99 protein-coding genes, 3 pseudogenes and 1 riboswitch (2 of these 103 only partly in view) are annotated in these 115,343 nt (G+C 51.6%); of the genes and pseudogenes, 78 read left to right on the top strand and 24 right to left on the bottom strand.

Translation table 11 applies throughout. The features are described 5' to 3' along the window. A protein-coding gene (locus NSQ73_RS24370; protein WP_340988498.1) for a glycoside hydrolase family 43 protein crosses the window boundary here: on the bottom strand, nt 1–143 show its start. Its footprint begins 1,348 nt before the window's first position; only the first 143 of its 1,491 coding nucleotides appear in the window; its start codon is at nt 141–143; its stop codon lies beyond the left edge, outside the window. A gap of 166 nt (nt 144–309) precedes the next feature. On the opposite strand from NSQ73_RS24370, the gene NSQ73_RS24365 reads away from it, so the two are divergent. From NSQ73_RS24365 to NSQ73_RS24350, 4 genes are all read left to right on the top strand, one after another. Next, nucleotides 310–1,215: an ArsR/SmtB family transcription factor gene (locus tag NSQ73_RS24365; protein WP_340989390.1), complete on the top strand. Its 906-nt coding sequence runs from the start codon at nt 310–312 to the stop codon at nt 1,213–1,215. Between the two features lie 107 nt (nt 1,216–1,322). Then, nucleotides 1,323–2,030 (top strand): DNA alkylation repair protein, encoded by a 708-nt coding sequence (locus NSQ73_RS24360; RefSeq protein ID WP_340988497.1) that lies wholly within the window; start codon nt 1,323–1,325, stop codon nt 2,028–2,030. Between the two features lie 144 nt (nt 2,031–2,174). Continuing rightward, nucleotides 2,175–2,393: a hypothetical protein gene (locus tag NSQ73_RS24355; RefSeq protein WP_340988496.1), complete on the top strand. Its 219-nt coding sequence runs from the start codon at nt 2,175–2,177 to the stop codon at nt 2,391–2,393. A 53-nt stretch (nt 2,394–2,446) separates the two neighbouring features. Continuing rightward, a complete protein-coding gene (locus tag NSQ73_RS24350; RefSeq protein WP_340988495.1) occupies nt 2,447–2,713 on the top strand; it encodes a hypothetical protein in 267 nt (88 codons plus the stop codon). Between the two features lie 38 nt (nt 2,714–2,751). Here the strand turns inward: NSQ73_RS24350 and NSQ73_RS24345 are convergent, their stop codons facing one another. Both NSQ73_RS24345 and NSQ73_RS24340 read right to left on the bottom strand, forming a co-directional pair. Further along, nucleotides 2,752–3,063, bottom strand: a complete 312-nt coding sequence (locus NSQ73_RS24345; RefSeq protein WP_340988494.1) for a hypothetical protein — start codon at nt 3,061–3,063, stop codon at nt 2,752–2,754. A gap of 65 nt (nt 3,064–3,128) precedes the next feature. After that, a complete protein-coding gene (locus NSQ73_RS24340; RefSeq protein ID WP_340988493.1) occupies nt 3,129–3,959 on the bottom strand; it encodes a M12 family metallo-peptidase in 831 nt (276 codons plus the stop codon). A gap of 643 nt (nt 3,960–4,602) precedes the next feature. Between NSQ73_RS24340 and NSQ73_RS24335 the strand changes: the two genes are divergently transcribed. The 13 genes from NSQ73_RS24335 (at nt 4,603) to NSQ73_RS24275 (ending at nt 19,682) form a co-directional block, all read left to right on the top strand. Continuing rightward, nucleotides 4,603–5,160: an RNA polymerase sigma factor gene (locus NSQ73_RS24335; RefSeq protein ID WP_340988492.1), complete on the top strand. Its 558-nt coding sequence runs from the start codon at nt 4,603–4,605 to the stop codon at nt 5,158–5,160. Beyond that, nucleotides 5,142–6,275: a DUF4367 domain-containing protein gene (locus NSQ73_RS24330; RefSeq protein ID WP_340988491.1), complete on the top strand. Its 1,134-nt coding sequence runs from the start codon at nt 5,142–5,144 to the stop codon at nt 6,273–6,275. The genes NSQ73_RS24335 and NSQ73_RS24330 overlap by 19 nt, the downstream gene beginning before the upstream one ends. 31 nt (nt 6,276–6,306) lie before the next feature. Further along, a complete protein-coding gene (locus NSQ73_RS24325) occupies nt 6,307–7,182 on the top strand; it encodes a hypothetical protein (RefSeq protein ID WP_340988490.1) in 876 nt (291 codons plus the stop codon). A 245-nt stretch (nt 7,183–7,427) separates the two neighbouring features. After that, nucleotides 7,428–8,765 (top strand): ABC transporter substrate-binding protein, encoded by a 1,338-nt coding sequence (locus tag NSQ73_RS24320; protein WP_340988489.1) that lies wholly within the window; start codon nt 7,428–7,430, stop codon nt 8,763–8,765. 206 nt (nt 8,766–8,971) lie between these two features. Next, on the top strand, nt 8,972–9,934 hold the full coding sequence (locus tag NSQ73_RS24315) for a carbohydrate ABC transporter permease (protein WP_042134739.1): 963 nt from the start codon (nt 8,972–8,974) through the stop codon (nt 9,932–9,934). Next, a complete protein-coding gene (locus tag NSQ73_RS24310; RefSeq protein WP_340988488.1) occupies nt 9,931–10,776 on the top strand; it encodes a carbohydrate ABC transporter permease in 846 nt (281 codons plus the stop codon). Before NSQ73_RS24315 ends, NSQ73_RS24310 begins: the two co-directional genes overlap by 4 nt. A gap of 101 nt (nt 10,777–10,877) precedes the next feature. Continuing rightward, nucleotides 10,878–12,632 carry a sensor histidine kinase gene (locus tag NSQ73_RS24305; protein WP_340988487.1) on the top strand — a complete coding sequence of 585 codons (1,755 nt, stop codon included), beginning with the start codon at nt 10,878–10,880 and terminating at the stop codon, nt 12,630–12,632. 95 nt (nt 12,633–12,727) lie between these two features. Beyond that, nucleotides 12,728–14,332, top strand: coding sequence for a response regulator (locus tag NSQ73_RS24300; RefSeq protein WP_340988486.1), 1,605 nt, complete (start codon nt 12,728–12,730; stop codon nt 14,330–14,332). Nucleotides 14,333–14,378: 46 nt separating this feature from the next. Then, the gene (locus NSQ73_RS24295; RefSeq protein WP_340988485.1) at nt 14,379–15,482 is read left to right on the top strand and encodes a Gfo/Idh/MocA family protein; all 1,104 of its coding nucleotides are present in this window, start codon (nt 14,379–14,381) and stop codon (nt 15,480–15,482) included. Nucleotides 15,483–15,498: 16 nt separating this feature from the next. Continuing rightward, nucleotides 15,499–16,581 carry a Gfo/Idh/MocA family protein gene (locus tag NSQ73_RS24290; protein WP_340988484.1) on the top strand — a complete coding sequence of 361 codons (1,083 nt, stop codon included), beginning with the start codon at nt 15,499–15,501 and terminating at the stop codon, nt 16,579–16,581. Between the two features lie 302 nt (nt 16,582–16,883). Then, nucleotides 16,884–17,288: a DUF4073 domain-containing protein gene (locus NSQ73_RS24285; protein ID WP_340988483.1), complete on the top strand. Its 405-nt coding sequence runs from the start codon at nt 16,884–16,886 to the stop codon at nt 17,286–17,288. Between the two features lie 265 nt (nt 17,289–17,553). Next, a complete protein-coding gene (locus NSQ73_RS24280; protein ID WP_340988482.1) occupies nt 17,554–18,756 on the top strand; it encodes an S-layer homology domain-containing protein in 1,203 nt (400 codons plus the stop codon). Between the two features lie 245 nt (nt 18,757–19,001). Further along, a complete protein-coding gene (locus tag NSQ73_RS24275; protein ID WP_340988481.1) occupies nt 19,002–19,682 on the top strand; it encodes a hypothetical protein in 681 nt (226 codons plus the stop codon). 301 nt (nt 19,683–19,983) lie between these two features. On the opposite strand, the gene NSQ73_RS24270 is transcribed toward NSQ73_RS24275, so the two are convergent. From NSQ73_RS24270 to NSQ73_RS24255, 4 genes are all read right to left on the bottom strand, one after another. Continuing rightward, nucleotides 19,984–20,916, bottom strand: coding sequence for an IS3 family transposase (locus NSQ73_RS24270; protein ID WP_340985280.1), 933 nt, complete (start codon nt 20,914–20,916; stop codon nt 19,984–19,986). Nucleotides 20,917–20,921: 5 nt separating this feature from the next. Next, the gene (locus NSQ73_RS24265) at nt 20,922–21,236 is read right to left on the bottom strand and encodes a helix-turn-helix domain-containing protein (RefSeq protein WP_340985281.1); all 315 of its coding nucleotides are present in this window, start codon (nt 21,234–21,236) and stop codon (nt 20,922–20,924) included. 309 nt (nt 21,237–21,545) lie between these two features. After that, the gene (locus tag NSQ73_RS24260; RefSeq protein ID WP_042134756.1) at nt 21,546–22,589 is read right to left on the bottom strand and encodes a HAMP domain-containing sensor histidine kinase; all 1,044 of its coding nucleotides are present in this window, start codon (nt 22,587–22,589) and stop codon (nt 21,546–21,548) included. Beyond that, complete coding sequence (locus NSQ73_RS24255) at nt 22,586–23,260, bottom strand: response regulator transcription factor (protein WP_042134758.1); 675 nt, start codon at nt 23,258–23,260, stop codon at nt 22,586–22,588. Before NSQ73_RS24255 ends, NSQ73_RS24260 begins: the two co-directional genes overlap by 4 nt. 262 nt (nt 23,261–23,522) lie before the next feature. Between NSQ73_RS24255 and NSQ73_RS24250 the strand changes: the two genes are divergently transcribed. Both NSQ73_RS24250 and NSQ73_RS24245 read left to right on the top strand, forming a co-directional pair. Further along, nucleotides 23,523–25,901 (top strand): ABC transporter ATP-binding protein/permease, encoded by a 2,379-nt coding sequence (locus NSQ73_RS24250; protein ID WP_340988480.1) that lies wholly within the window; start codon nt 23,523–23,525, stop codon nt 25,899–25,901. Nucleotides 25,902–26,062: 161 nt separating this feature from the next. Further along, the gene (locus tag NSQ73_RS24245) at nt 26,063–26,404 is read left to right on the top strand and encodes a hypothetical protein (protein ID WP_340988479.1); all 342 of its coding nucleotides are present in this window, start codon (nt 26,063–26,065) and stop codon (nt 26,402–26,404) included. A 39-nt stretch (nt 26,405–26,443) separates the two neighbouring features. Here the strand turns inward: NSQ73_RS24245 and NSQ73_RS24240 are convergent, their stop codons facing one another. Together NSQ73_RS24240 and NSQ73_RS24235 are read right to left on the bottom strand one after the other, a co-directional pair. Next, entirely contained in the window at nt 26,444–26,734 is a 291-nt protein-coding gene (locus NSQ73_RS24240; protein ID WP_340988478.1) for a hypothetical protein, read from the bottom strand. Between the two features lie 167 nt (nt 26,735–26,901). Continuing rightward, on the bottom strand, nt 26,902–28,392 hold the full coding sequence (locus NSQ73_RS24235; protein WP_445669606.1) for a DHA2 family efflux MFS transporter permease subunit: 1,491 nt from the start codon (nt 28,390–28,392) through the stop codon (nt 26,902–26,904). 234 nt (nt 28,393–28,626) lie between these two features. Between NSQ73_RS24235 and NSQ73_RS24230 the strand changes: the two genes are divergently transcribed. From NSQ73_RS24230 to NSQ73_RS24210, 5 genes and pseudogenes are all read left to right on the top strand, one after another. Then, nucleotides 28,627–29,208 carry a TetR/AcrR family transcriptional regulator gene (locus tag NSQ73_RS24230; RefSeq protein WP_340988477.1) on the top strand — a complete coding sequence of 194 codons (582 nt, stop codon included), beginning with the start codon at nt 28,627–28,629 and terminating at the stop codon, nt 29,206–29,208. 96 nt (nt 29,209–29,304) lie between these two features. Further along, nucleotides 29,305–30,132: a metallophosphoesterase gene (locus NSQ73_RS24225; protein WP_340988476.1), complete on the top strand. Its 828-nt coding sequence runs from the start codon at nt 29,305–29,307 to the stop codon at nt 30,130–30,132. A gap of 27 nt (nt 30,133–30,159) precedes the next feature. After that, nucleotides 30,160–30,340 (top strand): annotated as a pseudogene (locus tag NSQ73_RS24220) (hypothetical protein); the annotation flags it as partial. A gap of 577 nt (nt 30,341–30,917) precedes the next feature. After that, entirely contained in the window at nt 30,918–31,373 is a 456-nt protein-coding gene (locus NSQ73_RS24215; RefSeq protein ID WP_042140871.1) for a VOC family protein, read from the top strand. Nucleotides 31,374–31,403: 30 nt separating this feature from the next. After that, nucleotides 31,404–32,102, top strand: a complete 699-nt coding sequence (locus tag NSQ73_RS24210; RefSeq protein ID WP_340988475.1) for an SDR family oxidoreductase — start codon at nt 31,404–31,406, stop codon at nt 32,100–32,102. 77 nt (nt 32,103–32,179) lie between these two features. Here the strand turns inward: NSQ73_RS24210 and NSQ73_RS24205 are convergent, their stop codons facing one another. Continuing rightward, nucleotides 32,180–32,599 (bottom strand): response regulator, encoded by a 420-nt coding sequence (locus tag NSQ73_RS24205; RefSeq protein ID WP_340988474.1) that lies wholly within the window; start codon nt 32,597–32,599, stop codon nt 32,180–32,182. A gap of 14 nt (nt 32,600–32,613) precedes the next feature. Then, nucleotides 32,614–33,831 carry a sugar efflux transporter gene (locus NSQ73_RS24200; RefSeq protein ID WP_042134776.1) on the bottom strand — a complete coding sequence of 406 codons (1,218 nt, stop codon included), beginning with the start codon at nt 33,829–33,831 and terminating at the stop codon, nt 32,614–32,616. 136 nt (nt 33,832–33,967) lie between these two features. On the opposite strand from NSQ73_RS24200, the gene NSQ73_RS24195 reads away from it, so the two are divergent. The 3 genes from NSQ73_RS24195 to NSQ73_RS24185 all read left to right on the top strand — a co-directional run bounded on the left by NSQ73_RS24195 (nt 33,968) and on the right by NSQ73_RS24185 (nt 38,839). Beyond that, on the top strand, nt 33,968–34,879 hold the full coding sequence (locus NSQ73_RS24195) for a helix-turn-helix domain-containing protein (protein WP_179093411.1): 912 nt from the start codon (nt 33,968–33,970) through the stop codon (nt 34,877–34,879). A 180-nt stretch (nt 34,880–35,059) separates the two neighbouring features. Next, entirely contained in the window at nt 35,060–37,882 is a 2,823-nt protein-coding gene (locus NSQ73_RS24190) for a glycoside hydrolase family 3 protein (RefSeq protein ID WP_340988473.1), read from the top strand. 516 nt (nt 37,883–38,398) lie between these two features. Beyond that, the gene (locus NSQ73_RS24185) at nt 38,399–38,839 is read left to right on the top strand and encodes a DUF5680 domain-containing protein (RefSeq protein WP_340988472.1); all 441 of its coding nucleotides are present in this window, start codon (nt 38,399–38,401) and stop codon (nt 38,837–38,839) included. Between the two features lie 104 nt (nt 38,840–38,943). Here the strand turns inward: NSQ73_RS24185 and NSQ73_RS24180 are convergent, their stop codons facing one another. Both NSQ73_RS24180 and NSQ73_RS24175 read right to left on the bottom strand, forming a co-directional pair. Continuing rightward, the gene (locus NSQ73_RS24180; RefSeq protein ID WP_340988471.1) at nt 38,944–39,306 is read right to left on the bottom strand and encodes a hypothetical protein; all 363 of its coding nucleotides are present in this window, start codon (nt 39,304–39,306) and stop codon (nt 38,944–38,946) included. A gap of 185 nt (nt 39,307–39,491) precedes the next feature. Next, nucleotides 39,492–40,793, bottom strand: a complete 1,302-nt coding sequence (locus NSQ73_RS24175) for a helix-turn-helix domain-containing protein (protein ID WP_340988470.1) — start codon at nt 40,791–40,793, stop codon at nt 39,492–39,494. 120 nt (nt 40,794–40,913) lie between these two features. On the opposite strand from NSQ73_RS24175, the gene NSQ73_RS24170 reads away from it, so the two are divergent. The 8 genes from NSQ73_RS24170 to NSQ73_RS24135 all read left to right on the top strand — a co-directional run bounded on the left by NSQ73_RS24170 (nt 40,914) and on the right by NSQ73_RS24135 (nt 51,052). Beyond that, nucleotides 40,914–43,196: a glycoside hydrolase family 3 C-terminal domain-containing protein gene (locus NSQ73_RS24170; protein WP_340988469.1), complete on the top strand. Its 2,283-nt coding sequence runs from the start codon at nt 40,914–40,916 to the stop codon at nt 43,194–43,196. 82 nt (nt 43,197–43,278) lie between these two features. Further along, a riboswitch (guanidine-I (ykkC/yxkD leader) is annotated at nt 43,279–43,391 on the top strand. A gap of 57 nt (nt 43,392–43,448) precedes the next feature. Further along, a complete protein-coding gene (locus tag NSQ73_RS24165) occupies nt 43,449–43,814 on the top strand; it encodes a DMT family transporter (protein WP_340988468.1) in 366 nt (121 codons plus the stop codon). 1 nt (nt 43,815) lies between these two features. Next, on the top strand, nt 43,816–44,130 hold the full coding sequence (locus NSQ73_RS24160; RefSeq protein WP_340988467.1) for a DMT family transporter: 315 nt from the start codon (nt 43,816–43,818) through the stop codon (nt 44,128–44,130). A gap of 123 nt (nt 44,131–44,253) precedes the next feature. Then, nucleotides 44,254–45,117 (top strand): aldo/keto reductase, encoded by an 864-nt coding sequence (locus tag NSQ73_RS24155; RefSeq protein WP_340988466.1) that lies wholly within the window; start codon nt 44,254–44,256, stop codon nt 45,115–45,117. A 623-nt stretch (nt 45,118–45,740) separates the two neighbouring features. Beyond that, nucleotides 45,741–47,183, top strand: a complete 1,443-nt coding sequence (locus NSQ73_RS24150; RefSeq protein ID WP_340988465.1) for a PTS mannitol transporter subunit IICB — start codon at nt 45,741–45,743, stop codon at nt 47,181–47,183. 201 nt (nt 47,184–47,384) lie between these two features. Beyond that, nucleotides 47,385–49,451 (top strand): BglG family transcription antiterminator, encoded by a 2,067-nt coding sequence (locus NSQ73_RS24145; protein WP_340988464.1) that lies wholly within the window; start codon nt 47,385–47,387, stop codon nt 49,449–49,451. Nucleotides 49,452–49,472: 21 nt separating this feature from the next. After that, nucleotides 49,473–49,907, top strand: a complete 435-nt coding sequence (locus NSQ73_RS24140) for a PTS sugar transporter subunit IIA (RefSeq protein WP_039308269.1) — start codon at nt 49,473–49,475, stop codon at nt 49,905–49,907. Continuing rightward, nucleotides 49,907–51,052, top strand: coding sequence for a mannitol-1-phosphate 5-dehydrogenase (locus NSQ73_RS24135; RefSeq protein ID WP_340988463.1), 1,146 nt, complete (start codon nt 49,907–49,909; stop codon nt 51,050–51,052). The genes NSQ73_RS24140 and NSQ73_RS24135 overlap by 1 nt, the downstream gene beginning before the upstream one ends. Before the next feature lie 152 nt (nt 51,053–51,204). Here NSQ73_RS24135 and NSQ73_RS24130 read toward each other — a convergent pair whose 3' ends face one another. Beyond that, nucleotides 51,205–52,278: a M42 family metallopeptidase gene (locus NSQ73_RS24130; RefSeq protein WP_340988462.1), complete on the bottom strand. Its 1,074-nt coding sequence runs from the start codon at nt 52,276–52,278 to the stop codon at nt 51,205–51,207. Nucleotides 52,279–52,612: 334 nt separating this feature from the next. Between NSQ73_RS24130 and NSQ73_RS24125 the strand changes: the two genes are divergently transcribed. The 16 genes from NSQ73_RS24125 to NSQ73_RS24050 all read left to right on the top strand — a co-directional run bounded on the left by NSQ73_RS24125 (nt 52,613) and on the right by NSQ73_RS24050 (nt 66,603). Next, the gene (locus tag NSQ73_RS24125) at nt 52,613–52,783 is read left to right on the top strand and encodes a hypothetical protein (protein WP_340988461.1); all 171 of its coding nucleotides are present in this window, start codon (nt 52,613–52,615) and stop codon (nt 52,781–52,783) included. 133 nt (nt 52,784–52,916) lie between these two features. Next, on the top strand, nt 52,917–53,414 hold the full coding sequence (gene spoVAC / locus NSQ73_RS24120; RefSeq protein ID WP_042134798.1) for a stage V sporulation protein AC: 498 nt from the start codon (nt 52,917–52,919) through the stop codon (nt 53,412–53,414). Between the two features lie 3 nt (nt 53,415–53,417). Further along, entirely contained in the window at nt 53,418–54,452 is a 1,035-nt protein-coding gene (gene spoVAD / locus NSQ73_RS24115; RefSeq protein ID WP_340947417.1) for a stage V sporulation protein AD, read from the top strand. Further along, nucleotides 54,449–54,799, top strand: a complete 351-nt coding sequence (gene spoVAE, locus NSQ73_RS24110; RefSeq protein ID WP_042134802.1) for a stage V sporulation protein AE — start codon at nt 54,449–54,451, stop codon at nt 54,797–54,799. The genes spoVAD and spoVAE overlap by 4 nt, the downstream gene beginning before the upstream one ends. A gap of 1,059 nt (nt 54,800–55,858) precedes the next feature. Further along, on the top strand, nt 55,859–56,815 hold the full coding sequence (locus NSQ73_RS24105; protein ID WP_042134806.1) for an AAA family ATPase: 957 nt from the start codon (nt 55,859–55,861) through the stop codon (nt 56,813–56,815). A 1-nt stretch (nt 56,816) separates the two neighbouring features. Then, nucleotides 56,817–58,067: a DUF58 domain-containing protein gene (locus NSQ73_RS24100; RefSeq protein ID WP_042134808.1), complete on the top strand. Its 1,251-nt coding sequence runs from the start codon at nt 56,817–56,819 to the stop codon at nt 58,065–58,067. Further along, nucleotides 58,064–60,301 (top strand): transglutaminase-like domain-containing protein, encoded by a 2,238-nt coding sequence (locus NSQ73_RS24095; RefSeq protein ID WP_042134810.1) that lies wholly within the window; start codon nt 58,064–58,066, stop codon nt 60,299–60,301. The genes NSQ73_RS24100 and NSQ73_RS24095 overlap by 4 nt, the downstream gene beginning before the upstream one ends. Nucleotides 60,302–60,396: 95 nt before the next feature. Continuing rightward, nucleotides 60,397–60,921, top strand: coding sequence for a YqeG family HAD IIIA-type phosphatase (locus NSQ73_RS24090; RefSeq protein WP_042140875.1), 525 nt, complete (start codon nt 60,397–60,399; stop codon nt 60,919–60,921). Then, nucleotides 60,921–62,051 (top strand): ribosome biogenesis GTPase YqeH, encoded by a 1,131-nt coding sequence (yqeH, locus tag NSQ73_RS24085; RefSeq protein WP_076242540.1) that lies wholly within the window; start codon nt 60,921–60,923, stop codon nt 62,049–62,051. Before NSQ73_RS24090 ends, yqeH begins: the two co-directional genes overlap by 1 nt. Nucleotides 62,052–62,091: 40 nt before the next feature. Continuing rightward, nucleotides 62,092–62,988, top strand: a complete 897-nt coding sequence (gene aroE / locus NSQ73_RS24080) for a shikimate dehydrogenase (protein ID WP_076242541.1) — start codon at nt 62,092–62,094, stop codon at nt 62,986–62,988. 37 nt (nt 62,989–63,025) lie between these two features. Then, on the top strand, nt 63,026–63,319 hold the full coding sequence (gene yhbY / locus NSQ73_RS24075; RefSeq protein ID WP_036697934.1) for a ribosome assembly RNA-binding protein YhbY: 294 nt from the start codon (nt 63,026–63,028) through the stop codon (nt 63,317–63,319). Nucleotides 63,320–63,399: 80 nt separating this feature from the next. Continuing rightward, nucleotides 63,400–64,002 (top strand): nicotinate-nucleotide adenylyltransferase, encoded by a 603-nt coding sequence (locus NSQ73_RS24070; RefSeq protein ID WP_042134817.1) that lies wholly within the window; start codon nt 63,400–63,402, stop codon nt 64,000–64,002. Further along, nucleotides 63,974–64,552 (top strand): bis(5'-nucleosyl)-tetraphosphatase (symmetrical) YqeK, encoded by a 579-nt coding sequence (yqeK, locus tag NSQ73_RS24065; protein WP_042134819.1) that lies wholly within the window; start codon nt 63,974–63,976, stop codon nt 64,550–64,552. The genes NSQ73_RS24070 and yqeK overlap by 29 nt, the downstream gene beginning before the upstream one ends. Next, on the top strand, nt 64,549–64,896 hold the full coding sequence (gene rsfS / locus NSQ73_RS24060; protein ID WP_039308297.1) for a ribosome silencing factor: 348 nt from the start codon (nt 64,549–64,551) through the stop codon (nt 64,894–64,896). Before yqeK ends, rsfS begins: the two co-directional genes overlap by 4 nt. Continuing rightward, nucleotides 64,893–65,810: a CvfB family protein gene (locus tag NSQ73_RS24055; RefSeq protein WP_039308300.1), complete on the top strand. Its 918-nt coding sequence runs from the start codon at nt 64,893–64,895 to the stop codon at nt 65,808–65,810. Before rsfS ends, NSQ73_RS24055 begins: the two co-directional genes overlap by 4 nt. 22 nt (nt 65,811–65,832) lie before the next feature. Further along, nucleotides 65,833–66,603, top strand: coding sequence for a class I SAM-dependent DNA methyltransferase (locus tag NSQ73_RS24050; protein ID WP_042134823.1), 771 nt, complete (start codon nt 65,833–65,835; stop codon nt 66,601–66,603). A gap of 119 nt (nt 66,604–66,722) precedes the next feature. Here the strand turns inward: NSQ73_RS24050 and NSQ73_RS24045 are convergent, their stop codons facing one another. Both NSQ73_RS24045 and NSQ73_RS24040 read right to left on the bottom strand, forming a co-directional pair. After that, nucleotides 66,723–66,881 (bottom strand): hypothetical protein, encoded by a 159-nt coding sequence (locus NSQ73_RS24045; RefSeq protein WP_019912516.1) that lies wholly within the window; start codon nt 66,879–66,881, stop codon nt 66,723–66,725. Between the two features lie 161 nt (nt 66,882–67,042). Beyond that, on the bottom strand, nt 67,043–68,002 hold the full coding sequence (locus NSQ73_RS24040) for an ArsR/SmtB family transcription factor (protein WP_042134824.1): 960 nt from the start codon (nt 68,000–68,002) through the stop codon (nt 67,043–67,045). A gap of 367 nt (nt 68,003–68,369) precedes the next feature. Between NSQ73_RS24040 and arfA (NSQ73_RS24035) the strand changes: the two genes are divergently transcribed. From arfA (NSQ73_RS24035) to NSQ73_RS23985, 11 genes and pseudogenes are all read left to right on the top strand, one after another. Beyond that, entirely contained in the window at nt 68,370–69,887 is a 1,518-nt protein-coding gene (arfA, locus tag NSQ73_RS24035) for an arabinosylfuranosidase ArfA (protein WP_340988460.1), read from the top strand. A gap of 95 nt (nt 69,888–69,982) precedes the next feature. After that, the gene (locus NSQ73_RS24030; RefSeq protein WP_340947409.1) at nt 69,983–71,230 is read left to right on the top strand and encodes an extracellular solute-binding protein; all 1,248 of its coding nucleotides are present in this window, start codon (nt 69,983–69,985) and stop codon (nt 71,228–71,230) included. Between the two features lie 77 nt (nt 71,231–71,307). Continuing rightward, nucleotides 71,308–72,186 carry a carbohydrate ABC transporter permease gene (locus NSQ73_RS24025; RefSeq protein ID WP_171718997.1) on the top strand — a complete coding sequence of 293 codons (879 nt, stop codon included), beginning with the start codon at nt 71,308–71,310 and terminating at the stop codon, nt 72,184–72,186. Between the two features lie 54 nt (nt 72,187–72,240). Next, nucleotides 72,241–73,155: a carbohydrate ABC transporter permease gene (locus tag NSQ73_RS24020; RefSeq protein WP_340947408.1), complete on the top strand. Its 915-nt coding sequence runs from the start codon at nt 72,241–72,243 to the stop codon at nt 73,153–73,155. 32 nt (nt 73,156–73,187) lie between these two features. Then, complete coding sequence (locus tag NSQ73_RS24015) at nt 73,188–74,666, top strand: alpha-N-arabinofuranosidase (RefSeq protein ID WP_340988459.1); 1,479 nt, start codon at nt 73,188–73,190, stop codon at nt 74,664–74,666. Nucleotides 74,667–74,978: 312 nt separating this feature from the next. Next, nucleotides 74,979–75,941 carry a glycoside hydrolase family 43 protein gene (locus NSQ73_RS24010; RefSeq protein WP_340989387.1) on the top strand — a complete coding sequence of 321 codons (963 nt, stop codon included), beginning with the start codon at nt 74,979–74,981 and terminating at the stop codon, nt 75,939–75,941. 652 nt (nt 75,942–76,593) lie between these two features. Then, nucleotides 76,594–78,115: pseudogene (arfA, locus tag NSQ73_RS24005) on the top strand (arabinosylfuranosidase ArfA). 63 nt (nt 78,116–78,178) lie between these two features. Next, nucleotides 78,179–79,510, top strand: coding sequence for an ABC transporter substrate-binding protein (locus NSQ73_RS24000; protein WP_340988458.1), 1,332 nt, complete (start codon nt 78,179–78,181; stop codon nt 79,508–79,510). A gap of 193 nt (nt 79,511–79,703) precedes the next feature. After that, nucleotides 79,704–80,597 (top strand): carbohydrate ABC transporter permease, encoded by an 894-nt coding sequence (locus NSQ73_RS23995; protein ID WP_039310521.1) that lies wholly within the window; start codon nt 79,704–79,706, stop codon nt 80,595–80,597. 1 nt (nt 80,598) lies between these two features. Further along, nucleotides 80,599–81,432, top strand: a complete 834-nt coding sequence (locus tag NSQ73_RS23990; protein ID WP_340988457.1) for a carbohydrate ABC transporter permease — start codon at nt 80,599–80,601, stop codon at nt 81,430–81,432. A 65-nt stretch (nt 81,433–81,497) separates the two neighbouring features. Continuing rightward, entirely contained in the window at nt 81,498–82,460 is a 963-nt protein-coding gene (locus tag NSQ73_RS23985) for a glycoside hydrolase family 43 protein (RefSeq protein WP_340989386.1), read from the top strand. A 705-nt stretch (nt 82,461–83,165) separates the two neighbouring features. Here the strand turns inward: NSQ73_RS23985 and NSQ73_RS23980 are convergent. The 3 genes from NSQ73_RS23980 to NSQ73_RS23970 all read right to left on the bottom strand — a co-directional run bounded on the left by NSQ73_RS23980 (nt 83,166) and on the right by NSQ73_RS23970 (nt 86,019). Next, nucleotides 83,166–84,488 (bottom strand): DUF4179 domain-containing protein, encoded by a 1,323-nt coding sequence (locus NSQ73_RS23980; RefSeq protein WP_340988456.1) that lies wholly within the window; start codon nt 84,486–84,488, stop codon nt 83,166–83,168. After that, nucleotides 84,427–85,023, bottom strand: coding sequence for an RNA polymerase sigma factor (locus NSQ73_RS23975; protein ID WP_340988455.1), 597 nt, complete (start codon nt 85,021–85,023; stop codon nt 84,427–84,429). Before NSQ73_RS23975 ends, NSQ73_RS23980 begins: the two co-directional genes overlap by 62 nt. A 141-nt stretch (nt 85,024–85,164) precedes the next feature. Next, entirely contained in the window at nt 85,165–86,019 is an 855-nt protein-coding gene (locus NSQ73_RS23970) for an AraC family transcriptional regulator (RefSeq protein WP_076242544.1), read from the bottom strand. A 454-nt stretch (nt 86,020–86,473) separates the two neighbouring features. Here NSQ73_RS23970 and NSQ73_RS23965 point away from each other — a divergent pair, with 454 nt between their 5' ends. From NSQ73_RS23965 to NSQ73_RS23950, 4 genes are all read left to right on the top strand, one after another. Next, nucleotides 86,474–88,102: an ABC transporter substrate-binding protein gene (locus NSQ73_RS23965; RefSeq protein ID WP_340988454.1), complete on the top strand. Its 1,629-nt coding sequence runs from the start codon at nt 86,474–86,476 to the stop codon at nt 88,100–88,102. A 111-nt stretch (nt 88,103–88,213) separates the two neighbouring features. Further along, nucleotides 88,214–89,170 (top strand): ABC transporter permease, encoded by a 957-nt coding sequence (locus NSQ73_RS23960; protein ID WP_042134843.1) that lies wholly within the window; start codon nt 88,214–88,216, stop codon nt 89,168–89,170. A gap of 27 nt (nt 89,171–89,197) precedes the next feature. After that, on the top strand, nt 89,198–90,103 hold the full coding sequence (locus tag NSQ73_RS23955; RefSeq protein WP_042134844.1) for a carbohydrate ABC transporter permease: 906 nt from the start codon (nt 89,198–89,200) through the stop codon (nt 90,101–90,103). Between the two features lie 15 nt (nt 90,104–90,118). Further along, complete coding sequence (locus NSQ73_RS23950) at nt 90,119–91,996, top strand: beta-L-arabinofuranosidase domain-containing protein (protein ID WP_340988453.1); 1,878 nt, start codon at nt 90,119–90,121, stop codon at nt 91,994–91,996. 351 nt (nt 91,997–92,347) lie between these two features. Here NSQ73_RS23950 and NSQ73_RS23945 read toward each other — a convergent pair whose 3' ends face one another. The 3 genes from NSQ73_RS23945 to NSQ73_RS23935 form a co-directional block, all read right to left on the bottom strand. After that, entirely contained in the window at nt 92,348–92,515 is a 168-nt protein-coding gene (locus tag NSQ73_RS23945; RefSeq protein WP_340988452.1) for a hypothetical protein, read from the bottom strand. Nucleotides 92,516–92,719: 204 nt separating this feature from the next. Further along, complete coding sequence (locus NSQ73_RS23940) at nt 92,720–95,323, bottom strand: beta-L-arabinofuranosidase domain-containing protein (RefSeq protein WP_340988451.1); 2,604 nt, start codon at nt 95,321–95,323, stop codon at nt 92,720–92,722. Between the two features lie 551 nt (nt 95,324–95,874). After that, nucleotides 95,875–96,402, bottom strand: a complete 528-nt coding sequence (locus tag NSQ73_RS23935; protein WP_042134849.1) for a hypothetical protein — start codon at nt 96,400–96,402, stop codon at nt 95,875–95,877. A 266-nt stretch (nt 96,403–96,668) separates the two neighbouring features. Between NSQ73_RS23935 and NSQ73_RS23930 the strand changes: the two genes are divergently transcribed. Both NSQ73_RS23930 and NSQ73_RS23925 read left to right on the top strand, forming a co-directional pair. Continuing rightward, nucleotides 96,669–99,455, top strand: coding sequence for a YhgE/Pip domain-containing protein (locus NSQ73_RS23930; RefSeq protein WP_340988450.1), 2,787 nt, complete (start codon nt 96,669–96,671; stop codon nt 99,453–99,455). A gap of 150 nt (nt 99,456–99,605) precedes the next feature. Then, nucleotides 99,606–101,000, top strand: a complete 1,395-nt coding sequence (locus NSQ73_RS23925) for a helix-turn-helix domain-containing protein (RefSeq protein WP_340988449.1) — start codon at nt 99,606–99,608, stop codon at nt 100,998–101,000. 154 nt (nt 101,001–101,154) lie between these two features. On the opposite strand, the pseudogene NSQ73_RS23920 reads toward NSQ73_RS23925, so the two are convergent. Further along, nucleotides 101,155–101,460 (bottom strand): annotated as a pseudogene (locus tag NSQ73_RS23920) (aldo/keto reductase); the annotation flags it as partial. Between the two features lie 299 nt (nt 101,461–101,759). On the opposite strand from NSQ73_RS23920, the gene NSQ73_RS23915 reads away from it, so the two are divergent. The 6 genes from NSQ73_RS23915 (at nt 101,760) to NSQ73_RS23890 (ending at nt 109,757) form a co-directional block, all read left to right on the top strand. Continuing rightward, on the top strand, nt 101,760–103,370 hold the full coding sequence (locus tag NSQ73_RS23915) for a GAF domain-containing hybrid sensor histidine kinase/response regulator (RefSeq protein ID WP_340988448.1): 1,611 nt from the start codon (nt 101,760–101,762) through the stop codon (nt 103,368–103,370). A 55-nt stretch (nt 103,371–103,425) separates the two neighbouring features. Further along, a complete protein-coding gene (locus NSQ73_RS23910; RefSeq protein WP_340988447.1) occupies nt 103,426–104,094 on the top strand; it encodes an SGNH/GDSL hydrolase family protein in 669 nt (222 codons plus the stop codon). A gap of 322 nt (nt 104,095–104,416) precedes the next feature. Further along, nucleotides 104,417–104,572, top strand: a complete 156-nt coding sequence (locus NSQ73_RS23905) for a hypothetical protein (protein ID WP_340988446.1) — start codon at nt 104,417–104,419, stop codon at nt 104,570–104,572. 964 nt (nt 104,573–105,536) lie between these two features. Further along, nucleotides 105,537–107,291, top strand: coding sequence for a cache domain-containing sensor histidine kinase (locus tag NSQ73_RS23900; protein ID WP_340988445.1), 1,755 nt, complete (start codon nt 105,537–105,539; stop codon nt 107,289–107,291). Further along, nucleotides 107,281–108,918: a response regulator gene (locus NSQ73_RS23895; protein ID WP_340988444.1), complete on the top strand. Its 1,638-nt coding sequence runs from the start codon at nt 107,281–107,283 to the stop codon at nt 108,916–108,918. The genes NSQ73_RS23900 and NSQ73_RS23895 overlap by 11 nt, the downstream gene beginning before the upstream one ends. Then, nucleotides 108,915–109,757, top strand: coding sequence for an AraC family transcriptional regulator (locus NSQ73_RS23890; RefSeq protein WP_340988443.1), 843 nt, complete (start codon nt 108,915–108,917; stop codon nt 109,755–109,757). The genes NSQ73_RS23895 and NSQ73_RS23890 overlap by 4 nt, the downstream gene beginning before the upstream one ends. Here NSQ73_RS23890 and NSQ73_RS23885 read toward each other — a convergent pair. Next, nucleotides 109,754–111,259, bottom strand: a complete 1,506-nt coding sequence (locus NSQ73_RS23885; RefSeq protein ID WP_340988442.1) for an FAD-dependent oxidoreductase — start codon at nt 111,257–111,259, stop codon at nt 109,754–109,756. The genes NSQ73_RS23890 and NSQ73_RS23885 overlap by 4 nt on opposite strands. A 231-nt stretch (nt 111,260–111,490) precedes the next feature. Between NSQ73_RS23885 and NSQ73_RS23880 the strand changes: the two genes are divergently transcribed. From NSQ73_RS23880 to NSQ73_RS23865, 4 genes are all read left to right on the top strand, one after another. Further along, nucleotides 111,491–112,726: a glycoside hydrolase family 130 protein gene (locus NSQ73_RS23880; RefSeq protein ID WP_340988441.1), complete on the top strand. Its 1,236-nt coding sequence runs from the start codon at nt 111,491–111,493 to the stop codon at nt 112,724–112,726. A gap of 132 nt (nt 112,727–112,858) precedes the next feature. Beyond that, on the top strand, nt 112,859–114,280 hold the full coding sequence (locus NSQ73_RS23875; protein WP_340988440.1) for an ABC transporter substrate-binding protein: 1,422 nt from the start codon (nt 112,859–112,861) through the stop codon (nt 114,278–114,280). Between the two features lie 69 nt (nt 114,281–114,349). Continuing rightward, the gene (locus tag NSQ73_RS23870) at nt 114,350–115,249 is read left to right on the top strand and encodes a carbohydrate ABC transporter permease (RefSeq protein WP_171718783.1); all 900 of its coding nucleotides are present in this window, start codon (nt 114,350–114,352) and stop codon (nt 115,247–115,249) included. A gap of 13 nt (nt 115,250–115,262) precedes the next feature. Next, nucleotides 115,263–115,343 carry the 5' portion of a carbohydrate ABC transporter permease gene (locus NSQ73_RS23865; RefSeq protein ID WP_042134873.1) on the top strand. Its footprint extends 822 nt past the window's final position, so the window shows 81 of its 903 coding nt (coding positions 1–81); the start codon lies at nt 115,263–115,265; its stop codon lies off the right edge, out of view.

Below are 115,343 nucleotides of genomic sequence, written 5' to 3'. Positions count from 1 at the left end.
CAGTTAAGCAGGTCTGTGCTCTCGAAGATAGGCACTCCAGGGAAATACTGAAAGGAGCTGCAGACCATATAATAGATGCCGTCCACTTTGCATACGCTGGGGTCAGGGTAGAAGCCTTTGATTACCGGATTATTGTATTTCATACATGCACCTCTTCTATGAATTCATATATATATAAATTTAATATGATCACTTCTAAGGAAATTAAACACCAACTTGAGATTCATGGCAATAGAATAAGCTTGTCTGCGGGATTTAAATCGGTTAAATTAATAGAAATATGAATTCAGTGATCAGGAGATAATCATGATGATAAAAGCGGACGGGAAACCGGAGTACATGCCTTTATACGAGGCGCTGGCCAGTGAAGTCAGGTGGAGAATTATGAGCCTCATTGCCGAGCGTGAAATGAATGTGAAGGATATCGCGGATAAGCTTGCGCTCAGCCCGTCCATCGTCACCCTGCACATCCGGAAGCTCGAAGCCGCCGGGCTGACGGGGAGCCGCAGGGTCCGGCTGAACGGGGGGACGCATAAGCTGTGCTTCCTCAAAGCAGCAAGCATTGATATCCAGCTGCCGTCTGCCCGCAAGGACGCGAAGATGCTCGAGCAGAGCATTTCTGTGGGTCATTATACAGCGTTTGAAGTTCATCCAACCTGCGGGCTGGGTACACATGAGATGGAGATCGGGGTGTGGGATGATCCGCGTTATTTTCTGGATCCCGAGCGGGTTAATGCTGCGATTCTATGGTTTGGCAGAGGATACGTGGAGTATAAAATGCCCAACTATCTGGCCGCCGGACAGACGGCGGACTTCCTTGAAATTTCCATGGAGCTGGCTTCGGAAGCGCCCGGCTTAAGAGACGAATGGCCGTCGGATATTGGCTTCACGTTTAATGGTGTGTTCCTTGGAGCCTGGACGAGTCCGGCGGATTTCGGCAGAGCGGCACGCGGCAGATACACGCCCGAATGGTGGCACCGGAATGTGAACCAGTACGGGCTGCTCAAGACGATCCGTATCGACGCTTCGGGTACTTTTATAGATGGAGTGCAGATGTCGGAGGTGACCATTCACGAGGTGAAGCTGAAGGAGCCGTTCTGGACGCTTCGGTTCACGGTGGACGAGCAGGCGGAACATGTAGGAGGATTGACGCTGTATGGGGCGGGCTTCGGCAATCACGACCAGGATATTGTGGTTCGGGTGTATCTCCGGTAGGTTGCGGCTGTGCGAACCGTACAGTACAATTTCAGTAACCGGTTATGCCGGTCAGGCTTAAGGGATCACTTTGAAGAGAATACTTCGGATAAAGGGAGTGTTATATAATGAATGCAGAAATGGTCATGCAGGAGCTGGAAGAGCTCGGCAAGGAACGAACCAAGAAAATATACAGCTCGAATGGCGCGCAGGAACCGCTGTTTGGTGTAGCTACCGGGGCGATGAAGCCGATCTTCAAGAAAACTAAAATTAATCAGCCGCTGGCTGAAAAGCTATATGCGACGGGGAATTATGACGCGATGTATTTTGCCGGAATCATTGCCGACCCTAACGGGATGACGGAAGCCGATTATGACCGGTGGATGGACGGGGCTTATTTCTACATGCTGTCTGATTTCGTGGTGGCCGTAACTCTGGCGGAGGCGGATATTGCCCAGCAGGTTGCCGATAAATGGATCGCGAGCGGCGAGGACCTGAGAATGTCGGCGGGCTGGAGCTGTTACTGCTGGCTGCTGGGAAGCCGCCCGGATAAGGAATTCTCTGAGAGCAAGCTGGCGGGTATGCTGGAGCTGGTGAGCAGGACGATTCATGACGCCCCGGAGCGTACCAAATATTCAATGAACAACTTCCTGTACACCGTAGCCGTATCCTATTCTCCGCTCCATGATCTGGCAACGGAGACGGCGAAAAGGATAGGCCCGGTAGAGGTGGGCAAGGACAAGCCTGCAGGCAAATCCATTAATGCCTACGACAATATTCAAAAGGCGGTCGAAAAAGGCCGCGTCGGATTTAAGCGCAAGCATGTGCGGTGCTAGGAAGGTATCCGCTGAATCTAGTACTTTAATTAACATCTGCCTCTTAACGTGGGCAGGTGTTTTTTTGTTGGCGCGAAGCTCACGATTGTATAGGTGCTTCAGAAAGAACAGGTTCTTAACCTTTTAATAAAGCTGAACGCATACGTGCTGTCTGCTAAAGATTTGGGAGTGTTGGATTCTTTCAGCGTCAGCGGGTATCACGTTCAGGATTGGATTACCGACTTGAAATCGAAATTTGAAATCATGAACAGAAAAGAAGAAGAACAGAAGCTAAAAACAATGGAGACAAAACTTTATAAGTTGCTTTCAGATGATAAAAAGGTAGAACTTGAACTTGATGAGATTGCAGAGTTGTTGAGGTAAGCTGATAAGTCCGTATTTCACGAAGAATCAATTAAAAAGCAGATTAGTTTCATATGGGAGTAGATACACACAATTATATTATTATCGGAGCGAACATTGGGGATTTAGTTGATTTGAATTTTAAAGATGACGAGGAATATGAAAAAACAGAAGAATATCAAGATAGATATAGTAAGCAGAAGAAGCCTGGAGACATGATTTATTTGGATGATTGTTATGGTGGAAAGTATTTTTATGTTGGAGAGGTGGTTCAGGCTGATTACGAAGGTTATAACGGATTTGCACCTATGGATATCGATACAGACGAAGATAAGTTCTAAAAACCACATGAAAGTCAAATTTCATAAAAGTTATATAATCATTTAATTCTATATTCAACCCATTCTTGATTAAACGGATCTTGAATAAATAAACTTATATCTTTATCATTCTCTATTTTGAATATTTCTAAGCCGAGTTCAGTTCCATCATTTGTATCTGTTTTCTCATTAGTTGAAACAATAGAATCGCCAATGGAAACATGAGTTTTATAAAATTCGTACTTCTTACCTTCAAAAGTAATCCAGGATATAGGATCAACTTCATTATTTGGTGGGTTTTGTGCAGAATGATTTGAACAACCAATCAAGAGAAGGAAAACAATAAATAAACACGACACTTTACTATTCATTGATATCACCTCTACCTATGGTATATTGTGCCACAGGATTATTATTCCCATGGCACAATATTTTTTTAATTCACAGTCGTTCCGTACCAAAGCCTACGAACGCCCAACTGATTGTGATGATCAGAGTGCCAAACTGTAGTGTAATACATAGTACCATAATTCATTATACAACTCGGTGTAGAGGCGGTCGCATCATGATCTAACCCATAATTATGAGAAACTTCATGTTGCAAGGCATGGATCTGACCAGTTGCTGATTGATTGGTGACAAAGCTATAGCCTGCATAGGGTGGTTTGCTGGCATATATATATCCTTGACCGCCTCCGTCAATATCCGTCTCGCCAGTAAAGCCAATCACCAAATCGTAAGTATCAGTTCCGGCTCCTTTTAAATTACTCAGTAATGCAGAAGCATTATTACCGTCAGAATACCATAATCTATATGCAGCAATATTTAAATCTATACTGAATTCTTGATTAAAAGGATCGTCGGCACTTTCAAGGTAACTAGACACTAAAGTTGTCCAATCGCTGTGAGCGCTTCGATATTCTTCGTCAACTGCAACTAGAACATTTACTAGTTTCCCAGTTTGCAGTGCCGAGGCTTTTGATTCAACGTCAATATTCTTATCGAGTTGAAACTCACTCACTAAGTTGCCACTTTCATCGTAAATAGGGATTGTAGTTGATCTTTCAATGTTGGGAGTTATCACTTCTTCTCTGAACTTATTTTGGCTTGGTTCAGCCGGAGTAACATCAGAAATTGTTGCGTATTTTTGATAGAAGAGATCAACATCAGTTTTATTGACATCTTCGGCCGATCCAAGCGAAACAAAAGATAGAGAACAAATAAGAATGAGTGAAGATACAACCGGGAATTTTGAAAGTTTAAACAATAGAAAACCTCTCCTTTAGTAGTAAAATATGGAACAAATACAGTTTATGTTCGAATTAGTGTGAATTCAATGAGACATAAGTATCGATTTATGAGAAAATATGTAACTAAAATTAATTGAAAATGTACCTTTATCAAGAAGCTTATCCATACTGCAATAATGATCAAGAGATGCAGAGAATCGATTACGAAACTTGTTGACAAAATATAATAAATAAATATACAAAAAAACACTCTATATTTCTGTTACTAATCTGAAGGTTACTGGTCAATTTCCGAAGTGCTATGACTTCCTCCAGGCGGTTTGTCAGGAAAATCCCTGTATTTCGTACAACAATCCGGCCGAAAACCCCGCTAGCCAGGAGCCCGAGTTGCAAAACGTACAACATTTCCGGGCTAAGCTTCGGCGGCCGCAGCCATTGTCCGAAAGAATGGACGGATAACCGGCCAATGGCCCCGGGAACCGGGGAGCCGCCCGTGTAGTGCTATGGCTGGACCGCTAGTTGTAACGCATGGTTTTTACATAACGAGATCAACAGAATCCTATCTGTTGGTCTCTTTTTTAATGCCTGAAACGGAAAAAAATGTCACGCAATCCCCTGCTCAAGTGTTATATCTATATTGATAGCAGAAAGGAGACAAACGTGGACTCTATAGAAGAGAAGATCAGGCGGATACAGGCTGGGGAGGCTTCCCTTTTTTCGGATATTATCAGGCTGTACCAGCAGCGCATTTACCTATACTGCTTCCGCTTGCTGAACAACAAGGAAGAGGCCGAGGATGCAGTGCAGGATGTTCTCATCAAGGCTTATCAGAACATCGGGCAGTTCAGGCCGCAGGCGGATTTCGTCTCATGGCTCTACAAGGTCGCTTATCATCATTGCTTAAACCAGCTGCGCCGGCAGAAATTTCAGCATCAGCTGCGGAAATTACTCAGGCAGGAGGTTACGGTGAAAAGCGCCGAACAAACGGTGGAGAACCGCCTGTTCAGTGAGCCGGTCTCAGCCGCTTTGGAGCAGCTTAATATGGAAGACCGGAATTTATTGATTCTGCGTATTTTTGAAGATAAATCCTTTGCGGAAATCGGAGAGATTCTGGGTGTCAGCACAGCTACGGTACGCAAAAGATATGAACGGACCAGAGGCAAGCTTAAAAAAGCTATCGAGCGGAGGGAGAAACAACTATGGGCAAGGGCGAATTGACCTCAGAAGAGCAATTTGTAAAAGATGGAGATCGTTCTGCTGAATTTCCGCCCGTTGATGTCCATGACCCTGTGATGGAAGCCATCGGGTTCGGTAAGGTACGCCTTACTGCTGATCTGCAGGCATCACTGCATGATGGGGACGCTCCTGCGATTATGCAGAGGATAGAGACGGTAACCGGGATAAAGCGCAGCCGTAAACGGATATTACGGATTCCGGTTAGAGGCTGGGCAGCAGCGCTAATCCTGATTGTCTTACTGGGAGGCGGCTATTCCCTGTATTCCTCCGTTCCCCGGCAGGCAGCCAAATTCCAATATGAAGTGCAGCCCTATGAGCCGCTTCAGGCGACGGAGGAAGGCGGAACGATAGAAATAATGAAAATGCCTTTAACCCCCGGGCCTGATCTTCCCCAGGCGGAGCCTAGTAAAGAAGATGAGCTGATGAGTGCCAAATATAAGGAAGGCTACGAGGCGATCGGGAAATTATTGCTTCCCGGAGAATACGCTACATTCGTATTAAGACATGAAGGCGGGGACGGACGTTCTCAGATTGGCATATTTAGCCCGCTGATGATATTTACTGACTATTCCAGCTATGTGACCAGTGCAGAGAAGCACACAGCTCCGATTTTGAAGCAGCCTGGATATATGGCGGACGGGTATACTTTTGACCAGGCATATGTTTCCCCCTCGTTCAAACAGATGAATGAGGAAGAACTGCTTGCCCTGTCCGGCGGAATTGAGCTTGAGGGCGGCTTCCGGGTGACCTGGAGACGGGAGCCTGCGGATAACATTACTTTTGATTCCGCTGCATTGGAGTATAAGAATGGTGAAAGTAAGGTAAGAATTAGCGCCAAACGTATAAAGCAGAATACCGGACCGGTAGAGACTCTAATGTGGACCCAAACTACAAATGTAGAGAATATTAGTATCAACGGAAAACAGCTGATTTATCTTGAACCCTCCAATAATGAAGATTTCAAAATAGGCTATAAGTACAGACTTATCTGGGCTGATCCGGAAACGCGGATGATCTATGATGTGACTGCCCCACCGGAGAATACTACATTAACCAAAGATGACATTATCCATATTGCTGCCGGTATGATGAATTAAGTATTTGCAAATAGAGAAAGGTGGAATCTTAATGAATTACAGAAAAACGATCATGGCTATGACGAGTGCAGCGCTGTTGCTGGGTATAGGATACGGGGCTTCAGGGGAGGCGTTTGCTGCCTCATCCGGGATACAATCCGCAGCAGCCTTGCCTGCCATCATGACGGACGTTAAATATATAGCGCAGGTCAGCGAGGCGGAGGCTAGAGCGAAAGCGGAGCAGGAGGTGAAGAAATTCAAGAGTCTTCTGGACCAGCAGAAGAAGGCGTTAAGCGGTACTTATCAGCCCGGGGAGATCAGGTATGTGTACATTAATGACAAGGAATACCAGGCCAGTCCCATCGGCTCGTCCTATGCGAGTAACTCGTATTCGCTTATGTTCAGAAATTATGATGAATACGTCAAGAAGTATGCAGCAGGGAAGCCCGCAATGCGTCTGGAGCTGAAACAGCCCCCGGAGGGCTACAACTTTACTCTGGCAAGAATTGCACCCTATCAAACATCTTCCGAACGGAAGCAGATATTCAATCAGGTGATTGCTGAGGGAAAGGCGTCCGGCAAAAAAATATATGTTAAGAAGCTGCAGGAGAAGCGTATTTCTATAGAGCTAATCTATACGATGACCGCTCCGGTCAATGGGATTACAGGAGTACTTTCCATCAATACCGAGCCCGCAGGGGCTGCAGGGAAGGCGGTTGAATCGGAGCCGGTACAGCCGCAGTCGGAGAAGCTGAAAGTCGATGGGCAAGAGGTAATATATACAGCTAACGATAAGCAGGAGCACAAGTCGGTGGTATGGATGAATGCAAAAACACATGTCAATTATATTCTCCGGGAAGACCGCGGGCATCTGAACAAGGAGGAACTGCTGGCTTTGGCGGGACAGGTTATGGAGGCATCGAAATAGCCGCAGGTTCTGCTTGCATGACAATCACCCGGTCCGCTACGTGAAGACCTGTCGGATAGCACCTTCAAAATTGCCCCCTATCTCTTGGATGGGGGACAGCCTTGGAGGTGTTTTTGTATGCACGCAGACTTCATTTCCGGGAGATTTTATAATAATTCGTGCATTGCTCTTATATGAACTTCAAATCCTAATTGTTACTATAACAATGTAGTAAGAGAATACAGATGTATACAGGAGGGTTAAAGATGTTTAAATGGAAGCGTTCTCTTTCGGTGTTGGCCATGACAGCTATATTGGGTACACTGGCTGCCTGCGGCGGCGGAGGGAATGGAGCAAACAATGCAGGAGCTGCTACTGCGGCACCTGCCAGTACTGATGCTGCGGCAACTACAGCTCCTAGCAGCGGTGAACCTGTCAAACTCCGGATTATGTGGTGGGGCTCCCAGCCGCGCCACGAGGCAACCTTGGCTGCGTTGGACTTGTACACGAAGAATAATCCGAATGTAACGTTTGAGCCGGAGTATTCCGGGATGGACGGATATCTGGACAAATTATCTACCCAGGCTGCGGCCAATAACGCTCCGGATATCGTGCAGCTCGATCCGGGCTGGATGCCGGACTGGATGGCCCGCAAGCAACTCACTGAATTGGCGCCAGAGGTGGATGTCAGCAAATTCGATGAGAAGCTGCTGGCCGGCGGACAGCTGGACGGCAAACAGTATGCCGTTCCGCTGGGCTCAGTAGCCTTCGGTATGGTTTATGATAAAGCCGCTATGGATAAGCTGGGGATTGCCAATCCGGCCAATGGCTGGACCTGGGATGATTTCTTTGCCTTAGCCAAGGAATCCCAAGCAAAGCTGCCGGACGGCCAGTATTTCACCCTGGACTATGCTGGGAACTACTTCATGTATTCGGCTTACCAATACGCCAGGGGGAAAGGGCAGGTTATCACGGATGATGGTCATTTCAATGTGGATGAAGCCACGTACCTGGAATGGACCCGGAAATTTGAGGAGCTGCGTAAAGAAGGCCTGGTTCCTCCGGCGGATGTGAATGCATCCGATAAGGAGAATGATCCGCAAATGGACCTGCTGGCAGCAGGGAAAGTCCTGTTCCGGTACAGCTTCTCCAACAACCTGGGAACCTGGGACAGTATTAAACCGGGGGCTTACGCCCTTGTAACGATGCCGCGTGCCGAAGAAGCCGGAGGCTGGCTGAAGCCGTCCATGTTCCTGGCCGTTTCCAAGAATTCCAAGCATGCCGAAGAAGCCAAGAAATTCATCAACTGGTTCGTGAATGATCCGGAGGCAGCCCAAGTCACCCAAACCTTCCGCGGCCTGCCGGCCAATAAGGACAATGCCGCCCTTCTGGAAGCGAACATGAGTGAACTGGATAAAGTAGGGTTAGGACTCCTTCGTGCTACCGAGCCGGATGGCCAGACCTGGTCGGCCGGAGCCGGAGGCTGGACCAACTTCGTGGATAAAGACTGGGTGCTTGTCCGTGACCAGCTCAGCTTCGGGAAATCCACGCCGGAGGAAGCTTATAAGCAGCTTAAGGAAGCAGCGCAATCCTACGAGAAATAGAAGGATTATTGATAGCATAAGGCATATAAATTCTATAGTTGAACGAAAAGCCCGGGACAGCCCTGTCCCGGGCTTTATTCCGGACTATTTGGTTCCCTGGAATTACCGTTATATTTTGAAAGAATTCGAGCATTCCCCTCATTTAGCCGGGTGTGGGCCAATTATATACTTGAGTTATCCAAATTGACCACAAGAGGTGACCACAGATGAACCGTTCCACAACGACTTTAGCCGAAGCGGCTCCATTGCCGAAAAAAAGCTCCTACTTTCGCAGCAGATGGAACGCTCCGCTTGCGGGCTATTTGTTTATTGCGCCCTGGCTGATCGGGTTTCTGGCGCTGACGGCGTATCCGTTATTCTTATCGCTGTACTATTCGTTTACCGACTACACTTTGATGCAGCCGATGCAATGGATCGGGTCCCGCAATTATGAGCGGATATTTACAGCGGACCCGAAATTTATACAATCTGCCAAAGTAACCGTCATGTATGTGCTTGCATCCGTGCCCCTGAAGCTGGCAGCCGCTCTATTCGTTGCCATGATTCTCAGCAAAGCAGTGAGAGGAATTAGTGCTTACCGTACGGCGATCTATTTCCCGTCGCTTATCGGCGGCAGCATCGGAGTTTCCCTGCTCTGGCGTAACATTTTCGGAGTAGAAGGGATTTTTAACAAGCTGATTGCTGTGTTTGGAATAGAGGGGAAAAGCTGGATTACCAATCCGGACACAGCTCTTGGCACATTGATTCTGCTGACCGTCTGGCAATTCGGCTCCACCATGGTAATCTTTCTGGCAGGACTGAAGCAGATCCCGAATGATCTCTATGAGGCTTCCTCGGTTGACGGGGCCAGCAAGAGAACGCAATTCTTCAGAATCACCCTGCCGATGCTGTCACCGATCCTCTACTTCAATCTTATCATGGCTGTCATTGGCGCCTTCCAGATGTTCACTTCCGCTTTTGTGATTACGAACGGAGGGCCGATGAACTCCACCTATGTCTATGCAATGTATCTGTATGAGAGGGCCTTCAGCCGTTACGAGCTGGGTTACGCTTCCGCACTGGCCTGGATCATGCTGGTCGCCATCGTTGCTGCAACCGTCCTGATCTCCTACACCTCGAAGTATTGGGTATTCTATGAAACAGACACTGGAGGGAAACAACGTAAATGACAACATTGAAATGGAAGCCGGCAATCCGTCATCTGTTCATGATTCTCTTCAGCTTCATCATGGTCTATCCGATTGTCTGGTGGATTGGAGCATCGCTGAAAGACAGCACCGAGCTTAGCTCACCGGGGATCTTCCCGGCGGTCCCGCATTGGGACAACTTCACCAAGGGCTGGAATTCGGTTCCCGGCCATACCTTTACGGACTTTTATCTCAACACCTTCGGGCTTGAAATTGCTGTGATTATCGCAACCCTGTTGTCCTGCACGCTGGTTGCCTTTGGTTTCGCGAGACTGGATTTTCCGCTGAAGAATTTCTGGTTCTCCATTCTGATGCTGACCCTGATGATGCCCGGACAGGTGCTGATCATCCCGCAATATGCCTTGTTTTATCAGCTGGGCTGGGTCAATACGTATTTACCGTTTATAATTCCCCATCTGCTGGCGGGCGGGGCGGGCGGGAGCTTCTTCGTCTTCCTGCTGATCCAGTTCATCCGCGGGGTTCCAAGAGAGCTTGATGAATCTGCCAAAATCGACGGATGCTCCTGGTTCGGCATCTTCTGGAGAGTCGTTATGCCGCTGGCTTTCCCGGCGATCGTTACGGTGACCATCTTCTGCTTCCTGTGGAACTGGGATGATTTCCTGGGCCATCTCCTCTACATCAACACGGTGGATAAGTATACTGTCGGCCTTGCGCTGCGCATGATCAACGATTCCCAATCGGCGGCAGAGTGGGGCCAGCTGCTTGCTATGTCGCTTGTATCCATTCTTCCGGCTACTATTGTCTTCATGTTCCTGCAGAAGTATTTCGTAGACGGGATTGCTACAACAGGGATAAAGGGATAAGATGTAAAAAAACATCCGTCACATAACGGTAAAGCGCCCGAGCCTCATTCGCAGCTTTACCGTTTCTTTCGTGTGAACCGGAAGTGAAGGAAGGTAAGGACTTGACCAATCCTTTTAAAAAATTCAGAATCGACCGCCTGTTTTTCCACAGCTTTGCTATTGTGCTCATTCTAGTAATCGCAGTTACAGCATGGACAAGCTACAGCAATTCATCCAAAGCCCTCGTGCAGACGACCTCCCATTACCAGCAGCGGCTGCTGGACGAACTTAATAATGAAATTACAACGCGGCTGGATATGATTGAGCAGATTTCATTGTCCAGCTCACGGGACAACGAACTGACCACTTTTCTCCGGAACAGGCAGGATGATTTCGAGCGGTACCGCAGGCGTGTAGGCGTAGAAAGTGCGCTCGCCAATCTGACCTATGCCATTCCTTTAATTCAGGGAATTGATCTGTATATGGATGAGCCTATGCCGAGTGAGAGCCAAAGCTACATCCAGTTCCGGAATATTATTGATCTGGATAAGCAGGAATGGTCCAAGCGTCTGGTGAAAAGCGATTTCGCCTGGTCCGGGGAATATACCATTCCCAGCTTTCAGGGGGATGTCCCGGTGCTTAGCTTCGCCCGGAAAATCATGTATGAGAATGACTATCTGGGCGTGCTGGTCGTCCATATTAAGGCCAAGGAAATCCGGCAGCTGCTGACCGGCAATTCCTCCGGGTCAAACCGCATCATGGCCGACAGCGAAGGGAAGCAGATTCTGAGGATCGGGGAGACGCTCGAACAGAACGAGTGGTCTAAGTGGATCGATCTCAAGAGTAAGAAGTCGGGCTATGTGCATATTCCGGGCAAAGCAGGTTCCGGCAATACCCTGCTGGTCTATTCCCGAATGGATAACTCCATCTGGACGCTGATCGAATTCACGTCATGGAAGCAGATTACGGCAAGCAGTCTGAAGCTGGCGGAGTGGATTGGCCTGATTGGTATCGCTGCGATCCTGCTGGTGCTGCTGCTGACGCACTATCTGAGCAAGCAGTTTACCAAGCCGATCAAGCAGCTTGTAAGCGCTATGAAGATGTACTCTGTTGGAGGGCATAAAGAGGAGCTGCCCACAGATTATGAGAATGAATTCGGTTATTTATTCTCCGGCTACCGCAAGCAGAATGAGCGGATTGAGGAGCTGTATCTCTCGCTGGAACGGCGTTATGAGCAGCAGCGGAAAGCCGAGATTGAGGCGCTGCAGGCCAATATCAATCCCCATTTCCTCTATAATATGCTGGATCAGCTGAACTGGATGGCAATCGATGCCGGGCAGGAGGAGCTCAGCCGGATTCTGGAGCTGATGGGACAGATGTTCCGGATCGGCTTATCCAACGGGGCGAGCTTCATTAAGATATCTGAAGAGCTGCTGCACATCCGGTGTTATCTCGAAATCCAGCAGCTCCGCTGGGGGGGAGGGCTGGAATACAAGATAGAGGCAGCCCCGGAGCTGCAGGATGTGTACATTCCGAAGCTTACCCTGCAGCCGTTCGTGGAGAATTCAATCGTACACGGCTTTAATAAGCAGAGCAGCGGTGTTGTATCTGTCTATATAGGCAGAGCAGAGGAGACGCTGCAGATTATTATTGATGATAACGGAGCAGGCTTGAAGCAGCCGGAGGAGCGGCCGCGTAACCGCCATACCGGCGGCTATGGCATTCGCAATGTGCGGGAGAGAATTGCCGGATATTTCGGCAATGACTATGGGGTTACATTGAAGGAACGTGAAGAAGGCGGAACCAGAGTAGAGGTGAGTCTGCCTCTGCTTACAGAGGCCCCGGGGCAGCGGCTAAGCGAGCATAGAAAGAGCTAAGTGGAAGGCAGAAGTGGCAGCGCTTCCCTCGCTGTGCAGGGCAGATAACGTTGCAGCGGATAGTGATAGCAAGGAAGCTTAAGGAGGCAGAGACGATGTGGAAAATCGCCATTATTGATGATGAGCGCCAGGTCCTCCAGGGGATGAAGCGGGCGATCCCATGGGATGAGCTGGATGCAGAATGGGCCGGGGAAGCACTTAACGGGGAGGATGGCCTGGAGATGATCCGCGCAGCCTGTCCGGATATTGTGATCACCGATATCTATATGCCTGTGATGAGCGGCCTTACGATGATGGAGCATCTGAGGAAGGAAGGCTTCAAGGGCAAGATCATTATTTTGAGCGGATATTCAGACTTTGAGCATGCCAGGCAAGCACTCAGGCTTCAAGTAAGTGACTATGTCTCCAAGCCGATCAGTCTGCCGACGCTTAAGTCGATACTGGGCAAGATCATTGAGGAGCTGATCAAGGAGGAGGAGGAGCGGATCAGACAGGGGGAGCTTGAGCTGAAGATGCTGCTGTATGAGCCCTTTGTCGAGAAAGAATGGGTTCGTTCCGCAGCAGTCGGCACCTTGGACCCCTCTTACCGGAACAATACCCACCTGCCGCCTTCTTATCAGTATTGGCTGGAACGCAAGCATGCCACCATCGGTATTGAGCTGATCCGCGATGAGCGGGCCAGTTCCTTCTCTGTCTCCGACTGGAATCTGTTTCGCTTTGCCGTCAGCAATATTGCCTGTGAGGTTGCGCGCAGGTTTTTCACGGACATGGAATATACAGAGCTGAACAGCTATAGGGCATTATTAATTATTCATCCCGGGGAAGAATGTGCGGAGCAGCTGGAAGAGCTTGGAACCCGGCTGATCGATAGCATCAGCTCATACCTGAGGCTGGTAATACGTATCGGAATCGGGAGCCTGAAGGATACGTGGATGAAGATCCCCGAATCGACGGAAGAGGCCTTCCGTGCGATGGATCAGGGAGCCTTGCGGATGAATCCGGCTTATGAGGTGTATCGATACCGGGAGAGCAGCAGCAGCGGGCAGGAGAGGGGGGCTTTGTTTCCGGTCAAGTTCTCCTATAAGCTGGCCGCTGCGATGAAGGCTACACAGGAAGCCGAAGCGCAGCAGCTTGTAAGCGAATATGTCACCGAGCTGCAGAAACAGCAAGGGGTCTCCGCCGGCTACGTGCAGATGCTTGGCAGTGAACTGTGGGGGATCATAACCTACTCGCTGTATGAATCGGGACTGGTGCTGGATGATCTGTTCACCAATGACCAGATTGCCAAAGAGATCGGCAATCTGGCAGTGCCCGACCAGCTGGCAGGCTGGTTGTCCGCCAAAATAACCGCGATCTGCGCCAGCCGGCAATGGAAAGGCAGCAGTAAACACAGGCAGGTTGTTGACTTCATGACCAGTTACATTCATGAGCACTATGCGGAAGAGCTTACGCTGGCCGATCTGTCAGACAAGGTATATATCTCGCGGAATCATCTGTCCATTATATTCAAGAATATTACCGGTGAAACCTTCAACAATTACCTGACCCGGGTGCGGATTGAGAAAGCAAGAGAGCTGTTAATGGAACGGAAGATGCTGGTCTACGAAGTGGCGGAAAGGGTGGGCTACAAAAACATTCCTTACTTCAGCACACTGTTCAAGAAAATTACCGGCATGAACCCTACAGAGCTGATCAACTAAGTAAAGAGTAAATGTAACATTTGGAAATTCGGGAGCGTGAGAGATTATGATTCGCATAGCTATAATCGGTACGGGTTCAATAGCGGCTGTTCATCTGCAGGCCTTCACCATGTTTGCAGACCGCTGCACAGTAGTTGCGCTGGCGGACAACAAGGAAGAGCGGGCTAATGCGCTCCGGGACCGATTCCGGCTGGAGAGCAGGTTTGTACAGGATTACCGCGAATTGCTTAACGATGAGGAAGTGGATATGGTGTCCATCTGCACACCCCCTCATTCCCATGCGCAGATTGCTGCCGACTTCCTGCGGGCCGGCAAGCATGTGCTGGTGGAGAAGCCTATGGCACTGTCGCTTGAAGAGTGCGACCGCATGCTGGCTGCGGCGGCTGAATCGGGCCGTATCCTGTCCGTCGTCGGACAGAACCGTTTCCTGGATTCCAACAGGAGATTGAAGGCTACACTGGACTCCGGATTATTGGGCAGGATTGTACATGCCCAGGCGGATTCCTTCTGGTGGAGAGGGCAGAGCTACTATGATGTATGGTGGAGGGGAACCTGGGAGGCAGAAGGGGGAGGCTCGACGCTGGGTCATGGAGTACATCAAATGGATCTGCTGCTGTGGATGATAGGTATGCCGGAGACGGTTCAGGCAGTCATCCGGAATACCTCGCATGACAAGTCGCAGCTGGAGGATCTGTCAATCGCCATTCTGTCTTATCCGGGAGGCGGCTTGGCCCAGGTTACCAGCTCCATCGTTCATCACGGAGAAGAACAGCAGCTGGTGTTCCAGGGGGAGAAGGCGCGTATCTCTGCACCCTGGAAGGTGTATGCCTCTTCTTCGCGGGACGATGGATTTCCGGAGCGGAATACCGGGCTGGAGGAAGAGATCGAGCGGTATTACAGCAGCATAGGCCCTCTGCAATATACGGGACATGCCGGACAAATTGACGATATGCTGAAGGCGATGGAGGAACCGGCGCGGCGTGTTCTGATTGACGGGCATGAAGGAAGGAAGACGCTGGAGCTGGTCACCGCCATCTATGAAGCCTCGGTAACCGGGCGGCCGGTAACTCTTCCAATAACTAAGGACAGTATGCTGTATACGAGGGACGGTATTCTCGCCAATGCCCCGCGGTTCCCTCTCGGCAGCTGATAAGGGAGGTAAGATTATGACAGTGAAATTCAGCATTATCGGCGGAGCGGGCTTCCGCGCACAATATTTCCTCAGAATCGCCCGTTCCTTGCCGGAACGCTTTCAGATTAGCGGGCTTGTGGTAAGGGATGCTGCCAAAGGCAGAGCCATGGAAGAAGCATGGGGAGTTCAGACTTACCGTTCTCTTGAAGAACTGCTTACGAGCGAAACCCCGGATTTCGTGCTTGTCTCGGTCAGCGGCCGGGCCTCTCTGGATTATTTGTACCGCCTGGCAGAGAGAGGCATCCCGGCGTTGACGGAGACGCCGCCTGCCGCAAGTCTGGAGGAGCTTGAGCAGCTGCACAAGGAATTGACTGCACACGGTGCACGGGTTCAAGTAGCCGAGCAGTATCCCTATCATCCGGTGCAAGAGGCGCGGCTGTCGCTGATCCGTTCGGGCAGACTCGGACGGATCACGGAAACGACGGTGTCTGTTTCGCATATGTATCATGGAGCAAGCCTGATCCGCAGGATGCTTGGGCTCGGTTTCGAGGAAGCTAACATTAGAGCCATGCGATTCGGGTCCTGCTGGATTAACGGCCCTACCCGCAGCGGTCCTCCGGCTGAGGACAAGCTGATTCCTCTGCAAAGAGATCTGGCCTGGCTGGATTTCGGAGACCGGCTGGGGATTTACGACTTCACCAAAGATCAGCACCGTTCCTGGACCCGTTCGAATCACCTCTCCGTGCGCGGAGAAACGGGAGAAATCTTCGATAACCGTGTGCTGATTCAGCAGGACAACCTGGTGCCGCTTCAGCTGGAGCTGAAGCGCATCAACAAGGGGGAACAGGAGAATGCCGAAGGCTATTATCTTCAAGGGATAATCTGCGGGGAACAATGGCTCTACAACAATCCGTTTACCCCTGCAAGACTGTACGATGATGAGATCGCGATTGCGGCTTGCCTGGACAAGATGTCCGCCTATGCCACCGGAGGTCCCGGATTCTATGGACTGGACGAGGCTTCACAGGACGTGTACCTCGGGCTGATGATTGAGCAGGCAATACAGACCGGTGATACCGTGAGAACTGAGCGGCAGTGCTGGGCGATTGAGAAGTAGCACGGGTTAACTTGATTCAACCCAATAAGAGATTTCCTTGCGCGGGTGTCGTAGCAATTTCCGCCCTGCGGGAATCTCTTCGTATTTTTAGGTCTGCCAGAAACTTCTGGTTGGCCTATTTATTTGTGTTTTTAACACTGGTAAGACGCCTCGTTCTTAGCAAAGTACTTAAGAGTGAAGAGAAATCTGCGGTTAATCCAAAATTTTATATTAAATTTACAATTTCAAAGGAATAATTATCCAGAATAAGATATAATATGATCTGTGTTATATTTCTCATTTAATAAGATGTGGAGGTTGAAATGATGAGGAGAACTGTCGATAAATGCATCCGTCTCTCTTTAATCGGAATCCTTGTTGCGGGTGCAGCCAGTCTGGGGGTAAGTACTACGAAGGCCTATGCAGCAGATTATGCAGCGGATAACTTCACCTTGGCAGCAGGGAATAGCTCTGCCTTGTCCGTGACTCTGTTCGCTCAGCCGCCATGGCCGCCCAATGTAACTGCGGATGATGTTGCGAACACCATTACAGGTGCGAACGAGAAGATGGAGTATTCCAGCGATGAGGGCTTGAATTGGACTGCCTATGATCCAGTCAACCCGCCGGTCTTCTACGGTGCGGTAACGGTGCTGGTGCGGATAGCTGGAGACAGCGTGAATTACATTCCGGCAGGGTTCATCACAACGCTGACTTTTACGCCGGATTAATATCAGCTCCCCATCTAGTTCAACGCGAGACCCTCAAGTTCGACGCTTATTGGAACAGACTTCTGCGATACCGGAGCCATAAGGTGATAATGCTCTACCCAAAGAGATTGGCAGGCTTTATCTGCTGATCTCTTTTTTTGCGGAGTAAGCAAGGATTTAGCCTTAGAAATTACTGCCTCAAGCACCATATCCCTAATCCGCAGCGGTTGCTATAATGTGGAAGCAGAGGATAAATTAAAATATATTCACGAAAGGATAGATCAGATTGAGAACAATCAAACTGGTGGTTGCCGGACTGATTGCGGGTACGATTGCGGGTGCCGTCACACCGGATTATCCGGTTAGAGCGGATTCAGTGAGCTATGAGGAAACAGCGGATGACAATGACACGGGAGTCACCTCTCCTATTTTCCCGGATATTCAAGGTCATTGGTCGGAGCGGTGGGTACGCTGGGCGCTGGGGAATCAGTATATAACCGGTTATTCAGACCTGACTTTCCGGCCGGACCAGCCGATTACGGAAGCTGAATTTCTGAAGGTGTACTATCTCTCCTTCGGCTATCCGAAGGCAACGATCTTTGGGGAAGAGTGGACCGCTGGACCTTATCGAATGGCGAAAAATTGGAAGCATCCCATCCCGGGTCTTCAGGACCCCCAGGCACAAGCTGCGCCTATAACCAGACAGACAGCTGCGCAGTTCATAGCCTCTGCTCTGGGCAAAAACTATAGTGATAGGGATTCCATTATTTTTCTGCTTGGAAATCAGATGCTTCCGCTTCCGGAAGAGCCTACTGTGGAGGGATTCAAGGGGAACGCAACGTTAACCCGGGCAGAGGCGTTGGAGTGGATCAGGATGTTGAAGCTGAAAGGAAATATATTGAAACCCCGGCCGCAGGAGCTGTCAGACCCAGGGGTGCTACCCCCATTACCGGACAAGGGTACGGGAATAAAGGATTTCACAGCGGTACCTGTTACTGAGGCGGATTTCGGGATAGGTGATCCGGGCGGGAAGCTCATTATGGAATGGAACAGCCCGAGGTCTCTGGTTGAACAATATTATGGAGCCTCCACTGAACAAGATGTGTTTAACAATGAGATGTATAAGGGTGTATTTGTCCATTATGATTCGTCAGGCAAGATGGATTCATGGTCGGTAAAAGCAGACGAAGACGCTGGGGAACCGGCTTTGACCGCTACCTTGCAGCATATCCGGCCCGGAGTAAGTACGCTGGAGGATGTACTGAAGGCGTATGGTACATATGCAGAAGTAAGCAACACATATGGAGTTATTCTAAGCTACACATTTGAGAATATGGACGGGGTGTTGATCCCGCGCCTGCTTCCAGGCGATAGGGTCAACTCCGATAGAGGATATGTCATGGCGTTTAGCTTCGATGAGGAGACGTTAAAAGTAACACATATGAAATTATCTACGCTCCAGCGGGCCATATACCCTGACGATAACTGATCAGCGATTCCGGCTGTTACCGGAGGCCGACGAGTTCATTGACGCCGGGAAGCAGCAAGAACTATAATCTATAAAACGGATGAAGCACATCCCGTACCCATGATTTTTGGGTGCGGGATTTTTTGTGTGCATTACTCCGCCAGAAACTATAGGTTCTGGAGTCTACGCCGAGCAACCGGGCAATCAAAGAAGACAAGGCTCCTCTTTGCGGGGGGCGGGGGATTTTGCAGAGGAGGAATAGAGGAATGGGGTTCGCTGAAGAGCATCACCAATGGCTGGAGTATCACAAGAAACGGAGAACCGGGGAACGTCTGGACCGGCTGGAACGGGGACACCGGCATGGTGAGCAAATGTTTGTGGAGCGGGTGTGGTGGCCGATTTTTGGTAATATGGACGATCTTCACCCGGAGTATGAGGTAGCGGATTGGCGGGGAAGACCTTATTTTGTTGACTTTGTATGGAAGCCGGGTCAGGTTAAGGTAGCTATTGAGGTGAAAGGGTACGGGCCGCATGTTCAGAATACAGACCGGACCCGCTACCGCCAGGAACTTAACAGGGAAACGTATCTGCAAATTGCCGGGTACCGTGTGGTTGCGATCCCTTATGATGATTTGGAGTCTGCACCGGAGCTGACAATTTCTCTGCTGAAAGCCTTACTTACCCCATGTTTGTTGAAAAATACGGATGAAGGAAGCCGGCAATATACGAGGATAGAGTTGGATATTCTGCGGATTGCCAGCCGTAAGAACGGGTTCCTCCGGCCAGTGGAGGTGGTGAACGAACTTGCGATTGATCAACGTACAGTAAAGAAATATATGAATTCTCTATGTGAAAAAGGTAAGTTTAAACCTGTGTTGGTGCAGGGGGGCAACAGAGTGTGCCGGTATGAGCTTATTCCATCTTTTATGGACATAGAGTTATGGTAGAGTACTAACGCTAGAGGGATAAATCCCACTAATGCCGCTCTAACGGGGCGAAATGCTGGAATTAGAGGGATAAATCCCACTAATTCCGCCCCAACGGGGCGAAATGCTGGAATTAGAGGGATAAATCCCACTAATGCCGCTCTAACGGGGCGAAATGCTGGAATTAGAGGGATAAATCCCACTAATGCCGCTCTAACGGGGCGAAATGCTGGAATTAGAGGGATAAATCCCACTAATGCGGTGCGACCCCCTTATCCCGGAGTCCTCCGTATAAAATCAGTACTTGTTGTAGATATGCTCTTTATTTCGCTTTTTCTCTCGGCCAGAAGAAGCGGGAGCGGTCTTCTAGGGTCAGCACCCACTCTGCAAAGGTAGCTGGCGGCAGGTTACGAAGGCTCGTATGCATTCTGCGATTGTTGTAAAAGTCCATGTACCGGTCCACCGCTTCATAGGCCTCTTCGAACGTTTCGAATGCCTCTTTGCGGAACAAATCCCGATCGATATTACTGTGGAATGATTCAATAAAAGCATTTAAATCCGGCGTTCGAGGCGGAATACGTTCATGGGTCATTTCCCAGCTTTCACACATGTCGCCAAACAGGTGGCTGACGAACTGTGGGCCGTTGTCGGTGCGGATCACAGGGCGTGCGCTGTCAGGGGCGCAGTGATGCTCCATGGCGCGCGCCAGCGTCTGGCAGGCGTGCTTGGCCTCACACGACGATCCCCGGTGGTAGCCGACGATGACGCGGGTAAACACATCGATAATGCTCAGGACAAAGAAATGCCGGTCACGTCCCTCCACATACCCGTATTTAATGTCCATCTGCCAGAGCTGGCCCGCTCCTGTAATGACTCGGTTCTCCGGCAGCTTCCGGGGATGCTTAAAGCGCTTCTGACGCTGGGGCTGCAGGATATCCAGCGCCTGACACAGCCGGTAGCTTTTCTTGTGATTGAGCTTCAACCGGTGCTGGTTCCACAAGCACTTGGCCAGGAGTTTGTACCCGTACACGTGCTCTTCTCCAGCGATTAATTCCAGCAGCCATTCCTGGATCTCCTCGTCACTAATCTTTTCCCCAGACTCGTTAAAGGAGTAGCCTGGCTGGGGTCTTCCACGCCCCCCTTGAACGGCCTTTGGGGACAGTGACCTGCGTTTCTTACGGTCGTAGTACGTGGACTCTGCTAGCCCCATGAGACGCAGTACCAAAGCTGCTGTATTCCCCTGCTTAATGAACATGTCGGCTACCTCGATTTTTTCGGATAAGCAGGGGTTGGCTTTTTTAGCAGTTCACGCAGAATCTCAATCTCTAACTCCTTTTCGCCGAGTATCTTGACGGCCTTCTCGTATTTCTGCTCCACTTCCAGGAGGCGCTTCAGTTCCTCCACCTGCTCCTGGGGATACGGATGATCTTGTTCCCCATGGGCCTCTCGGTAATCTCTCACCCACTGATTCACCGTCGCTGGGGTCACCCCATATTTTCGGGCAACCACCGCTGCCTTAATGCCAGACAACACCTCTTGCGCTGCCTTCTCTCTTGTTCCTGTTAAGTTTCCCATTGTGTTCATCCTCCTCCTGTATTCAGTCTACATTTTTATGGGGGAGGACTCCAACTTCATTAGGGGGCTGTGGAGAATGCCGCTCCAAGTGGGCGAAAGGCTGAAATTAGAGGGATAAATCCCACTAATGCCGCTCCAACTGGGCGAAAGGCTGAAATTAGAGGGATAAATCCCACTAATGCCGCTCCAAGTGGGCGAAAGGCTGGAATTAGAGGGATAAATCCCGCTAATTCTGCCAAAAACGGGCGTCAGATGGCACTGAGGAGCAACTGCTCCGCCGCTGCCCTCCTCTTCCCCCGCTCTCCCCGCTTACTCCCCCGCAACCGGCAGCTTGATCGTAAACGCCGAGCCTTGCCCCGGCTCGCTGCGCACCTCAATGGTTCCCTTGCTTAAGCTGATGATGCGCGCGGTCAGCGGCAGGCCGAGGCCGTTGCCTCCGGCGGCGCGGGCGGGGTCGCCCTGGTAGAATTTCTCGAAGATATGCTTACGCACCTTCGGAGTCATGCCGATCCCGGTGTCGGAGATCATTACGGAGATCCAGGAGCTGTCCGCTTGAATGGAGACCGAAATTTCCCCGCCCTCCGGTGTGAATTTGATCGCATTGCCAAGCACATTGAGCCACACCTGCATCATCAGCTCTTCATTTCCATAATAGCGCTGCTCCTCCAGGTCGAGATTAAGATTAAGCTGCTTGGCAGACCAGAGGGACTCCAGCAGCAACAGCGCCTGGCGGAGCTGCTCATCCAGAGGGTATTCAGCCAGCTCGGTAAGCATTTCCTGATTTTCGAGCTTGGATATTTTGAGGATATTGCCGGATAGATTGGACAGCTGACGTGAGCTCTCGATGATCATCCCGGTGTATTCGTCATGCTCCTCTTTGCTCAGGTTCTCTTCCTGCAGAAGCATGGCGTAGCCTTCGATAGCTGCAATAGGGGTCTTGAACTCATGAGACACATTGACAACGAAATCATTCCGCAGGGTCTCGATGCTGCGCAGCTCCTGGACCATGAGATTGAAGTGATGTGCCACCTCACTGATCTCATTGACGCGGTGCGACTCATTCAAATAGATGTCGAAGTTGCCGCCTGCGATCTCCTTGGCCGCTTTGCTGAAGTCCGTAATCGGGGACAATATTTTGCGGCCTACCATAATGCTGATGGTGGTCCCGATGACCAGACTGAATAACACCATAGTCAGAATAGGCGGAAAGGGGTTCCCGTGCTCCCAGGTGTTATTTTCTACCCGGAAATACAGGAAAGCCAGCACAGCCATAATGAAGACAAACGACAGAATGATGATAAATACCATGGATACAAAATACCACCACAGGCCGCTGTTTTTGCCGCTCCTCATCCCCGTTTCACCGCCTTATAGCCAAGTCCCCTGACGGTGACGATTTCAAAATCAGCGCTATCCCTGAATCGCTCACGCAGGCGGTTAATATGAACCACCACCGTATGCTCATCGGATTCGGAATCCATTCCCCATATTTCATCCATCAGCTGCTGCTTGGTGAAGATTTTATTCGGATAAGAGATCATTTTGTAGAGGAGATAGAATTCCTTCTGCGGAAGCAGGATACTCTCAGGCCCCTGAATTACAGTTAACGTATCATAATCCAGCACGGTTTCTCCCCATTCGATTTTGCGCTCGCTGATGATTTTGGCCCGGCGCAGCAGTGCCCCGACACGCAGGATCATCTCATTCACATTGATCGGCTTGACCATATAATCATCGATCCCGACGAGGAAGCCCTGCTGCTTATCGGCAAAATTCTCCCGTGCGGTCACCATAAGAATGGGAAGCTGCTGATTGTTGTCCCTAAGCGTCCGCGTCAGCTCGAAGCCATCCATCCGGGGCATCATAATATCGCAGATAATCAGATCAATATATTCCTTATCCAGCACGTCCAGCGCATCCTCGCCATTCACGGCCGGCAAGGCCTGGTATCCGTTTCTGGTGAGCACGGTACAGAAGAGCTGGCGTAACTTGGCATCATCCTCAACCACAAGAATATTAAACATAAGGTCTCCTCCTGGAACGGTCCATGTTATTCAACGTATAGCTTGTTTATATATGGTTTTGGGTTCCCCGCAAAGTACCGGAGTAACCCTCGAAGCCAAAGCACCACTTTGTGGGGTTATTTTAGTATACCTCATCAAGATCAAGCCAGTCTCAACTGGGAGTTTAGGTTTAGTTTATATTGGGCGGCTATACTGGGGTACAGTAAGACTAGAAGATTTCAGAGAGACTAATGATTACAGGGATGGAAAGGGAGATTGGACAATGCTGCAATTAAAAAACATCACCAAGAGCTACAAGACCGGCGAATTTACACAGGTTGCACTGGATAAAGTGAATCTCAATTTCAGGGAAAGTGAATTCGTCGCGATTCTCGGCCAAAGCGGCTCGGGCAAGACCACGCTGCTGAATATCGTCGGCGGGCTCGATCAGTATGACAGCGGAGAGCTGATCATCAACGGCCAATCGACAGAACGCTTCAAAGACAGCGAGTGGGATGCGTACCGTAATAATAGTGTCGGCTTTATTTTTCAAAGCTATAATCTGATCTCACATCTGAGCATTACAGACAACGTGGAGATGGGGATGACGCTCAGCGGGATAGCTTCAGCCGAGAAGCACCGCAAGGCGCTTGAAGTACTGGAGAAGGTTGGACTGAAGGATCATGTGCACAAAAAGCCGAATCAGCTGTCAGGCGGACAGATGCAGCGTGTAGCAATTGCCCGTGCGCTGGCGAACAATCCGGACATTATCCTGGCGGATGAGCCTACAGGCGCCTTGGATTCAGAGACCAGTGAGCAGATCATGGAGCTGATCAAGACCATTGCGGAGGATAAGCTGGTGATCATGGTTACCCATAATCCGGAGCTGGCAGAGAGCTATGCAGACCGCGTCATCCGCTTCTCGGACGGTCATGCGATCTCGGACAGCAATCCGCTGGCCACGCAGAAGACCTCAAGTGCGTATAAGCTGAAGCAAACGAGCATGAGCTTTTTCACAGCACTGAAATTATCCGGTAAAAATATCGCCACCAAGAAATGGCGTACGGGGTTGACCGCTTTTGCCTCAAGTATCGGAATTATTGGCATCGCGCTGATCCTGTCCTTGTCCAACGGCTTCGATAAACAGATCAGCTCGTATGAAACCGGGGCCTTGTCCAACTTCCCGATCTCTATTAACCAGACGGCGATTAATTTGCAGAATGCAGGTCCTCCGGGTCAAGAGTCAACGGAACTTACCTCATATCCGGCAGATAAAAAGCTCTATCCGTATGACCCCACCGTGAATTCAGCAATGCATACGAATGTGCTGACCCCGGAGTATATCGAGTATCTGGATGGAATCGATCCGAAGCTGATTGACGGCGTCTCTTATACCCGTACCGTGAATATGAACTGGCTGGTTATGGATGGGGACAAGGCAACCACGCTGGATAAAAGCAATATCACTGTAGCCCCATATCCAAGCAAACAGGGCAGTGCCTCGGGAAGCTATCTGGAGCAGTACTATGACCTGCTGGAAGGATCATTTCCCACAGAGAAGACCGATCTTGTGCTCATCGTGGATGAATACAACCGTCTGACCGATGCAGCAGTGGATGCTCTGGGGCTGGATTATGAAGCGGAGAGCATCAATCTGAGCGATCTTGTCGGAACTCAATTGAAGCTGGTAATGAACAATGATTATTATAAGAAAAATGGTGAGCAGTTTGTTGTCAATGGAACAGCTGCTGATCTGACCGGTCTCTACAACAGTCCTAATGCCGTGACGCTGAACATTGTTGGTGTTCTCCGCGGGCAGGAAGGTTCCAGCATTTCTACGCTGTCTCCCGGCATTGTCTATTCCGATGAGCTGGCCGCAACGTTCATTGCCGATGCACAGAAATCTGAGATTGTACTTGCACAGGAAGCCGCAGATATCAATGTGTTGACAGGGCAGGCCTTGTCAGAAGGGGTAGCCGGCATGGCTTCGAGTGGTGCAATGGGCGGTTCTCCCCTCATGAACGCTGGTATGGCAGCAGCAGGCAGTTTGGCTTCCTTGACTAAAGACGATGCACTTGCCGCTCTGGGGGCAACTGAAATTCCAAGCGCAGTCTCGCTGTACCCGATTGATTTCAGTGCCAAAGAATCCGTTACAGCCTATCTGGACAAATGGAATGAAGGGAAGGCAACGGAGGATCAGGTGCAGTATACCGATCTGGCGGCTATTGTCACCAACATTTCCGGCGGGATTATGGACGGAATTACGATGGTGCTGATTGCTTTTGCAGCAATTTCCCTGGTGGTGTCACTGATTATGATCGCGATTATCACGTACATCTCCGTTATGGAACGGACGAAGGAGATCGGCGTACTGCGTGCGCTGGGGGCCCGCAAGAAGGATATTACACGGGTCTTCAATGCCGAGACCTTCATTATCGGGGCTTGCTCGGGGATTCTGGGGATCGGAATTACCTATCTGCTGACCATTCCGGTTAACGCGATTCTGTATAACCTGACCGAGCTGAAGAATGTGGCTCAGCTTAACCCGCTGCATGCGCTCATTCTAGGCGTGATCAGCGTCCTGCTGACCATGCTCGGCGGTGCGATTCCGGCCAAGATGGCAGCGAAGAAGGACCCGGTTGCTGCACTGCGCAGTGAATAACCAGGCTTAGTCCTGAGCCATCTGAATGAAATGCTGAAGAACCAAGGGAATCCGTTCCTTTGGTTCTTTGTGCGTTAATTGCCATTAATCACAGACAAGTAAGAAGTGTATGGGATAAAATAACATAAATGAGAGTTATTCAAGTGCACAGGAGGGATCGAATGAAAACGAGAAATATCATCCAAATCATTGCGTGTTTTGTTGGACTGGCGGCTGTGATTACAATGCATGATATGTTCAAGAATCAGAATCTGAGGATAGTGTTGTCTTTAGCCGTCGCTGTTGCCGCTGCCTACCTCATTTCAAGAAGCGCCATTCCGAAGCAGGTATCCGCCAGAACCATGAACGTGGTATTAGCGTCATTTTTTGTATTTACTTGTCTGTATCATATCCTACTCTCCGCAGCATTAGGGCAGAGTATATTCGCTAATTACTTTTGGGGTTTCTTATGCGTGATCTATTTGCTGGCCTGGCTGCGTGTCCGGCAAGACCAGAAGGGCTAACTGCCGGGCTCTGCTTAAACCGATCAGCCAGGAAACGGATTACTCCGCAGAAGGCAGCTGGGCGCGCGTGGACTTCTTTTTGTTAATCTCCTTGGACAGCTCTAAATGCTGCTGGGAGATTTTTTTGAGTTCTGCCTGTAATTTGGTGATCCGGCTCATTTTGCTGCTAAGTGCGCTGGGGGAAGTGCTTAATTTGCAGTCTTTTTCGATCTGGGTAATTTTGAGCCGGGTCTTGTGGGTCTTCTTCTGTAGCTCTGCTATACCCGATTCCATCTCTGTGATTTCCTGATTTAAGCGGTTAAGCATAGATTTCGTGAAGCTAATAGCCATCCGGGCACCTCTTACTCTTCTTCTATAATGTATAGCCAAGATATTATTGTACTACAAGCGTTTGGTTTATGCGAGGAGGCAGGCAGTAACGGTTGTGCCGTCCATAAAAAAAGGGGCTATCCCAAGCAGCCATTTCATGGCTTTTGGGATAGCCCCTTTTGCATAACCTAGACTTCCTTGGCAACAACCGTCTTCAGCTTCATTTCGGGTTCTTTCTCCGAGGCCTGGCCTACCTTCTTGATGAAGAAGGAGAGCAGCAGGCCGATGATGCCGATACCCACGATGACCAGATACGCATCATTGATCCCCTGGATGGTAGCTGCTGTAATCATGTGTTCTTTGGTGTCTTGCACGCCACTTACCATCATATCCTTCATGTGGGTAGTGGTACGGCTGGTCATTACGGTAACCAGCAGGGAAGTACCCACAGCGCCAGCCACTTGTCTTACAGTATTCGAGATGGCTGTACCATGCGAATTAAGCTTGGATGGCAGCTGGTTCAGCCCGAGGGTCTGAATCGGCATGAGCAGCAGCGCCATTCCGATCCGGCGTCCGGTGGACATGAGCATCAGAAAGGCATAGCTTGTCGAGTCGGTCAGATTCACGAAGCTCAGGGTAGCGAGGATCGTGATCAGCAGGCCGATAATGGCCAGCCATTTCGCTCCGAAGCGGTCAAACAGCTTGCCGGTAACCGGCATGAGCAGGCCCATAATGACTGCGCCGGGAAGCAGCAGCAGGCCGGATTCCATCGCTGTGAAGCCGCGTGCGTTCTGCAGGTAGAGCGGCAGCAGCATCATATCTGCATACATCACAATCGTAACCATGACACTGATAACAGTGGTCAGGGAGAACATATTATATTTGAAGGCCCGCAGATCCAGCAGCGGGCTATCCGAAGCCAGCTGTCTCCATACGAACAAGCCGAGGGAAATCACACCTGCAGCAAGCGACAACAGCACCTCTGCGCTCGACCAGCCTGCGCTGGCCGCCCGGCTGAAGCCGTACAGCAAGGTTCCGAATCCGATGGTGGACAAGGCCACGCTGGTTAAGTCGACCTTTGGATAAGAACGCTCTGCTACATTTCTCAGATAAATAAATCCGCATACGATAACGATGACTGTGAGTGGAAGCATGCCGTAGAACATAGTCTCCCAAGAGTAGTGTTCCATAATATATCCGGCCAGAGTAGGGCCGATCGCCGGGGCGAAGATAATGGCGAGCCCGACCATACCCATGGCGGCGCCTCTTTTCTCACGCGGGAACAGGGTTAAAATGACATTGGTCAGCAGCGGCATGATAATACCGGCACCGGCTGCCTGAATCATACGTCCGGTAAGCAGAATCGGGAAGCTTGTCGCCATAGCGGAAACGACCGTTCCTGCGAAGAAGATAAACATAGATGCCTGGAACAGCTCACGTGTAGTGAAACGCTGCATCAAATAAGCTGTGATTGGAATCAGTACACCGTTAACCAGCATATACCCGGTGGTCAGCCACTGGGCCGTTGCAGCCGTGATGTTGAAGTCATGCATTAACTCCGGTGTGGCAACGCTCATTATCGTCTGATTCAGTGTGGCCAGAAAGGCACCGAGAATCATTACGAAAAGAATAGGTCCCTTTTTGATGGAACTGTCTTTAATGTCTGTCTTGTTACTCACTATTCTCCATCCTTTCAAATCGCCGAATCATGGACTAAATTTACAGTGTGTTGTATAGTTTACAATGTATAAAGTAGATTATAGATGAAATTTTCATGTAATCAAGCAACGATTTCTGAAAAACTGTATATTAGTTTACGATTAAGACATTAATGTAGTTTATATAGGTGATAAACGACATTTTATTGAAAAGTGTAGTCTGCGATTTGAACGTTGAAGAATGGAGTGGTTAAAATGACGAAAGCTCCCCCGCACACGGACCCTCGTGTCCTGCGTACACGCCAATTGCTGAGAGATGCTGTAATTGATCTGATGGAAGAAATGAGCATTGAGAAAATTACGGTCAACCGTATCGCGGAACGGGCCAAAATTAACCGGGTGACCTTCTATCTGCATTACCGGGATATCCCCGATATGATGGAGAAGATGGCGGATGATATGGCCGAGGACGTGCTTCAAGTGGTAAGCGGTTATATGGGGAATCCGGAAGCGGCAGAAGGAGAACAATGGCCGATGCTGGAGCGCCTGCTGACGCATATTGCGGAGAATGCCAAATTCTATAAAATTGTGCTAACGTCGCGGAAGAGTACGATATTCACCGATCGTCTGTTCAGGCTGATGGCGGATATCATTTCCACCCGGGTGGAGAGAAGATTGGCTACCCGCAATGCTTCTGAAGTAACGGTTCAGAAGGATATTGCCGTATGGTACGGCTCAGCAGCCCTTATCGGTACGATCATCGCCTGGCTCCGGGAGGATATGCCGTATTCGCCGCAGTATCTGGCCAAACAGATCACTTCGCTGCGTTCAAGTTAAGGAAGGTCCATCGGTCCAAGAACCGCCAATTCATTCCGCATATATATAGTAGATATCACTGTGCATCGCGAATCTATTGATATGAGGTGGTTCCAAGTGAAGAGGCAGACAGGTCCAAAACGGAAAAGGGTGCTTCCTGCAAAGCGCCAGACTGTGCCCGGAGTGAAACGCAGAATAAAGGCTCAGACCGTCGAATTCGCGGTGTTTGGCGACAGCCATGTGGGATACGGAAACAGCTTGAGTATTTTTAAAAGTCTTTTGCCCAAAGCAGTGAGCAGCGGCAATAAGCGCTTTTTCATCTTTGGCGGAGATAATGCACAGGCAGGAGCGGATCACGGGAACAATGCGAACGCGTATTACAAAGACTTCAAAGATACAGTAACAAGCACACTTGGAAGCATCCCGTATAAGGCCTCTATAGGAAATTGGGAGGCAAGCACCCGGTCCCTATTTACACAATACTTGGGGGCGGTTACCGGACAGATGAATTTCCCGGGCACACAGGGGAAGGTGAAATATGTATGGCTTGATTGTGCTCTGGGACAATTCACTCCGGCAAGTATCACTCTGCTGCGCAATCTGGATGACCGCTATTTCTATATTATTGATTTCCACTGGCCGCTAAGAGTGCAGGGAATTACGGTTGAATCCAGTCATGTGCTCAGCGCTGCGGAGACATCAAGGTTCTTCTCGGCGATTCCGGTAAAAGCCAGAGACAGGGTCCTGGCTATCTTCACACATCATGGACATAAATTCTACCGGAAGCTTAGCAATATTAATCCGGGATACCCACGGACGAAATTCTTCGTCTGCGGCTGCTCCGGGGATTATAAATGCAAGCCGGATGGAAACATGGGTTACTATAATGCCAAATTAACCAGCAGCGGCTCGGGATATAAAGTCGACGCGTATATTGCACACTGAGTCTGTTCCGGCTCCAGATTATATTTTGAATCGAAGAGCTACCGGGCGATGATCAGCGAGATGAAGATATATAGAAGAGAATTTCGATAATCCCGATCTTTCGCTTAAGCATCTAAGCGACCGGTTCCAGATCTCGGGCAAATATGCCAGCCATTTGTTCAAAGAGGAATTCGATATGAAATTCGTCGATTTCCTGACCCAGCTGCGGAACTAGAGCAAGTACCGGATGAAGCCGGGAGCGGAAGATTAAGACAACAGAAGAGGGGCCCGGTGCATCGCATTTAAGGCTATAACCAGCCAGCCAAGTGCCAATCCATAGGTAATGGGAGAAGTCGTGTGCCTTATATAATTTGCTGATAATGAGGCCCTCTCAAGTTGACGACTGGAGAATTGTTGTATATTTTGCAACTCTAGTCCGCAGATGCCGGAGTATTTGAGCTGATTGTTGTACGAAATACAAGAATTGTTTCATTAATCAGCTTGGATGGCGAGAATTGCTGCATTTCGTACAACATTCCCGCTTACGGCCGTATTGACGGGCAGAATGTTGTATTCTATGCAGGAATTCAGATTGGCTCATTACTTTTGTCGGCAGTCACTGGGTCTCCGGCACATCCGGAGGGTTAAGTCGGTGATTCTTGCGGACAGTCACTTGAAGTCCAGGGATTCGCTGCTCTGAAGAGCAAAGTCTGTTGTCATTTACCGTGAAACTTCTCTGTGCCAGGCTTGACAGCCCTTTCATGGTTTGGGTATGGTAGTCTGGTCAGAATAGAAGGAGGTATAGCCTGATGTCAGGATTGCTTGGGAATCACTTCATTACGCAGATTGGAATTCTGGTGAATGATATCGAGAAGGTAAGCGCGGCATATGCGGACTTCTTTGGTATCGAGAAACCGGAGATCGGCATTACGGATACGGCAGATATTGCTCAGACTAACTATAATGGCGGGGCGACGGAGGCTCGTGCGAAGCTCGCTTTTTTCGATATGGGCTCCCTGCAGCTGGAACTGATTGAACCAGATCATCAGCCGAGCACTTGGCGCGACTATCTGAATGAGCACGGGGAAGGGCTTCACCACATTGCTTTTGCAGTGGAGGGAATGAAGGAGAAGATTATGCTGCTCGAAGGCAAGGGCTTCCCGCTTCAACAGAAGGGGGAGTACACCGGAGGGCGTTATGCTTATATGGATACGTTCAAAGAGTTGAAGGTGATCCTGGAGCTGCTGGAGAACGATAAATAAGTAAGAGGGTCATAGAGGAGGAACGATCATATGAATATACTGATTACCGGGGCCGGACGGGGACTGGGATTGGATCTGGTTACGATAGCGCTGGAACGCGGACATTCAGTCATTGCCGGTGTGCGTGACTTAAGCCGGGGGCAAGACGCATTGTCCGGGCTTAGCGCAGATTATGGAGACAAGCTGACGGTGGCTGCGCTCGATGTTACGGACGAAGAGGGGATCGCGGCGCTTACTGCCAGCCTCAAGGAAGAGGGGCGGACGCTTGGTTCCATTGTTAATAATGCTGCCGTGCTGAATGCCTCGGATACTCCGCTTGAAGAGCTGGATATTGCCGAGATGCAGCTTGCGCTCGATATTAACCTGTATGGACCGATGCGGGTGGTCAAGCACTTCCTGCCGCTGCTTACAGAGCCGGATGCGTCGATCATCAACATCTCGTCCGAGGCGGGCAGCATTACGAATGCTTACCCGGGCAGCTACCCGTACACCATCTCCAAGACAGCACTTAATATGTTCTCGCAGAAGCTGCATGTTACCCTGAAAGAGCGTGGTGTACATGTACTCAGCGTGCATCCCGGCTGGATGCCCACCGATATGGGCGGAGCGAAAGCGCCAACGAGCCCGCGCACCAGTGCGGAAGGTATTCTCAGCCTGATTGAGCAGCGCACCGCGCCGGAGGGACACTTCATGTTCGTGGATTATACAGGCAAGGATATGGAGATTTAGAATTATATATATATTGAAAAAGAGATCAGCGGATCGTTCACCGCCGGTCTCTTTTTGTGTCCTGCCGTAATTTCAGGTCATATCATCTGGTCTGAGCGCTGGAGCTCCGCTTGTTCAAGATAGGGATGATCATAACCGCCGCTCATGCCTGCTGATCCAAACAGTACTTCTTCCAGCGCACCAAGTTCAATAGGCTTCAGCAGAGAATCGATGCCCCCCTGGCAGAAGGCCTTCAGGACAAATTCATGGCTGCTGGTGACAATGATTCTGCCGTGAGTATGCTGATCATACCACTGGTCGAGCGGCATATCTTCGCTAAGCAGCAGCAGCCTGGCATCTGTAATAATGAGTTCAGGCCTATGCTTCTGAATAAGCCGCAGGGCAGAAGGCTCGCAGCCGGATTCCAGAATATCCGCCGCTTCGGGGAAGAGCTGCTCCAGCATGTGCTTCAGGCGATCACGTACATGAGGGTTATCGTCAATGAGTAGTATTTGCATAGGAATTCCTCCTGTCAGGATGCCATCTGATGGGTAATCTTCTCTTCCGGGGAACGCTGCGGCCATAGCAGCAGTCCCAGTGAACATACAATAAGGATCAGGCACAGCCAATAAGAATGCCGGTAGCCGACCCACTGTGCGGCTGCTCCGCCTGTCAGGCTTCCGGTCAGTCTGCCAATCGTTGTAGCATTGGTATACAGCGTTGATGCGTAGCCCGGGAGGTCCGGCAGCAGGTCCTGGATATAGCTGATTCCAATCGCTGAGATTACGGCTACGAAGAAAGCCAGCAGCACCTGTCCGGCAATGAGCTGCCACAGCTCTCCGGCTCCAAGCACCAGCAGGTAATAGACTGCGCCGAGCGCGATTCCCCAGCCCATCAGCAGCTTGTTAGAATATTTGGCGGATAACAAGCCAAGCATGAACATGAATGGAATTTCCAGCAGTGCGCATATACTTGCAACCGAAGCCACATTCTGCGTATTGCCTCCAAGCGTATTGATGATGAAGAGTGAAATGTTCAGGTTGTTGGCCCAGTGTCCGGCATAGAGCAGGGTCAGGACGAGAAAAGGCACCAGCACCCGGGTATTCCGGTGCAGCCGTACCGGCTTGTGTACACTTTTGCTGGCCTGTCTGACGGCTGCAACTGCGGATGAACGTACGAAACTAAATACAAGCAGCGCATTGAGTAAGAAAAATATGGTGGTAGACAGGAACACACCCTGATATCCGAAATGGCCCAGCAGAACGGCTCCTGCCAGGGGACCGCTGATGAATCCGAGTGAGAACATAGAGCGTAAGGTAGAATTAGCAAAGGCATGGTCAGCGGACGCGCTGGCGTTCACAGCTTCCCTGCTACTAGCGAATAATTGCGGCATCGCCGGGGCACCGGCTGCGGTGAACACAGTCATATAGATCAGCAGCGGGTAGAAGTCATGAATAAATATATATCCGGCAAAAGCGATGGCATTAAACGTCATGCAGATGACCATAAGCTTGCGGCGGCTCAGGCCGGTATCCGAGCGTTTGGCAATTAACATACTTATAACGACACCGCTGATGAGCGTCACGGCAGTGAAGATTCCGAAGGTTCCGGCGGATACGCCAAGCTCTTCCGTGAAGTAGACCGCCAGGAACGGGGCACTGATCGAAATGGCCATTCCCTGCAGCAGCATGCAGAGCATGAATATCGGATAGGTTGGAATCAGAAGCAGGGCATAGGTTCTTTTCAGCATGGAGGCAGTGGAGTTCCTTTCGGCATAAGCTTGCGGACTTATCTTTGATTTGGTTATAGTATAGTTAATTATTTGGGAATATTGAATGTTTTATCTGATCATAAAAATATACTATTTGGCTGGGATGGTGACGATTGTGGACGTGAGACTGCATGCCTGCGCGTATTCTTTTCATACGCTGCCCTTCAAAACCTCATTCACTCCCCCGCCGTTCTTCCTCTTCCGGCTGCAGGTGGTAGGCAGCTGCAAGGCGCTGGTCAACGGGAGAATGACAACCATTCAACCCGGCGATTTGCTCATCTATCAGCCCGGAGAGCCTTATCATCTGGTGGTGGAGGAAATGGACGGCAGGATTGAGAGCGGCGATTATTACCTGCTCTGTGAAGGCTCGTGGATTCAGCAGTGGTGGGAATCGCGGCCCCGTCTGCTGCATCAGCGGATCCATCTGGATGCCGGCATGCTGTCCCTGTGGCAGCAGCTCAGCATGGAGCAGCACCGGATCGTCCAGGACAGCCCCGAGCTGATCCGCCATCTGCTCTGCGCGCTCTGCCTGTCGCTTGACCGCTTGTCGGTGGAAGCCGCCAATGTTGAGGATGCGCCGAAGCGGTCCAATGAAATGGTGATGAGAATGCGCCGCTACATTAACGAGCATGCGCTCAGTCCGCTACGGGTAGAGGATGTTGCGGATCATGCCGGGCTCAGCGTGTCGCGTGCGGTGCATCTTTTCAAAGAGCTGTCGGGGTATACCATCATTCAATACACGCAGGAAATCCGGCTGTCGAACGCCCTGGAGCGTATCCGTTATACCGACTTCAGTCTGGAGAATATTGCGAATGCCTGCGGCTTCGCGACCTATTCCTATTTCCACAAAGTATTCAAGGCCAGGTACGGCATCTCCCCCAAAGAGATCCGCAAGCGGCCGCTGGAGAACAAGCCGGAAGGGGATTATGTAATTACGAGCGGGGACCTTAAATTTACCGGATTGTCGGCCGATGCGCTGAAGTTTCATTATCCGCACGGAGATCCCCCGCAGCCCGGCAACTCCTGAATTCAGCTGGTGATTCTCTAATTATGAACTGATTTTTATGTCAATTGTTCAGGTGTTGCTGTAAGCGCTAATCTTTTATGATGAGGAAGGATAGAACAACCGGGCTGTGCGGAGGATTGTGAACGCCTGGCTTTGGATGAGATGAAACCGTTATCATAAAGATTGAAGGAGCGATTATTAATGGAAACAGCTACATATCCGTTTAGACAAATTGAAGTACAGCTGAATGAACGTGTTCAGGATCTGCTCTCCCGGCTGACGCTGGAGGAGAAGGTAAGTCTGATGCCGCAATATCAGGCGGCGATTGACCGTATTGGTGTAGGCGGTTACAAGCATGGTACGGAAGGGGCGCACGGGATTTCGTGGCTGGGCAAAGCAACCTCATTCCCGCAGCCAAGCGGACTGGCCTGTACCTGGAACCCGGAGCTGCTGCAGCGGATCGGTTCGGCGATCGGTGATGAGGCCCGGGCGTTCTACCGGAAGAATCCTACCGTTAACGGCCTGACCCTATGGGCACCGACCGTGGACATGGAGCGGGACCCGCGCTGGGGCAGAACAGAGGAAGCCTACGGGGAAGATCCTGAGCTGACGGGACAGCTGAGCACCGCACTTGTCAAAGGCATCCAGGGCGATCATCCGGTGTATTTGAAAGCGGTAGCAACCCTTAAGCACTTCCTCGGCAACAACAATGAAATTGACCGCGGTGTGGCTTCATCCAGCATTGATCCACGGAATATGCGTGAATATTATCTGGAAGCCTTCAAGCCGGCCTTCAAGGAAGGCGGAGCACAATCCATGATGACCGCCTACAACTCCGTGAATGGCGTGCCGGTTATCCTGCACCCGGCCGTGATGGAGATTGTGAAGGGTGAATGGGAAATGGACGGGTTCATTGTAAGCGATGCCGGGGATCTGTTCGGGATTGTGAAGGACCATAAGTATTACGATTCATTCGCCCAGTCGATGGCTGAGTCGATCAAGAACGGGATTGACAGTGTAACCGAAGAGACGGAGGAGACCATTAAAGTCATCCATGAGGCGCTCCGTGAAGGCCTGCTGACCGAGGAAGATCTGGACCGTGCGCTGGCGAACACCTTCCGCATCCGCTTCCGGCTGGGTGAGTTCGATCCGGAGGAAGGTAATCCTTATGCGGCAATTGATGATTCCGTCATTCTCAGTAAATCGCATAGCGACTTGTCTCTTGAAGCGGCCAAAGAATCCATTGTCCTGCTGAAGAATGACAACGCAGCCCTCCCGCTGAGTGCATCCGCGCTGTCCAAGGTAGCCGTAATCGGCCCGCTGGGGGACGAAGCCTTCAGAGACTGGTATTCCGGCACACTGCCTTATGCGGTGACACCTCTGCAGGGAGTGACCAAGAAGCTGGCAGGCAAGCAGGTCTCCTTCGAGAGCGGCAGTGACCGGATTCTCTTAACCTCAGCGGCCAGCGGCCGGACGGTGGGCATCACCGGTGAAGACGGACGATTGGCGGCGCTGCATGACAAGCCGGAGCGCGGTGAATTGTTCCGCCATACGGCTTGGGGCTGGACCGCTAATACCCTGGAGGCTACAAGCAGGGGGCAGTATGTCACCTTGACGGATGCCGGCACACTGACAGCTTCCGCTGATGAGATCTACGGCTGGTATGTGAAGGAGTCGCTGAATCTGGTGCCGGAAGCGGAAGGTACGGTATCGCTGCGGACCTGGAACAATAAGCCGCTATTTATTAGTGATGAGGACGGAACCATTCGCGCTGCTGAAGAAGAAACATCTGCCGCAGCTGAGCTATTCCATAAGAACGTTGTAGTGAACGGCGTAGAAGCTGCGGTAGAAGCGGCCAAAGCCGCCGAGGTTGCGGTCGTATTCGTCGGCAACCATCCGCTGCTGAACGGGAAGGAAGAGATCGACCGGCCGGATATCGTGTTGCCCGTAGAGCAGGAGAACCTGGTTAAAGCGGTCTATGCCGCCAATCCGAATACGGTGGTTGTCATTGTCGGTAGCTATCCGATCTCCTCCACCTGGATCGATGAGCATATTCCGGCGGTGCTGTACACCTCCCATAGCGGGCAAGAGCTCGGCAATGCGGTGGCAGATGTCCTGTTCGGCGATTACAGCCCATCCGGCAGACTGAATATGACCTGGTACCGCTCTGTGGATCAGCTTCCGGAATTCATGGACTACGACATCATCAAAGGCAAAAGAACCTACTTGTATTTCGACGGGGAGCCGCTGTATCCGTTCGGCCATGGTCTGGGCTATGCGCAGGTGGCTTACAACAAGCTGTCGCTGGAAGCAGAAGAAGTGCAGGAGGATGGCACGATCAGCTTGACGGTAGAGCTGGAGAACAGCGGCAGCGTAGACGGCGCTGAAGTGGTTCAGGTGTATGTGCAGTCCTTGTCGACCCGGATCAGACGTCCGCTCAAGCAGCTGAAGGGTTTTGACAAAATCTATCTGGCCGCAGGACAATCGCAGACCGTAGCCTTTACTCTGCCGGTGTCTGATCTCGCCTTCTGGGATGTAAGCCGTGAGCAATACTGTGTGGAAGATGGAGAATATAACATTCTTGTGGGCCGTTCCTCCGGCGATATCAAGCTGTCGGCCAAGATTAGAGTACATGGTGACACTGTACCGGCGCGTGACCTGTACACAGCCGTCAAAGCCGAGAACTACGATGATTATGAAGCGGTATTCCTGGATGAATGCAAGGCAGGCGGAGCTTCGGTACATCCGGTGAAGGATGGGGCCTGGATTGCCTTCAATAATGTACAGTTTGCCAAGGGCGCAGCTGGCGTCGAAGTGCTCGTATCTTCCGTGAAGGGCGGCAGCATTGAAGTCAGAACCGGAAGCCCTTCAGGTAAGCTGGCAGCAACGCTGGAGATCCCGGCAGGCGAAGCCCAGAAATGGCATAGCCAGTCCGCGATTGCGGGTGTAGATGCCGGAACCGACGATGTGTACCTGGTATTCACTGGTGAGGTATTGCTCAGCCGCTTTCAATTTACTTTGTAAAAGGTAGCGGTTAGCAGATTATCACAGCTTAAGCTAACTATTATATGTGATGTCCAAAAAGCTTCTGAATTGCCTTCGTGCAGTTCGGGGGCTTTTTAATTGGATTGGATAGTAATTCCTTCCTTAGCGTACCCCTGTTCATGGGATAACTGTAATTTGTACAACTAAAGTAGGCTATTTTTGTGCAGGCGGAGGTTTAATTGCACTCTGTACACTTATTTAACTCTCCTATGCCATAAAAGGACGCTTTTCCGTTTTTTAGTTGTACAGAATACAGTTATCCCTGCTCATGCGGTTATTCGCCGGTTTTTAGCTGTACGAAATACAACTATCCGCTATGCACTCCGCAGTGCCAGCTCAAGTACACCTTGCTTCCCAGTGGCCTGTCACTCATGCCCGGTACATTTTTAAGTCCCCCCAATTTAGATACATATATTAGGAGACAAGTCACTGACTGTACAGAACGTATGTTCTATTATGGAGTGGTTGGATTAACTTTCCGGGAGGATGATAGTTATGATGGACAAGATCAAGTTTCTGATGGAGGCCAAGCAAGCAACCTATGCAGGTAAGGGGCCGGAGTTAATCCCGTCCCGGCCGGCGTCTCATGATCTGGAATTTGTGCGCGGGAACTTGAAATACATAGACACCTACCTCGGTTCGGAGAAGTTTGCCGGAGAGGAAGCCTTGTGGGAGGATGACCAGCCGCTGTGGGCGATGAATTACGCCGGGCGTGTGACCGCGGAAGGCTTCAGCGGTGACTTCCTGAAAGCCGCTCTGTTCCTGGTGCGTGAGGATAAGCCCTTTCGCGGGCCGGAGCATTATACGGATGGCCGTTTCATCTATAAATGCTCAGTAGACGGGGACTTCTCCTGGTTCAACGGGTTAGAGGTGATTTGGGCCGGAGATACAATGGTCTATGAATGTATGTTTCATGGCGGCCTAATTAAGGAGTAGCACGCGGAACGTCCTTTCCTGCCAAACGCCCGCCCGAACCATCATGCTCATACACAAAAAGCCTCCCAAGCAGCCCATTCATGGCCTAGAGGAGACTCTATTGTTCAGTCAATCGCCGCCACCGCCGCCGCCGGAATCGCCACCACCGCCGGAATCGCCACCACCACCACCGAAATCGCCGCCGCCATGTCCTCCATGACCGCCGCTGTCCCAGCCGCCGTGGCCGCCGTGATGGCTGCCGCTATCCCAGCTGCTGCCGCCATGGCTGTGGTTGTGATGCCCGTGGTGATGGCTGGCTCCGCTGTGCCCGTCATTGTGACGGTGATCATCGCTGCGGCTGTCCCCGGCAGAGCTGTTCGGATCAGCTCCCGTGAAGAAGTAACTGTCTGCAGAGTTATTTCTGTTCCCGTAATTCCTGTTCTTGCGTTGAAGACGATTACTGTGATTAATCCCCAGCACAGCGACATACACAACTACTCCAACAAATACAATGCTACCGATCAAGGTGAATCGCTCCTTTGTAAGAAAGTATAAAAGCGTCCTTAATCGGATCATACCATAATTTTGCAAATCTATGCTGTGATTGTACGGCAAGGCAGAGCGCAGGCGCGGAATAACTCGGAATAATCAGAAGCTTATTTCAGCTGTCTGCTTAGGTGAAGCGGGAGAACCGCTCTGAATCCTGCTTGTATTGTCCGGGAGTGAGGCCCGTGTATTTCTTGAACACTTTGGTGAAATAACTCTGGTCGTTGAAATGCAGACGGGAGGCGATGTCCGACAGCGTAATGCCGGGCAGCTCCATCAGCCGTTTGGCTTCTTCGATCCGCTCCTGCTGGATATAATCGCTGATGGCGGTTCCGGTCTCTTTTTTGAACAGCTGGGACAGATAACTGGCGTTCAGTCCGGTGAATTCGGCCAGCCTGCTGAGCGGAATCTGTTCATATAAATGATTGTATATATAATTCTGGCACAGCGCGGAGATGCGGGAGAGCTTCGAACTGCGGCTGCCCAGCACCTGGTCGGCGAAGTCACAGAGAGCGGCAAGCTGGGCGCGGTCCACGGCCGGAATATCGTGAAGCTCTTCAATATGCTGGATGTGAAAGTCGCTGAGGGTATAGGCAATCTCCCAGAACAGCCCGCCTTCGATCGCTGCGCGTGTCGCAAGTGTAATGGAGGAGACGGCCAGATTTTTTTTGCTGCGCAGCTGGCTTTTCTTCGACAACCGTCCGTAGCTCTCTTCCGAAAAAGAAGCCTGGGTCCGCAGCAGCCCTGCTTTGTCCCCGTTCCGGATATAGCGGAACATCTCCCGCTCCAGCATCGGATCATGGTGCAGCCAGGTGTTCTCGCGGCGGTAGGACAGGTCCAGATCCGGGCTGTCATCCGGCTGCGGGCCAGACTGATCCGCCTTGCCCGCAGCCAGCAGCAGCTCCGTAATGGACAATGCCTCACCGGTAGCGAGGGTGTAGAGCAGCAGCGCGGCGTGATACCAGCGCATCCGGCTGAGCACGGGCAAGCTGCGGTAATACTGCAGCCAGCCATCCTGCTGCCCCGGCGGAATGCTGTAATCGCGCATCAGACTGGCCGCGTTATCTCCGGTGACCGGTGCGCTTAGCACCGGACCGATGACGATGGCCCCACCGGTGCGATCTGCTTCAGGCAGCTGGAGAATGATGAAATTCTCCAGGAAGCCGGTGGTATGCAGATACGGCGGAGCAGTCATGCGGGCAGCCTTCCCGGCAGCCGTTGCCGCATGACTGCTCCTGCGTGCCATATCCATGACCTCGAGAAGCAGGCCGTGATCTCCCTGGACGGCCTGGCGGCATTCGAATGCCGGAGGCAGGGTCAGCCGGGGAGTGTCTGCGGCATCCAGCCACATGACCGGAACCCGGTAAGCCTCATATATCAGCTTGCAGATATATTCTATTCCTTCGCGTTCTTCCATGTCCTCGGGCATAACTAACACTTCCTTTTCTCATATAACCAAATTACCAAAAATCCAATTAAAATGCCATAAATTCCGGAACAAGTCGTTTAAAATAAAGAAAAGAAAACGCATTCTTAGGAGGGCTACATTATGGCAACGGCAACAGCGGCGGATATCCGGCAGCTTATTTCACAAATGACACTTGAAGAGAAAGCCGGACTTTGCTCCGGACATGATTTCTGGAATACCAAAGGCATTGAACGGCTGGGCATTCCTTCACTGATGGTAACGGACGGGCCTCATGGTCTCCGCAAGCAGCAGGGAAGTGCGGACCATCTAGGCCTGCATAACAGCGTACCGGCGACTTGTTTTCCGTCAGCGGCGGGTCTGGCTTCTTCCTGGGACCGTAAGCTGATTGCCCGGGTAGGCGAGGCATTGGGGGCGGAATGTCAGGTCGAGAATGTCGCTGTTCTGCTCGGGCCGGGCAATAATATCAAGCGTTCACCACTGAATGGCCGGAACTTTGAATATTTCTCGGAAGATCCTTATTTGGCTTCGGAGATGGCCGCGTATCATGTGAAGGGAGTGCAGAGCCAGGGTGTCGGCACTTCACTGAAGCATTTTGCCGCCAATAATCAGGAACACCGCCGGATGTCCGTGGATGCCGTTATTGATGAGCGGACCCTGCGCGAGATTTATCTGGCCAGCTTCGAAGGCACGGTGAAGCAGAGCCAGCCTTGGAGCGTTATGTGTTCCTATAACCAGGTGAACGGTGAGTATGCTTCAGAGAGCCACAAGTTGCTGACGCAAGTGCTTCGCGACGAGTGGGGCTTTGAAGGCTTTGTTGTGTCCGACTGGGGCGCGGTCAATGAGCGGGTGAAGGCGCTGCAGGCGGGTCTGGAGCTGGAAATGCCGTCAAGCGGAGGCATCGGCGACGCCAAGATCGTAGCTGCAGTGAACAACGGGGAGCTGTCCGTGGAGACTCTGGATCTTGCGGTAGAGCGGATGCTGGCCTTTATCTTCAAGAGTGCGGACAGCCGGGACGAAGAGGCAGTCTTCGATCAGGACAAACATCATGCGCTCGCACGTGAGGTGGCCCGGGAGAGCATGGTGCTGCTGAAGAATGAGGATGGCATTCTGCCCCTCGCGAAGAGCGACACACTTGCAATCATCGGTGAATTCGCCAAGACACCGCGCTATCAGGGCGGCGGCAGCTCGCATGTGAATCCGACGAAGCTGGATGATGCTTTCATCGAGATGCAGGCGGTTGCTGGTGATGCGGCAAGCTTCCTCTACGCACAGGGGTATGAGCTGGCCAGCGATGAGGTTAATGAGGAGCTGCTGCAGGAAGCCCGGGATACAGCAAGGAAGACGGATGCTGCCGTGCTGTTCCTCGGATTGCCTGACCGCTATGAATCGGAAGGATATGACCGCAGCCATCTGTCGCTTCCGGCGAGCCATCTGGCGCTGATCCATGCTGTGGCTGAGGTTCAGAGTAACATTATCGTGGTACTCAGCAACGGCTCTCCTGTAGAAATGCCTTGGCTGCCGCAGACGAAGGCCGTGCTGGAAGGATATCTCGGGGGGCAGGCTTTTGGCGGCGCGGTGGCCGATCTGCTCTTTGGTGAAGTAAGCCCAAGCGGCAAGCTGGCGGAGACGTTCCCGCAGAAGCTGAGCGACAATCCTTCATTCCTGAACTTCCCGGGGGAAGGCGATACTGTGGAATATAAGGAAGGTTTATTTGTAGGCTACCGTTATTATGATAAAAAAGAAATTGAGCCGCTGTTTCCGTTCGGCTTCGGACTCAGCTATACAGAATTCGAGTACAGCAATTTGTCGCTGGATCAGACCAGCATCAAGGATACAGACACTGTACAGGTTTCGGTCACTGTTAAGAACACCGGCAGCAGAACAGGTAAAGAAACCGTGCAGCTCTATGTCAGCGATGTAGAGAGCAGCGTAATCCGTCCGCTGCAGGAGCTGAAGGGCTTCGACAAGATTGAACTGCAGCCGGGGGAAGAGCGCGAGGTAACCTTTACTTTGAACAAGCGGTCCTTTGCCTATTACAATGTGAAGCTGGCCGACTGGCATGTGGAGAGCGGAGTGTTCACTATCGCCGTAGGCTCATCCTCACGGGATATCCGCCTCACCGCAGAGCTGGAGGTAGTATCGACGACGAAGCTGGCCGTAAGGTTCCACCGTAACTCTACGGTCGGTGATCTGCTGGCGAATCCGCTGACTGAGGGCAAAGCGAAGAATTACGGCAGTATCTTCGGGATGGAAGATGCGATGGGAGATAATCCCGAAATGTTCCTGGCCATGATGAAGTACATGCCGCTGCGCGCGCTGATCGGCTTCGGCCAGGGCAAATATACCGAAGCTGATCTGGCTGAGGATTTGCGTGAATTGAACGCATTGGCCGGACAGGAGTAAGACGCAGCAGCGGTGCCGGAAGAATATAGGGGTTGCTTTTCGCAGCGCAATTTGCTAACATACGATGTAACTTAATAATGCTTTATTTGTTCTCTAGGGTTCCGCAGCTGTTGTGCGATGCTGGTCTGGTCCGAGGGAGAACGCACGGAGTGAACCATGGCCGTGTATACACGGAGGGATAAAAGCCCGGGAGGTATCGTCATACGACGATAACCTTCCGGGCTTATTTTATTTTCAGGAGGCAGAAGAGAAATGAGCAAAAATAACAACAGCAAGTCATGGGCACTGATTGCAGGTGCCGCCTGCTTTGAAGTGGTATGGGTAATCGGGTTGAAGCACGCTGTGGCCCCCTGGGAATGGGCGATAACGATAGTAGCAATATTGGTCAGCTTCTACGCCCTCATATGGGCCAGCGGCAGGCTGCCGGTCGGTACAGTCTACGCTGTATTTGTCGGGCTCGGGACTGCGGGAACCGTTCTGGCCGGCGGAATCCTGTTCGGTGAGCCGCTGCGTCCGCTGAAGCTGGTACTGATACTGGTGCTGCTGGCCGGAGTCGTTGGTCTGAAGCTGGCCACGCCTGCGGATGGGCCGGATAAGCAAGCAAAGGAGCTGAATTAATATGGCATGGGTAATGTTGATTGCTGCCGGGTTATGTGAAATGTTCGGGGTGGCCATGATTGGTAAGCTGCATAAGAACCGCAACTGGCAGTCTGCTGGTCTGCTTGTCCTGGGTTTTGGTGCAAGCTTCCTGCTGCTGTCACTGGCGATGGAGAGTCTGCCGATGGGGATAGCGTACGCGATCTGGACAGGGATTGGCGCGTCTGGAGCCGCGATTATGGGTATGGTGTTCTATGGTGAGGCCCGCGATCCGCGGCGTATTTTCTGCATCGTGCTGATTCTTGGAGCTGTAGCCGGGCTGAAGATGATCGGCTGATTCCGCCGTCTCTGCTGAAAGTTTATGATTTGGACACTTGCCGGATGTTTCGGGAAGGTTAATATGGTAAGTATAGTAAGTAGCAAGTCACACCATTCATCCTATAAGGAGACTTCCATTATTATGAGCAAACCTGTATCTGATACTATCCTTATGCCGGACGGAGCTGTGCTGCCCAGACTGGGCCAGGGAACCTGGACCATGGGCGAGCATGCAGCAAACCGGGCTGAAGAAATTGCTGCATTGCGCCACGGTGTTGAGCTGGGAATGAATCTGATTGATACTGCTGAAATGTATGGAGACGGCCGTTCCGAGGAGCTTGTCGGTGAAGCGGTGCAGGGAATCCGTGACAAGGTGTTCCTGGTCTCCAAGGTCTATCCGCATAATGCTGCAGGATCCGCACTAATCCGCAGCTGTGAAGCAAGCCTGAAGCGGCTGGGCACCGACCATCTGGATCTGTACCTGCTTCACTGGCGGGGGACCATCCCGCTGGAGGAGACTGTAGAGGGAATGGAGGCACTGGTGGCTTCCGGCAAAATTGCCCGCTGGGGCGTCTCCAATTTCGATACACCCGACATGCAGGAGCTGCTGCGTATTCCCGGCGGCAATCATTGCGCTGTGAATCAGGTGCTCTACCATCTCGGCTCCAGAGGCATCGAGCATGAGCTGCTGCCATGGCTGAGCGGACACAAGATTCCGGTAATGGCGTATTCTCCGCTGGCCCAGGCGGGAACGCTGAGAAAAGGATTGACGGAGAATGAAACCGTGCAGAGGATTGCCCGGGACCATGAAGCGACTCCGCTGCAGATTCTGCTCGCCTGGAGCATCCGTGAAGCAGAGGTGCTGGCGATTCCCAAGGCGGGCACCCGCCAGCATGTGGAAGAGAATGCAGCCGCCGGCAAGCTTGTGCTTACGTCAGATGAGCTTTGGCAGCTGGACGATGCTTTTCCGCAGCCGTCATGGAAGGTTCCGCTGGATATGATTTGAGAATGTGAACTAAGCATGATAAGCATGACGAAGATGACAAACATGACAAACATGATAAGCATGATAAGCATCACAAGACAAGGCTGTCCTCTTAATGGGGGCAGTTTTTTTGTTTGATTAGGAAATCATGATATTCCGCAAAGATAACCGGGGCCAAATGTATGCGAAAAACCGAACACAATGAGCTACTGCAAGGGTAAACGGGCCAAATGTATGCGAAAAACCGAATACAATTTGCATCCCTGGAAGAAATGAGGAGCATAAGTAGCAACTGGCAATCCAGCAACTTTGTGCGGTTATTTTGCACAGCAAGGCTGGCGGATATGATAAATAACGGTATTCGGGTGCATTCTAAAGGGGAATACGGCGGACAGAAGGGTTGCACACAGAGCGGAGTATCCTTGCTAATAGGCCTGATATAGGCCATTCGGAGTAGTGGAAACACCATACTATAGCCCCTTGGCAGGAACTCTTAAATGATGTCAACAACATTCATGACGAAACCGTGTTTTCAATTTGGTGACAAAGAAAGCGCTTTGATTTACGATGTGTTCATAGGAGATAACCTTTCACGAAGAAGTAAACGAAGGGGTCTCATTCAATTAATTAGGGGGGCATTTTAAATGGCCACAACGGCAACTCAGCAAACTTCATCCGGTGGTGCGCGGGTAAAAGTCCAGCAATTCGGACGCATGCTCAGCGGTATGGTTATGCCGAATATCGGTGCATTCATCGCATGGGGGTTAATTACAGCATTATTTATTCCAACCGGCTGGTATCCAAATGAAAGCCTTGCAGCTCTGGTTGATCCAATGATCAAATATTTGCTTCCGCTGCTGATCGGATATACCGGCGGTCAGATGGTTCACGGCAAACGCGGAGGTGTTATCGGGGCAGTAGTTACAATGGGGGTTATTGTCGGATCATCTATTCCGATGTTCCTTGGAGCTATGCTGGTCGGTCCGCTGGCAGGCTGGGTATTGAAGCAATTTGACAAAGCGGTTGAGGGCAAAATCAAAGCCGGCTTCGAAATGCTTGTTAATAACTTCTCACTCGGTATTATCGGTGGCGTACTATCCGTAGGAGCTCTTAAAGGTATTGGACCTCTGGTTGAAGGATTGACCAACATTTTGTCCAATGGTGTTGAGTTCCTGGTAAATCATAATCTGCTGCCGCTCATCAATATTATCATTGAGCCAGCCAAAGTATTGTTCCTGAACAATGCGATCAACCATGGTGTACTTGGACCAATCGCGCTTGAACAATCACAACGGGTAGGCAAATCCATTCTATTCATGCTTGAATCGAACCCTGGTCCAGGTCTTGGTATCCTGCTTGCTTACTGGCTGGTTGGTAAAGGCTCTGCTAAATCTTCCGCACCGGGCGCAATCATCATTCACTTCCTGGGCGGTATTCATGAAATCTACTTCCCTTACATCCTGATGAACCCGCGTCTGATCCTTGCCGTTATCGGTGGCGGTGTATCCGGTACATTCACCTTCCAGATGCTGGGTGCAGGTCTTGTAGCTTCTCCTTCTCCAGGCAGTATCTTTGCATACTTCGCGATGACACCTAAGGGCGGATATCTTCCAATGCTGGCCGGGGTTATCGTTGCAACCGTCGTGTCCTTTGCTCTTGCAGCCCTGTTGTTGAAGACTGTTAAGAAGAACGACGAAGAAGAAATGGATATTGAGGAAGCAGCAGCCAAGGTGAAAGACATGAAATCTGCCGGAACTGCAGCTCAAACTGCGGCAACTGCAACTACTGTAGCTGCTAATGTACGCACTAAAGCCAATGTGAACAAAATCGTCTTCGCTTGTGACGCAGGGATGGGTTCCAGTGCGATGGGCGCTTCCGTCCTGCGCAAGAAACTGCAAAGCGCAGGGGTTAACATTACGGTTGTGAACTCTGCTGTCAGTGAAATTCCTGCGGATGCCGACATCGTAGTTACGCAGAAGACACTTACTGACCGTGCCATTGCCGTGAATCCAAACGCTGAGCACATCTCGATCGACAACTTCCTGAAGAGCCCGAAATATGATGAGCTCGTGGAACGTTTGAAGTAAGACGCAGAAGTGTAAGATAAATTAATAAGCGTAATGTCAAATAAGGAGACGCTGGCCGCCAAAGCCAGCGTGTCTCCCAAATATAAGAAAGTATATGTTCCACTATACTTTACCTTATATTTCTTGCTGAAACGGATGCCGTCCCTTAGAGGACGGCATAGCCGTTTCTACTTGGTGTAGGGCGGAGGGTGTTCGCGGAATATGAGGAAAATTACCGCCAGACAGCGCCAGATTATATGGCTTCTGCTCGGAGTCAGCGGAGAAATTACGGCCGCTGAAATCGCTGAGGCTACCGGTGTGAGTGTAAGAACCGTTCACCGGGAGATGGAGGACATAGAGTCTGCGCTGAAGAATTTTGGTGTGAATCTGATCAAAAAATCGGGGAAAGGCATACAATTGAACGGCCCGGAGGCCGGTCTTGCGGAGCTGCGCCTGTTTTTGCGGGAAGAGAAGCCGGCGGAATATTCTGGAGAAGACCGCAAGGTGTATGAGCTCTGCGCCCTGCTGGAGGCGGAAGAGCCGGTGAAGCTGTTCACGCTCGCGCATTCACTTAAGGTAACAGTCGCTTCTGTAAGTTACGATCTGGATGAACTGGAGCAATGGGTCCGTAAATTCGGCCTGGAGCTGGTCCGCAGAAGAGGCTACGGCGTTGAAATCACCGGCAGTGAGATCGATAAGCGCCGGGCGATTGGCCGGCTGGCCGCCGAGCATCTGGATCTGTCTGATCTGGTTGGCCATGGCTCCCAGACCGAGAGCAACCCGGTCTTCCGTGTTCTGTTGTCTACGGTAGGGAAATCCAATCTCATGGAGGTAGAGAATACCCTGTGGGATATGGAATGGAAATGGACCGCTGAGCTTCCGGAAATTGTCTACATGGAAATGCTGCTGGGTCTAGCCGTGACGACCAGGCGGATTGAAATTGGCCGGAGCATTGACAGCGGTGAAGAAGCGGGTTATTCCAGAATGTCTGATCACCGCAACATTGCCGGGTCCGAGAACTTTGTCCAGCAGCTCGGAGCGGCGCTTGGGATGGAAATTCCCCGGGCAGAGGTCTTGTATATCGCTGGATTATTCGACCGGGTGCAGGATTCATTCTCTTCTGCCGGCTTTGCCTACGGCGATATTGAGTTAATGGAGATCGTCTACAAGCTGACGGAGAGTGTGGTCAAACGGACAGGGCTTCCTTTCCAGAGTGACCGTTCCCTGCGCGAAGGATTGCTGGAGCATATCGATCCCGCCCTGAAGCGGATTCGGGAAGGCACACGCATCCGCAATCCGCTGCTTGGGCCGATCCGCCGGGATTATGAGTATCTGTTCAACATCGTCCGTGCCTCCGTAGAGGATATGCAGCTTGAGCTTGAAATTCCGGATGAAGAAATCGGATTTCTGGTGATGCATTTCGGGGCTTCCGTCGAGCGGCTTAATCAGCTAAGGCGTAATGTCAGAGCCATTCTGGTCTGTGCCAGCGGACTCAGCTCCTCCCGTCTGCTGGCTACCCGGCTGACCAAAGAAATGCCGCAGATTGAGATTCTCGGCAATATTTCCTGGTATGAAGCCGCACGGCTGCCGGATGTGGACTACGACCTGATTATATCTACCATTGATCTGCCGATTGATAAGGAACGTTATATCAAAATCAGCCCCCTGCTCACAGGGGAAGAGATAGAGAAACTGCTGAATTATATTCAGAATACAACGCTGCGTGAGCGGGAATCAGGCCCATTAGGTGAGCAGGACCGGACTATGCGGGATGAGGCTTCACTGGAGCGGCTGAAGAGCTACAAGGGGATTCTTGATGAAATGGTCAGCCTGCTGGAGCGGTTCCGCTTCCATCCCATTGACAACAAGGATATGGATTTGTCTGCAACACTGGTGGAAATGCTGGCACTGCTGAATGGAAGCGGCGTAATTGGGGATGCGGACATTGTGCTGGAGCGCCTGCTGGAGCGGGAGCGGATGACCAGTCAGGTAATACCGGACACGGGGCTGGCGCTTTTTCATACCCGGAGCAGCCATATTCATCTGTCATCGCTTACGTTGTACCGGCTGCGCCAGCCAGTGGTTCTGGAGGGAGACACTGAGGTTAGAGTGATTCTGCTTATGCTGGCTCCGCGCAGACTGTCCAAGGAGAGTCTGGAGGTGCTCAGCGAGATCAGCGCTTTGCTCCTTAATTCCGAACTGGTACAATTGCTGGAGGAGCGTACGGAGCCTGAGATCCGGGGATATCTGTCCTCGGAGCTGCTTCATTTTTTCCAAAATAAAATTTAATTTGAAAGTGAGAGAAACCATATGAGTATACTGTCAGAAAATAAAGTAATTATGCACGGTGCCGCTAAAGATAAATACGAAGCGATCACTATGGCGGGTAAGCTGCTTGTCGATGCAGGACACGTAACGGAAGAATATATTCCCAAGATGCTGGAGCGCGAGGAAGTGGTGTCCACCTACATGGGCGGAGGGCTGGCGATTCCCCACGGTACCAAGGAAGCACGGCCGTTCATCAAATCCACAGGACTGTCTGTAATCCGTTTTCCGGACGGTGTGGATTTCGGCGGGGATGAGCCGGCATTCATAGTGATCGGTATTGCTGCCGCAGGCGACGGGCATATGGAGGTCCTGACCAACGTGGCGATGATTTTCACAGAAGATGATGCCATTGAGCGCGTAATGAATGCTCCAACGGCTGCTGATGTGATCGCGATCTTCGAAGGAGGCATGGAATAATGAAGGCTGTCCATTTCGGAGCGGGCAATATCGGCAGAGGTTTCATCGGACTGCTGCTGTCGCAGGCAGGGTATGAAGTAACTTTCGTGGATGTAAATGAGGCGTTTGTATCCCAGCTTCAGGAGCGCGGCGAGTATCCGGTAACGCTGGCCAGCGATGGTCAGGAAACGGTAGTCGTCAAAAATGTAACTGCACTCAGCAGCGTAACTCACAGTGAAGAAGTTGCCGCAGCCATTGCTGAAGCCGATCTGGTTACCACAGCTGTCGGCGTGTCGATTCTGAAGCATATTGCGGGGGTTCTGGCTGATGGCATCAGCAGACGGGTAGCGGTCTCTTCCGCACCGCTGCATGTGATTGCCTGCGAGAATGCGATTGGCGGCAGTGCCCAACTCAAAGAGCTGGTGTATGCCAAGCTTGATGAAGCAGCCCGCGCCAAAGCGGACGCGTCCGTAGCCTTCCCTAACGCGGCTGTGGACCGGATTGTTCCGCTGCAGCAGCATGAGGATATTCTGAAGGTAGTCGTAGAGCCATTCTATGAGTGGGTGGTAGATTCCTCCCAGATGATCCCGGGCTATACACCTGTTGAAGGTGTGCATTACGTGGATAACCTGGAGCCTTATATCGAGCGTAAATTGTTCACCGTGAATACCGGACACTGCTCCGCAGCGTATCTTGGCTTCCTGCGCGGGTACGAAACCATCCAGCAGGCTATGGCGGATGAAGCTTTGACTGCACAGGTCCGTGAAGTGCTGGAAGAAACGGGTGCGGTGCTGATTCAGAAGCATGGCTTCGATCAGGCAGAACACAGCAAGTATATCGACAAAATCCTTGAGCGCTTCCGCAACCCGGCGCTGACCGATGAAGTGTCACGTGTAGGGCGTTCGCCGCTGCGCAAGCTGTCGCCGAATGACCGTCTGGTGTCTCCTGCTCTGCAGGCATACGACAGAGGGCTCAGCTATGCTGCCCTGACTCGCTCTATGGCCGGCGCACTGCTGTTCAATGTGAGTGATGACCCGGAAGCGGTCGAGCTGCAAGCCGCTATTGCCGAGCTTGGCGCAGAAGCTGCTCTGGCGAAGTATACAGGCATTGCTGCTGACCACCCGGTTCATAAGTCCGCGATGGAGCATTATGCGAAGCTGAAATAAATCAATAGAAGTACAGCCGCAGGGGCAACCTATCCCTGCGGCTTTTTGCGTTCCGGTGCGTATGATGTCGGCATAACAAATACGGCGCCCCCTTTTAAGAGAGGCACCGTAGTAAGGCTGGCATAACCATACCCGCCGAATTAAAGCTCTGCTTAGCTGTTCTCCAGAATCGTCTGCAGTGTAGTGCGGTCCAGGCCTTCAACCAGCTTGACCAGCAGCTCCTTAGCCGCTGCATAATCGTCGCTATGAATAATGGAAGTAGCCGTATGGATATAGCGTGAACAGATCCCGATAACCGCTGAAGGAATGCCGATACCGCTGACATGAACCTGACCAGCGTCCGTTCCCCCCTGGGCGACGAAATACTGGTATTTAATCCGGTGAGTGTCCGCCGTATCCTGAACGTACTCAATCAGCCCGCGATGCGTAATCATCGTAGGATCAAAGATACGCAGCAGGGCGCCCTGTCCCAGGTGGCCGAAGGCCTGGCGGTCGCCGGTCATATCGGCGGCGGCACTGGCATCCAGGCCGAAGAAAATATCCGGCTGAAGCAGATTGGCCGCGGTCCGCGCACCGCGCAGTCCGACTTCTTCCTGGACGGTGGCGCCGGAATAGACGGTATTCGGTAATTTTTTGCCATGTAATTCCTTCATTAATTCAATCGCCAGACCTACGCCATAGCGGTTGTCCCAGGCTTTAGCCATAATCTTCTTCGGATTGGCCAGCGGTGTGAACGGACAGACCGGCACAACCTGCTGCCCCGGAGCAACGCCGAAGCTCTGCGCTTCCTCGCGGCTGTCCGCACCGATATCTATGTACATTTTGCCGATATCGCCGGTCTTGCCCCGCTCTTCAGCGCTCAGCAGGTGGATCGGAGTGCTGCCGACAACGCCATTCAGCGTTCCTTTCGGGGTAATAATCTGCAGCCGCTGCGAAGCCACAGCCGAAGCAAGCCATCCGCCCAGCGGCGTGAAACGGATCATTCCGTTGTCCGTGATGCCGGTAACCATGAATCCCACTTCATCCAAATGTCCGGCGACCATGATCTTGGGGCCGTTCGCCTCACCGCGCAGCACGCCGAACAGGCTGCCCAGGCGGTCCTGCACGAATTCATCGGTGTAAGGCGTCATCGCCTCTTTGACATAAGCGCGTAATTCACGCTCGAAGCCGGGGGCTGAAGGGAATTCAGTCAATGTTTTGAACAAATCGAGTGTTTCTGGATTCATACACATATCGCTCCTTTTTACACTTATATAGGATGAACTTAAGTTATCGATAAAAGATAAGAATTTATATGCTCCGCGCATAAATTATCCTTATCTTTCTCGCTGAAACGGTACCGTCCTAAAAAGGACGGCAAGGCCGTTTCCACTTGTCAGGATCAGGTGTTATTGCAGTTCCTTCTCGCTTTTGGTTATTTTCTTTTGTTCATCTTACCCAGTATGAACATTGTTACGCCGATTGTCCATGGCAGGAGGGCATATGAACACAGTGACCCGGGAGGCGAATACTATGTTGTAAGGGCTCTGCATGCAGGAGCCGGGAAAGGAAGCGAGGAGAATGTGGCTATCAGGAAGCGTAGCCGCAGCAGGCAATCGGGGAGTGTCCAGGAAGGTGCAGGCCCGCGGGCTGCACAAGCGGTACCTCCGCCGGTACCGGCGGGACAATGAAGCTGTGCTGATACTGGTGCTGTTTATGCTGCTGATTGTTGTGCTGCTTTATTTTTCCTGAGCTTAAGGGGACATAACGGGGCCGCCTATAGTGAACAATAAGGAAAAACATTGTATTGAAGCACAACCCGGAGGGACGGGAAATGCGTATCCCGCTGCCCGCTCCCTTTCGTATCCTACAGGAGGTGTCTGTATTGCCGGCGAAAACAAAGAAATCAGGCGTCAAGCTGCGGCTTGATACTTTGACCCCGCAGGATTATCAGGAATTGGCCAAGCCTTATGTGCCATCCCGTCCTGTATTCAAGAATTGTATGCGAGCCTTCCTATCCGGCGGCTTGATCTGTGTGCTTGGACAAGGCATCCAGGAAGCATTCATGGCAATATTCGATATGACTTCCCGCGAAGCAGCCAGTCCAACAGTTGCTATTCTGATTCTGCTCTCGGTCATTCTCACCAGCTTCGGTGTGTATGACAAGCTTGCCCAGTGGTGCGGTGCGGGTTCAGCGGTGCCCGTCACAGGTTTTGCCAACAGTATGTGCTCCGCTGCTCTTGAACACCGGGCTGAAGGGCTCGTACTCGGCGTTGGCGGCAATATGTTCAAGCTGGCCGGATCAGTCATTGTGTTCGGTGTGGTTGCCGCATTTGTTGTAGGTGTAGTGTATGCCGTTATGGGCTGGGGAGGTGCACATTAAACCATGAAGCAGCTCGGCAGTCAGACCTGGGAATTTACCAACCGTCCGGTCATTCTAGGCTCTTCCGCAGTAGTAGGTCCGGAAGAGGGAGAGGGCCCGCTTGCTTCAAGCTTTGATTTTATCTACGACTCACTGGAAATGGGCGAGAAGACATGGGAGAAGGCAGAGCGCGCATTGTTCGAAAAAGCTTCCAAGCTCGCGCTCATGAACGCGAATCTGGAGCAGGAGAAGCTGGAGTTTTTTGTCGGCGGTGATCTGATGAACCAGATCATCAGCAGCTCCTTCGCCGCGCGGAAGCTTGGCGTGCCTTATCTTGGCGTCTTCGGCGCCTGCTCCACTTCCATGGAGAGTCTGGCTATCGCCTCCATGATTGTCGACTCCGGCGGCGGCAAGTATGCACTGGCCGGCACATCAAGCCATAACTGTACCGTGGAGAAACAATTCCGTTATCCTACAGAATACGGCTCCCAGAAGCCCCCAACGGCCCAATATACCGTTACAGGCTCAGGTTGTGCAGTAATTGGTGTTAATGATGGTACTGTAAAGGGCCCTCATGTGGTATCAGCGACGCTTGGGCGTATTATGGACCTTGGCCTGAAGGACCCGTTCAATATGGGAACCGCCATGGCACCGGCCGCTGCTGATACCATTACAGCACATTTCAGGGATACGGGATTGTCGCCCGGCCATTACGATCTTATCGTGACGGGGGACCTTGCTTCCGTTGGTCTGCCGATTGCCAAAGATCTGCTGGCCAAAGAGGGCATTCCCATGGAGCAGACAGTCTTTAACGACTGTGGTCTTATGATCTATGACCTGGACAAGCAGAAATATGTCATTGCCGGAGGAAGCGGCTGCGGCTGTTCTGCGGTAGTGACCTACGGGCACATTCTGAGCCGGTTGAAAAAGGGCGAATTGAAACGGGTGCTGATTGTGGCGACCGGAGCACTGCTATCACCGCTGTCTTATCAGCAAGGGGAGAGTATTCCGTGCGTAGCCCATGCGGTAGCCCTGGAGAGCGGAGGTGAAGGAGCATGATTTATTTGTGGGCTTTTCTGGTCGGGGGAGCCATTTGCGTTATCGGGCAGCTGATGTTCGATGTGCTCAAGCTGACGCCCGCCCATACCATGAGTACGCTGGTCGTACTCGGTGCGGTGGCCGATGCGTTCGGAATTTATGATCCGCTGGTGAAGTTTGCCGGAGCGGGGGCGAGCGTCCCCATTACCAGCTTCGGGAATTCTCTGGTCCATGGCGCGCTGACAGAGCTGGAGCGCGACGGCTGGGTCGGGGTGGTCACCGGGATCTTCGACGTAACGAGTGCGGGGATATCCTCCGCGATTGTTTTCTCATTCCTGGCAGCGCTTGTTGTCCGGCCGAAGGGCTAGGGTCACAAAACTTAGTGGAACTAAGTGAAATAAAACTAAGTAAATTAGGAAGGCCGCCTTTGGCGGTCTTTTTACTTTGGGAAAAGTAGCCTGTAAACCGGGAAAAAGTCAACTGATTATGAAGATAGTAACTTAAATTTGCTGTAGGCGATTGCGGTGAGCGGTGGGGAGGGTGAAAAATAAGGGGGAGCGACTCGCTTTGAATTTCCGGGAAGTAGAGGTACCTTTGAAAGGGACTTGAAGTAGGCTAAGTGGTAATGTGGGGTGTAACTACGTCTGAATGTGGGCTTGAGATAGGCTAAGTTCAGGAATGTGAGGTAGAAGTGTGTTTGAATGGGATGAGGTAGGCTAAGTATGGAAATGTGAGGTTGTAAGTAATCTGAGCCGCCGGTTAGCAGAGCAGTATGAGTTAAACTCCAGAAATCTTGCACAAATTACAACAATGCTGGGATGAATTCTGCCGAAATGCAGAAATCCTGCAGAAAATACAACAATCCAGCGCTCGAAGCTGCCAAGCCGCCGGAAATCTTGCAGAAAGTACAACAATACCTGATTTGGCCCCTTTAGACGCGAGAAATCCTGCAAAAAGTACAACATTATCTAATTAGTCTCCCGAACGCACCAGCGCTATCGAACGTACCAGCCTTCCCGAACACCCCCAACTCTATCAACACACTAGCCCTACCTAACGCACCAGCTCCGCCTGCTAATTCCGCCATGAAGCCAGTATTTCTTCGAACCCGGTAAAAGCGGGCAACCGCAACTAAATGGAAGGTAGCTGTGACGCTCACTTTGCCAGTGGCTTCCCGGCGGACTCTCCTCCGGGCTATTTGTCAGCAGCCTCCCCTACCGGCGGGACTGTCATCAATAGCAGACACTCAGCACGGGAAATGCCGCAGACGGAAGATGCTGTGTTTTGCTGCGGCCGATAAGTGTTTCTTTTTGACAAATCTCGTAAGCCGCTCTATAATTTCACGGCCCCTAACATGTACTTTCACTACTCGAATCATGTAAAATGTATATATTACTGCTTATTCTGACATAGGAGGTTTACCATATATGCCCGTACGTCAAGAATCTACGCAAATTATGAACGCTGTCCGCACTAATCTGGAATCCTGTATACTCGGTAAAAGCTTCGAAATCGAACTGCTGCTCACGGCACTCCTTGCCGGCGGACATGTCCTGATTGAGGATGTTCCGGGGACTGGCAAAACGCAGCTAATCCGGGCGCTATCCCGTTCCATGTCTGGTGAATACCGCCGGATTCAGTGCAATCCCGATATTCTTCCAAGTGATATTACCGGTGTATCTGTCTATCATCCGCGCGATGAAATGTTTCACTTCCGCCCGGGGCCGGTCATGACCAATATTCTGCTTGCCGATGAGATTAACCGGGCGACCACGAAGACCCAGTCCGCACTGCTTGAGGTCATGGAGGAGCGCAATGTGACGGTTGACGGGGAGACCTATCCTCTGCCGCATCCGTTCATGCTCTGCGCAACACAGAATCCTATAGACTTCGAAGGCACCTATACCCTTCCCGAGGCCCAGCTGGACCGCTTCATGCTGCGGATCAGCCTGGGTTATCCCGATGCCGAGACGGAGAAGAATCTGCTGATTACCCATCAGCAGGGCCAACCGGTGGACAAGCTGATTCCGGTCACCGGAATGGACACCATTGCCGCCATCCAGGAGGAGATCCGCGATATTTATATCAGCGATCCGGTCCTGAACTATCTGCTGGATGTAGTCCGGCAGACGCGGGAGCACCCGCTTGTACTCCTTGGGGCAAGCCCCCGGGCATCCCTGTCGTTCATGATGGCATGCAAAGCTTATGCTTTCCTGCAAGGCCGCGATTATGTTCTGCCTGACGATGTGAAGACCCTTACACCTTATGCGCTGGGACACCGCATTCTGCTGCGGCCGGAATCACGCCTTGATAATGTCAGCGTGGATTCCCTGCTGCAGAAGCTGCTGCAGAGCATTCATGTGCCTGTAACGATGAGGCAATAAGATGAGAAGCATCCTAGCGGGGGCGGCCGCTGTCATTCAGCCAAGGAAGTTCATGGGCGTGCTTGCGATCTGGGTCATCACACTGCTCTATGTGCTGTTTCAGGGCGGCAAAACCTCGTTCATGCTGTTCATTATGGTATCGGTTCTGATCCTGTATCTAATCATTGGGGGACTGGGCGGAGTCCGGCGGGCCAAAGGCACCCGCAGCCTCTACTCGGAGCAGGACAAGCCTGATCTGCTCTACGCAGGCGGTTATCTGCGGGTGAAGCTGAATGTTAACATTCCGGGTTTTCTGCCTTTGCCTTATGTGGTGGTGCGGGAAATTCTGAAGCGCCATAACGGGGAATCCTGGGTGTTCGAGGAGAGTCTGGTCCCCAGCCTGAGAGGGCGGGGAGAGCTGCTGTTCCAGACACCGGTGCTGGAGCGGGGCTGCTACACCTTCGAGAGCACGGATATCCTCAGTGAGGATATCTTCGGACTGATGGAGCACAAAGGCACATTCAAGGCCGAAGGACGGTTCCGCGTGCTGCCCCGGGCAGTCGTAGTGCCGCGCTGGCAGCTGTATGAGCGGAGAGCGCGCCTGTCCGGGCCTCAAGCCTCGCTGCTCCAGTCCCGGCGCGAGACCACGCAAATCAACGGTGTCCGTGATTATGTCTACGGAGACCGGCTGACACGGATACACTGGAATGCTACCGCGAAGACAGGGGCCTGGAAGTCGAAGGAATTCGAGCATGAATCGGTCCCCCGGACCATTCTGGTGCTCGATGGCAGTGCAGGTGCATATTACAGCTCAGGACAGTTCGAGCTGGCGGTTTCGATTGCGGCGTCACTGCTCGGGTTCGGCATACGCGAGCGAATCGGGATCGGCCTGTGCTGCCTGGATAAGGATACGAAGGTGTTCAGTCCGGCAGAAGGCAGTGCCGAGCGGCAGAAGATGATCCAGTATCTGATTGATATCAATGCGGAGGGCCGGGGGCCGCTGATTACAAGGCTGGACAAGGCTCAGCGGATGTTCCCCAAAGGCGCATACTTTGTGCTGATCAGCCCGCAGAGCGGCAAGCCGGTGCTGGATACGCTGCGCTGGGCAGACAGCCGGGGGCTGACCCCTTCGCATATTCATGTCCGCAATCCTGCTGCGAAGAACCGGGGGGAAGAATGGGCCGATGTTCTCAAATCACGCGGGATCACCTGCTATAATGTCAGCTCGCTTCATGAGCTCCCTGCGGTACTTGGAGGTGATCCTATACGATGAAGCATTGGATGAACGGAGTCAAATCCTCATGGCATCACGCGTTGACGCTGCTCTGGCTGATGATCATCGCTTTACAGTGGATATCCTACACTGAGCCCTTCTGGCTGGAGGAGACCACAGCCGCTGTATTGCTGACTCTTGTTGCAGTAGCCTTAATTGAAATTATTATACCTGTTAAATGGATTTACCGCCTCATGCTTGAAGGTGTGGCGATAGTGTATCTCGTGTATCGTATTCTTCTGCATTACGGGGAATATGTTCCGAATCCCTGGCTGCCCACACTTCGTGAACGGCTGCCGGATATCATCACACATATGAATCCGTACATCTGGTTTGCGCTGGGTGCCTGGGCGCTGATGCTGCTGTCATCCTGGTGGGTGAATGGCAAGGCGCGGATTCTGATGTTCATCGGGATGAATATTACGGCGTTCGCCGCGCTGGACTCTTTTACAACATCTGTATTATGGCAGGAAGTAGCCTGGACCGTGTTTGCCGGAATGGGCTGGCTGGTCACCAGGCATTTAAGAAGCTTCCAATTGCATTATCCGCGGGGCTGGACCTATCTGCTTCAATATCCTTTCAAAGTAGCCCTTAATATAGCGATCATCTTCTCACTTGTCATTATTGCCGGAGTAAATATGCCGGATGTACGCCCTACACTAACTGACCCGTATACGGTTTGGCAGGAATGGAGCGGAAATACACCTTCCTCCGGAACTTCCGCCGGCGGCAGCGGTGAAAGCTCAAGCGGTGAAGGAACGGGAGGAGCAACCACCTCCGGCTACAGTCTGAATGATGATAATCTTGGCGGCGGCTTTAACTTTGATTATTCGCCCGTAATGACCGTCACCTCCGATTTGCGCACCTATATGCGCGGAGAGATCCGGAGTACGTATTCCGGAAAAGGCTGGAGTGACGATGATACATTCAGCCGGGGAACCTTCAGGACAGTCCAGGTAGGAGAGCCGCTGGAGCCTGTCGCGGCCCCTAAGACAGAGACCCGGACACTGACGCAGACGGTTAAGCTGCTGGGCGGCAACAACTATCCTGTGCTCTTCGGCGGCTACTCGATTGTAAAAGTGAATTCTGTGGATGGAGTAGCGGAGAGCAACGGGCTGTCATGGCGGGGTGAAGACAGTGAACTGCTGTGGAACGCGGCGGGCAGTGCACGCTCTTACCCGCAGACCTATGTGGTGACCTCGGAGGTGCCAGTGGTACCGTTTCAGGAGCTGAGTACACAGACTTATGAACAGCTGTACGGAGATCTTGTTCTTGACCCGTATCTCCAGCTGCCGGGTAACTTCCCGGAGCGGGTCCGTGCGCTCGCGGAGGAGATTACTGCCGGAGCACAGACGCCGTACGAGAAGGTCATGCTGCTGCAGCAATATCTGCAGCAAACCTTCCCGTACACGAATCAGCCGGATGTCTCACGCGCAAGAAGCAAGGATATGGTTGAGAGCTTCCTGTTTGAGATTATGGAAGGCTACTGCGATTATTATTCCACTGCACTCGTCACAATGGTGCGTTCCCTGGATATCCCGGCCCGCTGGGTCAAGGGCTATGCGCCCGGGGAACAGGCAGAAATCCCGGATAATCTGGCGCTTCAGCAAGGCGGTCTGGTGAATAATAACTATACGATCACGAACGCAGATGCCCACTCCTGGGCAGAGATTTATTTCGGTGACTATGGTTGGGTTCCGGTGGAAGCCACGCCCGGCTTCAATGTTCCGGTGCTGACCCAGACGGAGGAAGACAATGTAGAAGAACCTGAAGTACAGGAGGAAGAGCAAGCGGAGCCTGAACAGGAAGCGGCAAATACGGCCGCCGGAAGTGAAGGATTCCATCCTGGTGTCTGGGTAGTAACAGGAGCGGCGGTTGTTCTTCTGCTCTGGAGCGGCTTCCTGCTCTGGCAGCGGCGCATGAGTCTGCGGTTCCTGATCACGCGTCTGCGCATCGGCCATCAGCTGACTCCGGTACAAAAAGTTGTGGCAGAAACGCAGCGCTGGGTAAGGTATGTCCGAAGTAAGGGTATGCTGAAGAAAGAGCATGAAACTTTGCGCGAATCTGTGGAACGCTGGAGCCTTGAACGGCCTGCGGCGGCGGCAAATCTGTCCACACTCCTGGGCATGTTCGAGCGGGCGAATTACAGCCCTGAGGTTATTGAAGACAAAGACTGGCACAGCGTGTATACTGAAGCTTTGCGGCTGCGAAAAAGCATGAAATCCGGCAAGTAATGCTCCAGTATCATAAAGTACCGCTAACAGGTGGATTTTGACAGTTGGATATAGCGCTGGATACAAGTTTTCCGTATGAAAATGAGGTGAAAGTATTGTTTGAAAGGTTAGTTCCCAAACTCCGGGTAAATACGGTATTTGATATTGATCTGGAAGAGCTGTTCCGTCAAGGATACCGCGGGATTATTACGGATCTGGATAATACGCTGGTCGGCGCCAAGGCGCCTCTGGCTACGCCTGAGCTGCTGCTCTGGTTCACGAAGGTGAAGGAGCTTGGCTTCAAGCTGATCATTGTTTCAAATAACAATATGGACCGGGTGTCGCGCTTTGCAACGCCGCTAAATATTGAATTTGTACATCAGGCCCGTAAGCCGAGCAATGCCCCGTTTCTGAAGGCGATGAAGCTGATGGATCTGAAGCCGGAGCAGACGGTGGTGGTCGGCGACCAGATGCTTACAGATGTATACGGCGGCAACCGGCTCGGCCTGTATACGGTGCTCGTGCTGCCGATCTCCGTCAAAGATGAAGGCGTGGGCACAAGAATCAACCGCAGGGTGGAGCAGATTGCTCTGACACGTCTGCGCAAGCAAGGATTGTGGCAAGAGGAGGATAAATCTTAATGAATGTAGTGAACGACGACAAGAAACGGCCTGAGAAATGCAGCGGCTGCGGTATCAAGCTTCAGACTGTAAACAAGGAGCTTCCCGGGTATATTCCGGAGACTGCTTTTGAACGGGAACCCGTAATTTGCCAGCGCTGTTTCCGGATTAAGAATTACAACGAAGCTTCTTCCGTATCGGTGAACCAGGACGAATTCCTGAAGCTGCTCAGCGGAGTGGGCGAGAAGAACGCACTGGTAATCCACATTGTGGATATTTTTGATTTCGAAGGCAGTCTGATCTCCGGGCTGCAGCGGTTTGTCGGCAATAACCAGGTTATTCTGGCGGTCAACAAAAGCGACTTGCTCCCTAAGGTGACCAATTGGAACAGAATGCGCAACTGGATGCAGCAGCGCTGCAAGGAAGAGGGACTGCGCACGGCGGAGATTGTGCTTGTCAGCGCGAAGCGTAACCAGGGCTTCGACCGCCTGCTGGAGGCAGTAACCGAGCTGCGCGGACAGCGTGATGTCTATGTCGTCGGAGCGACCAATGTAGGCAAATCTACGCTGATCAACCGGCTGATCTCCGATTACAGCGACCTGGAAGAGGAGCTGACTACCTCTCGTTATCCGGGCACAACGCTGGATATGGTCAAGATTCCGCTGGATGACGGCCATTACATTATTGATACTCCGGGGATTGTCTATCCTTGGCGGTACAGTGAACTGGTTGAACGTAAGGATCTGGGCGCTGTAATGCCGGAGAATCCGCTCAAGCCTGCAGTGTATCAGCTGAATGAGGGCCAATCGCTGTTCTTCGGCGGACTGGGACGTTTCGACTTCGTTCAGGGCGAACGCCAATCCTTCACCTGCTATATCAGCAGTACGCTGAAGATTCACCGCACGAAGCTGGAGCGCGCCGATTCGCTGTATCAGGACCACCGCGGCGAGCTTTTGTCGCCTCCGGGAACGGCGGATATGGATAAGCTGCCGCAATGGCAGCGTCATGAATTCCGCATCGCCAGGAATAGTGAGACGGACCTGTTCATCTCCGGCCTGGGCTGGATCAAGGTGAACGGTACGGCAGGTGCGGTTGTGGCCATACATGTGCCGCGCGGCATTAAGGTGCTTACCCGTCCTTCGCTGATCTAACTTAAGCGGATGCTGACAGAACCTGCAGGAGGGCGATACTATGGCTGAGACAGGCCTGAATGGTAAGGATGGACACCCGGAGCTTCTGCTGGGCGTAATGGGCGACCCGATTGCCCAGTCCAAATCTCCGCTGATGCACGGTGCGGCGCTGAAGGCGCTTGGACTCTCCGGCGCTTATGTGCCGCTGCATATCACTCCGGACAAGCTGGGGGATGCCGTGCAGGCGGTCAAGACCCTCGGCTTCCGCGGGGTGAATGTAACCATTCCGCACAAGGTTGCGGTGATGGACTATCTGGATAAGCTGGATGCCAGCGCGGTGGATGTCGGTGCGGTCAATACGATTGTTAACGACAACGGTGTGCTGACCGGCTTCAATACGGATGGAATCGGATATGTCCGTTCGCTCAAGGCGGAGGCTGCGCCCGAACTCGCAGGCACCCGTATTCTGGTGATTGGAGCCGGCGGGGCAGCCAGAGGCATTGTCTCGGCACTGCTGCAGGAGCGTCCGGCGTCTATCCTCATCGCCAACCGTAATGAGGAGCGGGCCCATCAGCTGGCAGACGGCTTCCGGAATAGAGGGAACGTAGCCGGAACGGGTATGGAAGCCGTTTCTTCCGTCATTGGCAGCATGGATATTGTGATCAATACGACCTCGGTAGGCATGTTCCCCCACATAGGGGAGATGCCGATAGATCCGGCTTGGCTTCATGAAGGAATGATCGTAAGCGATCTGATATACAATCCGCTGCACACCCGGCTGCTTACGGGGAGCCTGCAGCGGGGCTGCATCATTCACGGAGGGCTGGGAATGTTCGTCTACCAGGGTGCCTATGCGCTGGAGTACTGGACAGGACTCGCAGCACCCGTAGATATCATGCGGCAGACTATTGTGGATTGCCTCGGCGGGAGTGCCGGGGAAATGATTTCGGCGAAGTAAGGTAATAATATATGTTAATTAAGGAGTTTGTTCATTTATGTTAACTGGTAAACAAAAACGCTATCTCCGCTCTTTGGCCCATCATCTGGATGCTGTATTCCAGGTCGGCAAAGGCGGCGTCAACGATCATCTGATCCGTCACATTGAAGAAGCTATTGAGAAACGCGAGCTGATGAAGATCAGTGTGCTGAACAACAATGCCGATGATCCTAAGGAAATTGGTGCCGCGCTTGCCGAGCAGTCCGGTTCGGAGCTTGTTCAGGTAATCGGCAAGACGATCGTTCTGTACAAGGAATCACGTGATAACAAAACGATTGAGCTTCCCCGCTAAGGATTGATGCCGCAGCTCCCGCACCTGTGCGAGAGTTGCAGCCGGATGAAGTTCATCGGATAATAGGGGGAGGTAACCTCTTGAAAGTAGGAATAATGGGAGGAACCTTCGATCCTCTGCATATCGGCCATATGATGGCCGCGGAAACCGCGCGGGAGAGCTACGGTCTGCAGGAGGTCTGGTTTATGCCTTCGCATATTCCGCCTCATAAGCACGAGGCCGGAGCGAGCGGCGAGGACAGGCTGTCCATGGTGCAGGAAGCGGTTAAGGACCATCCTGCTTTTGGCATTCTCGACTGGGAAGTGGTCAGAGGCGGAGTGTCCTATACCCTGGAAACGGTGATCAGCCTGCAGGAGGAGTATCCGCAGCATGAGTTCTTTTTCATTGTCGGAGCGGATATGGTTCAGTATTTGCCCAAATGGCAGGGGATTGAGGAACTGGTGCAGAGGTTGACCTTCATCGGTGTCGGGCGTCCCGGGACTCCGCTTGATCTTGGGCTGCTGCCCGGTTTCATTGCGGAGCGGGTAGTGCTGGCGGATATGCCGCTGGTGGACCTCTCCTCCACAATGCTCAGAGCCCGGGCTGCCGAAGGGAAATCCATCCGCTATATGGTGCCGGACGCTGTGTTTGATTATGTTCAAAGGAGTGGATTGTATGGGGTACAGCCGCGAAGCGCTGATTGAAGCGGTCTCTGACCAGATGCCGGACAAACGCTGGAAGCATACACTCGGCGTAATGGAATCCTCTGTGAAGCTGGCGCAGCGTTATGGCGCTGATCCTGAACGGGCCGAGACAGCGGCAATTCTGCATGATGTCGCCAAGTACTGGCCTGTAGAGCGGATGCGGGAGATCATTGAACAGAACGGGTTATCCACCGAGCTTTTGAAATACGACAAGCAGCTATGGCATGCTGAGGTGGGCGCTTTTGCCGCTGAGCATGATTATGGAATTACGGATATTGAGGTACTGGATGCCATCCGCTACCACACCTCGGGACGGGAGAACATGAGCCTGCTGGAAAAAATCGTCTGTCTGGCCGATTATATTGAGCCTGGACGGGATTTCCCCGGTGTGGATGAGATACGCAGGCTGGCTAAGGTCAGCCTGGAGGAAGGGCTGGTAGCGGGACTGGATTCTACCATCAGCCTGCTGCTGGAGAAGCGCCGGATCGTGTTCCCGCTTACGGTGCTGGCGCGCAACGATTTAGTAAGAATACTGGAGGATAAAATATGAGTGTACAATCAAACAAACTTCTGGAGCTGGCGCTAAACGCCGTTCAGGACAAAAAAGCAATGAACGTGGTGGCACTGGACCTGCGCAGCGTGTCACCGATCAGTGATTATTTCATTATCTGCCACGGTAATTCGGATACCCAGGTGCAAGCGATTGCTACTGAGGTTCGCAAGGTAGTTCATGAAGCCGGAGGAATGATCAAAGGCATCGAAGGTATGGACGCAGCCCGCTGGGTACTGATGGATCTTGGGGATGTTATCGTCCATGTCTTCCACCGCGATGAACGCGAATATTACAACATCGAGCGTCTGTGGTCTGATGCCAAGGTTGTGGAAACGGTATGAGTCTGATAGCTGGAACTACGGTTACGCTTGAAGTGATGCGGGAGGTATCCCCTTACGGGTACTTCCTGAGCGCCGGTGACCAGGATATCATGCTTCACTACACCGAGCTGGTCGGCAGCAAGCCGAAGATCGGTGACAAGGTTGAAGTGTTCATCTTCTTCGATACCGAGGACCGTCCTGCAGCTACAATGAAGAAGCCTTACCTGACGCTGGGTGAAATGGCGCTGCTTGAAGTGGCCGATATTCATCCGCGTCTGGGCTGCTTCCTGGAGATGGGGCTTGGACGCCAGCTGCTCCTGCCTATCGGCGAGCTTCCGGAGCTGGTGGAGCTGCGTCCGCAGATTGGTGACAAGGTATTCGCCATTATGGAGCATGACAAGCAGGGGCGTCTTCGGGCCAAGCTGGCCGGAGAGCAGGAGCTGGCGCCGCTGGCATTGCCTGCACCTGAATCATGGCAGGGCCAGACTGTAACTGCGCGGGTATACAAACCTCTGCAGATGGGGACCTTTGTGCTTGTAGATGCTGGTGTACTCGGCTTCGGCATCATTGGTATGGTTCATTCCTCTGAGCGCAGCCGGCTCTTGCGTCTGGGTGAAGTGATTGAAGCACGGGTAGCGCATATCCGTGAGGATGGCCGCGTCAACCTCAGCATGGGCCACCGCAAGGAAGTGGGCCGTGATGTGGATTCAGCGGCACTGCTGGATTTCCTGGCTACCCGTCCGGGCGGCGGCATGCCGTATTCGGATGCAACGCCTCCGGATATTATCAAGCAGCGCTTCGGCATCAGCAAGTCAGCCTTCAAGCGTGCGCTGGGCAAGCTGATGAAGGAAGGGCTGGTTACCCAAAAAGAGAACTGGACCTATCTGGCCGGCAAGGAAGAGGCCGATTCGGAGCCTGAATCTGACAACCAATAGTTTATAGAAAGCGGTGTACGCAGTGTCCTCCTATGGGAAATTTGCTTATGTATACGATGAGCTGATGGCGGATATGCCGTATCCGGATTGGCTGACCTTCGCAGAGACAGCATGGAGTAAATACGGCAAGCCGCGTACAGTAGCCGAACTCGGCTGCGGTACCGGCAGCCTAACCATTCCGCTGGCCGCGGCAGGTTATCATATGACGGGGATTGATCTCTCTTCGGATATGCTGGCTGTGGCTCAGCGCAAGCTGGAGCAGCAGCCGCAGGGACGGCGCTTTTTGCGGGAAGGCAGTGTACGCTGGGTTAGACAGAATATGAAGGAATGGGAGATGCCGGAGCCTGTGGATTCGGTTATTTCCTTCTGCGATTGCCTCAATTACGTACTGGAGGAACAGGATGTCAAGGATGTATTTGCCTGTACCTATGCCGGACTTAAGCCGGGCGGAACCTTCCTGTTCGATGTACATCATCCGAATACGCTGACGCGCTACGAGGAAGAACAGCCCTTCGTGCAGGATGAGCCGAACGTATCGTATATCTGGACCTGTGAGCTCGATGTGCCGCGCCGTGAGATTGAGCATCACCTGTCCATCTTCGCCCGTGAAGAGGGCCGCCAGGATGTGTACCGGCGTTTTGAAGAGACGCATACCCAGCGCGCCTATGATCCGGACTGGATGAAGCAGGAGCTGCTGAAGGCCGGATTCAAGGACGTTAAGATCTATGCGGACTTCGAGTGGATCGAAGCTGACGATTCCGCCCAGCGGCTGTTTTATGTAGCTGTGAAATAAACGTTATGTATACAGTGGTCCTTACCCGTAAGAGGGTGGGGGCCTTTTTGTTGTTTCCGTATATTGTGATAAAAGGAACCGGCCCGCAGCATCGTGCGGGCCGGCATCTTCCAATGTGCTTACCTGTGTTCGAACAAATCGATGGTGCCGAGTACAATATGCGCCAGACCAAATCCAAGAATGCCTGTTGCAGCCATTTTATATCTGCTGCCTAAAAAAGCTGCGCTGGAAGCAGTTACTACGGTTCCAAGAACGGCGGGTATCAACCCTTCACGCATTCGAAACACTCCCTCACGGTAGTTTGAAAGACATTCGTTAGTGTGGGTTACGGAGGGGACAATTATACGGGGAGTTCCTTACCCGGCCGGGAAACTGCATTTGTTATGAAAAAAAGACCATCCTCCGCCCGGGAGGATAGTCTTGCTGATTGCAAAGCCGGTCAGTCTATGGCCCCCGCCGTTGTCACAGGGCGGGAGGGATCGTCCACCTCATGCACATTATAGAGCACACGTGCCAGCAGATCCTGGCTGTAATTGCCGAAATGCTTGCCGTAAATGGTCAAGCCGCGTTTGTTGACCGGCTTGTCGGTGACGGCAATGCGGAAGGTCAGCTCGCTTTTGTAATCCAGCTTGATATCGTCAAGGGTGATGTCCGAGATGCGGCAGCCGTCAATGAAGCTTCCTTCATTGTTGATCCGGATCAGCTTCAGCATGCCGTACTGGTTAAGATGAGGCGGCCACCAGTCGGGATTGAAGGTACCGCGGGCATCTCCGAAGTCGCCGGGGCTGGTCCAGAAACCGATTTCGATTCCATTCACATAGAAGTACAGGTCTGAAGGATAGTTGTCGTTGAATCCGGGAGCCTCAGAGCCAATCTCCATGGAGAATTGAATCTCACGGAAGGTCTGGTTGGCTTTGAGATAGTTCGGAATCCGGTATTCCAGGAAACCTTCGGCCATCCAGATAATCTCGGAATCAATCCGCTGGGGATCGGCGAAATAACGCGGCTCGTCGAAGTCACCGATAATGCTGTCTTTGGTGGCCAGTCCGCAGGTAGGGACCGCCTGATAATTGCTGTAATGGCCAACCTGGATTTCGACCTCGTACAGATTGTCGACATCCTTGCTGCGCAGATCCACCATCAGCTTATCCTTATTCAGATAGCAGACCTTCTGGATACCATGCTTGCCTACCGAGGTGTTGATCTCGATCAGGCCGCTCTCCTCCAGCTTCTTGATATGCATCGTAATTGCACCATTGCTGAGTTTAAGCTTCTTGGCAATTTCATTCAGGTTCAGCGCCTGGTTGGTGGCCAGCAGCTCGAGAATCTGAATCCGGATCTCGGAGCTGAGCGCCTTGAAAATATCAATCCCGCTCATCAGATCTTTAATGTAAATCATATTTAGGATACCTTCTTCCAGTGAGGTCGTTTAGAACAAACTATTTTATAAAATTATAAACCATTTGAGTTAAAAAGGAAAGATTTCTTCCTTTATTTGTAGTTTATAATTAAAAATCAGCTAAATATGATTTGAAATATACCTTTTCTTTATATTTATTCAAATGAATTAAGCGGTTTTATTACAAAAAACGAGGTTATATTTCAGAAAACGCGCCATTTATTGATTTTCGTTTGTATATATATAAATAGATTTATACTTTTATGTTTACAGAGGTCTTTATATATGTTATTTTATACCTGTAAGCGAATACATTCAAATATTTTTTAATTGATTAACTAATATGTGAAATGGAAGGGTGATCACATTGTCGTCGGGTACACTAAGAGCAACGCTTATCGCCGATAAGTCATTTGTCATTGCCGAAGTAGATAAGCGGATCTACGGCTCATTCATAGAACATCTGGGACGGGCGGTCTACGGCGGAATCTACGAACCGGGGCATCCCACAGCAGGAACCCTCGGCTTCAGAGGCGACGTGAAATCACTGGTTAAGGAGCTTAATGTACCCATCATCCGTTATCCCGGGGGCAATTTTGTATCCGGATACAATTGGGAGGATGGTGTAGGTCCAATTGAGCAGCGCCCGAGACGCCTTGAACTGGCCTGGAGGACGGTCGAGCCTAATGAGGTTGGTACCAACGAATTCATGAACTGGGCTAAGGAAGTAGGCTCAGAGGTTATGATGGCAGTCAATCTCGGAACACGCGGAGTGGATGCGGCGCGTAATCTGCTGGAATATTGCAATCATCCCGGAGGAACATACTGGAGTGATCTGCGGCGGAGTCACGGGGTGGAGCAGCCTCATAAGATTAAGACCTGGTGTCTGGGCAATGAAATGGACGGACCCTGGCAGATCGGCCAGAAGACGGCTGTGGAGTACGGACGTCTGGCTTACGAGACAGGTAAGGCGATGCGCCTGATAGACCCGGACATTGAGCTTGTCTCCTGCGGAAGCTCCAGTTCGGCAATGCCGACCTTCCCTGAATGGGAAGCGGTTACTCTGGAGCATACCTACGATGTAGCCGATTATGTGTCACTGCATCAATATTACGGTAACCGGGATAATGATTCGGCGAACTTCCTGGCACGCAGTATGGATCTGGAGCATTTCATCCGTACGGTTACAGCTACCTGTGACTATATCAAGGCCAAGAAACGCAGCAAGAAGACGATGTATCTCAGCTTCGATGAATGGAATGTCTGGTACCACTCGAACGAATCGGATACGAAGATTGATCCCTGGACTATCGGCCCGCCGCAGCTTGAGGATCATTACAACTTCGAGGATGCCCTGCTGGTCGGCAGTATGCTGATTACGTTCCTGAGACATGCAGACCGGGTGAAGATGGCTTGTCTTGCCCAGCTTGTCAATGTAATTGCACCAATAATGACGGAAGCAGGCGGTGCTGCCTGGAAGCAGACGATTTTCTATCCCTATCTGCATGCTTCCAAATACGGCCGCGGGGTTTCCCTTCAGCCGATTGTGAATTCACCGAAATACGATGCACAGGATTACACCGATGTTCCTTATCTGGACAGCGCGATTGTACATAATGAGGAGCAGGATGAGCTGACTATTTTTGCGGTGAACCGTCATTTGGAGGAAAGCCTGCATCTGAAAGCCGATGTCCGGGGCTTCGAGGGATATACGCTGATTGAGCATATTGTCCTGAAACATGATGATCTGAAAGCGGTGAATACGCCGTCAGAACAGAAGGTACAGCCGGAACTGGCTGCCGGTACGGTATGCAAGGACGGTTACGTGGAGACGCTTCTGTCCAAGGCATCCTGGAATGTCATTCGTCTGGGCAAGAGGAACTGACACATGTACATGGAATCAGAACGATAACGAGTACATTGTTTGCAAAAACATTTTTGTAGATGATTTGCTAAATTTTATTTACTTAGGAGGAGAAAGTGTTGAACAAAAAGTGGGGTTTTTCAGCATTGGCACTTGTTCTATCATTATCTACAGTATTGGCGGGCTGCGGGAAGGACGATAAAAATACGATAACGTTCTGGACGCCGCTTACCGGGGATGACGGTGCCTACATGGATCAACTGGTTAAAGATTACAATGCAACCAATCCGGAAATGAAAGTGAAACATGTCATTACCGCAGATATGTATACAAAGATTTCGACAGTGCTTAACTCCGGCAAGGGCGTGCCTGATTTGTCGATTATTCACGCCGACCGTGTTCCTGGATATGTTAAGCAGGGGCAGCTTGAGCCGATGACAGCCGTAACCACAGCACAACCCGAAATTAAGCAGGAAAATTACCTGCCTCAGGCATGGTCAACAGGTACGATTGAGGGAACTCAATATACAGTTCCACTCGATATTCACAGTAATGTGATGTACTACAATAAAGATCTGCTCGCCAAATACGGTGCAGAATCGTTCCTTGATGACAACGTGGTAACTATTGATGAAATGCTCTCCCTACAGGGTAAATTGAATGAAGGCGATTATGTTGTCAATGATGCCTTGCTCGGCTGGGTCATTCTTGCACAGATTCAAAACCTCGGCGGGGACATTCAGGAGAACGGCAAACCTGCGGTAAATACGCCGGTTATGAAGCAAGCCTTTGAAGAGGTTAAGAAAATCAACGATGCCGGACTGATGACACCATTCGGTGAAGACGGCTACCTGATGTTCCAATCCGGCAACGTGTTATTCTCCACTGACGGTACCTGGAGCTCTACGGCACATGCCGGAGTGGAAGGCCTGAACTTTGGAGTAACTAACGTATACTCCCCTACACCTGACAAGTTCACGAACAGATCGTCTTCCCACTTGTTCGCTATGCTGAAGAATAAAGACAGATCCGAAGAGAAAGTAGCCGGAATCGGCAGTTTCCTTGAGTTCATCCGTGCGAATTCTATGGAATGGGCCAAAGCCGGACAAACCGTAGCAAGTAAACAAGTTATTGAGAACCCTGAATATCAAGACTATATCCAATCCTTCTTCACCTCCAGTGAAAAAGAAATTGAATCCCTCTATATCTACACTTATGAGTACTATCCATACATTGCAGAAGCCGTTGATACGTACTGCGGAGACATCGTCCGCGGCAACGTGGACATCGACGAAACCCTGCAAACCATGCAGAAATTCGTAGAGGACAAAATCGCCGAAGGAACAAGCGGCGCGGCGCAGTAAACGGAGCGGAATAGATTGTATGGAGCAATGTGCCGGTAATGGCACATTGCTTTATGCCAAAGGAGAAAAGATTGCCTATGAAAAAGAAATTAAATTTGGCGCCTGTTTTCTTTGTAGGTCCACATGTCATCTTGTTCGTTGTTTTTATTTTACTGCCGACAATCTACGGGATATATGCATCGTTTACCAAATGGAATCTGATGAATGAGCCTGTCTGGGTGGGTCTTGCCAATTACAAGACCATTCTTTTTGACAACAGCTCTACATTTCATACGCAGTTCAACAACGGTTTGAAGAACACCCTGGTCTTCGTCGTGCTTAGTGTACCGCTGTTAATTGTGATTCCATTGCTGATTGCGGTTGCGCTTGAGCATAAGAAAGTGAAGGGGAAAAGCTTGATTCAGGCTATTCTGTATATCCCGGGTCTGATTTCCATCTCTGCGGGAGCCCTGATCTGGCTGCTGCTCTTCAACAAACAGCTCGGGATGGCCGGCAATGTGTTCGGTTCCAATGTCGCCTGGCCAACGCACCAGCCGTATGCCTGGATTCTGATTATTATCATCACGATCTGGGGCGGTGTCGGAGGCAACATGATTATTTACCGTGCTTCGATCAGCGGCGTATCCCAGGATTTATATGAATCGGCAGAAATGGACGGCGCGGGTCCGATCCGCAGATTTGCGAGCATCACCCTGCCTTCGATTCGTTTCCCGCTCATCTTTACCTTTGTTATGACTACTGCGGGTGCCTTCAACGTATTTGGCCAGCCGCTAATGATGACTGATGGCGGACCGCGACAGACTACACATGTGCTGATGATGTATATCCGTCAGCTCGCGTTCGGCAACGGGGAGTCCATTGCGGGAATGGCGTCAGCAATGGCAGTGCTGCTGGGATTGGTGATTTTGATTATTTCAGCCCTGCAATATTATGTGATGAACCGGAACGCAGCGTAGGTATTTCTAAGACATGGGATCTGGCAGTGGAAATTGAAAAGGCAGGTGTACCGTATGGCAAACCAAGTGGCTGGACAATTGGATAAAGGTCCGCTTGTAAGCGGACAGAACGGTTCAAAAAGAAAAGGTTCGGGCTTCAGCATTTCAAAATATATCTCGTATCTCTTTTTGATCATATTGTGTGTGATGTGGATCGTCCCTATAATCTTCGGAATTACAACCTCTTTCCGGTCGCAGACCGAAGTTGTGACCTCCGGGTTCCGGTTGTTTCCGAAAGAATGGATATTCGATAACTATGTAAAGATTTTGGAGAATACTTCTACGGCTCCAATCTTGCGTTGGCTAGTGAACTCATTGTTCATTGCGTCCATGCATACCCTATTGGTCGTTGTTGTTATTTCCATTACCGGTTACGGCTACTCTCGAATGAAATTTAAAGGAAGAGATACGCTGTTCTTTACCCTCCTCGGTATATCCTTTTTCCCGGGTGTTGTGAACCTGATTCCTTCCTATAAAATCATCGATGCCTTAGGCTGGGTGAACACCTCCTGGGCCATGATTATCCCCGGGCTTGCGGGCATGGGTAATCTCTTTTTGGTAAGGCAGTTTATGAACGGCATTCCGAAAGAGCTCGATGAATCGGCCCATGTGGACGGTGCGGGCCACTTCCGAATTTATTTCTCGATCATTGTGCCGCTGATTAAACCGATTCTGATCGTATGCGCGCTGTTCTCCTTTACAGGATCATGGAATGACTTCCTGTGGCCAGTTATCGTATTTACCGATGTAGACAAAATGCCGGTCACGGCCGGGCTGCTGCTGTTGCAGGATATCTACGGGAACTACCGTATGATCGGGCAATTGATGGGTTCGGCAATCTTAGCGATAATCCCGACGTTGGTGCTATTCCTGTTTGCCCAGAAATACTTTGTGCAATCGATTAATTTGAACTCTGGGATTAAGGGCTAAATACAAAAATATTCTCTAAGGAGAGAGAAACTATGACTGCAAAGCTGGTTATCAACGCAGATCTGCCTAAAAACGTCATCAACAAAAATATTTACGGGCATTTCGCCGAGCATTTGGGCAGATGTATCTATGAAGGCCTGTGGGTAGGCGAGGATTCGCCAATACCGAATACGGACGGTATCCGTAATGATGTTATTGCAGCGCTCAAAAAGCTGAACATTCCGGTGCTGCGCTGGCCGGGCGGCTGTTTTGCCGATGAATATCACTGGAAAGACGGAATCGGCCCCAAGGAAGGACGCAAGCGGATGGTCAACACCCATTGGGGCGGTGTAGTAGAAAACAACCATTTTGGCACCCATGAATTCTTCCGGTTGTGCGAGCTGCTGGAATGTGAGCCGTACATTTGCGGCAACGTAGGCAGCGGCACAGTCCAGGAGATGTCAGAATGGGTGGAGTATATGACCTTTGACGGCGAATCACCTATGGCGGCCTGGCGGCAGGAGAACGGCCGTGAACAACCATGGAAGCTTAAATATTTCGGTGTCGGCAACGAGAACTGGGGCTGCGGGGGAAATATGCGTCCTGAATACTACGCGGACCTGTACCGCCGTTATCAGACATATACCCGGAACTACGGGGATAACCGGCTCTACAAGATTGCCGGTGGAGCGAACGTGGATGATTACAACTGGACTGAAGTTCTGATGAGAGAAGCCGGCCGGTTCATGGACGGGCTAAGCCTTCATTCCTACACCATCCCCGGCAGCTGGGAAGAGAAACGCCAGTCGCTCGGTTTCGATGAAGCCGAATGGTTCGAAACGATGCAGAAATCACTTCATATGAACGAGCTCATTACCCGGCATTCAGCCATTATGGATAAGTATGATCCACAGAAGCGGGTAGGATTGATTATAGATGAATGGGGTACATGGTTCCTGAACGAGCCCGGAACCAATCCGGGATTCCTGTATCAGCAGAACACACTCAGAGATGCGCTCGTGGCAGGCATTCATCTGAATATTTTCCACAATCACAGCGACCGGGTGCAAATGACCAATATTGCTCAAATGGTCAATGTGCTGCAGGCACTGATCCTGACCGAAGGCGACCAAATGTTGCTTACACCTACATATCACGTGTTTGATATGTATAAGGTGCATCAGGATAATGAGCTGCTGGAGGTCTCTTTACAGAGTCCGGATTACAACTTCGGCGGGGTCACAATTCCGCAGCTGAGCGTCTCTGCATCCCGTGATGGAGAAGGCAAGGTCTATGTCTCCCTGTGTAACATCAGCCATGAAGCGGCAGCCAGTCTTAGCCTCGACATTTGCGGTATCACACTAAGCAGTGTAAGCGGACAGATTCTGACACATGGCGAGCTCGGTGCGCACAATACATTTAACAATCCGGATACTGTAGCGCCGGCTGCCTTCGAAGGCGTGTCTTTAAACGATGGAACTTTGGACTGCGAGCTTCCGCCGGCCTCAGTAGTCGTTATTACACTGGAATAAGACTCTATGCCCGAGATTCCGCACATGAACCGCAGGGGAGGCTGCAAGAGCTGCCATAGCAACTTCGTCAGCCCGGAAAAGTGGAACGGCTGATTGAAATTGCCACCCGGGTAAGACCGCTTGCAACGGAGGAACAATACAAGACACACCGGCTTCAGGATTCGCTGTGCCCTTATCCACCGCTTCGTAGTGGAACTGAGGCCCGCGGACTGATGACGGCAAATCCTCCTCCTTCCCCGGTACATTCGGTATGCTCAGGTCTGAGTTACACAGCCGTTTAATACTTCTGAACAGACCAAAGGAGAAACCATGATGAGTACAAATAGAGAGTACAATAATCCGCTTGTAGAGCAGAGGGCGGACCCATGGGTGTACAAACATACAGACGGCTATTACTATTTCACGGCTTCCGTACCGGAGTATGACCGGATTGAAGTACGCAGAGCTGCAACAATTGAAGGGCTGAGAGAAGCAATACCAGTCGTAGCCTGGCGCAAATATGAGAGTGGCCCGCTCAGTGCCAATATCTGGGCTCCCGAAATCCATTATATCGATGGCAAATGGTATATTTATTTCGCTGCCGCCCGGACCACCGAAACGAAGGAAGGGCTGTTCGACCACCGCATGTTCGTGCTGGAGAATGCTTCGGCGAACCCGCTGCAAGGGGAATGGGTGGAGAAAGGCCAGATGAGGACTGCCTGGGAATCCTTCGCCCTGGATGCCACATCGTTCGAGCACAAGGGAGTGCGATACTATGTATGGGCGCAAAAGGACCCCGCTATCGAAGGGAATTCCAACCTGTATATCTCGGCCATGGCTAACGGCTGGACGTTAACAGGTCCGCAGACGATGATCGCCACGCCGGAGTATCCGTGGGAGATTATTGGCTTCCGGGTGAATGAAGGCGCAGCTGTTCTGAAGCGTAACGGCAAAATCTTCATGAGCTTCTCGGCCAGCGCGACTGACTATAATTACTGCATGGGCCTGATCACGGCGGATGAGGACAGCGATCTGCTGGACGCGGACTCCTGGACCAAACATCCTGAGCCGGTCTTCAAGACCAGTGAGGAGAACGGGCAATACGGCCCGGGGCACAACAGCTTCACAGTGGATGAGAACGGTGAGGATGTGCTGATCTACCATGCCCGCAACTATAAGGAGATTACCGGAGATCCGCTGTACGATCCGAACCGCCACACCCGGGCCCAGCGCCTGCACTGGAATGAAGACGGCACACCGGATTTCGGTATCCCGGTGAAGGACGGCGGGAAATAAAGGGCGGGTTCATATAAACCCGCTGCCGTAATGGCAAAGGAATGGCCTGCTAATCTGCTAATATGCAAAGAGTCTTGCAACCCTTATAGGGGAGCGGGACTCTTTGTGCTGTGCAGGAAATCTCGATGAAACCCGCTGTTGATCTCACTCATAGAACAGCAGGCGCTTCGCATAGACGTTGCGGAATTAGGTGGGGCTCGTCGAAGTAACGCGGCTCGTTGAAGTCACTTCAGATAGCAGACCTTCTGGATGCCGCGCCTGCCTACCGAGGTGTTGATCTCGATCAGGCCGCTCGCCTCCATTCTTCCTGGGAGGTCGTTTAGAAAAAAACCATTTTATATAATTATAAACTAATTTAGCTTAAAAGGAGGAAAACATCCCTTTATTTGGATGTTGTAATTGAAATTAAGCTAAATATGAGTTATATATCAATTTTTTTATGTTTTATCAAATTAATAAAGATGTTTTGTTACAAAAAATGAGTAAATTTTAAGAGGATATACCTTTTGTCGGTTTTACTTTGAATATGTATGAATAAGTTTATATCTTTATGTTTACAGAGATGTTTATATATGTTATTTTATACTTGTAAGCGAATACATTTGAATGTTTTCTAATTATTTCACAATTATATGAAACGGTTGGTGATGATATGACTTCTGGTGCATTAAGGGCAACGCTGATTGTAGACAAATCCTTTGTAATCGCTGAAGTGGATAAGCGGATCTACGGCTCATTCATAGAACATCTGGGGCGGGCGGTCTACGGCGGAATATACGAGCCCGGACATCCCACTTCAGGCGCTTCCGGCTTCAGAGACGATGTGAAATCACTGGTGAAGGAACTGGATGTGCCAATTATCCGATATCCCGGAGGGAATTTTGTATCCGGTTACAATTGGGAGGATGGTGTAGGTCCGGTTGAACAGCGTCCCAGACGTCTTGAACTGGCCTGGAGGACGGTCGAGCCTAATGAGGTAGGTACCAATGAATTCATGAATTGGGCCAGAGAAGCGGGTTCAGAGGTCATGATGGCAGTCAATCTCGGAACACGCGGAGTAGATGCAGCGCGTAACCTGCTGGAATATTGCAATCATCCCGGAGGAACGTACTGGAGTGATCTGCGGAGAAGCCACGGGGCACTGCAGGCCCATAAGATCAAGACCTGGTGTCTGGGCAATGAAATGGATGGACCCTGGCAGATCGGCCAGAAGACGGCTGTGGAATATGGACGGCTGGCTTATGAGACAGGTAAGGCCATGCGCCTGGTAGATCCGGACATTGAGCTTGTCTCCTGCGGAAGCTCCAGCTCGGCGATGCCGACTTTTCCTGAATGGGAAGCAGTTACTCTGGATCATACCTACGACGTAGCCGATTATGTGTCACTGCATCAATATTACGGCAACCGTGATAACGATTCGGCGAACTTCCTGGCACGCAGCATGGACCTGGAGCATTTCATCAAGACGGTTACAGCTACCTGTGACTATATCAAGGCCAAGAAACGCAGCAAGAAGACGGTATCTCAGCTTCGATGAATGGAATGTCTGGTACCACTCGAACGAATCGGATACGAAGATTGATCCCTGGACTATCGGCCCGCCGCAGCTTGAGGATCATTACAACTTCGAGGATGCCCTGCTGGTCGGCAGTATGCTGATTACGTTCCTGAGACATGCAGACCGGGTGAAGATGGCTTGTCTTGCCCAGCTTGTCAATGTAATTGCACCAATAATGACGGAAGCAGGCGGTGCTGCCTGGAAGCAGACGATTTTCTATCCCTATCTGCATGCTTCCAAATACGGCCGCGGGGTTTCCCTTCAGCCGATTGTCAATTCTCCGAAATACGATGCACAGGATTACACCGATGTTCCTTATCTGGACAGCGCGATTGTACATAATGAGGAGCAGGGGGAGCTGACTATTTTTGCGGTGAACCGTCATTTGGAGGAAGGCCTGCATTTGAAAGCCGATATCCGGGGCTTCGAGGGGTATACCCTGCTTGAGCATATCGTTCTGAAGCATGATGACCTGAAAGCTGTGAATACGCCCGCAGAACAGAAGGTACAGCCGGTGCAGGCTGCCGGTACCGTATGCAAGGATGGATACGTAGACACACTTCTCTCCAAAGCTTCGTGGAACGTAATCCGGCTGAAGAAAAGTGCAGGCTTGTGAGCCGGACTGTAAAAGCAGTTCTTATATAACTGATATTTGTACACAAATAAGGGAGGTTTAAGGATGAAGAAGAAGGGGTTTCTCGCATTAATGGTAGTGGCTATGGTAGTATTCCTGGCGGGCTGTGGAGGATCATCGAAGGAAGAGGGCGGTGAAAGTTCGGTACTTAATGCCGGGGCCGGCGAGAGTGCGACTGAGCTCTCCTACTGGACATTCGTTGAATTACACGGCCAGCATTTTGAGAAAATGCTAGAGAAATGGAATGCGGCCAATCCTGATCGTCAGATCAAGCTGAATGTTACAGTAATGCCTTATGACGATATGCACAACAAGTTATCGATTGCCGTGCAGACAGGCGTAGGCGCACCGGATATTGCCGATATTGAATTGGGTAAATTTCCTGACTTCCTGGCCGGAACACCACAGCTGGAACCGCTTAATGATGTAGCTGAGCCTTTCAAGGGTACAGTTGTGCAATCCCAGCTGGATTTGTACAGCAAAGAAGGAAATATCTACGGCCTGTCTACTCACGTAGGGGCAACCGTTGCCTTTTATAACACAGAAATTCTCGAACAGGCAGGAGTCGACTATAAGACGATCGTAACCTGGGATGACTTCAAGAAAGCCGGCATGCAAGTGTACGAAAAAACCGGCAAATACATGGGTACCGCTGACACAAGCGCTATCTGGCAAGAGTCGCTCCTTCTGGCACAGCAAGGCGCTGACCTCACCGATGAAGCAGGCAATCCAAAGGTGAATTCACCGGAGCTGGTGAAAGCCCTTACCATGCTCAAGGATCTGCAGGAGAACAATGTAATCTCCACCATCGCCGGAGGGCAGCCGGATACAGAAGAAGCTTATGGTGAATACAACTCCGGTAACTATGCAGCAGCCTTCATGCCGCTATGGCAAATGTCGAGATACACCAACTACATGGCGGACTTGCAGGGCAAGATTGCCATTGCTCCGCTTCCGGTGTTTGAGAAAGGAATGCCAAGATCGTATGGCGGCGGCGGAACCGGTACTGTCGTAACCAAAACAGCCAAAGATGTGCAGCTGGCTAAAGACTTCATTGCTTATGCGAAGCTTTCCCTGGATGCCAATATCGAAATCTGGAACACTCTCGGCTTTGACCCGATCAACATGAGCGTATGGGATATGAAAGATGTGACTCATAATCCTGAGAATCAGTTCGTGAAGTATTTTGTCAACAACCCGTTTGATGTATTGAATGAAATTAAAGACGAAATCCAGCTGATCAAATCCACATCGGCTTCACCGACAATCAATAATGTTCTTTGCACAGTTACCCTAAATGAAATCTTCGAGGACGGCAAGGATGTACAGAAGGCGCTCGATGACGCACAGGCACAAATTGAACAAGAGTTGAAATAACCGGATAGTTAAACTGGGAGAGCTACTCTGCGGGCAGAGTAGCTCTATTTAAAAATATAAGAATTTATATGTTTCACACCTTAATTTATCCTTCTATTTCTCGCTGAAACGATACCGTCCTTATGAGGACAGCAAAGCCGTTTCCACTTGAACTAAGGCACTATCCAAGTTCCACCATGAAAGGAGTAGAGCAATGTTTAAAAACTTTCTGTACTCGCAAAAGGTCGCTCCTTACGTGTTCGTGCTGCCCTTTGTGCTGGTGTTCCTCATTTTTTGGGTATATCCCCTGCTTAGCTCGTTCGGTATGAGTTTTCAAAAGGTAACGCTCGGCCAGGAGGCGCAGTGGGTAGGAATCGACAATTATACTAAGCTGATGAGTGACACGATCTTCTTCAAAGCCGTCCGCAACAGCGGCGTATATATGATCCTGACCCTGCTTATTCTCATTCCTTTTCCAATGCTGTTCGCGGTCCTGATCAACAATAAATTTATGTGGGGACGGGAATTCTTCAAATCCTCCTTCTTCTTTCCGGCACTGACCTCGGTGGTTGTAGCCGGTACGATCTTCAGATTAATGTTCGGTGAAATGGAGGGCTCCTTGATCAACAGCCTTCTGGGCGTATTCGGCGTAGAGCCGGTTAAATTCCTGAAGGGGCAGGTCACTGGATTTATCGCCCTGGTCGCCTTGGCCAGCTGGAGATGGATGGGGGTCAATATGCTGTACTTCCTGTCCGGCCTGAAGAATATTCCGGATGATTATTATGAAGCGGCATCGATTGACGGAGCGTCAGCCTTTCAGAAATTCACAAGAATCACTATGCCTCTGTTGAAGCCTACAACCATATATGTATTGACGATCAGTATTTACGCCGGTCTGGCCATGTTCATTGAGAGCATGATGTTATGGAACGGCAATAACTCCCCGAAGAATATCGGCCTTACCATTGTCGGGTATCTGTACCGGCAGGGAATTGAAAAGAACAATCTTGGATATGCGGCTGCGGTTGGCATTGTACTGCTCTTGATTACCATGGTGATCAACCTGACACAACTGGCCTTTAGCGGCATGTTTAAGAAGGAGGATTAAGATGAAAAAAGAAACTGCAGTCAAAATCATCCTCTTTGCCTTCTTTACGGTGGTATGCATACTGATCCTGATCCCCTTCTATGCGGTGACGATTGCCTCCTTCAAGCCGGGTGAAGATCTGATCCGATATGGGCTGAATCTGAAGTTCGACCTTTCGGTAATGAATTTCGATAACTTCGTGTACCTGTTTACAGGCGATCATGCCTACTTTACATGGTTCTTTAATTCGGTACTGCTTACGCTGGTGCAGGTAACGTTGACCTTGCTGGTAAGCGCCACAGTGGCTTATGGTTTCTCGGCATATGAATTCAGAGGGAAGAACTTCCTTTTTATATGTGTGCTTCTTATTATGATGGTTCCGTTTGAGATTCTGCTGCTGCCTCTGTATACCTTGACCAATAATATGGGGCTGATGAACAGCTATTCCGCAATTATTCTGCCGGGGGTAGCCGGTGCAGCGACGATTTTCTTCTTCAGACAATATTTAAGCGGAATTCCCAAGGAAATTATCGCGGCCGGCAGAGTGGACGGGGCCAGTGAATACGGGATTTATCTGCGCCTGATTCTGCCTATCATGAAGCCTTCATTCGCCGCAATGGCGATTCTGAACGGTATGAACAGCTGGAACAACTTCCTCTGGCCGTTCATGGTGCTTAGCAGCGAGCACAAATATACCCTGCCAATCGGACTCAAGACACTCCTGACTCCGTATGGCAACAACTATGATCTGCTTATTGTCGGCTCGTTCTTCTCCATTCTGCCGATTCTGGCCTTATTCCTGGCCTTCCAAAAGTATTTCATCGACGGGATGACCGCCGGAGCGGTAAAAGGGTAAAGCCTGCCTGTATTATTCTTAGATAGATTCATAAGTAAAAAGCTCAGACCAAAGGAGAAACCATGATGAGTACAAATAGAGAGTACAATAATCCGCTTGTAGAGCAGAGGGCGGACCCATGGGTGTACAAACATACAGACGGCTATTACTATTTCACCGCTTCCGTACCGGAATATGACCGGATTGAAGTGCGCAGAGCCGCAACAATTGAAGGGCTAAGAGAAGCTGCACCCGTCGTAGCCTGGCGCAAATATGAGAGTGGCCCGCTCAGTGCCAATATCTGGGCTCCCGAAATCCATTATATCGATGGCAAATGGTATATTTATTTCGCTGCCGCCCGGACCACCGAAACGAAGGAAGGGCTGTTCGACCACCGCATGTTCGTGCTGGAGAATGCTTCGGCGAACCCGCTGGAAGGGGAATGGGTAGAGAAAGGCCAGATGAAGACTGCCTGGGAATCCTTCGCCCTGGATGCCACTTCGTTCGAGCACAAGGGAGTGCGGTACTATGTATGGGCGCAAAAACACCCCGATATCGACGGGAATTCCAACCTGTATATCTCGGCCATGGCTAACGGCTGGACGTTAACAGGTCCGCAGACGATGATCGCCACGCCGGAGTATCCGTGGGAGATTATCGGCTTTCGGGTGAATGAGGGCGCAGCAGTGCTTAAGCGGGGCGGCAAGATCTTCATGAGCTTCTCGGCCAGCGCGACCGACTACAATTACTGCATGGGCCTGCTCACGGCGGATGAGGACAGCGATCTGCTGGACGCGGACTCCTGGACCAAACATCCTGAGCCGGTCTTCAAGACCAGTGAGGAGAACGGGCAATACGGCCCGGGGCACAACAGCTTCACGGTTGATGAGAATGGTGAGGATGTGCTGATCTACCATGCCCGCAACTATAAGGAGATTACCGGAGACCCGCTGTACGATCCGAACCGCCACACCCGGGCCCAGCGCCTGCACTGGAGTGAAGACGGCACACCGGATTTCGGCGTGCCGGTGAAGGACGGCGGGAAGTAACGGACCGGTTCCCGTCCCGGAGCCGCAATGGCAGATGACTGGCCTGCGGATGCAGAAAGTTCTGCTATATAGAGTGAACTTAAGTTCAGCTTATGTAGACACAAAAATCCCGCAACCCTGATAGGGGAGCGGGATTTTTTGCGTCTTGCTTTTAGTTGATGGGTTATAACTGTATTTAGTACAACTAAAGTCACCAGTTATTGCGCGGTAAGTATTATAGTTGTATTCTCTGCAACTATATTGACCTTTGTGCCGCATAGGAGCACTTTTCTATACTTTTAGTTGTACAGAATACAATTAAGAGGCCGAATTTGCTTAGGGGCCGTCTTTTAAGTGTACGGAATACAACTATCGGTGAGAGTAGCTACTCTTAAGATATTCTTGATAACCTGACGTTTGTGTGAGTGCTCTGAGTGGTCTATTGAATTCATGCGAGATCATGCACAAAATACAACATTTTCCTCACAATATCGGCCTTAAACCAAGATTGTTGTATGAAATACAGCATTTCTCCTCCCTCAGGCGGTTTAGCCGGATAATTCTTGTATTTCGTACAACATTCCTCCCGAACAGCCGGATATATAGGGGGCCAGGAAGCTCTGTGCCGCGAATTGTGGATTGAACACAGAACACCGAACACCGAACATAGGAAGCTCACTCCACTCCTGCTGCCCGGCGCGGCACTTCGGATACAATAGTGTATTTCTAATGTTTCTTGCCATCTATAGGAACCGTTATGGTTTTGTTATAAGTTTTAATGTAGTGGTATCCATCCAGCAGCAGGAGCTGCGGCGCCTCCTTCGTATTGAACGAATACGTCCGCTCCCACAGGATGTTGCCGTTCTTCAAGTCCCACGGACGGGACTGGGATATAGAAGCAACGGGAATTGTGGATTCTCCGGCTTGAACAGCTAAAGTCTCCGTGTCGAGGAAGGTGAACTGCTTCCCGGCGATCACGATATCATAGCCGGTACCGGTCTGGGTAACACTGCGGATCCAGAGCTTCTCCTCGCCAAGCAGAATGGAGCGGTCAGAGGGTGCGGACAGGGAGACAGGCTGTTCTGTTTTCTCATATCCGGTGAAATTATCGAGTACCAGTTCAACACTTTGCAGCTTGTCTGTCGGGAGCACATCGTATTCGATTTCGAATTCCGTGAGTCCCGTTTTGCCGGAACGTGCCGAACGCATGGACCAGTAATTCACTTCGATCCCGTTCACATAGAGCTTGGTTACAGCCGGAAATCTCGGAGTTTCCCCGTCTTCCAGTTCATAATGCCCCTTCACAAGGGTTGAGGTCGGAGAAGCTGTAATAGAATCATAGTGGACCGTTCCCTGATCAACCGGAACAGCTTGGGATATATCCGCTGTGAGCAGGCTTTTCATGGCTTGGTTCGCTTCAAATTTGAAGGAGACAGGATAGTGTGCCACTGTCCCATTCTCCAGCCACTCGCTGAAGGTAACGGTCAATGTTCTGGAGAAGGGGCTGGCCGGCTCAAATTTGTATACTCCCTCGAAACGGGTACCGTCTTTGCTGCCGCCGCTCCCCCCCAGGGGATCTGAATCCGTCAGGAACCCTTCCAGTTTATCTACTCCGTAACGGAGAGAATAGTTGCCGGCAGGGAAGTCGCCAGTATATACACTGCCTGAAGCCGGATCAATGCTGTAATACATCGTCAGGGCGTTGTCGTCCGCAATCACCCCGTTAATGGTAATAACCGTTCCGTCATCTAACGTTTTGCTTTTATGGACGCTTTGACCGTATCCGTGGTCCGCCAATTCAGTGAAGGCCATGGTATCCAGCTCGCTTTTACTAAACAGCTTCCCGCCGTAATAAGCAAATGCAGGATATTGATAGATGCCCACCGTCAGAATAAAGGCTGCAGCTGCTGAGGCAACCCAGGTTCTCACTCTACTCCGGGTTCTTGTCTTCACAGGAACACGCTCAAGCGCTGTACGAAGTCTGCCCTCAAGTTCTGATGGGGTCATGATCTGCTGATGCTCCTGTAATCTCTCCTCGATCGTTCTCATAACGGTCACCTCCGATCATGGCTTTTAGTTTCTGTATGCCCTGCGAGATCCTTGATTTGATCGTCCCGACCGGCGAATCGGTCATCTCGGCAATCGTCTGATAGGGAAGATCATGAACATAGCGGAGTTCAATCGCTTCCCGCTGCCGCGGGTTCAGGTGAGCAAGCAGCGCCGACATGTCCAGCTCAGACTCCGTATAGTGGTAGGGGTTATCTGCAGTCCATGCGGCAAGTGAAGGCTCCCGGTCGTCTTCACCGTCCAGAGGAAGATAACGCTCCTGCTTGCGGAGGACGGTCTTGCAGCGGTTCACGAGTATCGTTTTGCTCCAGCTGTAGAAGGCCTCCCTTTTGTTCAACTGCTCCAGCTTCTCGTAAAGCGTAACAATCATATCTTCCATGACATCCATGGCATCGTGCTCATTGCCCATATAGCTGTAGGCAAGCCGGTAATAAGCGTCCTGTTCAGCTAAAATTAATTGTAATAAGGCTTCTTTGTTACCCCGCTGGGCTTGTCTCACAAGACGGCTTACATTCATGTTCTCACCTCTTTCATAGATAAGAGTCCGCAGAGGTTCTAAAAGTTCATTATGCACAAAAAAATCTCCACAGCCTGTTCTCGGGGGAATGAGTAGCCCCTGGGAAGCCGCGGAGGAATTAGTATGATGAGCTTTCTTAATTCATTCATAGAACAGCAGACGTTTGGCATAAGCGTTGCGGAAGTCGGTGGGGGTGAGGCCGACGATCTTTTTGAACGATTTCATGAAATTATGGCAATCCTTATAGCCGAGCTGCAGCGAGACTTCACTGACATTCTGGTTGGTGTCGGCCAGCAGGAATTTCGCCAGCTCCATCTTCTGCTGCAGAATATATTGCTTCAGGGAGATCCCGGAGATCACGGTGAACAGATGGGAGAGATATTTCTCATTGTAGCCGAAGTAGGCGGCGATTTGCGATACCTTGATGTGTTCACTGCGGCTCCACTTGATGTAGTCCACAATATCGTTATAGAGCTGCTCCTGCTTCGTCTTTTTGAGCGGGTCAGCATCGGCATTGCAGGTCTGGTTGTACAGCTCGCATAGAATCACAGTAGCCATGTAGTTGTTGAGTGTAGTCTGATTGTAGCCCCGCACCGAATCCTGCAGCTGCTTCATCATTACGATGATTTTCTCCAGGCTCCGGAGGGTTCCGTACTGGGGCAATAGAATCCGGTTATCTTCCTTGTCATAGGTGCGCGGGGAGAGATCGGTAACCTGAATCCCGCTTGTGGAATGAAAGTGCAGCCAGTAGAAACTGCATTCAGAGGACTTGTACCCGTATTGCTTGGTGAGCGGGGGGAGGAGCAGATACTCTCCTTTGGAGACCACGAATTGCTGGTTGTCACCGGCCAGGTAGAGTACCCCTTCGGTCATAACGATAAGCTCATAATCCTGCAAAATCCTGCTCAGATGGACCCATTCTGCAGAGGGGGCGACAAACTTGCCGGTAATCTCCAGATTCACTGGTTTATCCACAATCAGCTCGAAGGCAGTCATTTGCATGTCCCCTTTTTTCTGACTTTAGTACACTTCTTCTAACCTTTATTATTCCTTAATCCCGGCATGAAGTAAAGCGCTTCCCAAATAAAAAGTTTAGGTAATGACTAACCTTTTTACACATATTCGAACATTAAACTATTTATCCGAATTTGAAATAAGGGTAAGCTGTAGATAAGACAAACAGACAAACTTAACCGATATTCAGGCAAAGGAGATGAGGCTAAAAGCTTGTGAAATATGGCATTTACGCTACGAATAGAGAGGCGAAAATTTTTTAGAGTCTAATGTAAGCGTATACATTTTTTGTGCGGGCCAAAAGCCGGAAACAAATTGGATCAGAAATGTGTGAGGAAAAATCCGGAAAAACAGAAGCGGTTTCGGTTAATTTTAACAAATGTTGAAATATATCTCGCTTGACCATAGAGGCGGACAGAAAAAGGGAGGATACAAAATGAAGAAGTTACTAACGGGTATGCTCGCGCTTATGCTCGGTGCGGCGGCGTTATCGGGATGCTCCGGCGGCAACAATACAAATACAGATACAGATGCTGCCGGTGGCGGAGATACGGGCAAGAAGGTAAAGCTTACGGCAATTATGACCAAACATCCGCTGACCCAGGAATTCTCCAAAATGCAATGGCTGCAGGAGGCCGAGGAACGCGCGGGCGTTGAAATTGAGTGGCAGGAGGTCACGGCGGACTGGGATCAGAAAAAAGGTACACTGCTTGCCAGCGGCGATATTCCTGACCTGATTGTAGGCGTAAATTCCATTACGGATGCCGATTTCTCGCAGTTCCCGGGCCTCTTCGAGGATATGACCGGACTGATCAAGGATTACGGCCCTAACGTACAGGCGATGTTCGATGCCAAACCGGAGACCAAAGTGATTGCCACACAGCTGGACGGCAAAATCTACGGCCTGCCCAAATACCAGAGATTCTGGCCGGAAACAACGACACGCCAGTTCATCAACCAGAAGTGGCTGGACAATCTCGGCCTGCAGATGCCGACCAACTGGGATGAGCTGTTCGATGTGCTGAAAGCATTCAAGGATGAGGATGCCAACGGAAACGGCGATAAGAATGACGAAATTCCGATGGATTTTGCCCCTACAGGAACTGTGGCGTTCGGAGCCTTTATGCCGACCGTGCTGATGGGCAGCGAAGGGATCACGCTGACGGATAACAGCGGACTGGGTTATTTCGTCGAAGACGGCAAGGTGAAGAACTTCTTCACGGATGAGCGTTACAAAACGCTGGTTGCGTTCCTGAACAAATGCTTCAGCGCCGGACTGATCAATCCTGAAGTGTTCACCCAGGACTATACCAAATACCAGTCCGTTGCCCGCGGCAATGGCGAGACGGCAGCCGTCGGCTTCACCTGGGGCTGGGAGGTCACGGACAGAGTCGGTAATACGCTGGCTCCGCAGTATACCTCGATGTCCCCGCTCAAAGTATCGGCTGATTCAACCAGCAAGATTTCCTGGAGCTATGATTACAACTCCCTGAACTATGGAGTGAATGCGGTACAAATGTCGGCCAAATCTAAACACAAGGAAGCGGCCATGAAGTTCATCAATGAATTGTATGATCCTACTGTAAGTATGCAGGTGCTGTTCGGCTCCCTCGGGACGAATATCGGTGACAATGGAGACGGCAGTTATAGTATCTTGCCTCCTACGGATGCAGCGATGGACCCTGGTACCTGGAAATGGACCTCCTCCTGGGCCGATAACGGAGCTATGTATATTGCCGATTCCCTTAAGCTGACGCTGGGTACCGATATGCAGTCTGTCGGCAGCCAGACCGAGCCTCTCAAAGCAGCGCTGGACGGGATCAACAAGGATACGGATGTGCTGCCAAGCATGTTCATCAAGTACAGCGCGGCGGATAACAACACGATGAGCTTGAATAACACCGGTATGATGTCACTCGCCCTGTCGAAATGGTCGCAATGGATTACCAAGGGCGGCATTGATGCCGAGTGGGACGACTATGTGAAGAATATCGGGAAGACCGGTGTGGACAAGAATATTGAGATCATCCAGAAATATTACGACGATTACAAAAAGAATCAGTAAGCGCAGATAAGCACCGTAAGTGCTATAAGAGAAACCGGGACCGGAAGAAGCGTCAGCGGGGTACAGGGCTGAAACCGCTTGTTCCGGCTCCTTAATGGAAGGGTGGTTCTGATGATATCCAAGAATCTGTATGAGCATCCGGCTCAGCCAAGGGCGCATAAGAAGCCCACCGTACTGAATACCTTCAAGCGGGATCATCAGCTGTGGATTATGATTTTTCCGGCTATTGTCGTGATTTTTATCTTCAACTATATCCCGATGTACGGTATCCAGCTGGCGTTCCGTGATTATGATTTCAGCAAAGGGCTCACCGGGGGCGCGTGGAGAGGACTGTTCTATTTCCGGCAGTTTTTTGACAGCTATATGTTTGCCGATCTGATGAAGAACACGGTAGCGATCAGTCTCGCCACTGTAATTCTAAGCTTCCCCGCGCCCATCATTCTGGCGCTGCTGATCAACCAGGTGCGCTGGAAGCGCGCCAAAAAAACACTTCAGACGACCGTGTATCTGCCGCATTTTATCTCCATCGTCGTTATGGTGGGTCTGCTGAACGTACTGCTCTCCCCGAATTCGGGGGTAATCGGACATATCCTCAGCTCGGTCGGACTGGGTGATGTCAATCTGCTGGGCTCGACGGGGACGTTCGTTCCGGTCTATGTGCTCTCGGAGATCTGGCAGCATTGCGGGTGGAACAGCATCATCTATCTGGCCGCACTGTCTACTGTGGACCCGCAGCTCTATGACTCCTCCAAAATCGACGGGGCCAGCCGCTGGCAGACGATCAAGCATGTCGATATCCCGGCGCTGATTCCGACCATTATCATTCTGTTCGTGCTTAGTATGGGGAATGTGCTCAGTACAGGCTTCGAGAAGGTATTCCTGATGCAGAATGCCCTGAACCTTCCGGTCTCCGAGGTCATCGCGACCTATGTCTACAAAATCGGGATTATCAGCAACCAGTTCAGCTATTCCGCCGCCATCGGGTTGTTTAATACCGTGATCAACTTTGTGTTCCTGTACGCGATGAATATGATTGCCCGCAAGTCCTCGGATATCAGCCTGTGGTAGCGGAGCTTACGGAAGGAGTGGAGTAGCATGCAGCTAATCACTAACAGTAAAGGTAAAAATAAAACCGACATCCTCTTCGATGCTGTCGTATATCTGGTCTGCCTGCTCATCTTTTTGAGCATTGTGTACCCGCTGTATTTCGTCATTATCGCCTCTGTCAGTGACTCCACGCTGGTGTCGACAGGTCAGGTGACGATTTTCCCCAAGAATATAAGCTTCTTCGGCTATAGTGAAATCTTCAAGGATTCGCGGATCTGGACAGGGTATAGCAATACACTGCTCTATACGGTGCTCGGGACGGCCGTGAACCTGCTGTTCACCCTGCCTGCGGCGTATGTGCTGTCCAGACAGGAGTTCCGGGCCCGGCGGTTTCTGATGCTGACGTTCGTAATCACACTGTTCTTCAACGGCGGCCTGATTCCAACCTACCTGCTGATGAAGGATATGCACATGACGAATACGATGTGGGTGTTCATTATCCCGTTCTGCGTGAATGTCTATAATCTGATTATTGCCCGCTCGTTCTTCGAGAATTCGATCCCGCGGGAGCTGTTTGAGGCGGCTTCGATGGACGGGTGTACGCATTTCAAATTCTTCCTGAAGGTCGCCCTGCCGCTCTCCAAAGCGGTGGTGTCCGTTATCGGACTGTATTATCTGGTCGCCCACTGGAATGACTTCTTCACCGGACTGATCTATATCCGCAGCAATAACCTGCAGCCGCTGCAGATAGTGCTGAGAGATATTCTGCTATCCAACCAGGTATTCTCGCAAGGTGCGGGAGCGGGCGGTTCTGCCGGAGGTTATGCCCAGCAGTATGCGGATCAGGTGAAGTATGGAGTCATCATCGTATCTACCCTGCCGATTCTGATTGTGTACCCGTTCATCCAGAAGTACTTCGATAAAGGGGTCATGATCGGTTCAGTCAAAGGTTAATAAGGAGGATGAGTGATGAACACAGGTAAGAAGAATCATGCGGCAGTAAACTCAGGCATGCTGTACCAGCCGGGTACGGTGAAAATAGCTCATGCCATGCAGGCCTTCGGCTACAGCCATGTTGCGCTTAAGCCCGGCCACTGGAAGCAGCAGCAGGATGAGACCATTGAGATGTATCTCGGGATTCCGGATGAGGATCTGCTGCATATTTTCCGGGTCAAAGCGGGTATGCCCTCGGAGGCTAACGGTTTAGCCGGCTGGTACGGGGCGGGTGCAAGCACCTTCGGCCAGAAGCTGGGGGCGTATGCGAAGCTGTACCGGGTGACCGGGGATTTCAGACTGCATGAGAAGGCGGTGCTGCTCGCAGGGGAGTGGATCGCCTGCGCAGAGCAGTCCGCTGAATTATTCGATAATGATACTTATGTCTATGAGAAGCTGCTGGGCGGCTTCCTCGATCTGTATGAATATCTGGGCTACGAGCGGATTCTGCCTTATGTGCTGAAGCTGACGGAGGCGGCAATGGCCCGCTTCAAGCAGGATATTGCCAGGGACGGGCTGCAGGACCACGGGCTGTGGTCCAGTCATATGATCGAATGGTACACGCTGCCGGAGAATCTGTACCGTGCGTATCAGCTGACCGGAGAAGAGAAGTACAAGGACTTCGCTAAGGTATGGGACTACGATTATTTGTGGGATAAGCTGAACAACAGTGATTTCGCGATCGGCCCGCGTCATGCCTACAGCCAGGTGAATAGTCTATCCAGCGCGGCGCGCGCCTATGAAGTGACCGGGGATGAACGTTATCTGTCAGCGATGAAGGTTGCTTACGATGAGCTTACGGCCCATCATATCTTTGCCACCGGCGGTTATGGGCCTGCGGAATGCCTGTTCACGGAGAAGGAGGGCTACCTGGGGGATTCACTGAAATCCACCTGGGACTCTACGTTGTCGAGCCTGACCTATACCAATTTCGCCGGGACGGAAGTCACCCGCAATGACACCTGGGGCAGCTGCGAGGTCTCCTGCTGTGCCTGGGCGGTGTTCAAATTCAGCAGCTACCTGCTGCAGTATACCGGGGAAGCCAAGTACGGCGAATGGGTGGAGAAGCTGCTGTATAACGGAACGGGCGCGCAGCTCCCGGTGAAGCCGGACGGAAGAGTGATGTATTATGCCAACTACTTTCTGGATGGTGCAGTGAAGACGGTAGAGGACCGGAGACTGCAAGAGGGCGGGCATAATTTCGAGTGGCAGTGCTGCACTGGCACCTTCCCGCAGGATGTCGCGGAGTATAGCAATATGCTCTACTATCACAGCGAGGATAGCCTGTATGTAACGCAGTATCTGCCCTCCCGGGTGAAGTGGGCCAAAGACGGCATGGATATTACGGTGGAAAACTATTCGCAGTATCCGGAAGTGGAGGGGCCAGTCAAGCTGCGGATCAGTCTGGAGGGAAGTGCAGAGTTCGGGCTGAAGCTGCGCGTTCCGGCCTGGGCCACAGGACTGAATAGCTTGAAGATCAACGGGGAAGAGGTGGAGACGGCGGTTGTGCCCGGTGAGTGGGCTTCAGTCCGCAGGGAGTGGAATGATGGGGACATCGTGGAGATCGATTTCCCGTTCCCGCTCTATTTCAGAGCCGTAGATGCTGCGAATCCCGGCATTGCCGCCTTGAGCTACGGCCCGCTGGTGCTGGTAGCCGATAAGATGACCCGGTTCATCGGCGACACCGCCGACCCGTCCGGCTGGATACACCCGGCTGAAGGGCAGCCGTATACCTTTGAGACGGACAAAGGCCATGTGGCAGGATACAGCCACCTGACCCGCAGCTTCCAGCCTTATTACAAGATCGGCGAAATGCAGTGGTATTATATGTATAACGAAATCCAGCCGCGTTAGCGGCTGGATTGTTTGTTGTGGTATGAACCGTAATACTAGCGTTGCTAGATAAGCTGAACATAAAACCTTAACATGAAATTTTAACATAAAACTAACCTTCACCTTGTGAATATTTGAACCTCCGGCGTAGCGTCAAGAAGTTCGTGTGAAAGAGTAGAAGTACCTCCCTGGGTATGGGTACGAGTATGGGTATGGGTACGAGTATGAGGATGAGTATGAGTACGAGTATGAGTACGAGTATGAGTATGAGTATGAGTATGAGTATGAGTATGAGTATGAGTATGGGTATGAGTATGAGTATGGGTATGTTTATGGGTACGGGTTCGCCTGTTGTTGCAGGAAGCCCTTGATTCATCCGCTTTCTGGGGCAGAGATCAGCTGACTTGCACCGACTTTTATAAAATCCTGCACATAATACAACATTTCCCTCGTCTTATCGGCCGAAATCCAAAATTGTTGTATCAAATGCAGGATTTCAGCTTTTCCCGGTGGTTTAGGAGGATTATTGTTGTATTTCATACAACAATCCTCCCGGATACCCGGCTATCCATCAATCCAAGTTGCAAAACGTACAACATTTATGTCTACTGTGCTTCCGAAGAAGTCTCCATTCTGCTGCAGGTCACGAATCAAGTGCAGGGCATTGACGTATTCCGCCAGCCTCGCTGTGACTGACCGGTAACCTGTAGGTGTGTTGTCTAAAGTGCAGCATATATAGCGTACTTATTCCTTCACGATTGTAATCACATATTCCTGCTCCGTGATATGATCCTCTGCCTTAACCGTGAGGTTCAGCGTCGTGCGTTCCTCAGTCAGCTTAACCTGGCGCGGGAGCGAATCCTCGATCAGGATTCCGTCCGCATAGACCAGGGCATTCTTATGCTCTGGTGTGACATTCAGCTGTACACTGCCGGCCGCTTGCGGAACGGTTAGGGTATAAGCGGTTACGCCGCTGCTGAAGGGAGCCGAGAGCGTGCCTTCGCTAAAAGCAAGCTGGCGCAGCCCGGCGCTACGACTGTAGCCGGTCATCATGCGCAGCAGATCGAATATGCCATTTTCCTGCCCCGGAATGACGAATTTGACCTCCACTTCGGTCTTGCCGCTGATGACTTCAGCCGGGATAAGATAACTCCGGTTGTAGAAGCTGCGCGCCTGATCGGTGTGCAGAATTTCGCTGCTGATCAGCTCACCGTCCGCATAAATAGCGAGCTCCTTGCCGTTGCTGCCGGAGAAATAGGTAACCGAGAGGTAGTTGTCACTCTGCGGCGCCACCTTCAGCCGGTAGCTGAACCAGCCGCCATTCTCCGCCTTGCGGATATTGTATCCGTCCCATGTAGCCACAGAGGTATTCTCCCCTTGAATTCCGTGCTCCAGCTCGTATTGGTCATTGCCGACAGGCAGACTGTCAAGGGTGGCATCCTGCACACGCTGCCGGATTTTGCCCTGCAGAATATGCTGCTGCAGCTCCGCCGAATCGGCTTCCACCAACCGCCAATAGATGCCGTAACGCTCATTATGCTGCTTATAATGGGGCGTAAATACCAGCCGGTTGTCTTCATCCGTTCCCTGAAGCGCAAACGCCAGTTCATTCTGCTCCAGCCGGACAACGCGGTCCGCAAGCTGCTCCAGCCATGATTCCGGACTTTCATTCACCGTGGTGATGAAATCCTTCACCAGCATATTGCGGGTCGGCACACTGACATCCACACCTGTGGCAGACACAGCCAGATCAGTCCGGCCCAGGGCGGCGCTGAGCACAGCCGGCCCGTATTTGAAGGCTACAACATGCCGGGCATCCGGGAGATTGAAGTAAGCAAGCTTCATCGGCAGCCGGAGCTGCAGAGTATCGCCGTCTTCCCATACTCTGCCCACTACAGCATATGTTCCGCTCCCGTTGAATACAGCATTGACCGGCTCCCCGTTTAATAGGAGCTCCGCTTCACCGGCCAGCCAGTCCGGCAGACGAAGCTTGAGCGCAAGGGGACTGGCCTGAGGCTGCAGGGTGTTTATTGTGAATTGTACAGCATCGCTATAAGGCAAATTGGCCGATTGTGTCAGCTTCAGCCCGTGTTCACTGGAGTGGAGGGTGGAGCTTAGGTACTGATTGACCACAATGCTTGCGGCATCATAGAAATATAGGCTGTCATTCAGCTTGGTGAAGCTCTCCATGCCGGTTCCGGTGCAGCACCAGAAATGCTCGAACGGTGAGCTGTACACTTTGAAGTAACCCGTTGCCATAGGCTGAAAATACATCGTCATCCCGGTATGCGGATGCTGTGAGGACACGATCGCATTCAGGTAAGTATTCTCGTAAAACTCAGCGTATTTGGAGTCTCCGGTGATTTTGAACAGCTCGCGTGTCAGCTTCAGCATATTATAGGTGTTGCAGGTCTCCGCAGTGAAATTGGAGCGTTCCCGGTCCAGCATATCCGGATCGCCGAAATGCTCCCACTCGCTGTTGCCGCCGGTAATGTAGCTGTGATGATGCACAACCATATCCCAGAACTGCCTTGCGACCTCCAGATAAAAGACCTCACTCTCCCCAAGGGTCCGGTAACGGTTCAGCGCCCCGAGGAACTTCGGAATGGTAGTATTGGCATGTTTGCCTTTGAGGATATCTTTGCCTTCACGGATTGGAGTGAACAAAGTCAGCTCATCAAAGCTATGAGCGGCTCTTAAGTGGTTAGCGTTCCCGCTGATTTTGTACAGCTCATAAAGGCAGTCATTCATCCCGCCATATTCGACGGATAATACGCGCTGCTGTATTTCGTCAGACCAGGAAGCCGTACGGGTGTACACCCAATCCCCCAGCTTGTTCACTACGCTATACGCTGTTGCGCTGCCGGTAGCAGAGTAGGCGGCGGTGAGTCCGGCGATAATCTTGTGCATTGTGTACCAAGGAACCCAGGCAGGCTGTCTATTCTCAACATTATCGAACAGCTGCTCATCGAACGCTGACAGGTAACCGCTCTCATGCTGGCACAACGCAAGCTCACTGAGCAGGTGCTCCAGTCTGAGCGCAAGCGCATCATCCTGGGTGGTGGCATAAGCCTGGGACAAGGCAGAGAGATAATGGCCCAGAGTATGCCCGCGGATTTCGGTATTCTCCCAGCCCGGATACTTCTCGCTCTTCTTCGGGAGTCCCCGGTTCTCACGGAAGCCGGCCAGCAGACGGTCAGGTTCCAAGCTGGTGAGGTACTCTATTTCTTTGGCAAAGGCATTGACGATATACGGATCGGCGATGGAAACCTGATGCATGCGGTACTCCTGATACACGGGTTTGCCCTGAGTCTGGGCCGCAGACTGCGTTTGGGGTGTAATTGTCACTTTTTATCACCATTCCTATGGATTCTATAATGTTAAAGCAAGGCTGGTATCCTATGAATAAGCTTATATTTAAAGGACCTGTCGGTAAATAGTGATAGGTTCGAATATGTGTGAAAAGGTTAGATTTTCGAGGTGGAGTGGGACAAGAGAAAAGTACCCCCGAACCCCCGAACCCCGATGTTTGCTACTGCGTTGTCATCAATCGTTGGAATATGGGCATCCAAAACTCTATGCGGACTCCAGAGCCGTTATTTTCTCGAAACCCGTCATTTTCAGCTTGAAGCGGACTCCAGTTCCGTTATGCTCCAAATCATCGTCCAAATTCTCTGTTTCCAGAGAAAATAAGCGATCTCCAGTCCGCGAGGAGGTGAAAACAGCGAAAATCAGCTGAATAAGGGATTCTCAGTCCGCTTCCCTGCCGATTCAACTCTTCGGAGCCGATTTGTGAATTCGTGGGGTGGAAGCACAAAAAAACCGCAGCTGCTGCTTAGGGCAACAGACTGCGGCTTGCGCGTATAGACAATAAAGCTTATTGAACCCATATATCTTACTTAAGGTGTGTACTGCTGCACGATGGAGACGATCTGTCCGTTCTGGATGGTGATGTGGTAAGGAGATTGGCTTAGATCGAAAACATCAGTTTTGGCAAATTCCTGAGTGAACTGCTGCAGGCTGAGCGCCTCGTTCCAGTTAATGTCCAGTTCCTCAATATTACCAGTGTGGTCGTAGATCTGCATAGTTACTTTAGCATTAGGGGCTACCGGGTAGGAAGTCAGCGAATCGCTGTCATTCACGATATAGTAACCGTCGGGTACACCGCCGATTTCGGCTGCGGCTTCAGGCTCACGTTCAGCGAAGATAGCATCGGCCGCTGCGCCTTCGTACCATGTGATTTCGTCTCCGGTAAGGGTGGTTTGACCCTTATTGGTGTCGAGTGCGTGTATGTAAACCGTCAAGTGCTGGATATGATCGCTGCTCTGGGCTTCTGCGGTCTTCATGGTCGTGCTGGCCGTAGTCACGAGGGAGAGGAACAACAGGACCAATACAGGAAACAGATAGACATTTTTGTTTTTTAACATTGTGGAATTTCCCCCTTGGCATAATATGACACGGTGTAAGTCTATATACCTAATTACCCTTCGGTATAGTTCTCAAACGTGTTCATACCCTAATAACGTTGATTTTCAAAAAATGTTGCAAATATATTTTCAGATCTCCCTGCAGGAGCCGATCCAATTATTGGGTTGCTTACCTCCAGCATCATCGCGTTGCCAGTTATCGTCGTATAAAGCCTTAATCCGGGGCATATTAAGTTATCCAACTATCGGCTGAGAGGTGACTGGGATTGAAGGAGATCTGGCAAATATACAAGAGAGATTGGCTGAGGCTGTTCAGGATACCTGTGGCCATGCTGCTGATTGCAGCGCTTGTTGTGCTGCCCTCAGTCTATGACTGGGTGAATGTGGCGGCCGTATGGGACCCGTACAGCAACACCTCCGGGATCAAAATCGCCGTAGCCAGTCTGGATGAAGGTGCGGCCGTGCAGGGTACAAGCTTCAATATCGGTGCGGAGGTACTGGAAAGCCTGCGGAGCAATAAGTCACTCGGCTGGAGGTTTACAGATGCGGAGGCTGCGGTGGACGGGGTGCGGCGGGGGGATTACTATGCGAGTATTGTGATTCCGGCGGACTTCTCTGAGCGGATGACCGGTATTCTTGAAGGTAAGCTGGAGAAGCCGGAGATTGAATATACCGTTAATGAAAAAATCAATGCGATTGCTCCAAAAATTACCGCCAAGGGTGCTTCCACGATCACCACGCAGATCACCGAGCACTTCACGGAAACGATCAGCAGTACGGTTCTGACCGCCCTGCGCGGGATAGATGAGGAATTCCAGTCCGAGCTGCCCGCGATCCGCAGGGTGGAGGCCGGGCTGTTCAAGCTGGAGGCGGAGCTGCCGGAGATTGAGCAAGCCGGAAGGCTGGTACTGAAGCTGCAGGAGGATTGGCCGGAGATCTCCTCTTCTGCGGAGCGGATTGCCGGACTGGCCTCCAGGCTCCCGGAGGTAGAGCAGGCGGGAAAGGCCGTGGAGCAGATCGACGATTATTGGCCGCAGATTACGGCTGCTGCCGGACATCTGGAGGAGCTGCAGGAGAAGCTGCCCCGGATTGAACGTGCTGCCCTGCTGGTATCCGAGCTGGATTCGAACTTCAGCAAGGTGGACGGTGTGCTGGACCGGGCAGAAGCCCGGTTGGAAGAGGCCGCAGCCGCAGTGGACACTGCGGCCAAGGTTCTGCCGCAGGCTGACCGGATCACCGCTGCCGGCAGCAGCTTCGGGCTTGCGCTGCAGCAGTTCCTGGCCGGGAACGGCACAGCCTTTGCGGCTGTCCCTGGGGTTGTGCAGCAGAATTTGTATCTGCTGCAGCAGGCCGGGGAATCGGCCGTGCAGTTGACCGCGCAGCTGCGGCAAGATGCCGCGCAGCCAAGCGAGGCGCTGCGGCAAGATGCCGCGCAGCCAAACGAAGCGCTGCGGCAAGGTGCCGCGAAGCCAAGCGAAGCGCTGCACCAGAGTGCGGTGCAGCAGGAGCCCGCGCAGCAGAGCGCTGCGCGGCAGCTGCAGCTTGCCTCGGCCCGGCTGGCCGCGGCAAGCGAAGGGCTCGCCCACACAGCGCAGCTGCTGGGCGCCCTGAACACACTTGCGCCCGGGACCGCGGGCGCAAGTGATCTCCGCGCCGTCGAAGCGACGCGGAAGCCCTATGCCGCCGCAGCTGCGCAGGCGGCGGCACTGGCACAGGCTGCGCAGGCAGGCGCGCAGCCCACGGAGGCTGAGCTGGACCAGCTCAGCCTAGCGGCAGGTCAGGCGGGAGCTGCCCTGGAGGGGGTCATCCCGCGGTACAACGCGGGAATTCTGCCCGCAGCGGAGCAGGTGCTGCAGCAGCTGACTGCGGATGCGGGGAATGCTGCGGCTGCGCTGCAGCATATTCCGCAGCGGCTGGCCGCGCTGGACACCATACTGGAGGAGGCGGGGACCGCCATCCAGTATGGACAATCCGGCCTGGCAGCCCTGCGGCAGAATTTGCCGGCCATCCGCGAAGAGGTGCATAAGGCAGCGGGGGGCATGACAGAGAAGATGGCAGCATTCAGCAATCTGGTTACTAACGTACTTCCGCGTATTAAGGAAGGACTGCCGGGGGCTGGGGCGCAGATTCACGAAGCGGCCGAATTTGCCAGAACCGGACTGCCTGCGGCGGAGGTGAAGTTCCGCAAGGCAGCGGATTTCATTACTGCCGGATTGCCGCGGGCAGACCAGGGAGTGGAACGTGCGGCGGAGCTGGTGCGCAGCGACTTGCCTGCGCTGATGGCATCGGTCCGTAAAGCGGCAGCAACACTCCGCGATATCAAGGAGGAGGTCGATCTGGAGGAGATTGCCCAGCTGCTGGGCGGCGATATCCAGAGACAGAGTGATTTCCTGGCGAATCCGGTTGTACTTAAGCAGCAGACGTTATATCCGATTCCCAACTATGGATCGGCGATGACGCCTTTTTATGTCGTGCTGTCCCTATGGGTAGGCGGTACCCTGCTGATCTCGCTGCTGCGCACGGCTGTAGATACCGGCGGAATCCGCTACCTTGGGTATCAGCTCTATTTCGGACGCCTGCTAACCTTTCTTACAGTCGGTATTCTTCAGGCGCTGGTGGCAGTGCTGGGCAATATCTTCCTGCTAGGCTGTTATGTTGCTGATCCGGTATGGTTTGTCCTGTTTGCCGTACTGATCAGCGTGGTATTCGTGACGATTGTCTTCACGCTGGTCTCGGTGTTCGGCAGTATCGGCAAAGGGATTGCCATCGTATTTATGGTGCTGCAGTTCTCCAGCTCCGGCGGCACCTTTCCTATTAGTACCACCGGACACTTCTTTCAGGTACTGAATCCGTTTATGCCCTTTACCTATGCGATCAGCCTGCTGCGTGAAGCTGTAGGCGGTCTGCTGCCGGAGGTAGCGATCCGTGATGCGCTGTTGCTGGTCTTGTTCGGCGTGCTTGCGCTGCTGCTGGGTCTTACGCTGCAAAAGCCGCTGCAGGGCTTCATCCGCAAAGCGGCCGCGCAGGCAGAAGAGTCGAAGCTGATTTCGTAGATAAAATGGGGATATATAACATTTATTCCGTCTTTGTCAACCTATTTTGAACCGTTCAAACCGGATTGACCTGTATAATTGAGGGATTTATTATATAGGAATATCTGGATTAATATTCGAATATATGGTTTTTTGAGGGGCGGTATTGGTTTGCATCATAAGACTACAATTCAAGCGGAGCTGGCCGCTTTCCTAAGAAATGAAGGAATGACGATTAATCAATTCGCAGGGGTATCCGGCGTTAACTCCGGAACACTGAGCAGTATTATTAACGGCAACCGTCCCATTGCCATGCAGCAGCTGGACCGGATTACCTCCGGGATGGGGCTGGCTGAAGGGGCGTTCTACGAACTCTATATAGATGAATGTGTCATTCATTCCACACCCGACTGGCGGCGTTTGGGCCCGTTCCTCCACCGCTGCGCGGAGCTGAACAAACTGGAGTGTATCCGGCAGGTCGTCCTTATTATAATGGACAATATTACATATGCCCCTGTGCTGTTTGATACAGCGGAGCAATTCTACGGGCAAGGAAACTATCAGGCGGCGGCTCTGCTCTATGAGGGCGTTGCCGACAGTGAGAAATACCAGCATTCGGAGCGTCTGGCCTTATGCCAGTACCGGCTGTTCACCATTAGGGTCGGCCAGAACCGGGAGGCGGACTTCCGGGCAGCCACGCGGTTCGAATATTTCGTGGAGCGGCTGGATGAGAGCGATCAATTAGGTGCGTTGCAGCAGCTGGCTGATGTCTATCTGTCATTGCAGTACTGGGATAAGGTATGGCTGCTGGCCGAAGAGCTGTACCGTAAGACAGCGATTCAATATGAGATTAAGCATCACAAAGTCAGAAAGCAGAAAGAGCTGAAGGAACCTCCGAAGCCGCTATGCTTCTATATTTTATACGCCTACTGGCTGCAGTCCGTGGTATGTGACGGGCGCGGCGAATATGAGCGTGCTTTGCATTATGTAACTTTATATTCAGAAATGGACTGGATTGTGGAAGATTCAGAGGAAGTCCGGCAAATTAAAGAGTATTTCAGCAGTCAGGCAATAGTTAATACTTATCTGTTCCGTTTAATGTGCGGAGATTTGGAAGTGCTTCATAACTATGTGGAGTATATCGGCACGGGCGGCACCGGCCTGCTCCCCGGAATGCTGAAGGCCGTTCAGGCAGCCAACCGGTTTCACTGGAATGTGGATGAGCTGATCGGGCGGTTCCTGCCGCAGGTAGAGCAGGAGTGGCCTGCCCCGGGGCATGGCAAGCCGGGAGCGGACCTGCGGGATAAATACGCGGAATTGCTCTATGAGCTGGCGGGATATTACCTGCGTGCCGGAGAGCAGGAGCAGGGATTCCGCTACTTATTCCTAAGCCTGGAGGCTTCGGCGGAACTGGGCAGCGAGACCTGTGTGATCCGCTGTGTGCGATTGTTTGAACAATATCGGCCGCAGGCTTCGGCTGCGCAGCAAGAGGATTATAAGCAGCTGATCAATAAAGTACAGACTGCCCATGCCAGCAGACACCTCGCTCCGGCAGGCAAATTGTAAGAGGAATATTATCCGCTATAAGCTTGCAACTATAGTAAAGCACCGTCCCAATTCGCGGACGGTGCTTTTAAGTGCAGGTATTTGCTGCAAATGGAATTGCAGGGCGGGCTATGTCGTATAAGAACACAATATGACATTTTCTCCTCCCGCAGGTCTTATCTTGCAGGTGCAAAATCAGCCACCTGCGGTCATTCACACCATCGCCCATCGGGAAAAACACCTTGGTGCTAAGCACATAATCCGACCGTGTATAGGAGCGCAGGGCGGCGCCGACTGCTTTTTCACCTTCACCGCAGTTATAGGCATTAGCTGTATCAAAGAAATTGATACCGCATTCAAAAGCTTTGGCAACACATGCATCTGCCGCCTTCTGTTCCGCCGCCGTGCCATAAGTAAACCAGCTGCCCAGGCGGATTTCACTGACTTTAAGTCCTGTATTGCCCATTTTTCTGTATTTCATCTTCTTCCCATTCCTTTCATAGTTTTTTTGTGCACTTTTTTAGGTTGTCTCTGTGTTTTTTCTGTTATGATGAGGACCAGTCCAGTTGATCGTAACATATCCTCTTAATTAAGAGTAAGAACATAGAGAGTTTCCTTTCTAACTTATCCCAATGGCTTATAATGCCGGCTCTGACTGGACAATCGGGCAGTACAAGATGAACGGTGACAAATAGGAATAACGGGCAAAGTTAATACAGTGTGGAAATTAAAAATAAGTAAAATAGTTAAATATGGATTTTGGAATGGAGTTCTAGAAAGATGATGGAGAAGATGAATACCCGGAGTCCGGTCATTTGCAATTTAGAGGATGCTGCAGACCGGATGATTGAACTGCTAAGCCAGATTTTTACGTCAAATACGATTATGATTACGATTCACGGTTTAGGCTTGGTTCCCCTGCTGCGGACCTTCAACCGGGAAGCGCCTATCATGAAGGAGGAGGACAATTTCGCCCTTCTTGATCCTATTCGCAGTCTGGTTATTCTTAATGACAATAAGCCGACACTGGTCGCTGACACGCATAATCATCCCGGCTCCACTGCCCTTGAATTTATACATACACGGGGCATACACTCGTTCATTGGCGTTCCTCTGATCACGGAGCAAGGGGAGGCTGTGGGGACGATCTGTCTGATGGACCCTGCAGCCGGCCTGCATACGAAGGAAGACCTGGATATAATAAGCGCCATGGCCTATTTTTTCACCTATATTATGAATTTGGAACGAAAAGTTGAATTCATAGAACGGCAGAGCCAATCCAAGCTGGACCTGTTTGCCATGCTCAGTCATGAAATCCGCACCCCGATGAACGGCATTATCGGCATGACCGATCTGATGATGACGACTGAAATGGACGAGCAGCAGCAGTATTACATGGAGATCATTGAGTCGAGTAATGCCAAGCTGCTGCAATTTCTGAATGATGTTCTGGATTTCAGCAAGATGGAAGCGGGCAAGCTGGTCATTGAAAAGGAACCGTTTGATATTATTACCGCACTGGAGGAGAGCGTCTATTTGTTCTCCACCAAGGCTTTTGAGAAAAATCTGGAAGTCATTCTGAATGTGGATTCGGAAATTCCCCTGTATGTTCTGGGTGATGCCCCCAAGGTACGCCAGATCATCATGAATATAGTAAGCAACGCCCTGAAGTTCACCCACGCCGGGGAAATCCTTATCGAGCTGAAATCGTTGCCTGTCCGCGGTGAAGAAATAGGGATAAGGATTACGGTGCAGGATTCTGGAATAGGTATTGCGGAAGACAAGCTGAAGCTGCTGTTCAACAAATATACCCAGGTTCACCAGAGCAGCGAGCTTCATCATTACGGAGGCACCGGACTGGGACTGGCAATCTGCAGACAGCTGGTGGAGCTGATGGGGGGAGAGATCTCCGTTGAGAGCCGGGAAGGGGTAGGGACGAAGCTGGAGGTCACTCTGTATCTCGAAAAATATACAAGCCTGCCCTCGATTCCCTTCGAGAAAGATGTGCTTGACGCAATTAAAATCCTGGTTGTTGATGATAATCAGACCAGTCTGCATGTCATCTCTTCGGTACTAGAGGACTGGAGTGTGGCAGTTACTTCCGCCGAGACTGCCAAGCAGGCAATGGACTTTTTGGCAGCTAACAACGATTATGATCTGATCCTTATGGACAAGGATATTGAGGGCACAGAGGCTACAGAGATTGCCAAGCAAATGCGTCAGCTTGCTCCGGACAGGAAGCTGCCCATAATTCTGCTTGCTCCCCTGGGAACGAATCTGGACGAGGAGACCAAAGCGCAGTTCGCCTCCATCATTATCAAGCCCATCCGCAAGGTGCATCTGCTCAATAACATATTGGCTTTGCTGAAGCACAGTAAGCCGGAATCCTAATTGCGCATTCTCCTGATATAATTGAATCAAATTATAAGGCGAAAGGTGAGTATACATGTCTATATCCATTTCCGGAGCTAACAAGGTATTTCTGTTTCAAGGGGATTCCATTACAGATGGCAACCGTGACCGGGGCAATGATCTTAACCATATCCTCGGGCACGGCTATGCATACATAGTTGGCAGCAAATTAGGCAATGAGCTGGCGGAGCTGCGGCCGGTATTCCATAACCGCGGGGTGAGCGGAGACCGGATCTCCGATCTGTATGCGCGCTGGAACGAGGATGCGATTTATCTGCAGCCGGATGTGCTCAGTATCCTGGTCGGGGTTAATGATATCTGGAGAACGATGATGGGCGACCCGGGCGGCATCACGGACCGCTTCGAACGTGCTTACCGCCATGTGCTGGAAGAGACACGCGAAGTGCTGCCGCAGACCCGGCTTGTACTCTGCGAGCCCTTTCTCCTGAAGGTAGGGGCACCGGCAGTGAATTGGCCGGAATGGCTGAAGCTCCTGACTCATTATCAGGAGGTTGTCCGCAGCCTTGCGGAGGAGTTCGAGGCTGTGCATATACCGCTTCAGGACGTTTTTGAGGCGGCCGCAGCAAGAACGGATGCCGTATACTGGGTCTGGGACGGTGTGCATCCAACGGCGGCCGGGCATGATCTGATCGCTGCAGAGTGGCTGAGAATTGTGGGGCAGAGCGGGATTCTGCAAGGGTAAGCCAGCCCATTCTCAGCTCTTCTTAGATAAATTCGGATTACAGTGACAACAGAAATAAGAGTAACACCAGTAAAGGCAAAAGTAAGAGTAAGAGCAAGTGTAAAAGCAAAAGCAAAGTAAAAGCAAAGTAAAAGTAAAGTAAAAGTAAGGAGCCTGTTTGAAGCCGGGGATGTTACCGGAACAAGCGGGCTTTTTGGTTAGGTTACTGTAGGGAAACATGAGTTTCGTCTGTTGCGGATAAGTTTCATTGGGATGTGGAGCGGATCTGCCAGTCAAAGGGATAAATCCTTCTGAAGCCACCGAAAGCAGGCAGCAGGAGGAAATGAGGAGCATTAGTGCCCCTGAATCCGCCGAAAGCGGGCGGCAGGCGGGAATGAGGGGCAAAAGTGCGCTTGAATCTGCAGAGAGCGGGCAGCAGGCGGGAATGAGGGGCAAAAGTGCCCCTGAATCCGCCGAAAGCGGCGGCAAGCGGGAATGAGGACCAAAAGTGCGCTTGATTTCACCGGAGGCTGCCCGGAACTAGTCTGTCTGGAGTGGCATGGGTGGCCTTAATCTACTTAAGCTGCACAGGCTCCATCAACTCCATAAGCTCCATAAGCTCCAGCTTGATTTGCCTTCCGGGTAATTTTTTTTTTGCCGGGCAGAGGCTGGCGAAATAAGCTGTTGCTAGTTGCTAGTTGCTAGTTGCTAGTTGCTAGTTGCTAGTTGCTTGTTGCTTGTTGGTTATTGGCTACTGGGCGCTGGCTGTTGCTTGTTGATTGCTGGTTCCTGGTTGCTGGCTCATGGTTACTGGCTACTGTCTGCTGTCTACTGGCTGCTAAGTGCTGGAGCAGGTGAGCGTAACGAGCAGAGTGAAGCGGACTGAGAATCAGCTATTTTGTTCATTTGGGCGTAAAACGGGCTGCGGCGGGCCCATTAACAGAATCTGAGTCCGCTTAGCCAGCAAATCTGCCGGATTTGGGCAAATAGCAGATTTTCAGTCCGTTAGATTAGCTGATGGTCCGGGCAGATGAGCTATGATTCGATCTAGATAAGCACCGCCGAGCACTCGGAGAGAACGTGCGGGAAATGGTAACTTGCAAATCCGCTTCAGCCATAAAGGCTCGTCCATTAAGGCCTCATCCATTAGGGTGCCAACTTCGACTTTATTTTTCAGGAAAGAGGCTGCCTGGCGAAAGGAGAGAAAGGAATCCCTCTGAATCCGGCTGGGACGGGGAACTGGTGGAATGAGCGGGAACAATCCCCTCGAATCGGGTTGGAGCGGAGGAAAATCCCCTCGAATTATGTTGGAGCGGGGGAATTGGCGCCCTCTCCTTGTACATACGGTAAATTCATGCTCCGCATACGGTGATTTCACTGTATCTTAAGCCGCTTATTGCCCGGCCCCGGGTCCGGGTGACATAATCGAAGAGCAGGCATGTACAGAGGAAGGCGTGAAGAACTTGGACTATTTCCGGAAGCAATCGTTCCGCAGTAAATTAAAAACCGCATTCCTGGCCGTGATTCTCCTCTCTGTGCTGATGACCGGTGGACTGTCCTATTCCATCTCGGCGGCGATCCTGGAGAAGAATGCGCTGAAGCTCACCCAGGATACCGTCGTCAAATCGGCACAGATCATCGACGAGAAGCTGAACAAGCTGACACTGATTATGATGACCTTTATGATCAGCCAGCCTTTTCACGATATGATGAGGGATGTCGTCTCCGGGGACACAGGCAGATATTATACCCATCTGAATGATCTTGATAACGTTTTCTCGCAGGCGCGGATTGCCGAGCCGCTGATTCAATCCATCTATGTGTCCACGCCGATCGGGGAGTTCTACCCGTCGTCGATGAACCGCAACCGGCTGACGGAATTCAAGGATACGTTTCTATATGAGCGCATTGAACAGGAGAAGAAGAACCTGTGGGTCGAGGGCCATGAGGATATGCTGTTCTCCGGCAAGGATCGGGTGATCTCACTGATTCTGGAGCCCATATTCGATACTCCGGTCAGCGGTGTCTATATCGTAGTCAATATCCGCGAAGACGGCTTCCGCAAGCTGGTAAGCGGAGGTACCGGGGGCGGGGCGCACAGCTTCCTGCTGAACGCTTCAGGTGAGCCTGTGTATTCTGTGAAGGACCCGCTGGTCCGGCAGGCGGTGGAGGGCAGTCATCTGACCGGTAGGATCAGCAGCAGCCGGGATCTCAGCAATACGTTCAGGCTGGGCGGTGAATCCTATCTGCTGAACTATGCCCATCTGGGCATCGCAGATTGGACGATGACCACAATCCAGTCCAAAGCCAGCGTGCTGAAGGATATGATCTATGTCAAGTGGATGCTTGTGGTGGTGGCCCTCGCCGCCTTTACGGTCACAATGATGGTATCCGGCGCATTTACCCGTTATCTGCTGAGGCCGCTGCAGGGGCTGATGAAGGTGATGAAAAAGGTGGAAAGCAACGATCTGACCGCCCGGTTCGAGAGCAGCAGCGGGGATGAGCTGGCTCAGGTCGGTATCCGGTTCAACCGGATGCTGGAGCAGATCGTAGTGCTGATCGGTGAAGTCACCGAGGCAGAGACGAATAAACGCTCGGCGGAGATCAAGGCGCTGTCGGCGCAGATGGACCCCCACTTCCTGTACAACACGCTGAATACGATCTACTGGAAGCTGAATCTGAAGCAGGTGGAGCAGTCGCAGCGAATGGTAGTGTCACTGTCCCGGCTGTTTCAGCTGGGGCTGAATAAGGGGCAGGAAATCACCACGCTGTCCAAGGAGCTGGAGCATGTCCGCCAGTATCTGGAGCTGCAGTGCAGCTGCTATGAAGGGTTGTTCCGTTATGAAATCCACGTAGAGGATGAAGCGCTGAATACACTCCCTATTCCGCGCATTCTGCTGCAGCCGCTGGTGGAGAACAGCATCCTGCATGGGTTCCGCGATCTGGAGAGCGGAGGCGTAATCGGTATAGAAATACTGGACGAGGGAGAACGCTGGTGCCTTACGATCCGCGACAATGGAGCAGGCATGGAGGAGGATCAGGTCCGTGCGCTGTTCTGGCGGGAATCGGATAAGGGGTATGCCGTGTCCAATCTGATCCGCAGGCTGCAGCTGTATTACGGGGACAGTGCGGCGTTCCGGGTAGACAGCGGGCCAGGCAGGGGAACGGCGGTCATCATTTCTTTACCCAAGAGAGAGGAGCATCAGGATGGACGATAATGGTGTGATCAGCTTGTGCATTATAGACGATATCAAAAGCGTAGTCGCAGGACTCACCTGCATGAATTGGGCGGAGCAGGGTATCCGGGTGGCGGGTACGGCAGCCAACGGGGAGGATGGGCTGGACATGATCTCGGAGCTGCGCCCGGATCTTGTCATTACGGATATACGGATGCCGAGGATGGATGGACTGTCCATGCTGCGGGCCGTGCTGGAACGCCACCGGGACTGTAAGGTGATTCTGATCAGCGGCTATGCCGATTTTGAATATGCGCAGCAGGCTGTCCAGCTTGGTGCTTTTGACTTCGTCGTCAAGCCGTTTACGGGAGAGGATATTATGACGGCGGTGCTGCGGGCGAAGGCGGAGATTATGGAAGAACGGTCGAAGCTGCTTACCCTGCGGGAGATGGAAAAAAGATTGCGGGAAAGTCTGCCGGTGCTGCGGCAGGAATATTTCGCCCTGCTGGTCAGCCACCGTACAGCCTGGGAGCAGGCGGCGGCCCGCTGGGAATTCCTGAATATCGATCTGAACCCGCAGGGGTTTGTGGTAATGCTGCTTGAGATCGATCACTTTCAGGAGCGGGCAGCCGAGCTGTCCATCCGCGAGGTGGAGCTGATCCGCTTCTCGCTGCTCAATATCACGCAGGAGACGATTGCCGAATATGCGCGCTGCGTAGTCTTCCGCGCCAGACATAACCGCTATCTGGCGGTTATGAATGATTGCAGCGCGGTCAGTGCAGTGGAGATTGCGGAACGCTGCTGCCGGAATATTGAACGCTACACCAAGTTCACCGTATCGGTCGGGGTCGGAGGCAGGGTGGAGGAGACGAGTGAGCTGCCTGATTCCTATCTGCAGGCCAACCGGGCGCTGGCCTATCATCTGTTCACAGAAGGCAATGCAGCCATCCGCTATGACGATATTCTCCCGGCCGGCAGCCAGGAGCCGCTGTCCCTGGAATACAAGGACGAGCTGCTGCTGGCGCTGCGCTCCGGCAATGCCGGCAAGGCAGAGGCTATTCTGGAGGATATCTCGATGGGCCTCCAGAGTCTTGTCTCCCGGCAGAATCCGGATTATCTGCTCAGCTTATACGATGAGCTGGCTGCCTCGGCGATCCGGAGCTTCTATGAGCTGATTCCGTATGCGGATATCCAGCCGCTGATCCAGAGATTCAGGGCTGTTCAGGGAACAGCCGGACTGCCGCTGGCCTCTCTGCAGCGGCAGCTGCTGGAGTTATGCGTGGAAGGGGCCGCACTGGTGCGCAAGAACAGCCTGTCCGAGGGGCAGAAGGTCATCTATGCCTCACTCGATTATATTCAGAGCCATCTCTCTGAGGATATAACGGTAGGGGATTGCGCCGCTCACGTCCATCTCAGCGCGAGCTACTACTCCAGTCTTTTCAAGAAGGTGACCGGTATGACGGTCACCCAGTATGTGACCATGGAGAAGATCCAGAAGGCCAAAGCGCTGCTGGTAGAAGGGATGCCGGTGCAGGAGGTCGCCCTTGCAGCAGGTTACGAGGAGCGGCGGTATTTCAGCGAAATGTTCAAGAAGATCACCGGGCAGACACCTTCGGAATTCAGGGCAGGCTATCATCCTGACCGTCCGGAGGAGAAACCTTACCGATGACGAAGCCAGATCCGCATCGTTCCGGCGTCATTTATGCTAATTATTTCGCACACACGAAGCCCCACTCCGTTAAGTACGAAGAGGGGCTGACCTACTATCTGTTCCGGTTTCAGGCGGAAGGTACCTGCCGGGCGCTGGTGGCGGGCAATTACGAGACCATCATCCCCGGAGACCTGCTCATTTATCCTCCCGGTCAGCCCTACGGACTAAACGTTCAGCCCCGAAACCTAACAGCATCGGGTGAGACTCAGCCTGCTTCGGACTATTTCCTGGCCGGCAAGGGGGAGTGGCTGGACTCGTGGTGGGCTAACACAAGCCTGCCCGTAAGAACGAATATCGGTTTTGACGATACGGTGCTTACGCTATGGAAGCATATCATCAGCGAGAAGAGAAAAATGATGCAAAACCTGGACGAGATCATGGACTATCTTCTGAGAACGTTTTGCCTGACCCTGGAGCATGTGATTGGGGTCAGTCCGCGCACCAAGGGAGCGGATACCGCGTACAAGCTTAAGTTATTCATAGACAACCATGCCCATGAACCGCTTAGCCTGGAGCAGATATCGGCCTCGGCCGGGTTAAGTGTGTCCCGCTGCTCCTATCTGTTCAAGGCTTCTTTTGGCCAATCCATGTTCGCCTACTGTATCAGCGTCAGACTGAAGCTTGCGCAGCAGCAGGTGCTGTACAGTGGTCTGACGCTTGAACAGATTGCCGACAAAACGGGCTTCCAGAGCTATGCCCATTTCTGCCGGATGTTTCGGGGACACTTTGAACATTCTCCGGGAGAATACCGGCGCAAATTCGGGTTCCGGTTCCATCCGGAGGGATGCACAGATTAGACGTCTGTATACAAAACCTGATTTTCTTGAAGCAGGATGGAATGCAGCTTCTCCACCTCTACATTCTGAACAATCCCGTCCGCATCAAGCGCCAGCGCGGCAGCCGCAGCAGCCGATTGCCCCAGGATCATGAAGACCGGCTCCATACGGATCGAGCCGTAGGCTGCATGGGTAGCAGATACACATACCGGTACGATCAGATTGGTGCATTCCGTCCGTTTCGGCACAACCGCCCGGTAGCTGATCGGGTAAGGCGCAGCCAGCCTCACATAGAATCCGCCCTCTGTGCTTACATGACCGTCTTCGTTCACATAATTTTGGGTGTGGTGCGAGTCCATGGCGAAGGAGCCCATTCCGATGGAATCGGGCACCGGGTTGTCCAGTCTGACATCATGCTCAGTAACCACATAATCGCCGATCATTCTGCGGGATTCCCTGATATATAATTGGGGCGTCCAGTGGCCGCTGTCCGTGAATTCATCAAGCGGCAGCCCCCACGGCTTGTAGACCGCCCGGATGTCCTCCGGCACCCGCGGATGATTCTGCAGAGTCCAGACATAACCTTGCTGATAGATGCGGTGGGCCTCCCATATTGCTTCTCTTGCCGGATAATCCGCCTCCGCATAGCAATGGTTCATTCCATTGTAATCCGTTGAAATGCCGCTATTGTTATTGGAGTCCGTCTTCTCTGCAGTAACCCGGTTTAATTTGAAGAAACGGGAGCGCTGTCCCTGCTCAATGGCCCGGAACAGAATTTCATAATCGGCCTCGTTATACCCCTCAGGCTTTCCAATCTCCAGGCGGTTGCCGGGATTGTCCGTCAGGCACATGCGGAAGTTATATGCCTGAAGCTTGTTGTCACCGTCACCGATGCCGCCGCCGCGGGTAGCATTGACACGCGGAAGCAAGCCGCTTGAAGGTACTCCTTTAATGATATAGGGATCAATACCGGCTGGAAGCTCGTTTAGCTCGTCGCCGGGCTGAATACCGTTTAGTGTCTCTCCGTAAGCTGAATTCGGCTCCCGGCCGACAGTATAGGATACACCCGATTTGCCCATCAGATCGCCTTCATACGTAGCGTCAATAAACATCCTGCCCCTATAGATGTTCCCCGATTCCATGCGGATAGAGGTGATTGTGGTGCCTTGTCTGGCTACCCCGCCCTGAAGCTCAAGCCTGTCTCCGCAGACGACTTCGATAGGATGTTCGGCCACCAGGTCCTGCAGTACTTTGAGCGCCACTTTGGGTTCGAACAGCCAGCGTGCCCCGTCCTGATTATATTTCCGGGCTATCCGCCGGTAGAATTCCAGGGCCAGGCCGCCGACCGCTTGCTTCATTCCCACATCCGTATCTCCCAGACCTCCGCTGGTCAAGCCCCCAATACGCTGTCCCTGCTCGATTACCACCACGGTTTTGCCCATGTTTGCGGCTTGGACAGCAGCTGTAATCCCTGCAGCGGTTCCGCCGTAAATGACAATATCATACACTTGTTCCCGGTTCATAGTATGCCTCCTAATACCTGATTTCACCTGCAGAAATTATCATAACCGCTGGCCGGCCAGGCGGGAATGATGGATCTTCCTTTTTGATTTGACGGATCTTACTGTTTTCATCCGGAAGCTGTTTTTAGAGCAAAAGGCTTTTGAAATCAGGGGTTTCGTATGATAAGGTGATTCCTGAAAAACGGGAAACGCCCTTATCCTATGATGTATAACAGGAGGAACTATGAAACTATGAAACCGAAGAAACCGAAATTCCGCTATTTGGACAAACCGGCGCTTGAGCCTGTACCAGGCTGTGACTGGGCGGATAAAATGGTGTTGAATCCGGCTATTATTCAAGACCCTGATTCTGATGAAATCCATATGCTATTCCGGGCCACCGGACCATGGACGCACAAAAGAAGAGAGGGCTGTCATGATCCGTATCCGATTTTTCTGGGTTATGCGTGCAGCAGGGATGCGGGAGAAACCTGGGAGGCAGACTTCTCTAGACCCGCTCTGGCGCCCGCACTGGGGTATGAGGAGCACGAGCTGTACATCACGGATATTTACGGAAATGAAGTGCGGAATTATGCCAATGGCTGTGTGGAGGACCCGCGTATCTTTTATGTCGAAGAGGAGTTATACGTCACGGTGGCCTGCCGGCCGTTTCCCCCTGGCCCCTATTGGCTCAGCAGTCAGCAGCCTCCGGTGCAGACGCGGTTTGAATATGTTCCCGATTGGATTTTTACCGGAGATGAGGCAGACCCGTTCATTCAATCGGCCCGGGCCAATGACACCGTCAGTGTGCTCTACAAGCTTAATCTGGATAAGCTGAAGCAGGGTGAATATGAAAGCGCTTTTCAGTATGTAGGTCCGCTCACTGAGGGACATGTCAGCGATAACCGTGATGTGTTCTTATTTCCCCGGAAAATGAGGATCGCCGGTAAAATGCAATATCTGATGCTGCACCGGCCGATGAATGTCCTTCCCTTTGAAGGGGGAGAGCAGGCGGGTAAGCCATCGATTTATATGGCAGCAGCGGAATCCATAGCGGATTTAGCCTCGCCCAAAGCGGCCCATCGGCTTCTGGCTTATCCGGTCTTTGACTGGGAGGAGAACCGGGTGGGTGCAAGCTGGCCGCCGATAGCCTTGGGGAATAGAGAGTGGCTGGTACCCTATCACGCGAAGAAAAATGTACAGTTCGGGTACACGCAATCCTTCATGATCCTCAGGGAGCAGGAGAATGATTTCCCGGCTGTTATTCACCGTTGCTCTGAGCGTCTGATGTATGCCGAGCGGGATTGGGAAATGCCGGAGGATTATCCGACACCCTGCCTGTTTACGACCGGAGGCATTGTCTTGGGCGAGGATTTAATCATGTCTTATGGCGCGGCAGATCAGAAGGCGGGGATATCGTGGGTTAATTTTGAAGAATTGCTGGCGTATATCCGGAAATACGATGAGAACGGGAACCTGACCGGATAAGGAAGCTTCAGCAGCTAAGAACCATGGATTTCTGTCCCTAGAGAGTGAGACTGCCGCACTCCTTTTGCGGGGGAGGGGGCTTATAATGAGAACGAGCTCACAATACAAATGTTAATCAAAGGGGTAGAACGTATGCAGAAAAAATGGTTGGGTCTCAGCTTGAGCCTTATGCTGGCGGCAGGAATCGCAGGCTGCGGCGGCGGGAACAGCAACAAGGGTGCGGCAACTGAAGCACCTGAAGCGGGTACGGCAGTTCCAGCAGCAACGGCTGCTGCTGGCGGCAATACTGCCGCAAGCGAGCCTGTACAGCTTAAATACTGGACGGACGACCGTCATGACCAGGAATATATCAAAGAGCTGATCAACAAGTTCAATGAGACGAACGGCGAGAATATCCAGGTGGAGCTGACGGTGATGTCCGAGAACTACGCGCAGAGCGTGGATATCGCTTTTACCAGCAATCAGGCACCGGATCTGCTCCGTCTGAAGAGCGGCAATACAGCCGAATTTGTCAAAAAAGGATATCTGGCACCGATTGACGGTTATCTTACCGATGACATCAAAACGAAATTCGGCAGCGTAATCATCGACAATGTTAACCGTTTTGACGGCAAGGTGTACTCATTAGCTAATACCGGCCTCACCTTGCGCCTGATCTATAACAAGGACCTTTTTGCTAAAGCGGGTATTGACAATCCTCCGGTATCGCTGCAGGAAATGGTCGATGATGCCAAGAGAATTACCGAGCAGGGGAAGGGAGAAGGTGTGTATGGCTTCGCGCTGAACTTCAAAAGTCCGAAATCGGCTTTTGACCGTTCGATCCGGGAGATTCTGTCCTTGAGCGGCTATCAGGGACTCGGCTTTGACCTGAAGACAGGGCAGTTTGATTTCGCACCTTATTCGCAGACCATCGAGTACTTCAAGCAGATGTATGAAGACGGCAGCATTCTGCCAGGTGCAGAGACACTGGACATCGACCCGCTGCGCGCCCAGTTTGCGGCAGGCAAAATCGGGATGTACCTCTCCTTCTCGACAGAGCCGGGGGTGTATCAGGACCAGTTCCCGACTGAAATCAACTGGGCAGGTGCCCTGGCTCCAACACTGGATGGACAGATTAAAGGAACCTCTGAAATCGTGTCCGCCGGTACCTGGCTCGGGATCAGTGCCAAATCGGCGCATCAGGAGGCTGCCTGGAAATTCATGCAATACATGTACGGTGACGATATTCTGAAGACTTATCATGAGAAAGGCTTCGGGATTGCCGTAGTGCCAACCATTGTGGAACAGGCCAAAAACCCTGAAATTAACGGCATGGAAGGCTTCCTGGTCGGCGAGCATGACTCTCTCTGGCCCGCAGTGCCAAGTGTTACTCCTGAGGGCTCTACCTATGCGGATGCTTTCTTCAAATATATCCTTGCAGGCGGAGACGCCAAGGCCATTACTGAAGATTTGAACACAAGATACAATGCCGCCTTGACCAAAGCGGTAGAGAAGGGCGAGGTTACCGTTACGCCGGACCCTGCCTTTGATCCGCTGAAACCGCAGGGAGAATAACAGGTTAGGAAGGGGCTTGTACGGGATTCCCGGCGCAGCCCCTTTGCTTTCCCCGAAGGAGGACCACATATGATTTACAAATGGAGAAGGCTTGGGGAGAACTCCCTGTTCCTTGCGCCAAGCATTATTCTGACGATTACTCTTGGCATCTATCCGCTGTTCTGGATGCTGCGCTATATGTTCTATGATTATGCCGGATATGGCGAGGCACTGTTCATCGGGCTGGACAATTTCCGCCGGCTGCTGCGGGACGGCCTGTTCTGGGAGTCAGTCCGCAATACCTTCGTCTTTGCCGGAGGCAAGCTGCTGCTGACCCTGCCTCTGTCCCTGCTGCTGGCGGTTATTTTGAATGGCAAACTGCGCGGGGTGAGTCTGCTCCGGGGCATCTATTTCATGCCGACCGTGATCAGTACGGCAGTGATCTCCGTTGTTTTTTATAACATCTTCAATTCCTATAACGGGATGGTTAACACAGTTCTGATGAAGCTGCACCTGGTCTCAGCGCCGGTCGACTGGCTGGGTCCGAAGCATGCGATGCTGACGGTTATCATCGTGGCGGTCTGGGGTGCGGTCGGCAACTATATGCTGCTCTTTCTCGCCGGGCTGCAGAGTATTCCGCAGGATCTGTACGAGAGCGCGGCCATTGACGGGGCGAACGCCGGAAGACGCTTCTGGAATATTACGCTTCCGATGCTGGCTCCGGTTGCCCAGATGGTCATTATGCTGGCGATTATCGCTTCCCTGAAGGGCTATGAGAGCATCATGGTCATTACAGAAGGCGGACCGATCGGCAAAACCGAGGTCATGTATCTCTATCTCTACAAGCTGTTGTTCCCTGTATCCACCGGTTCGCCGGTAGCGCAGCAGCTGGGCTACGGCAGTGCCGTGGGCTTCGCCTCCGCCGTGATTGTCGGAGCGGTTACCGGACTGTATTTCTTCTTCAGCCGCAAAATGAACAAGGTGTATTAGGAGGTTGATTCAAATGAACGAACATGTGATATCCAAGCAGCCGGCCGGGCTGAAGCAGTCCGTCCCCCGGGAGCCCGGCGGCCATGCCGGAAGA

This window comes from Paenibacillus sp. FSL R10-2736, from assembly GCF_038000245.1.
GTDB lineage: Bacteria > Bacillota > Bacilli > Paenibacillales > Paenibacillaceae > Paenibacillus_AQ > Paenibacillus_AQ phytohabitans.
The sequence above is the reverse complement of the archived record's forward strand: the minus strand, read 5'-3'. Positions and strand labels throughout refer to the sequence as shown.

Bases quoted from the DNA above. Each gene is read 5' to 3' on its own strand.
- NSQ73_RS24365 (WP_340989390.1), top strand. From the start codon at position 310: ATGATAAAAGCGGACGGGAAACCGGAGTACATGCCTTTATACGAGGCG.
- NSQ73_RS24360 (WP_340988497.1), top strand. From the start codon at position 1,323: ATGAATGCAGAAATGGTCATGCAGGAGCTGGAAGAGCTCGGCAAGGAA.
- NSQ73_RS24350 (WP_340988495.1), top strand. From the start codon at position 2,447: ATGGGAGTAGATACACACAATTATATTATTATCGGAGCGAACATTGGG.
- NSQ73_RS24345 (WP_340988494.1), bottom strand. From the start codon at position 3,063: ATGAATAGTAAAGTGTCGTGTTTATTTATTGTTTTCCTTCTCTTGATT.
- NSQ73_RS24330 (WP_340988491.1), top strand. From the start codon at position 5,142: ATGGGCAAGGGCGAATTGACCTCAGAAGAGCAATTTGTAAAAGATGGA.
- NSQ73_RS24325 (WP_340988490.1), top strand. From the start codon at position 6,307: ATGAATTACAGAAAAACGATCATGGCTATGACGAGTGCAGCGCTGTTG.
- NSQ73_RS24320 (WP_340988489.1), top strand. From the start codon at position 7,428: ATGTTTAAATGGAAGCGTTCTCTTTCGGTGTTGGCCATGACAGCTATA.
- NSQ73_RS24315 (WP_042134739.1), top strand. From the start codon at position 8,972: ATGAACCGTTCCACAACGACTTTAGCCGAAGCGGCTCCATTGCCGAAA.
- NSQ73_RS24310 (WP_340988488.1), top strand. From the start codon at position 9,931: ATGACAACATTGAAATGGAAGCCGGCAATCCGTCATCTGTTCATGATT.
- NSQ73_RS24300 (WP_340988486.1), top strand. From the start codon at position 12,728: ATGTGGAAAATCGCCATTATTGATGATGAGCGCCAGGTCCTCCAGGGG.
- NSQ73_RS24295 (WP_340988485.1), top strand. From the start codon at position 14,379: ATGATTCGCATAGCTATAATCGGTACGGGTTCAATAGCGGCTGTTCAT.
- NSQ73_RS24290 (WP_340988484.1), top strand. From the start codon at position 15,499: ATGACAGTGAAATTCAGCATTATCGGCGGAGCGGGCTTCCGCGCACAA.
- NSQ73_RS24285 (WP_340988483.1), top strand. From the start codon at position 16,884: ATGATGAGGAGAACTGTCGATAAATGCATCCGTCTCTCTTTAATCGGA.
- NSQ73_RS24275 (WP_340988481.1), top strand. From the start codon at position 19,002: ATGGGGTTCGCTGAAGAGCATCACCAATGGCTGGAGTATCACAAGAAA.
- NSQ73_RS24270 (WP_340985280.1), bottom strand. From the start codon at position 20,916: ATGTTCATTAAGCAGGGGAATACAGCAGCTTTGGTACTGCGTCTCATG.
- NSQ73_RS24265 (WP_340985281.1), bottom strand. From the start codon at position 21,236: ATGGGAAACTTAACAGGAACAAGAGAGAAGGCAGCGCAAGAGGTGTTG.
- NSQ73_RS24260 (WP_042134756.1), bottom strand. From the start codon at position 22,589: ATGAGGAGCGGCAAAAACAGCGGCCTGTGGTGGTATTTTGTATCCATG.
- NSQ73_RS24255 (WP_042134758.1), bottom strand. From the start codon at position 23,260: ATGTTTAATATTCTTGTGGTTGAGGATGATGCCAAGTTACGCCAGCTC.
- NSQ73_RS24250 (WP_340988480.1), top strand. From the start codon at position 23,523: ATGCTGCAATTAAAAAACATCACCAAGAGCTACAAGACCGGCGAATTT.
- NSQ73_RS24245 (WP_340988479.1), top strand. From the start codon at position 26,063: ATGAAAACGAGAAATATCATCCAAATCATTGCGTGTTTTGTTGGACTG.
- NSQ73_RS24240 (WP_340988478.1), bottom strand. From the start codon at position 26,734: ATGGCTATTAGCTTCACGAAATCTATGCTTAACCGCTTAAATCAGGAA.
- NSQ73_RS24230 (WP_340988477.1), top strand. From the start codon at position 28,627: ATGACGAAAGCTCCCCCGCACACGGACCCTCGTGTCCTGCGTACACGC.
- NSQ73_RS24210 (WP_340988475.1), top strand. From the start codon at position 31,404: ATGAATATACTGATTACCGGGGCCGGACGGGGACTGGGATTGGATCTG.
- NSQ73_RS24205 (WP_340988474.1), bottom strand. From the start codon at position 32,599: ATGCAAATACTACTCATTGACGATAACCCTCATGTACGTGATCGCCTG.
- NSQ73_RS24200 (WP_042134776.1), bottom strand. From the start codon at position 33,831: ATGCTGAAAAGAACCTATGCCCTGCTTCTGATTCCAACCTATCCGATA.
- NSQ73_RS24190 (WP_340988473.1), top strand. From the start codon at position 35,060: ATGGAAACAGCTACATATCCGTTTAGACAAATTGAAGTACAGCTGAAT.
- NSQ73_RS24185 (WP_340988472.1), top strand. From the start codon at position 38,399: ATGATGGACAAGATCAAGTTTCTGATGGAGGCCAAGCAAGCAACCTAT.
- NSQ73_RS24180 (WP_340988471.1), bottom strand. From the start codon at position 39,306: ATGTCGCTGTGCTGGGGATTAATCACAGTAATCGTCTTCAACGCAAGA.
- NSQ73_RS24175 (WP_340988470.1), bottom strand. From the start codon at position 40,793: ATGCCCGAGGACATGGAAGAACGCGAAGGAATAGAATATATCTGCAAG.
- NSQ73_RS24170 (WP_340988469.1), top strand. From the start codon at position 40,914: ATGGCAACGGCAACAGCGGCGGATATCCGGCAGCTTATTTCACAAATG.
- NSQ73_RS24165 (WP_340988468.1), top strand. From the start codon at position 43,449: ATGAGCAAAAATAACAACAGCAAGTCATGGGCACTGATTGCAGGTGCC.
- NSQ73_RS24160 (WP_340988467.1), top strand. From the start codon at position 43,816: ATGGCATGGGTAATGTTGATTGCTGCCGGGTTATGTGAAATGTTCGGG.
- NSQ73_RS24155 (WP_340988466.1), top strand. From the start codon at position 44,254: ATGAGCAAACCTGTATCTGATACTATCCTTATGCCGGACGGAGCTGTG.
- NSQ73_RS24150 (WP_340988465.1), top strand. From the start codon at position 45,741: ATGGCCACAACGGCAACTCAGCAAACTTCATCCGGTGGTGCGCGGGTA.
- NSQ73_RS24145 (WP_340988464.1), top strand. From the start codon at position 47,385: ATGAGGAAAATTACCGCCAGACAGCGCCAGATTATATGGCTTCTGCTC.
- NSQ73_RS24140 (WP_039308269.1), top strand. From the start codon at position 49,473: ATGAGTATACTGTCAGAAAATAAAGTAATTATGCACGGTGCCGCTAAA.
- NSQ73_RS24135 (WP_340988463.1), top strand. From the start codon at position 49,907: ATGAAGGCTGTCCATTTCGGAGCGGGCAATATCGGCAGAGGTTTCATC.
- NSQ73_RS24130 (WP_340988462.1), bottom strand. From the start codon at position 52,278: ATGAATCCAGAAACACTCGATTTGTTCAAAACATTGACTGAATTCCCT.
- NSQ73_RS24125 (WP_340988461.1), top strand. From the start codon at position 52,613: ATGTGGCTATCAGGAAGCGTAGCCGCAGCAGGCAATCGGGGAGTGTCC.
- spoVAD (WP_340947417.1), top strand. From the start codon at position 53,418: ATGAAGCAGCTCGGCAGTCAGACCTGGGAATTTACCAACCGTCCGGTC.
- spoVAE (WP_042134802.1), top strand. From the start codon at position 54,449: ATGATTTATTTGTGGGCTTTTCTGGTCGGGGGAGCCATTTGCGTTATC.
- NSQ73_RS24105 (WP_042134806.1), top strand. From the start codon at position 55,859: ATGCCCGTACGTCAAGAATCTACGCAAATTATGAACGCTGTCCGCACT.
- NSQ73_RS24100 (WP_042134808.1), top strand. From the start codon at position 56,817: ATGAGAAGCATCCTAGCGGGGGCGGCCGCTGTCATTCAGCCAAGGAAG.
- NSQ73_RS24095 (WP_042134810.1), top strand. From the start codon at position 58,064: ATGAAGCATTGGATGAACGGAGTCAAATCCTCATGGCATCACGCGTTG.
- yqeH (WP_076242540.1), top strand. From the start codon at position 60,921: ATGAATGTAGTGAACGACGACAAGAAACGGCCTGAGAAATGCAGCGGC.
- aroE (WP_076242541.1), top strand. From the start codon at position 62,092: ATGGCTGAGACAGGCCTGAATGGTAAGGATGGACACCCGGAGCTTCTG.
- yhbY (WP_036697934.1), top strand. From the start codon at position 63,026: ATGTTAACTGGTAAACAAAAACGCTATCTCCGCTCTTTGGCCCATCAT.
- yqeK (WP_042134819.1), top strand. From the start codon at position 63,974: ATGGGGTACAGCCGCGAAGCGCTGATTGAAGCGGTCTCTGACCAGATG.
- rsfS (WP_039308297.1), top strand. From the start codon at position 64,549: ATGAGTGTACAATCAAACAAACTTCTGGAGCTGGCGCTAAACGCCGTT.
- NSQ73_RS24055 (WP_039308300.1), top strand. From the start codon at position 64,893: ATGAGTCTGATAGCTGGAACTACGGTTACGCTTGAAGTGATGCGGGAG.
- NSQ73_RS24045 (WP_019912516.1), bottom strand. From the start codon at position 66,881: ATGCGTGAAGGGTTGATACCCGCCGTTCTTGGAACCGTAGTAACTGCT.
- NSQ73_RS24040 (WP_042134824.1), bottom strand. From the start codon at position 68,002: ATGATTTACATTAAAGATCTGATGAGCGGGATTGATATTTTCAAGGCG.
- NSQ73_RS24025 (WP_171718997.1), top strand. From the start codon at position 71,308: ATGAAAAAGAAATTAAATTTGGCGCCTGTTTTCTTTGTAGGTCCACAT.
- NSQ73_RS24020 (WP_340947408.1), top strand. From the start codon at position 72,241: ATGGCAAACCAAGTGGCTGGACAATTGGATAAAGGTCCGCTTGTAAGC.
- NSQ73_RS24015 (WP_340988459.1), top strand. From the start codon at position 73,188: ATGACTGCAAAGCTGGTTATCAACGCAGATCTGCCTAAAAACGTCATC.
- NSQ73_RS24010 (WP_340989387.1), top strand. From the start codon at position 74,979: ATGAGTACAAATAGAGAGTACAATAATCCGCTTGTAGAGCAGAGGGCG.
- NSQ73_RS24000 (WP_340988458.1), top strand. From the start codon at position 78,179: ATGAAGAAGAAGGGGTTTCTCGCATTAATGGTAGTGGCTATGGTAGTA.
- NSQ73_RS23995 (WP_039310521.1), top strand. From the start codon at position 79,704: ATGTTTAAAAACTTTCTGTACTCGCAAAAGGTCGCTCCTTACGTGTTC.
- NSQ73_RS23990 (WP_340988457.1), top strand. From the start codon at position 80,599: ATGAAAAAAGAAACTGCAGTCAAAATCATCCTCTTTGCCTTCTTTACG.
- NSQ73_RS23985 (WP_340989386.1), top strand. From the start codon at position 81,498: ATGAGTACAAATAGAGAGTACAATAATCCGCTTGTAGAGCAGAGGGCG.
- NSQ73_RS23980 (WP_340988456.1), bottom strand. From the start codon at position 84,488: ATGAGAACGATCGAGGAGAGATTACAGGAGCATCAGCAGATCATGACC.
- NSQ73_RS23975 (WP_340988455.1), bottom strand. From the start codon at position 85,023: ATGAATGTAAGCCGTCTTGTGAGACAAGCCCAGCGGGGTAACAAAGAA.
- NSQ73_RS23970 (WP_076242544.1), bottom strand. From the start codon at position 86,019: ATGACTGCCTTCGAGCTGATTGTGGATAAACCAGTGAATCTGGAGATT.
- NSQ73_RS23965 (WP_340988454.1), top strand. From the start codon at position 86,474: ATGAAGAAGTTACTAACGGGTATGCTCGCGCTTATGCTCGGTGCGGCG.
- NSQ73_RS23960 (WP_042134843.1), top strand. From the start codon at position 88,214: ATGATATCCAAGAATCTGTATGAGCATCCGGCTCAGCCAAGGGCGCAT.
- NSQ73_RS23955 (WP_042134844.1), top strand. From the start codon at position 89,198: ATGCAGCTAATCACTAACAGTAAAGGTAAAAATAAAACCGACATCCTC.
- NSQ73_RS23950 (WP_340988453.1), top strand. From the start codon at position 90,119: ATGAACACAGGTAAGAAGAATCATGCGGCAGTAAACTCAGGCATGCTG.
- NSQ73_RS23945 (WP_340988452.1), bottom strand. From the start codon at position 92,515: ATGAAATACAACAATAATCCTCCTAAACCACCGGGAAAAGCTGAAATC.
- NSQ73_RS23935 (WP_042134849.1), bottom strand. From the start codon at position 96,402: ATGTTAAAAAACAAAAATGTCTATCTGTTTCCTGTATTGGTCCTGTTG.
- NSQ73_RS23915 (WP_340988448.1), top strand. From the start codon at position 101,760: ATGATGGAGAAGATGAATACCCGGAGTCCGGTCATTTGCAATTTAGAG.
- NSQ73_RS23910 (WP_340988447.1), top strand. From the start codon at position 103,426: ATGTCTATATCCATTTCCGGAGCTAACAAGGTATTTCTGTTTCAAGGG.
- NSQ73_RS23905 (WP_340988446.1), top strand. From the start codon at position 104,417: ATGAGGAGCATTAGTGCCCCTGAATCCGCCGAAAGCGGGCGGCAGGCG.
- NSQ73_RS23895 (WP_340988444.1), top strand. From the start codon at position 107,281: ATGGACGATAATGGTGTGATCAGCTTGTGCATTATAGACGATATCAAA.
- NSQ73_RS23890 (WP_340988443.1), top strand. From the start codon at position 108,915: ATGACGAAGCCAGATCCGCATCGTTCCGGCGTCATTTATGCTAATTAT.
- NSQ73_RS23885 (WP_340988442.1), bottom strand. From the start codon at position 111,259: ATGAACCGGGAACAAGTGTATGATATTGTCATTTACGGCGGAACCGCT.
- NSQ73_RS23880 (WP_340988441.1), top strand. From the start codon at position 111,491: ATGAAACCGAAGAAACCGAAATTCCGCTATTTGGACAAACCGGCGCTT.
- NSQ73_RS23875 (WP_340988440.1), top strand. From the start codon at position 112,859: ATGCAGAAAAAATGGTTGGGTCTCAGCTTGAGCCTTATGCTGGCGGCA.
- NSQ73_RS23870 (WP_171718783.1), top strand. From the start codon at position 114,350: ATGATTTACAAATGGAGAAGGCTTGGGGAGAACTCCCTGTTCCTTGCG.